General features: G+C 70.0%; 113 protein-coding genes and 1 pseudogene. 38 read left to right on the forward strand and 76 right to left on the reverse strand.

The features are described from left to right. Positions 1–83: 83 nt before the first annotated feature. Together AB0D14_RS28945 and AB0D14_RS28950 are read right to left on the reverse strand one after the other, a co-directional pair. Positions 84–461: a hypothetical protein gene (locus tag AB0D14_RS28945; protein WP_362784745.1), complete on the reverse strand. Its 378-nt coding sequence runs from the start codon at positions 459–461 to the stop codon at positions 84–86. Positions 462–510: 49 nt separating this feature from the next. Continuing rightward, a complete protein-coding gene (locus AB0D14_RS28950; protein ID WP_362784747.1) occupies positions 511–1,128 on the reverse strand; it encodes a transposase in 618 nt (205 codons plus the stop codon). Positions 1,129–1,256: 128 nt separating this feature from the next. Between AB0D14_RS28950 and AB0D14_RS28955 the strand changes: the two genes are divergently transcribed. Further along, entirely contained in the window at positions 1,257–1,535 is a 279-nt protein-coding gene (locus AB0D14_RS28955) for a CopG family transcriptional regulator (protein WP_362784750.1), read from the forward strand. Beyond that, a complete protein-coding gene (locus AB0D14_RS28960) occupies positions 1,532–1,957 on the forward strand; it encodes a PIN domain-containing protein (RefSeq protein WP_362784754.1) in 426 nt (141 codons plus the stop codon). The genes AB0D14_RS28955 and AB0D14_RS28960 overlap by 4 nt, the downstream gene beginning before the upstream one ends. 102 nt (positions 1,958–2,059) lie before the next feature. Here AB0D14_RS28960 and AB0D14_RS28965 read toward each other — a convergent pair whose 3' ends face one another. Further along, on the reverse strand, positions 2,060–2,980 hold the full coding sequence (locus AB0D14_RS28965; protein ID WP_362784757.1) for a LysR family transcriptional regulator: 921 nt from the start codon (positions 2,978–2,980) through the stop codon (positions 2,060–2,062). 125 nt (positions 2,981–3,105) lie between these two features. On the opposite strand from AB0D14_RS28965, the gene AB0D14_RS28970 reads away from it, so the two are divergent. Next, entirely contained in the window at positions 3,106–4,191 is a 1,086-nt protein-coding gene (locus AB0D14_RS28970; protein WP_362784759.1) for a DMT family transporter, read from the forward strand. 216 nt (positions 4,192–4,407) lie between these two features. On the opposite strand, the pseudogene AB0D14_RS28975 reads toward AB0D14_RS28970, so the two are convergent. The 4 genes and pseudogenes from AB0D14_RS28975 to AB0D14_RS28990 all read right to left on the reverse strand — a co-directional run bounded on the left by AB0D14_RS28975 (position 4,408) and on the right by AB0D14_RS28990 (position 9,697). Further along, a pseudogene (locus tag AB0D14_RS28975) lies at positions 4,408–4,781 on the reverse strand (6-carboxytetrahydropterin synthase). A 55-nt stretch (positions 4,782–4,836) separates the two neighbouring features. Beyond that, positions 4,837–7,596, reverse strand: a complete 2,760-nt coding sequence (locus tag AB0D14_RS28980) for an AAA family ATPase (RefSeq protein ID WP_362784762.1) — start codon at positions 7,594–7,596, stop codon at positions 4,837–4,839. Positions 7,597–7,865: 269 nt separating this feature from the next. After that, positions 7,866–8,774 (reverse strand): TIGR03943 family protein, encoded by a 909-nt coding sequence (locus AB0D14_RS28985; RefSeq protein ID WP_362784765.1) that lies wholly within the window; start codon positions 8,772–8,774, stop codon positions 7,866–7,868. Then, positions 8,771–9,697 (reverse strand): permease, encoded by a 927-nt coding sequence (locus AB0D14_RS28990; protein ID WP_362785042.1) that lies wholly within the window; start codon positions 9,695–9,697, stop codon positions 8,771–8,773. Before AB0D14_RS28990 ends, AB0D14_RS28985 begins: the two co-directional genes overlap by 4 nt. A 445-nt stretch (positions 9,698–10,142) precedes the next feature. Here AB0D14_RS28990 and AB0D14_RS28995 point away from each other — a divergent pair, with 445 nt between their 5' ends. After that, positions 10,143–12,275: an NAD-binding protein gene (locus AB0D14_RS28995; protein WP_362784768.1), complete on the forward strand. Its 2,133-nt coding sequence runs from the start codon at positions 10,143–10,145 to the stop codon at positions 12,273–12,275. Positions 12,276–12,372: 97 nt separating this feature from the next. Here AB0D14_RS28995 and AB0D14_RS29000 read toward each other — a convergent pair whose 3' ends face one another. Then, a complete protein-coding gene (locus AB0D14_RS29000; protein ID WP_362784771.1) occupies positions 12,373–12,771 on the reverse strand; it encodes a nuclear transport factor 2 family protein in 399 nt (132 codons plus the stop codon). A 150-nt stretch (positions 12,772–12,921) separates the two neighbouring features. Here AB0D14_RS29000 and AB0D14_RS29005 point away from each other — a divergent pair, with 150 nt between their 5' ends. Then, on the forward strand, positions 12,922–14,772 hold the full coding sequence (locus AB0D14_RS29005; protein ID WP_362784773.1) for a prolyl oligopeptidase family serine peptidase: 1,851 nt from the start codon (positions 12,922–12,924) through the stop codon (positions 14,770–14,772). 229 nt (positions 14,773–15,001) lie between these two features. Then, on the forward strand, positions 15,002–15,883 hold the full coding sequence (locus tag AB0D14_RS29010; protein WP_362784776.1) for an SURF1 family protein: 882 nt from the start codon (positions 15,002–15,004) through the stop codon (positions 15,881–15,883). A gap of 71 nt (positions 15,884–15,954) precedes the next feature. Here the strand turns inward: AB0D14_RS29010 and AB0D14_RS29015 are convergent, their stop codons facing one another. The 4 genes from AB0D14_RS29015 to AB0D14_RS29030 form a co-directional block, all read right to left on the reverse strand. Then, complete coding sequence (locus tag AB0D14_RS29015; RefSeq protein WP_362784779.1) at positions 15,955–17,409, reverse strand: hypothetical protein; 1,455 nt, start codon at positions 17,407–17,409, stop codon at positions 15,955–15,957. Then, positions 17,406–18,074, reverse strand: a complete 669-nt coding sequence (locus tag AB0D14_RS29020) for a SigE family RNA polymerase sigma factor (protein WP_362784782.1) — start codon at positions 18,072–18,074, stop codon at positions 17,406–17,408. Before AB0D14_RS29020 ends, AB0D14_RS29015 begins: the two co-directional genes overlap by 4 nt. Before the next feature lie 372 nt (positions 18,075–18,446). Next, the gene (locus AB0D14_RS29025; RefSeq protein ID WP_362784784.1) at positions 18,447–19,496 is read right to left on the reverse strand and encodes an aspartate-semialdehyde dehydrogenase; all 1,050 of its coding nucleotides are present in this window, start codon (positions 19,494–19,496) and stop codon (positions 18,447–18,449) included. Positions 19,497–19,524: 28 nt separating this feature from the next. Next, positions 19,525–20,799 (reverse strand): aspartate kinase, encoded by a 1,275-nt coding sequence (locus AB0D14_RS29030; protein ID WP_362784787.1) that lies wholly within the window; start codon positions 20,797–20,799, stop codon positions 19,525–19,527. A 367-nt stretch (positions 20,800–21,166) separates the two neighbouring features. Between AB0D14_RS29030 and AB0D14_RS29035 the strand changes: the two genes are divergently transcribed. Together AB0D14_RS29035 and AB0D14_RS29040 are read left to right on the forward strand one after the other, a co-directional pair. Then, complete coding sequence (locus AB0D14_RS29035; RefSeq protein WP_362784790.1) at positions 21,167–21,925, forward strand: response regulator transcription factor; 759 nt, start codon at positions 21,167–21,169, stop codon at positions 21,923–21,925. Next, on the forward strand, positions 21,922–23,322 hold the full coding sequence (locus AB0D14_RS29040; RefSeq protein ID WP_362784792.1) for a HAMP domain-containing sensor histidine kinase: 1,401 nt from the start codon (positions 21,922–21,924) through the stop codon (positions 23,320–23,322). Before AB0D14_RS29035 ends, AB0D14_RS29040 begins: the two co-directional genes overlap by 4 nt. Here the strand turns inward: AB0D14_RS29040 and AB0D14_RS29045 are convergent. Next, positions 23,285–23,791 (reverse strand): SgcJ/EcaC family oxidoreductase, encoded by a 507-nt coding sequence (locus AB0D14_RS29045; RefSeq protein ID WP_362784795.1) that lies wholly within the window; start codon positions 23,789–23,791, stop codon positions 23,285–23,287. The two genes, AB0D14_RS29040 and AB0D14_RS29045, sit on opposite strands and share 38 nt — an antisense overlap. Before the next feature lie 144 nt (positions 23,792–23,935). On the opposite strand from AB0D14_RS29045, the gene AB0D14_RS29050 reads away from it, so the two are divergent. Next, positions 23,936–24,667: a sulfite exporter TauE/SafE family protein gene (locus tag AB0D14_RS29050; protein WP_362784797.1), complete on the forward strand. Its 732-nt coding sequence runs from the start codon at positions 23,936–23,938 to the stop codon at positions 24,665–24,667. Positions 24,668–24,744: 77 nt separating this feature from the next. Here AB0D14_RS29050 and AB0D14_RS29055 read toward each other — a convergent pair whose 3' ends face one another. From AB0D14_RS29055 to AB0D14_RS29065, 3 genes are all read right to left on the reverse strand, one after another. Continuing rightward, positions 24,745–25,404, reverse strand: a complete 660-nt coding sequence (locus tag AB0D14_RS29055) for a DUF5063 domain-containing protein (RefSeq protein ID WP_362784800.1) — start codon at positions 25,402–25,404, stop codon at positions 24,745–24,747. Between the two features lie 116 nt (positions 25,405–25,520). Next, a complete protein-coding gene (recR, locus tag AB0D14_RS29060; RefSeq protein WP_189773119.1) occupies positions 25,521–26,120 on the reverse strand; it encodes a recombination mediator RecR in 600 nt (199 codons plus the stop codon). 184 nt (positions 26,121–26,304) lie between these two features. Further along, positions 26,305–26,649, reverse strand: a complete 345-nt coding sequence (locus tag AB0D14_RS29065; protein ID WP_362784803.1) for a YbaB/EbfC family nucleoid-associated protein — start codon at positions 26,647–26,649, stop codon at positions 26,305–26,307. 303 nt (positions 26,650–26,952) lie between these two features. Here AB0D14_RS29065 and AB0D14_RS29070 point away from each other — a divergent pair, with 303 nt between their 5' ends. Next, positions 26,953–27,771 carry an SLATT domain-containing protein gene (locus AB0D14_RS29070; RefSeq protein ID WP_362784805.1) on the forward strand — a complete coding sequence of 273 codons (819 nt, stop codon included), beginning with the start codon at positions 26,953–26,955 and terminating at the stop codon, positions 27,769–27,771. A gap of 71 nt (positions 27,772–27,842) precedes the next feature. Here the strand turns inward: AB0D14_RS29070 and AB0D14_RS29075 are convergent, their stop codons facing one another. The 3 genes from AB0D14_RS29075 to AB0D14_RS29085 form a co-directional block, all read right to left on the reverse strand. Continuing rightward, positions 27,843–30,011 carry a protein kinase gene (locus AB0D14_RS29075; RefSeq protein ID WP_362784808.1) on the reverse strand — a complete coding sequence of 723 codons (2,169 nt, stop codon included), beginning with the start codon at positions 30,009–30,011 and terminating at the stop codon, positions 27,843–27,845. A gap of 77 nt (positions 30,012–30,088) precedes the next feature. Beyond that, the gene (locus AB0D14_RS29080; RefSeq protein ID WP_362784811.1) at positions 30,089–30,631 is read right to left on the reverse strand and encodes a helix-turn-helix domain-containing protein; all 543 of its coding nucleotides are present in this window, start codon (positions 30,629–30,631) and stop codon (positions 30,089–30,091) included. Further along, positions 30,628–31,230, reverse strand: coding sequence for a DJ-1/PfpI family protein (locus AB0D14_RS29085; protein WP_362784814.1), 603 nt, complete (start codon positions 31,228–31,230; stop codon positions 30,628–30,630). The genes AB0D14_RS29080 and AB0D14_RS29085 overlap by 4 nt, the downstream gene beginning before the upstream one ends. 217 nt (positions 31,231–31,447) lie before the next feature. On the opposite strand from AB0D14_RS29085, the gene AB0D14_RS29090 reads away from it, so the two are divergent. The 3 genes from AB0D14_RS29090 to AB0D14_RS29100 all read left to right on the forward strand — a co-directional run bounded on the left by AB0D14_RS29090 (position 31,448) and on the right by AB0D14_RS29100 (position 34,493). Further along, positions 31,448–32,803, forward strand: coding sequence for an aspartate aminotransferase family protein (locus AB0D14_RS29090; RefSeq protein ID WP_362784816.1), 1,356 nt, complete (start codon positions 31,448–31,450; stop codon positions 32,801–32,803). A gap of 179 nt (positions 32,804–32,982) precedes the next feature. Beyond that, positions 32,983–33,714 (forward strand): GntR family transcriptional regulator, encoded by a 732-nt coding sequence (locus AB0D14_RS29095; RefSeq protein WP_362784818.1) that lies wholly within the window; start codon positions 32,983–32,985, stop codon positions 33,712–33,714. A 128-nt stretch (positions 33,715–33,842) separates the two neighbouring features. Continuing rightward, positions 33,843–34,493, forward strand: a complete 651-nt coding sequence (locus AB0D14_RS29100) for a hypothetical protein (RefSeq protein ID WP_362784821.1) — start codon at positions 33,843–33,845, stop codon at positions 34,491–34,493. A gap of 30 nt (positions 34,494–34,523) precedes the next feature. Here the strand turns inward: AB0D14_RS29100 and AB0D14_RS29105 are convergent, their stop codons facing one another. The 6 genes from AB0D14_RS29105 to AB0D14_RS29130 all read right to left on the reverse strand — a co-directional run bounded on the left by AB0D14_RS29105 (position 34,524) and on the right by AB0D14_RS29130 (position 38,687). Then, positions 34,524–34,814, reverse strand: coding sequence for a hypothetical protein (locus tag AB0D14_RS29105; protein WP_362784824.1), 291 nt, complete (start codon positions 34,812–34,814; stop codon positions 34,524–34,526). A gap of 432 nt (positions 34,815–35,246) precedes the next feature. Then, positions 35,247–35,528 (reverse strand): hypothetical protein, encoded by a 282-nt coding sequence (locus AB0D14_RS29110; protein WP_362784826.1) that lies wholly within the window; start codon positions 35,526–35,528, stop codon positions 35,247–35,249. After that, a complete protein-coding gene (locus tag AB0D14_RS29115) occupies positions 35,528–35,911 on the reverse strand; it encodes a hypothetical protein (protein WP_362784829.1) in 384 nt (127 codons plus the stop codon). The genes AB0D14_RS29110 and AB0D14_RS29115 overlap by 1 nt, the downstream gene beginning before the upstream one ends. Positions 35,912–36,091: 180 nt before the next feature. Next, positions 36,092–36,289 (reverse strand): DUF397 domain-containing protein, encoded by a 198-nt coding sequence (locus AB0D14_RS29120; protein WP_362784832.1) that lies wholly within the window; start codon positions 36,287–36,289, stop codon positions 36,092–36,094. A 20-nt stretch (positions 36,290–36,309) separates the two neighbouring features. Next, entirely contained in the window at positions 36,310–37,164 is an 855-nt protein-coding gene (locus AB0D14_RS29125; protein ID WP_362784835.1) for a helix-turn-helix transcriptional regulator, read from the reverse strand. Positions 37,165–37,403: 239 nt separating this feature from the next. Continuing rightward, entirely contained in the window at positions 37,404–38,687 is a 1,284-nt protein-coding gene (locus AB0D14_RS29130; RefSeq protein ID WP_362784838.1) for an adenylosuccinate synthase, read from the reverse strand. A 200-nt stretch (positions 38,688–38,887) separates the two neighbouring features. Between AB0D14_RS29130 and AB0D14_RS29135 the strand changes: the two genes are divergently transcribed. After that, complete coding sequence (locus tag AB0D14_RS29135; protein ID WP_362784840.1) at positions 38,888–39,865, forward strand: diacylglycerol kinase; 978 nt, start codon at positions 38,888–38,890, stop codon at positions 39,863–39,865. A gap of 57 nt (positions 39,866–39,922) precedes the next feature. Here AB0D14_RS29135 and eutC read toward each other — a convergent pair whose 3' ends face one another. Beyond that, the gene (gene eutC / locus AB0D14_RS29140) at positions 39,923–40,702 is read right to left on the reverse strand and encodes an ethanolamine ammonia-lyase subunit EutC (RefSeq protein WP_362785045.1); all 780 of its coding nucleotides are present in this window, start codon (positions 40,700–40,702) and stop codon (positions 39,923–39,925) included. A gap of 35 nt (positions 40,703–40,737) precedes the next feature. Next, complete coding sequence (locus tag AB0D14_RS29145; protein WP_362784843.1) at positions 40,738–42,132, reverse strand: ethanolamine ammonia-lyase subunit EutB; 1,395 nt, start codon at positions 42,130–42,132, stop codon at positions 40,738–40,740. A gap of 215 nt (positions 42,133–42,347) precedes the next feature. On the opposite strand from AB0D14_RS29145, the gene AB0D14_RS29150 reads away from it, so the two are divergent. Continuing rightward, positions 42,348–43,859 (forward strand): APC family permease, encoded by a 1,512-nt coding sequence (locus AB0D14_RS29150; RefSeq protein ID WP_362784845.1) that lies wholly within the window; start codon positions 42,348–42,350, stop codon positions 43,857–43,859. A gap of 74 nt (positions 43,860–43,933) precedes the next feature. Here the strand turns inward: AB0D14_RS29150 and AB0D14_RS29155 are convergent, their stop codons facing one another. Beyond that, positions 43,934–44,449, reverse strand: coding sequence for a MarR family transcriptional regulator (locus AB0D14_RS29155; RefSeq protein WP_362784848.1), 516 nt, complete (start codon positions 44,447–44,449; stop codon positions 43,934–43,936). A 73-nt stretch (positions 44,450–44,522) separates the two neighbouring features. On the opposite strand from AB0D14_RS29155, the gene AB0D14_RS29160 reads away from it, so the two are divergent. Beyond that, positions 44,523–45,467: an ABC transporter ATP-binding protein gene (locus AB0D14_RS29160; RefSeq protein ID WP_362784850.1), complete on the forward strand. Its 945-nt coding sequence runs from the start codon at positions 44,523–44,525 to the stop codon at positions 45,465–45,467. Then, positions 45,464–47,083 carry an ABC transporter permease gene (locus AB0D14_RS29165; protein WP_362784853.1) on the forward strand — a complete coding sequence of 540 codons (1,620 nt, stop codon included), beginning with the start codon at positions 45,464–45,466 and terminating at the stop codon, positions 47,081–47,083. The genes AB0D14_RS29160 and AB0D14_RS29165 overlap by 4 nt, the downstream gene beginning before the upstream one ends. Before the next feature lie 86 nt (positions 47,084–47,169). Here AB0D14_RS29165 and AB0D14_RS29170 read toward each other — a convergent pair whose 3' ends face one another. The 18 genes from AB0D14_RS29170 to AB0D14_RS29255 form a co-directional block, all read right to left on the reverse strand. Beyond that, complete coding sequence (locus AB0D14_RS29170; RefSeq protein WP_362784855.1) at positions 47,170–48,390, reverse strand: cytochrome P450; 1,221 nt, start codon at positions 48,388–48,390, stop codon at positions 47,170–47,172. A 321-nt stretch (positions 48,391–48,711) separates the two neighbouring features. Continuing rightward, positions 48,712–49,377 (reverse strand): response regulator transcription factor, encoded by a 666-nt coding sequence (locus tag AB0D14_RS29175; RefSeq protein WP_362784858.1) that lies wholly within the window; start codon positions 49,375–49,377, stop codon positions 48,712–48,714. After that, positions 49,374–50,753 (reverse strand): histidine kinase, encoded by a 1,380-nt coding sequence (locus tag AB0D14_RS29180; RefSeq protein WP_362784860.1) that lies wholly within the window; start codon positions 50,751–50,753, stop codon positions 49,374–49,376. The genes AB0D14_RS29175 and AB0D14_RS29180 overlap by 4 nt, the downstream gene beginning before the upstream one ends. Positions 50,754–50,945: 192 nt before the next feature. Further along, positions 50,946–51,620: a response regulator transcription factor gene (locus AB0D14_RS29185; RefSeq protein ID WP_362784863.1), complete on the reverse strand. Its 675-nt coding sequence runs from the start codon at positions 51,618–51,620 to the stop codon at positions 50,946–50,948. Then, positions 51,617–52,987: a sensor histidine kinase gene (locus AB0D14_RS29190; RefSeq protein WP_362784866.1), complete on the reverse strand. Its 1,371-nt coding sequence runs from the start codon at positions 52,985–52,987 to the stop codon at positions 51,617–51,619. The genes AB0D14_RS29185 and AB0D14_RS29190 overlap by 4 nt, the downstream gene beginning before the upstream one ends. Positions 52,988–52,997: 10 nt before the next feature. After that, positions 52,998–54,260 (reverse strand): acyltransferase, encoded by a 1,263-nt coding sequence (locus AB0D14_RS29195; protein WP_362785048.1) that lies wholly within the window; start codon positions 54,258–54,260, stop codon positions 52,998–53,000. 130 nt (positions 54,261–54,390) lie between these two features. Beyond that, positions 54,391–55,371: an alpha/beta hydrolase gene (locus AB0D14_RS29200; RefSeq protein WP_362784868.1), complete on the reverse strand. Its 981-nt coding sequence runs from the start codon at positions 55,369–55,371 to the stop codon at positions 54,391–54,393. Positions 55,372–55,689: 318 nt separating this feature from the next. Further along, positions 55,690–56,556: an alpha/beta hydrolase gene (locus tag AB0D14_RS29205; RefSeq protein ID WP_362784871.1), complete on the reverse strand. Its 867-nt coding sequence runs from the start codon at positions 56,554–56,556 to the stop codon at positions 55,690–55,692. A 233-nt stretch (positions 56,557–56,789) separates the two neighbouring features. Next, complete coding sequence (locus AB0D14_RS29210) at positions 56,790–58,139, reverse strand: aminotransferase class V-fold PLP-dependent enzyme (RefSeq protein WP_362784874.1); 1,350 nt, start codon at positions 58,137–58,139, stop codon at positions 56,790–56,792. After that, positions 58,132–59,007, reverse strand: coding sequence for a tryptophan 2,3-dioxygenase family protein (locus tag AB0D14_RS29215; protein WP_362784876.1), 876 nt, complete (start codon positions 59,005–59,007; stop codon positions 58,132–58,134). Before AB0D14_RS29215 ends, AB0D14_RS29210 begins: the two co-directional genes overlap by 8 nt. Before the next feature lie 164 nt (positions 59,008–59,171). Next, on the reverse strand, positions 59,172–59,585 hold the full coding sequence (locus AB0D14_RS29220) for a DUF3151 domain-containing protein (protein ID WP_362784879.1): 414 nt from the start codon (positions 59,583–59,585) through the stop codon (positions 59,172–59,174). A 163-nt stretch (positions 59,586–59,748) separates the two neighbouring features. Then, entirely contained in the window at positions 59,749–61,311 is a 1,563-nt protein-coding gene (locus AB0D14_RS29225; protein WP_362784881.1) for an MFS transporter, read from the reverse strand. 113 nt (positions 61,312–61,424) lie between these two features. Next, positions 61,425–62,447, reverse strand: a complete 1,023-nt coding sequence (fbaA, locus tag AB0D14_RS29230; RefSeq protein WP_362784884.1) for a class II fructose-bisphosphate aldolase — start codon at positions 62,445–62,447, stop codon at positions 61,425–61,427. A gap of 164 nt (positions 62,448–62,611) precedes the next feature. Next, positions 62,612–63,160 carry an orotate phosphoribosyltransferase gene (gene pyrE, locus AB0D14_RS29235; RefSeq protein ID WP_362784887.1) on the reverse strand — a complete coding sequence of 183 codons (549 nt, stop codon included), beginning with the start codon at positions 63,158–63,160 and terminating at the stop codon, positions 62,612–62,614. A 10-nt stretch (positions 63,161–63,170) separates the two neighbouring features. Further along, positions 63,171–64,022, reverse strand: a complete 852-nt coding sequence (locus tag AB0D14_RS29240) for an aldose 1-epimerase (protein WP_362784890.1) — start codon at positions 64,020–64,022, stop codon at positions 63,171–63,173. A gap of 112 nt (positions 64,023–64,134) precedes the next feature. Beyond that, positions 64,135–65,037, reverse strand: a complete 903-nt coding sequence (locus AB0D14_RS29245) for an SRPBCC domain-containing protein (protein WP_362784893.1) — start codon at positions 65,035–65,037, stop codon at positions 64,135–64,137. 147 nt (positions 65,038–65,184) lie between these two features. Continuing rightward, complete coding sequence (locus tag AB0D14_RS29250) at positions 65,185–66,798, reverse strand: polyamine aminopropyltransferase (RefSeq protein WP_362784896.1); 1,614 nt, start codon at positions 66,796–66,798, stop codon at positions 65,185–65,187. Positions 66,799–67,021: 223 nt separating this feature from the next. Then, positions 67,022–67,561 (reverse strand): DUF2617 family protein, encoded by a 540-nt coding sequence (locus AB0D14_RS29255; RefSeq protein ID WP_362784899.1) that lies wholly within the window; start codon positions 67,559–67,561, stop codon positions 67,022–67,024. A gap of 869 nt (positions 67,562–68,430) precedes the next feature. Here AB0D14_RS29255 and AB0D14_RS29260 point away from each other — a divergent pair. Then, on the forward strand, positions 68,431–69,648 hold the full coding sequence (locus AB0D14_RS29260; protein ID WP_362784902.1) for a pyridoxal phosphate-dependent aminotransferase: 1,218 nt from the start codon (positions 68,431–68,433) through the stop codon (positions 69,646–69,648). 123 nt (positions 69,649–69,771) lie between these two features. Here the strand turns inward: AB0D14_RS29260 and AB0D14_RS29265 are convergent, their stop codons facing one another. From AB0D14_RS29265 to AB0D14_RS29280, 4 genes are all read right to left on the reverse strand, one after another. Beyond that, complete coding sequence (locus AB0D14_RS29265) at positions 69,772–70,326, reverse strand: Uma2 family endonuclease (RefSeq protein ID WP_362784904.1); 555 nt, start codon at positions 70,324–70,326, stop codon at positions 69,772–69,774. Between the two features lie 73 nt (positions 70,327–70,399). Then, positions 70,400–71,218 carry an AroM family protein gene (locus AB0D14_RS29270; RefSeq protein ID WP_362784907.1) on the reverse strand — a complete coding sequence of 273 codons (819 nt, stop codon included), beginning with the start codon at positions 71,216–71,218 and terminating at the stop codon, positions 70,400–70,402. Between the two features lie 20 nt (positions 71,219–71,238). Further along, the gene (locus AB0D14_RS29275; protein ID WP_362784910.1) at positions 71,239–72,936 is read right to left on the reverse strand and encodes an OPT/YSL family transporter; all 1,698 of its coding nucleotides are present in this window, start codon (positions 72,934–72,936) and stop codon (positions 71,239–71,241) included. Positions 72,937–72,978: 42 nt separating this feature from the next. Continuing rightward, the gene (locus AB0D14_RS29280; protein WP_362784913.1) at positions 72,979–73,971 is read right to left on the reverse strand and encodes a DUF1177 domain-containing protein; all 993 of its coding nucleotides are present in this window, start codon (positions 73,969–73,971) and stop codon (positions 72,979–72,981) included. A gap of 144 nt (positions 73,972–74,115) precedes the next feature. Between AB0D14_RS29280 and AB0D14_RS29285 the strand changes: the two genes are divergently transcribed. The 3 genes from AB0D14_RS29285 to AB0D14_RS29295 all read left to right on the forward strand — a co-directional run bounded on the left by AB0D14_RS29285 (position 74,116) and on the right by AB0D14_RS29295 (position 77,061). Continuing rightward, complete coding sequence (locus tag AB0D14_RS29285) at positions 74,116–74,958, forward strand: IclR family transcriptional regulator (protein WP_362784915.1); 843 nt, start codon at positions 74,116–74,118, stop codon at positions 74,956–74,958. Positions 74,959–75,001: 43 nt separating this feature from the next. Further along, the gene (gene pepE / locus AB0D14_RS29290) at positions 75,002–75,733 is read left to right on the forward strand and encodes a dipeptidase PepE (protein ID WP_362785051.1); all 732 of its coding nucleotides are present in this window, start codon (positions 75,002–75,004) and stop codon (positions 75,731–75,733) included. 563 nt (positions 75,734–76,296) lie between these two features. Further along, positions 76,297–77,061 (forward strand): hypothetical protein, encoded by a 765-nt coding sequence (locus tag AB0D14_RS29295; protein WP_362784918.1) that lies wholly within the window; start codon positions 76,297–76,299, stop codon positions 77,059–77,061. A 268-nt stretch (positions 77,062–77,329) separates the two neighbouring features. Here AB0D14_RS29295 and AB0D14_RS29300 read toward each other — a convergent pair whose 3' ends face one another. The 5 genes from AB0D14_RS29300 to AB0D14_RS29320 all read right to left on the reverse strand — a co-directional run bounded on the left by AB0D14_RS29300 (position 77,330) and on the right by AB0D14_RS29320 (position 81,107). After that, positions 77,330–77,677: a MerR family transcriptional regulator gene (locus AB0D14_RS29300; RefSeq protein ID WP_362784920.1), complete on the reverse strand. Its 348-nt coding sequence runs from the start codon at positions 77,675–77,677 to the stop codon at positions 77,330–77,332. Between the two features lie 19 nt (positions 77,678–77,696). Then, positions 77,697–78,635, reverse strand: a complete 939-nt coding sequence (locus AB0D14_RS29305; RefSeq protein WP_362784922.1) for an aldo/keto reductase — start codon at positions 78,633–78,635, stop codon at positions 77,697–77,699. Positions 78,636–78,851: 216 nt separating this feature from the next. Beyond that, positions 78,852–79,814, reverse strand: a complete 963-nt coding sequence (locus AB0D14_RS29310; RefSeq protein WP_362784925.1) for a hypothetical protein — start codon at positions 79,812–79,814, stop codon at positions 78,852–78,854. A gap of 281 nt (positions 79,815–80,095) precedes the next feature. Then, positions 80,096–80,236, reverse strand: a complete 141-nt coding sequence (locus AB0D14_RS29315) for a DUF397 domain-containing protein (protein WP_362784928.1) — start codon at positions 80,234–80,236, stop codon at positions 80,096–80,098. Beyond that, positions 80,190–81,107 (reverse strand): helix-turn-helix transcriptional regulator, encoded by a 918-nt coding sequence (locus AB0D14_RS29320; RefSeq protein ID WP_362784931.1) that lies wholly within the window; start codon positions 81,105–81,107, stop codon positions 80,190–80,192. Before AB0D14_RS29320 ends, AB0D14_RS29315 begins: the two co-directional genes overlap by 47 nt. A gap of 178 nt (positions 81,108–81,285) precedes the next feature. Here AB0D14_RS29320 and AB0D14_RS29325 point away from each other — a divergent pair, with 178 nt between their 5' ends. Beyond that, on the forward strand, positions 81,286–81,777 hold the full coding sequence (locus AB0D14_RS29325) for an ATP-binding protein (protein ID WP_362784933.1): 492 nt from the start codon (positions 81,286–81,288) through the stop codon (positions 81,775–81,777). A gap of 223 nt (positions 81,778–82,000) precedes the next feature. Continuing rightward, the gene (locus tag AB0D14_RS29330; RefSeq protein WP_362785054.1) at positions 82,001–83,104 is read left to right on the forward strand and encodes a hypothetical protein; all 1,104 of its coding nucleotides are present in this window, start codon (positions 82,001–82,003) and stop codon (positions 83,102–83,104) included. 114 nt (positions 83,105–83,218) lie between these two features. Here AB0D14_RS29330 and AB0D14_RS29335 read toward each other — a convergent pair whose 3' ends face one another. Beyond that, the gene (locus AB0D14_RS29335; RefSeq protein WP_362784936.1) at positions 83,219–83,764 is read right to left on the reverse strand and encodes a YbjN domain-containing protein; all 546 of its coding nucleotides are present in this window, start codon (positions 83,762–83,764) and stop codon (positions 83,219–83,221) included. 90 nt (positions 83,765–83,854) lie between these two features. Then, the gene (clpB, locus tag AB0D14_RS29340) at positions 83,855–86,500 is read right to left on the reverse strand and encodes an ATP-dependent chaperone ClpB (RefSeq protein ID WP_362784939.1); all 2,646 of its coding nucleotides are present in this window, start codon (positions 86,498–86,500) and stop codon (positions 83,855–83,857) included. A 254-nt stretch (positions 86,501–86,754) separates the two neighbouring features. Between clpB and AB0D14_RS29345 the strand changes: the two genes are divergently transcribed. Further along, positions 86,755–87,168, forward strand: coding sequence for a TIGR03618 family F420-dependent PPOX class oxidoreductase (locus tag AB0D14_RS29345; RefSeq protein WP_362784941.1), 414 nt, complete (start codon positions 86,755–86,757; stop codon positions 87,166–87,168). A gap of 182 nt (positions 87,169–87,350) precedes the next feature. Here AB0D14_RS29345 and AB0D14_RS29350 read toward each other — a convergent pair whose 3' ends face one another. Next, a complete protein-coding gene (locus tag AB0D14_RS29350; protein ID WP_362784943.1) occupies positions 87,351–87,686 on the reverse strand; it encodes a hypothetical protein in 336 nt (111 codons plus the stop codon). A gap of 1 nt (position 87,687) precedes the next feature. After that, on the reverse strand, positions 87,688–87,879 hold the full coding sequence (locus AB0D14_RS29355; protein WP_362785057.1) for a hypothetical protein: 192 nt from the start codon (positions 87,877–87,879) through the stop codon (positions 87,688–87,690). A gap of 143 nt (positions 87,880–88,022) precedes the next feature. Between AB0D14_RS29355 and AB0D14_RS29360 the strand changes: the two genes are divergently transcribed. Continuing rightward, a complete protein-coding gene (locus AB0D14_RS29360) occupies positions 88,023–89,012 on the forward strand; it encodes a helix-turn-helix transcriptional regulator (RefSeq protein ID WP_362784946.1) in 990 nt (329 codons plus the stop codon). Between the two features lie 76 nt (positions 89,013–89,088). On the opposite strand, the gene AB0D14_RS29365 is transcribed toward AB0D14_RS29360, so the two are convergent. Both AB0D14_RS29365 and AB0D14_RS29370 read right to left on the reverse strand, forming a co-directional pair. Further along, positions 89,089–90,123 (reverse strand): LuxR C-terminal-related transcriptional regulator, encoded by a 1,035-nt coding sequence (locus tag AB0D14_RS29365; protein ID WP_362784949.1) that lies wholly within the window; start codon positions 90,121–90,123, stop codon positions 89,089–89,091. A gap of 503 nt (positions 90,124–90,626) precedes the next feature. Beyond that, the gene (locus tag AB0D14_RS29370) at positions 90,627–91,730 is read right to left on the reverse strand and encodes a substrate-binding domain-containing protein (RefSeq protein ID WP_362784951.1); all 1,104 of its coding nucleotides are present in this window, start codon (positions 91,728–91,730) and stop codon (positions 90,627–90,629) included. Between the two features lie 795 nt (positions 91,731–92,525). Between AB0D14_RS29370 and AB0D14_RS29375 the strand changes: the two genes are divergently transcribed. After that, positions 92,526–93,107, forward strand: coding sequence for a dihydrofolate reductase family protein (locus tag AB0D14_RS29375; RefSeq protein WP_362784954.1), 582 nt, complete (start codon positions 92,526–92,528; stop codon positions 93,105–93,107). Between the two features lie 23 nt (positions 93,108–93,130). On the opposite strand, the gene AB0D14_RS29380 is transcribed toward AB0D14_RS29375, so the two are convergent. Beyond that, on the reverse strand, positions 93,131–93,466 hold the full coding sequence (locus AB0D14_RS29380; RefSeq protein WP_362784956.1) for a hypothetical protein: 336 nt from the start codon (positions 93,464–93,466) through the stop codon (positions 93,131–93,133). Between the two features lie 23 nt (positions 93,467–93,489). Next, positions 93,490–93,936 (reverse strand): helix-turn-helix transcriptional regulator, encoded by a 447-nt coding sequence (locus tag AB0D14_RS29385; RefSeq protein ID WP_362784960.1) that lies wholly within the window; start codon positions 93,934–93,936, stop codon positions 93,490–93,492. A gap of 280 nt (positions 93,937–94,216) precedes the next feature. Between AB0D14_RS29385 and AB0D14_RS29390 the strand changes: the two genes are divergently transcribed. From AB0D14_RS29390 to AB0D14_RS29400, 3 genes are read left to right on the forward strand one after another with little or no spacing between them, the layout of a single operon-like run. Further along, the gene (locus AB0D14_RS29390; RefSeq protein ID WP_362784964.1) at positions 94,217–94,531 is read left to right on the forward strand and encodes a WhiB family transcriptional regulator; all 315 of its coding nucleotides are present in this window, start codon (positions 94,217–94,219) and stop codon (positions 94,529–94,531) included. Next, a complete protein-coding gene (locus AB0D14_RS29395) occupies positions 94,528–95,043 on the forward strand; it encodes a hypothetical protein (protein ID WP_362784967.1) in 516 nt (171 codons plus the stop codon). Before AB0D14_RS29390 ends, AB0D14_RS29395 begins: the two co-directional genes overlap by 4 nt. Then, positions 95,040–95,258, forward strand: coding sequence for a MerR family DNA-binding transcriptional regulator (locus AB0D14_RS29400; RefSeq protein WP_362784969.1), 219 nt, complete (start codon positions 95,040–95,042; stop codon positions 95,256–95,258). Before AB0D14_RS29395 ends, AB0D14_RS29400 begins: the two co-directional genes overlap by 4 nt. A gap of 43 nt (positions 95,259–95,301) precedes the next feature. On the opposite strand, the gene AB0D14_RS29405 is transcribed toward AB0D14_RS29400, so the two are convergent. Beyond that, the gene (locus AB0D14_RS29405) at positions 95,302–96,279 is read right to left on the reverse strand and encodes a zinc-binding dehydrogenase (protein ID WP_362784972.1); all 978 of its coding nucleotides are present in this window, start codon (positions 96,277–96,279) and stop codon (positions 95,302–95,304) included. A gap of 137 nt (positions 96,280–96,416) precedes the next feature. On the opposite strand from AB0D14_RS29405, the gene AB0D14_RS29410 reads away from it, so the two are divergent. After that, the gene (locus AB0D14_RS29410; protein WP_362784974.1) at positions 96,417–96,761 is read left to right on the forward strand and encodes a helix-turn-helix transcriptional regulator; all 345 of its coding nucleotides are present in this window, start codon (positions 96,417–96,419) and stop codon (positions 96,759–96,761) included. A 294-nt stretch (positions 96,762–97,055) separates the two neighbouring features. Beyond that, the gene (locus tag AB0D14_RS29415; protein WP_362784977.1) at positions 97,056–97,343 is read left to right on the forward strand and encodes a hypothetical protein; all 288 of its coding nucleotides are present in this window, start codon (positions 97,056–97,058) and stop codon (positions 97,341–97,343) included. Here AB0D14_RS29415 and AB0D14_RS29420 read toward each other — a convergent pair. Further along, the gene (locus AB0D14_RS29420) at positions 97,328–98,068 is read right to left on the reverse strand and encodes a VWA domain-containing protein (protein ID WP_362784979.1); all 741 of its coding nucleotides are present in this window, start codon (positions 98,066–98,068) and stop codon (positions 97,328–97,330) included. The two genes, AB0D14_RS29415 and AB0D14_RS29420, sit on opposite strands and share 16 nt — an antisense overlap. Here AB0D14_RS29420 and AB0D14_RS29425 point away from each other — a divergent pair. From AB0D14_RS29425 to AB0D14_RS29435, 3 genes are all read left to right on the forward strand, one after another. Beyond that, complete coding sequence (locus AB0D14_RS29425; RefSeq protein WP_362784982.1) at positions 98,067–98,240, forward strand: hypothetical protein; 174 nt, start codon at positions 98,067–98,069, stop codon at positions 98,238–98,240. The two genes, AB0D14_RS29420 and AB0D14_RS29425, sit on opposite strands and share 2 nt — an antisense overlap. A gap of 80 nt (positions 98,241–98,320) precedes the next feature. Beyond that, entirely contained in the window at positions 98,321–98,614 is a 294-nt protein-coding gene (locus tag AB0D14_RS29430) for a hypothetical protein (RefSeq protein WP_362784985.1), read from the forward strand. Between the two features lie 129 nt (positions 98,615–98,743). Continuing rightward, positions 98,744–98,998, forward strand: a complete 255-nt coding sequence (locus AB0D14_RS29435; protein ID WP_362784987.1) for a hypothetical protein — start codon at positions 98,744–98,746, stop codon at positions 98,996–98,998. Between the two features lie 96 nt (positions 98,999–99,094). Here the strand turns inward: AB0D14_RS29435 and AB0D14_RS29440 are convergent, their stop codons facing one another. Both AB0D14_RS29440 and AB0D14_RS29445 read right to left on the reverse strand, forming a co-directional pair. After that, positions 99,095–99,481, reverse strand: coding sequence for a hypothetical protein (locus AB0D14_RS29440; RefSeq protein ID WP_362784990.1), 387 nt, complete (start codon positions 99,479–99,481; stop codon positions 99,095–99,097). A 129-nt stretch (positions 99,482–99,610) separates the two neighbouring features. After that, positions 99,611–100,042: an ATP-binding protein gene (locus tag AB0D14_RS29445; protein ID WP_362784993.1), complete on the reverse strand. Its 432-nt coding sequence runs from the start codon at positions 100,040–100,042 to the stop codon at positions 99,611–99,613. A 235-nt stretch (positions 100,043–100,277) separates the two neighbouring features. Here AB0D14_RS29445 and AB0D14_RS29450 point away from each other — a divergent pair, with 235 nt between their 5' ends. Then, complete coding sequence (locus AB0D14_RS29450) at positions 100,278–101,165, forward strand: helix-turn-helix transcriptional regulator (protein ID WP_362784995.1); 888 nt, start codon at positions 100,278–100,280, stop codon at positions 101,163–101,165. Between the two features lie 10 nt (positions 101,166–101,175). After that, positions 101,176–101,376, forward strand: a complete 201-nt coding sequence (locus AB0D14_RS29455) for a DUF397 domain-containing protein (RefSeq protein WP_362784997.1) — start codon at positions 101,176–101,178, stop codon at positions 101,374–101,376. Between the two features lie 167 nt (positions 101,377–101,543). Here the strand turns inward: AB0D14_RS29455 and AB0D14_RS29460 are convergent, their stop codons facing one another. Further along, positions 101,544–102,398 carry an alpha/beta hydrolase-fold protein gene (locus AB0D14_RS29460; protein WP_362785000.1) on the reverse strand — a complete coding sequence of 285 codons (855 nt, stop codon included), beginning with the start codon at positions 102,396–102,398 and terminating at the stop codon, positions 101,544–101,546. Then, positions 102,395–102,721: an amidohydrolase family protein gene (locus tag AB0D14_RS29465; protein ID WP_362785002.1), complete on the reverse strand. Its 327-nt coding sequence runs from the start codon at positions 102,719–102,721 to the stop codon at positions 102,395–102,397. Before AB0D14_RS29465 ends, AB0D14_RS29460 begins: the two co-directional genes overlap by 4 nt. A 248-nt stretch (positions 102,722–102,969) precedes the next feature. Here AB0D14_RS29465 and AB0D14_RS29470 point away from each other — a divergent pair, with 248 nt between their 5' ends. Next, on the forward strand, positions 102,970–103,572 hold the full coding sequence (locus AB0D14_RS29470) for a TetR/AcrR family transcriptional regulator (protein ID WP_362785005.1): 603 nt from the start codon (positions 102,970–102,972) through the stop codon (positions 103,570–103,572). 188 nt (positions 103,573–103,760) lie between these two features. On the opposite strand, the gene AB0D14_RS29475 is transcribed toward AB0D14_RS29470, so the two are convergent. Further along, entirely contained in the window at positions 103,761–104,039 is a 279-nt protein-coding gene (locus tag AB0D14_RS29475; RefSeq protein ID WP_362785007.1) for a hypothetical protein, read from the reverse strand. A gap of 72 nt (positions 104,040–104,111) precedes the next feature. Beyond that, the gene (locus AB0D14_RS29480; RefSeq protein ID WP_362785010.1) at positions 104,112–105,047 is read right to left on the reverse strand and encodes an NAD(P)/FAD-dependent oxidoreductase; all 936 of its coding nucleotides are present in this window, start codon (positions 105,045–105,047) and stop codon (positions 104,112–104,114) included. Between the two features lie 69 nt (positions 105,048–105,116). Here AB0D14_RS29480 and AB0D14_RS29485 point away from each other — a divergent pair, with 69 nt between their 5' ends. Continuing rightward, a complete protein-coding gene (locus AB0D14_RS29485) occupies positions 105,117–105,713 on the forward strand; it encodes an XRE family transcriptional regulator (protein WP_362785012.1) in 597 nt (198 codons plus the stop codon). Positions 105,714–106,055: 342 nt separating this feature from the next. Here the strand turns inward: AB0D14_RS29485 and AB0D14_RS29490 are convergent, their stop codons facing one another. The 5 genes from AB0D14_RS29490 to dnaK form a co-directional block, all read right to left on the reverse strand. After that, a complete protein-coding gene (locus AB0D14_RS29490) occupies positions 106,056–107,105 on the reverse strand; it encodes a GNAT family N-acetyltransferase (protein ID WP_362785060.1) in 1,050 nt (349 codons plus the stop codon). Between the two features lie 260 nt (positions 107,106–107,365). After that, positions 107,366–107,839, reverse strand: a complete 474-nt coding sequence (locus tag AB0D14_RS29495; protein WP_362785015.1) for a helix-turn-helix domain-containing protein — start codon at positions 107,837–107,839, stop codon at positions 107,366–107,368. A 7-nt stretch (positions 107,840–107,846) separates the two neighbouring features. Next, entirely contained in the window at positions 107,847–109,061 is a 1,215-nt protein-coding gene (gene dnaJ, locus AB0D14_RS29500; protein WP_362785018.1) for a molecular chaperone DnaJ, read from the reverse strand. Positions 109,062–109,148: 87 nt separating this feature from the next. Then, positions 109,149–109,832 (reverse strand): nucleotide exchange factor GrpE, encoded by a 684-nt coding sequence (gene grpE, locus AB0D14_RS29505; protein ID WP_362785020.1) that lies wholly within the window; start codon positions 109,830–109,832, stop codon positions 109,149–109,151. Further along, entirely contained in the window at positions 109,829–111,715 is a 1,887-nt protein-coding gene (dnaK, locus tag AB0D14_RS29510; protein WP_362785023.1) for a molecular chaperone DnaK, read from the reverse strand. The genes grpE and dnaK overlap by 4 nt, the downstream gene beginning before the upstream one ends. Positions 111,716–112,061: the final 346 nt, after the last annotated feature.

Genomic DNA, 112,061 nt, shown 5'->3' on the forward strand with positions numbered 1-112,061 from the left:
ATACCCGAAAACGGGTCCGTCCGGTTCGGGAAGGGGCCGTCGAAAAAGGACCCCAACCAGGGGCACCTCGTCGGCGGCCTACTTCACTCGATCCACGGTCGCAGGCCGTAGAGGCGGACGATCTCGGCGAGGTCGGCCGGCAGGTGCGGGCTGGTGGCAGTGCAGGCTGCGTTGGGGTGGGGCAGGTTGGTGGCCAGGTGCCAGGTGGCCTTCTCCGGCAGGGTGGCTGGATCGGTGGTGGCCACGACCAGCCGGCAGGGTGAGTCAGGGCCGTAGCCGCCCAGTCGGGCGTCGGCGGCCCACCAGGTTTCGGTGTGCCCGTCGCGGAAGTGACGCTCCACGGGTGTCCAGTCACCGGGGTGGTCTGCGTTCTTCCAGGTCAGGGCGTGTGCGGCGTCGATGGGGGTGTGCGGCTGGCCGACCGGGACCCAGGTGCCGCAGTGAGGCTTGAGCGCGACCACGTAGGCCAGGCCGGCCTCGCGCAGCGCGAGATACCAGTCGTCGCTGACTTCAGTAGGCGCAGTCGGCGACCACCGCCCGGCAGCCGAAGTCCGCCTCCTTGCCCCGGGCCGCGAGGGCAGCGGACAGTTGAGGTTTCGTACGGAAGGCCGGGTCGGCCCGGCCGCGGGCGAAGTGGTGGGCGGGGGTGTAGGGAGTCGCGTGCAACGGGTAGTACACGCGGCCGTCGATCCACACCGTGGTCACCGTGACGATGCCGTTGTCCGTCTTGCCCAGCCGGCCCAGCCACTGCCTGCCCACGTTGGCGGTGGCCGTGCCGTCCTTGCGGTCCCCGGAATCGTCGATCACGATCACCCCGCCGTCGTGCGGAGCCGTCACCGACTGCCCGCGCAGCAGTTCAAGCTGCCGGTCGTTGACCAGATCGGCCTCCCAGGGAGACTCGGACAGGAAGAACTGCAGCCGCTGCACTTCCGGCGTGCCCGCACCCGCCACCGGCCCCGCCCCTGCCAGGCAGGTGATCGCCTTGTTCCGCTCCCTCGGCGTCAGCAGCCCGGTCAGGCACTCGCGAAAACCTCGCCGCTGGGCCAGGCTGAAGAAGATGTCGTCGAACCGGGCCGCGTAGTCCTCCAACGGACCCGGCGCAGGCGGACACGGACGGCGAGCAGTCATCTTCAGCCCCCAGCAAGGCAGTTGACTTCTGCCACCGGCCTACGACCAACCCGGCCTGTCGTCAACCCGCGCCGCCGCCGGATTTAACGAACTACCGGTAGCGAGATACCAAGAGCATGGTCTCTTGTATGGCGACGAAGAAGGTAACCGTGACGATCCCCGAGGATCTCCTGGACGAGATCCGCGCGGACGCGGCAGAGCGGGGCTTGTCGGCGTACGTCGCCGAGGCGCTGCGCTTCAAGCGCGACCGGGACCGGCTCCTGGAACTGGTCGACTGGCTGCAGGAAGAACACGGCCCCGTGACTGAGGACGAGCGTGTGGCGGCCCTGGACGAGCTGGAGGATCTCGACGCCGAACACGAGCGGCGCCGCGCCACCGGAAAGCACGACGCCGGAGAGGCTGCGTGAAGAAGCGAACCGGTGAGCACCGGCAGCGGCCGCTCCGTGTCTTCGTCTTGGACCGTGAAGCCCTGTCCCTGGCTGTACGCGGTGACCGGAAGATGGTGGCCTGGCTCGACCTCTCGGCACGAGGGGAGGCCGAGGTGGTGACGTCGCCGATGACACTGGTGGAGGCGTACGACGGCAGAACGACCGAACAGCGCTGGGACTGGGTCCTGTCCCGGCTCCAGGTCGTCGACATCGGAAAGGACGAGGCCCGCCAAGCACGCCGGCTGCTGGCCGACGCCAAGTTGCACGGCCACAAGTACGCGATCGACGCGGTGCTCGCCGTCATCGCGCGACAGCAGAAGGGACAGGTCACCGTCTTCACCTCGGACGTCGACGACCTGGAGAGGCTGGCCCCGGACACGATCGTCGTCAAGAAGGTGTGACCCGACCCGCCCCTGCTCAGCGCGACCGTGCGCCAGACGCTGCCGCCGCCGCTGCTGGCCGGCATGGGCCCCTGCCGCCGGACCGAACCCCCCGGACCGCGGTCAGTCCGCCGAGGGGCCGTCGAGCGGGTCGGTGGCGGCCGCGTCCTGCAGCGCCGTCAGCAGGCCGCGCAGGGCGGGCTGGTCGAGGGCGGTCTCCCGGGCGACCGCCGAGATCACCCGGACCGGTTCGGGGTTGCGGACCGGACGTATGACGACGCCCGGATGCCGGCCGCGCAGTCCCAGCCTCGGCATCAGGCCGACACCGAGGCCGGCCGCGACGAAGCCCTGCGCGGTGGCGTAGTCCTCGCTTTGGATGACGAAGTCGGGGCTGAAGCCGGCCGCCGCACAGGAGTCGATCACCGGTTCCAGGCAGGGCCCGGGCGGCTCGCTGCCGACCCACTGCTCGCCGGACAGCTCGTTCAGGTCGATGACCTCCTTGTCAGCGAGGGGATGTCCGAGGGGCAGTACGGCGGCGTACGGGTCGTCGAGCAGGTGGACGAGCCGGAAACCGTCACCGACGCGGTCCCGCGCCCGGAGGACGACCACGGCCAGGTCGGCCCGGCCCCGTACCACCTCCTGGAACGGGTCCTCCGGGTCGGCGAGTTCGAGGTCGACGCGTACGCCGGGATGCTCCGCGCGGAGCCGGGCCAGGGCGGGAGCCACCAGCGTGGAGCCCGCCGTGGCGAAGTAACGGACCGACAGGCTGCCGATGCGTCCGGCTCGGAGGTCGGCGAGGGCGGTCTCCGCCTGGGCGACCGCCGAGCTGATCAGGGCCGCGTGCTCGGTGAGCAGCAGACCGGCGGCGGTGGGCCGGACCCCGCGGCCGACCCGTTCGAGCAGCGCGGTACCGGCCTGTTTCTCCAGCGCCGCCATCTGCTGGCTGACAGCGGACGGCGTGTAGCCGAGGTGGGCCGCGGCAGCGGTGACCGTGCCGCTGGTGACCACCGCGCGCAGGACTTGCAGCCGCCTCACATCAAGCATGTAGCGCAGCTTAACAGAACATGCAGAACCGTTCGCTTGTCCTCAAAGCTTGTCTGAGGCATCTTCGAAGCGCCGGGAGCGGGCCGCACACCGAGGCGCATGTCGGCCGAATGGAGGAAAGCATCGTGAAGAGCAGTACACAGCGTTTGCAGGGCGGAGTACGGGTGGCCGTTCTCGCCCTGCTGTGGGGCTCGACCTTCCTCTGGACCGAACTGGCGCTGCGCGGACTCTCCCCGCTCCAGGTGACGTTCGTCCGCTGCGCCCTCGGGGCGCTCGTGCTCACCGTCGCCTGCTACGCGACGGGCCGACGCATGCCTCGGGGCAGCACCGTCTGGCGTCACATCGTCGTCGCGGCCTTCTTCTGCAACGCGCTTCCCTTCGCGCTGTTCAGCCTGGGCCAGCAGACCGTCGACTCCGGCCTCGCGGGAGTCCTGAACGCCACGACCCCGCTCTGGTCGATCGCCCTCGGTCTCGGCCTCGGCTCGGAACGCGGACTGCGCCCGGCTCGCCTGGCGGGCCTCCTGCTCGGCTTCGCCGGCACGATCGTCATCCTCGCGCCCTGGCAGTCGGCCGGGGCCGACGGCTGGGGGGCTCTCGCCATCCTGGGCGCGGCCGCCAGCTACGCCGTCGCGTTCACCTACATGGGTCGCACTCTGGTACGCAAGGGCACCCCCACCATCTCGCTCTCCGCCGCCCAGCTCGTCGCCGCGAGCGGGCTGACCACCGTCGCGATGCCGATCGGCGGCCTGGAGTCGATCGATCCCGGCCCGACGGTCCTGATCGCGGCCGTCGTCCTCAGTGTCTTCTGCACCGCGATCACCTTCCACCTCACCTACCGGATCATCAACGACGAGGGAGCGACCAATGCTGCGGTGGTCGGCTATCTGCTGCCCGTGGTCTCCGTTCTCCTCGGTGCGGCCGTCCTGGGCGAGGACCTGAGCGTCCGGGTGGTGCTGGGCATGGCCGTGGTCCTCGTGGGGGTCGGGATGACGCGGCGGAACGGAGCGACGGCCGCAGTTCCGGGCCCGGCTCCGGCTCCGGCTCCGGCTCCGGCTCCGGCTCCGGCTCCGACTCCGACTCCGACTCCGACTCCGACTCCGACCGAGGATTCGGCCGAGGGTACGTCCGGGGCCGCCGAGGACATGGCCGCCGGAAACGTGACCGTCGACGTCCCGGCCACCCGCCGCGCGGCTCTGGAGAACGCGGATTGACCTCCGGCGAGCCCCGGCTGTGGGCGGCGTACCGAGAGCCGTCCCGGAGCTGCCCGCCTACGTCGTCAGCCGTCTGCTCGGCTTCCACCAGTGCACCGCAGACCAACGGCTCCTCGTAAGAGGCGAGGTGACTGGTGACACGGGCGGGCCTTGTAGGCGAATTCAGCAGACCGTTCGTCCGAGATACCGGGCGCCGCTGTTCAACGCTTCATCGCTTCATCGCTCTGGTCGGTACTCGGCCCATGTCTTGGGCGTCTCGGAGACTCTGACCGCCTTCAACTCCGGAAATCGCTCGGTCCAGAGATCGAAGATCCAGATGGCCAGATTCTCGGCCGACGGGGAGATACCCCCCCCCCCATCGCCTCATTCAGGTGACGGTGGTCGAGGGTGTCGTCCATCCACTTCTTGAACGCGTCGAGCTCTCGGTAGTCGCGGACGAAGCCCGTCTCGGTGAGGTTCTCGCGACGGGCGGACAGTTCCAGTACGACGATGTAGTTGTGGCCGTGCATACGGGCACAGGGGTGCCAGCTCGGCAGCCGGTCGAGGACATGGCTGGCCGAGAAGTGGAACTCCTTGGTGATCGTCAGCATGGCGGCTCCAGTCTGCCACCTGCTGCCAGAACCCCTCCCTGGCCGTCCGAGCCGGTCACTGGTCGACCCCGTCGCCCTGGAGGACGGCGCGGTTGAGGGGGACCTGCCTGCGGAAACGGTCGCGCAGGGAGTCGTCGGTGACCAGCTCCGCCTTGCGGGCGACCTCGTGCCGGGCCCGTTCCAGGAGTGCGCGCGCCTCCTCCCGTAGGTCCGCGACAGCCAGTACGACGGCGGAGTGGTACAGGACCTCCTCCGTACGGAGAGCGGGCATGTCCCCGACCTCGTCCAGGATGCGAACGGCCTGGCGGGCCTGCTCCATGGCGCCTGCTGTGTCGCCTTGCCTGCGCAGGATGCGGCTGCGCAGGGAATGCGCGGCGATCTCGCTGCGGATCATGCCACTGCGCTGGGTCTCGACGCAGGTGGCCACGGCCAGGCGGTCGGCCTGATCCAGGATCTCCACGGATTCGCCGGCGGCGAGCAGCAGGATCTCGGCGTACAGGTTGCGGACGATGGGGACGAGGTTGGCCAGCCAGGTCCGCTCTGTCTCCGCCCATGCGTCGGCGATCAGTTCCAGGGCCCGGTCACGTTTCCTCGGCTGTTGGACGAGGAGATGGGCGAGCAGTGCCTTGTTGTACGCGTGCCAGCCGCTGTCGCCTCCGCGGTCGGCCTCGAAGGCGAGAGCTTCGGCCAGGATCTCTTCGGCCTCGTCGTAGGCGCCCAGACCTGTGTGCACCTGCGCCAGGTAGTTGAGCGCTATCGGCAGCTCGGCCTTCAGCGGTTCGTCTCGCAGCCGCTGGACACAGCGGCTCAGCCGGGTCACCGCCTCGCTGAGGTGCCCGCTGTCGAAGAGGGTGATGCCCAACTGCATCTCTCCCAGATTGCGGGCGTGCTGGAGCACCGGATCGCCGGTGCCGCCGAGGCGCGGGTCGGAGGCGTACATGCGCTCCGCCTCCCGCAGTTGGGCCAGACCGTCGGCCAGCCGCCGCTTCGACACCTGCCGCCCGTATTCGACCCGGGCCACGAAGAGGGGCACCGGATCCCCGTACTGCTCAGCCAGTTCCACGGCCGCGCGCAGTTTGTCCAGGGACGGCACCAGGCCCTGGGTCGCGAGGAGTGTCTTGCCGCGCAGGAGCGTCGTACGGATCGCCGGCCCAGGTGTTCCGCAGCGCCTCGCCGCGGCTTCGGCCTCGGCGGCCAGGGCGTCGATGTCGAGGCCGCCGGCCGGCCGGTGCCGGCCCCGCCAGCGCACCTCTGTCAGCGACAACAGCAGCTCCACGGCCTGGATCAGCCACCGGTCGCGGCTCTCCTCGTGCTCCGGGAGGTCCCGGACCGCCTTGATCACTTCTTCGCAGTGCCGCTCCGCCTCAGCGAAGGACAACCCTTCCATCGCGGCGTCCCGAGCCAGCCCGTAGTGCACCTCGGCCGACGTGAGCAGGCACTCGGTTCCGCCGCTCCGCAGATGCCGGGCGATCTCCAGCCGACGTTCCAGCGGCATACCGTCCAGTGGTTCGGACAGCACACCGTCCAGTGGTTCGGACGGCACACCGTCCAGTGGTTCAGAGGTGAGCGCCGCCGCGATACGGGCGTGCCGGGATCGGATCTGCTGAGGGGTCTGCTGGTCGTACACCACACCCCACAAGGCGCTGTGCTCGAACCGATAGCAGTCGGAGGCGTCCAAGCGCGCCCAGTCGGGAGGCTGCGCCGGCTGGATCAGCCGATGCTGGGCCGCCACGAGCCGCAGCCGCTCCATCACCTCGTCGTGCGGTGCTCCCTTGACCGCGGCAACCGTACGCGAGAGGAACATCTCGCCCTGGGTCGCTCCGATCATGAGCAGTTCGCGATCCGACTCGGTGAGCAGCCGCAGCCGGTCCTCGACCACGCGCGACAGACTGCGGGGGAGTTCGACGGTGGGCCCCGCGTCCGGGCGCCACTCCTCCAGGCAGAGGGTGACGAAGACGGCGTGGCCGGCGGTCAGCCGGCTCAGCTGTTCCGACAGGGCCGACGGGGCGTCCGGGTGCCGGGAACGCACCAACTCGGCGACCGCGTCCCGCGGCAGACCGGCCAGCACCCGGCGTCGTACGAGGCCGTGCTTCGCCCAGTCGTGCAGGAGTTCCTCGACCATGGATCCGGGGCCATCGGCGTATGCCCCGTCCGTGGCGTGGCTGAGCACCAGGCCGAGCTGCTCACCGGGCAGCCGTCGCAGCAGCCGGTCGAGGACCAGCAGGCTGCTGGGATCGCCGTGTTGGATGTCGTCGACGAGCACGACCGTGGGCGGGCCCTGCCGGACGAGGTCCAGCAGGGCGTCGACGATCTGTGTGGCCGCTCCCTGCTGGAACGGCAGCAGGCTGTCGAACGGCATCGATCCCGAAGCGAGGGATGCTTCCGCGACTTCCTTGCCCAGAGTGAACAGCGCTCCCAGCCCGGGCACCATCGCGGACAGCACCTCGGGCGCCGAGCGGACGACGCCCTGACCGGTGAAGTTCAGTAGCCGACGGAAGAGACCAGGCTGCTTGACCTCCTGGTCCCGGGCCAGTTGCAGGAGCAGGTCGACGATCACTCCGTAGTGCAGCCCTGACCCGATCGACGGCCGGCACCGCACGGATACGACTCGACGGGCCGCCGGCCCCCGAGAGGCGGCAACCTCCGCCTCGAACGCCCGCAGCAGTGCCGACTTACCCATGCCCGAGACGCTGTCGACCACGATCGCCCGGCCACCGCGCCCTGCGGCCACGTCCGCCATCAGCGAGCGCAGTTCGTCCATGTGCTCCACGCGGTCGACAAACCCGGTCCGCACCACAGCCCCCGCCTCAGTCATCCGGCCACCCGACACAGAACTTCCGTAACCACAGCGTCACTTGTCGCCCACGGTAGATCATGTGGAACACGTCTCCCACTCGAGCCAATCATGTTGGCTCAAGAAGGTGTGCCCCCCTGACACCAAATCAGATCGGCACCGATACTCCCGTGAACGTCGTCTCCGGGGTTTGAGGGCGGAGGGTCGACGGCTTTGCCCGTGCGGGGCCCGTTCCGAGCCCGTGCGGGGCCTCGTGCGCGGAACCGCCGCGGCCCCCGCCTCAGCCCGGCTCAGCCGTTCCAGCTCTCGTCGTACGGGTCCCGGGGCGCCGCGACCGGCTTCGCCTCGGTGATGTCCAGGAACGGGATGATGCCGTCGTTCACCGGGTCCTTGGTCTGTTTCGTGGTGTACGTGCCCGTGACCTCCAGCCAGGTGTCCGGTCGCAGGACGGGTGGCGTGCGGCCGGTCAGGCCGATCTTGACGGGCTGGGCGTCAGCCGCACAGCAACTGAGCGCCATACGGACCAGGTACGGCGTGCCGTCGCGGCCCACGGCCAGGAAGCCCGCGGTCTTTATACGGCGGTTGTCGAGCGAACGGCCCTTGTCGTAGGCGGCGCGGCCCGCGTAGTCGACGAGGCTCAGACGGACCGTGTCCCCCGCGGGCAGGTCGGCGAAGCCCCACGGCTGTTTCTGCAGGGCCGTGCCGGTGCGCATGGCGCTGTAGGAGCCGAGGGCCGGCGGCGCGACGAGGATGAGGGCGAGAAGGGGGAGGACCAGGAGCCAGGCGATACGGGGTTCCCGATGGGCATGAGCCTCAGCCTCCGTGGCCTCCGTGGCCTCCGTGGCCTCCGTGGAGGCAGGACCGGGAGTGAGAGCGTCTGCAGGCGGGGAGTTGGAGGCGGCAGTGTCCGCCCGCGGAGGGCTGGAGGTGGGAGTGTCCGCCTGCGGGGAGCCGGAGGCGGGAATGTTCGCCTGCGGGGAGCTGGATCCGGATGCGGGAGTGTTGGGGGGCTGGGGGCGTGGTCCTTGGCGCTCGTACCAGACCGTTGCGACCGCCGTTGCGATCAGGATGACCCCCGCCGCCAGCAGCAGCGGCCTCAACCCCGCCTTGACGTACCGCAGATAGAGGTCGGTGAGGCCCGCGTGCAGGATCGCCCCGCCGGTGAGGAAAAGGACGGCTGCCTGCGCCTGGCGGTTCACAGCAGCACCGCCCCGACCAGGGACGACACCAGGACGGCCAGGGTGAAGGTGGCGGGCGCGAAGCGCAGGGCGAAGCCGCGGCCGAACGTGGCGGTCTGCATGGCGAAGAGCTTCAGGTCGATCATCGGGCCGACGACAAGGAAGGTCAGCCGGGCTGTGAGCGAGAACTGGGTGAGGGACGCGGCTACGAAGGCGTCCGCCTCGGAGCAGATGGAGAGGAGTACGGCCAGCACCGCCAGGGCGAGAACCGACACCACCATGTTGTCGGCGGCGAGGCCGAGCCACTCCGGCGGGACCACCGCCTTGAGCGTGGCCGCCGCCATCGCCCCGACGACCAGGAACCCTCCCGCGTGCATCACATCGTGCCGTACGGATCCCCAGAACGCCGCCCCCTTGCCGAGGCCCTCGGAGGAGGGCCGGGCCGGTGGGCGCAACCAGTCGGCGCGGCCCAGCCGTTGCCAGAGCCAGCCCATCGCGCAGGCCACCAGCAGGCTTGCCACGAAACGGGCCAGGACCATCTGCGGCCTGCCCGGGAACGCGACGGCGGTCGCCATCAGCACGATCGGGTTGATCGCCGGCGCCGACAACAGGAACGCCAGCGCCGCCGCGGGCGTGACACCCCGGCGCACCAGCGCCCCGGCCACCGGCACGGACGCGCACTCGCACCCCGGCAGCACCGCCCCGGCCATACCGGCGACCGGTACCGCGAGGGTGGGCCGCTTCGGCAGCGCGCGGGCGAAGAACGACGGCGGGACGAACACCGCGATGACCGCTGACAGCAGTACACCGAGCACGAGGAAGGGCAGCGCCTGCACGATCACCGCGACGAACACGGTCATCCAGCTCTGCATCACGGGCGCGGCCAACGCCCCGCGGATGGGTCCCTGGAGCACCACCCCCGCGAGCAGCAACATGGTCAGCACGAGGGGTGAGTTGAACTGCCAGCCCCTCGGCTCGGCCGTGTCTGCCGAGTCGGCCGGGTTCTCCGTGTCTGCCGAGTCGGCCGGGTTCTCCGTGTCTGCCGTCCCCCGGTCCTCAACCGTGGGCTGAGCTGCATTGGTTGTGGTCACGGGAGAGGTACCTCCGGTAGGGAGGGGCTTCGTCGGTGGATTGCCCTCCACCTTCAGTACGCCCGTACCGGCACAGCTTCTCATCCGGTTCTCAGCGGGGGCCCCAGCCGGGTTCTCAGCCAGGTTCTCGCCAACGTAGTCGTTCCGGCCTGCCTCCCGACTTACGTTCCGGCCGGCGTCCGGATCGGCCCTCTCCCTTACGGCAAGCCACTGTGCAACCGCCCGTACCGGTGAGGCAGTCTGTGCTGTTGTGGGGAGTCTTCCGAATCAGAGCGGACCGGACGATCGTGCCGCGCACATGGTGGTGTGCGGGGACGACGCCCTGGCGCACCGGCTGGCGGCCGAGTTGCGCGGAGTCTATGGGGAGCGGGTGACACTGGTCGTGCCGTCCGCCGAGCGGACCGTGCGGCCGCCGGTTGTCGGACGGGCGCGCGCCTCGACACTGCTCGACCGCGTGTCGGCCGCCATGACCTGGGCCGCGGGCACGGGCAACGGCGTCACCGGCGGGAACGGCAGTGTCGGTGGCAGTGGCATCGGTGGCGGGGGCGACGGTGGGGACGGAGGCAGCGGCAGTGGTGGGGGTGACGGCACGTCCGGTCGTGGTGTCGGCTCCTCCGAGGCGCCGCGCCCGGCCCGGGTGTTGGAAGCCGCGGTACTGACCGAGGCCGTACTCGCCGATGCCGGGGTCGAGCACGCCGCCGCGCTGGCGCTCGTCCATGACGACGACGAGACGAACATCCGCGCCGCCCTCATGGCGCGCAGGCTCAACCCGCGCCTGCGCCTGGTCGTACGCCTCTACAACCGCCGTCTCGGCCAGCACATCGAGGCACTTCTCGACCAGGCGTCCGCCCTGGCCATGGCAGGAGCCGGGGAGTCCACGGGAGTCGGTGAGTCTGCGGGAGTCGGTGAGTCCGCGGGCTCGCCCGTGTCCGGTCTCCTCGACGCCTCCACGACCGTACTCTCCGACGCGGACACCGCCGCGCCCGCGCTGGCGGCCACCGCGGTGGCCGGGACCAGCAAGGTCGTGCAGACCGACGGGCTGATGCTGCGGGCCGTGGAGCGGCAGCCGCCGGGGCCCGGAGAGGTCGCCGACCCCGGTCTGTGCACGCTGGCCCTGCTGTCGGCCACGACCAACGACCCGGCCGGGGCGGACGGTTCGGAGAGCAGCGGTGAGCACGGGCCGCGGCTGCTGCCCGACGAAGCGTCCGTGGCCGCCGCGACCGGCCGCGGCACCATCGTCCTGGAGGCCGTGTCGTACTCCGGTCCTCCCCTCCCCGCGGGGCGCGGTGTCCTGCCCATCGGACTGCCCATAGGAAGACTGTTCTCCCGGCGGCTGCGCTGGTCCTTCGCCGGTCTGGTGGCCTGTGTCGTCGCGCTCGCGGTCGCGTCCATGCTGATCACGGGCGACCCTCCGCTGCATGCCACTTATCTGACCCTCCTCGATCTCTTCGCGATCAACGACCCTGCGCTCGACGACCGGCTCGGCCGCCAGATCCTCCAACTCCTCTCCGGTCTCGTCGGCTTGCTGCTGCTTCCCGTCCTGGTCGCCGCCGTCCTGGAAGGCCTCGGTACGTTCCGCAGCGGGTCGGCGCTGCGGAAGCCGCCCCGGGGGCTCTCCGGTCACGTCGTCCTCCTCGGAGTCGGCAAGATCGGCACGCGGGTCCTCGCCCGCCTTCGCGAACTCCACATCCCGGTGGTGTGCGTGGAGGCCGACCCCGACGCGCGCGGGCTCGCGCTGGCCCGCCGGCTGCGCGTGCCGGTCATCCTCGGCGATGTCACCCAGGAAGGCGTCCTGGAGGCTGCCAAGATCCACCGGGCCCACGCCCTGCTCGCCCTGACCAGCGCCGACACCACCAACCTCGAAGCCGCCCTGTACGCGCGGTCGGTGCGCCCCGATCTGCGCGTCGTCCTGCGTCTGTACGACGACGACTTCGCCACGGCCGTCTACCGCACCCTGCGTGCCACCCATCCGTACGCGCTCACCCGCAGCCGCAGCGTCTCCCACCTGGCCGCGCCCGCCTTCGCCGGAGCGATGATGGGCCGCCAGATCCTGGGGGCGATCCCCGTGGAACGCCGGGTGCTGCTCTTCGCGGCCCTGGATGTCGCCGGGCATCCGCGGCTGGAGGGGCGCACCGTCGCCGAGGCGTTCCGCGCGGGGGCGTGGCGCGTCCTGGCCCTGGACACGGCAGCTCCGGCCGGCCACCGTCGCCGCTCGCCTTCCGACCCGGTCCCCCCGTCGCCGAACCGCGCCGCCCCTGCGACCCCCTCTGTTCCGGACCGCGGCGCTTCGGCCCCGGACCGTCCGTCGGGCCTGGTCTGGGACCTGCCGCCCACCTACGTGCTCGGACCCGGGGACCGCGTCGTCATCGCCGCCACCCGACGAGGCCTCGCCGAGCTGCTGGGCCGGGGACCCCAGCAGGCAGGACGCTGACGCCAGGAAGCGGCAGGAAGCGACAGGAAGCGACAGCCGGACGGCAGCGAGCAGCAGAGCAGCAGCCAGACAGCGGGAGAGGAGAAGCGACAGGGGGCTAGTAGCGCTCCACCAGGTGCTCTCGGCCCGCCGGGGGTTCGTACGGCTCGGGCCAGAAGTCCGTGACCGACGTGACCCGGCCCTCGGTGTCACCGGTGAAGAACGAGATGGCGTACATCTCCTCCAGGCCGACCGTGAAATGGGTCCAGGTGACGACCTGGCCGGGCTCGGCGACTATCCGCTCGATCCGCACGTGCCAGTCGCCCGGATACTCCTGGTTGAACCGCACGTACGTCTCCCGCCCGCGGACGCGCTCACGCGTCTGGGGCAGGGTGTAGACGACGCCGTCCGCGAGGGTCTCCGCGAAGGCCGTCCAGTCCCTGGCCTCGGCCGAGGCCCAGTAACTCTCCACTGTCTCGCGCAGATCGGTCTTGCGCAGATCGGTCGATGAGGTCATGTCGAAATAGTGCACCCGACCACTGACAATCGGATCTGACCTGCGGCGATTCGGATTTCAGCCCTGCCGTGGCCGACTCCGACAGGAGAGTTTTCCACAGGCTGAGGACCCCGTCGGCACAATGTCTTCCGGTGCGTGCACTATGGGGCCATGACTGAGAGCAACGGGGCCGTCCCGCCCGAGGAGACCATGCCCGACTGGGAGAAGCGCTTCCGCGCCCCGCGAGTGTCCTTGCCCGACTGGGCGGAGGACGCCCCGCACCGGTCCCTGTTCGTGTCGAACGCGACAGGGACATACGAGTTGTACGCCTGGGACCGTGGGACGGGCGCCCAGCGCCAGGTCACGGACCGGCCCAACGGGACGACGGACGGCGTGCTGTCACCCGACGGCGAATGGATCTGGTGGTTCGACGACAAGGACGGCGACGAGTTCGGGATCTGGCGACGACAGCCGTTCGCCGGGTCCGGCACCGACGGCGCCAACGGCGGCGCGGCCGTTGCCGACGTACCTGCGGCCCCTGGGCTCGCCCCCTCCTACCCCGCCGGACTCGCACTCGGCCGGGACGGGCGGACCGCGATCGTCGGCAGGTCGACCGACGAGGACGGTTCGACGATCTACGTCAGCCGGACCGGTGAGGACCCCGTCGAGGTCTACCGGCACCGGGAGTCGGCCGGTGTCGGCGACCTCTCGCACGACGGTTCGCTGATCGCGATCGAGCACACCGAGCACGGCGACGCGATGCACTCCGCGCTGCGGGTGCTGCGGATGGACGGTTCGGCGGTGGCCGAGCTGGACGACACCAAGGGCGGCACGGCCGAACTGGGCCTGGAGGTGCTGGGCTTCGCCCCGGTCGGCGGGGACACGCGGCTGCTCGTCGGGCACCAGCGGCGCGGGCGCTGGGAGCCGATGGTGTGGGACGTGGCGTCCGGCGAGGAGACGGACCTGGCGCTGACCGCGCAGCTGGACGGCGACCTGAGCGCCGAGTGGTATCCGGACGGCTCCGCCCTGCTCGTCGTCAACAGCTTCGAGGCGCGCAGCGAGCTGTGGCGGTTCGACCTGGCCACCCGTGAACTGGAGCGGGTGCGGACGCCGAAAGGCACGGTGTCGGGAGCGACCGCCCGCCCGGACGGCAGCGTGGAGTACCTGTGGTCGTCGTCCGCCGAGGCGCCGGTGGTCCGCTCGACGTCCGGTGAGGTCGTCCTGGACCCGCCCGGCATGAAGGCACCGGAGTCGGTGCCTGTCGAGGACGTGTGGGTGACGGGTCCCGGCGGCCGCATCCACGCCCTGGTGCAGCGGCCGGCCGGAGTGACGGGGCCTCTCCCGACCGTCTTCGACATCCACGGCGGCCCGACCTGGCACGACAGCGACTCGTTCGCGGCGAGCCCGGCGGCCTGGGTGGACCACGGGTACATGGTGGTCCGGGTCAACTACCGGGGGTCCACGGGGTACGGGCGGGAGTGGACGGACGCCCTCAAGCACCGGGTCGGCCTGATCGAGCTGGAGGACATCGCGGCCGTACGGGAGTGGGCGGTCTCGTCCGGGTCCGCCGACCCGGACCGGCTGATCCTCACCGGCGGCTCGTGGGGCGGCTACCTCACCCTGCTCGGACTGGGTGCGCAGCCCGAGGCGTGGGCGCTCGGCATCGCGGCGGTGCCGGTCGCGGACTACGTGACGGCCTACCACGACGAGATGGAGGCCCTGAAGGCGATGGACCGCACGCTGCTCGGCGGCACTCCCGAGGAGGTTCCGGAGCGCTTCGAGGCATCGTCCCCGCTGACGTACGTCGACGCGGTGAAGGCGCCGGTCTACATCTCGGCCGGGGTCAACGACCCGCGCTGTCCGATCCGCCAGGTCGAGAACTACGTGGCCCGGCTCGCCGCGCGTGACGCCGACCACGAGGTGTACCGCTATGACGCGGGGCACGGTTCGCTGGTCGTGGACGAGCGGATCAAGCAGGTCCGGCTGGAGCTGGACTTCGCGGAGCGACACCTGGGCAGGTGACCACGGCGGCGGCCCTGCCCGCGCACCCGGCCGTCATGTGCCCGGGCACTCGGCCGCCGTCCATGCCCGCGCATTCGGCCTCCGTCCATGCCCACGCGCTCGGCCGCCGTTGCTGCCCGCGCACTCGGTCGTCCCTGACCGCCCCTTGGCATCGTGGCCCTTGCGGGTAGGGGCGGCTGGGGCACCCCCTCGGCCGTGCTCCCCGCGAGGGCCCCGTACCTTTGAGCTTGTGTACCGGTTCCTGCTGACGCCCCGCTGGTGGGGGATCAACGTCTTCGTGCTGTTGGCCATCCCCTTCTGTGTGTTCATGGGGTCATGGCAGTTGGGACGGTTCGAGGACCGGGTCCAGGACCACCGCGACGCCGGTGAGCAGGCCACGGCGGCCAAGACGCAGGCGGCCCGGCCGCTCGCCAAGCTGTTGCCGGTGGACAAGGAGACGTCGGGCAAGCAGGCCACGGCGACGGGCCGGTACGGGAAGCAGTTGCTCGTGCCGGGCCGGGAACTGGACGACAAGCGCGGCTTCTACGTACTGACGATGCTGCGCACCGACGACGGCAAGGCCCTGCCGGTGGTCAGGGGCTGGCTCCCCGGCGCCGCCGACACCGCGAAGTCCCCGGCGGCACCGGTCGGCGAGGTCAGCGTGACCGGCGCGCTCCAGGCGTCGGAGACACCCGGGTCGAACGGGGTTCCCGCGGCCGGGGGGCTCCCCGCAGGACAGACCGGTGCGATCAGCTCGGCGTCACTGGTCAACCTCGTGCCGTACGAGATGTACGACGCGTGGATCACGCTCGCCAAGGCCGATTCGGGGATGAAGGCCGTGCCCGCCACGGCTCCTTCGGACACCGGCCTGGATCTCAAAGCCTTCCAGAACCTGGGCTACACCGGTGAGTGGTTCGTCTTCGCGGGCTTCGTGGTCTTCATGTGGTTCCGGCTGATGCGGCGTGAGGTGGAGTTCGCGCAGGACGCGGAGCTGGGTCTCACGGAGGAGACTCCCGGGGACGGCGAGGGCCCTGCGGACGTGGCCCCTCCGGACGGCGAAGCCTCCAAGGACGACTCAGGCACCGCGAAGGTGTCGTCCCCTTCTGTCTCTTCCGCCTCTTCCGCAACCTGATACAGCTGTCTCAGGTACAGCTGTCTCAGGCCCTACGGCCTGACCTCTTCCCGCTGCCTGACACTCTGCCGTCAGGGGCCGGCCAGTGCTCCGGTCCGGTAGACCGTTCCGGAACACGCGTTGGACACGGTCGTCGAAGCCGTCGGTGCGCCGCCCTCTGCCGCGTAGGACACGCTGACGCTTCCGTCGACGGTCCCGTCGGCCTTCATGAGCTGCGAGCCCATGCCACTGGAGCCCTCCGAGGACGTACCCTCGTTGTCCCCGCTGGGGTTCTCCGTGGGGGACGGATCGGGTGAGGGTTCCCCACCCCCGGGGCCGCCTCCGTTGCCACCGTCGGTCGGGCAGGTCGCCGACGGCACCCAGGCGAACTTCACTTCGTACGTCCCGCCCGGCCGCAGCACCAGGGAAGAAGCGTAGGTGGACGGGTCGGGCAGCCCGGTGGCCGCGTCACCCGCCATGTGGAGAGCCGCAGTTAGCTTGGCCGGGTCCGCGGCGCCCAGCGCGGCCGGGGACACAGAGCCGCCTCCGACGACCGTACAGCTGGCGGCCGAGACGTTGGTGATCGTGAAGGTGCCGTAGACCGCGCCGACGGCATCGGGTGCTCCGGCGCCCCCGCTGGCGGCGACGAGCTGCGCCGGTCCGCAGGTGGGCGCGCCCGCGGCGGAGACGGACGGCTCGACGCCGGCGGTACCGCCGGTGCCTCCCTTGCCCTTGCCTGCCTCGTCCTTCTTGCCGTCCTTGCCGGAGCCCTTGGACGAGCCCGAGGAACCGCCCGAGCCGCCCCCCGCGGAGGCCTCCTTGCCCTCGTTCGCGCCGCCCTGGGTCGCCGAGGTGTCGCCCACCATGGAGGGGTCCGCGTCGGAGCCCGCGGAGTTCGAGACGTGCACGAGGGCCGGGACCGCCGTGCCGATGAAGAGCGCGGCGGCCGCCACGCCGACGACGGCCTGGCGCTTGCGCGCCCGCCTGGCCGGTACCGCGCGCCGCAGGTGGTCCAGCGTGCCGTCGGTCGGCTCGATCTCCTCCACGGCCTGGTGCAGCAGCCGCCGCAGAGCCAGCTCGTCGGAGCCGAACATATCCGCTCCGGGCCCGCCGGTTCCGGGCTCACCGTTGCCTTCCGGCTTCTGGTCCGCAGACTTCGTATCCGAGTCGCCCGGCGTGCTGCCCGAGGCGTGGTCCGACGTGTTGCCGGAGGCCAGGGGGGGCGTGTCGCCCATGGATTCGGTCGGCGTGTCGTCCTTGGACCTGGTCGGCGTCTCGGCGTCCCGCGCAGTGGCCGGCGAGTCAGCCGAGGGGCCGTCCGTCGCGGAAGCGGAATCCGACAGGCGGCCTTCCACGTCCGCTCCCGTGTCCGCTTGCGCGTCCGCTTGTTGCGTGTCCGCTTGCGTGTCCGACTGACCCGACTCTTCCGAGCCCGGGTTCTCCGAGGGGCCGTGTTTCACAGTTCCGTTCCCAGCGCGCTGCTCGTACTCGTCGTCGCCGTGGCGACCGTGCTCGTCGTGGCGTGCTCGCTCGTCGCTGCCGCTCATGCCGGCGCCTCCATGGCGACGCGCAGCGCCGCGATACCCCGCGAGCCGTAGGCCTTCACCGAGCCCAGCGAGATGCTGAGGGTCGCGGCGACCTGCGCCTCGGTCATGTCCGCGAAATACCGCAGGACCAGGACCTCGCGCTGGCGTCTCTGGAGCCCCTTCATCGCCTGGATCAGGGCGTCACGTTCCAGCAGGTCGTACGCGCCCTCCTCCGCGCTCGCCATGTCGGGCATCGGCTTGGAGAGGAGCTTCAGGCCGAGGATGCGCCGACGCAGCGCGGAGCGCGAGAGGTTGACGACGGTCTGGCGCAGATAGGCGAGCGTCTTCTCCGGGTCACGCACCCGCTTTCGCGCCGAGTGCACCCGGATGAAGGCTTCCTGGACGACGTCCTCGCAGGACGCGGTGTCATCGAGGAGAAGCGCCGCGAGGCCGAGAAGAGACCTGTAGTGGGCGCGGTAGGTCTCGGTGAGATGGTCGACGGTGGTGCCGGCCGCCAGGGCGTCGTCAGAGCCCTCGCGCTGATTCGGTATGCGGGTCGACCGCGCTGCGGGCATGGGGGCGATCACCGGCATGCCGCCGCCGGACGCGCCGGACGTGCGGGGTCGGCGGGGCGGACGCAGGGTCGTGCCGCGCGCCGCAAGGGTGAATTCGAGTACCTCAGCCACGCCAGTTGGACACGCGTCCCCCCTCCGGGGTTGTACGCGGCAGGCATCACTTTTACGTCGGACTGCATGCCAGACAGTGCGCTAAGTGCCCTCATACGTAAAAGCCCATCCCCTATGCCCCATAACGTGGCGTCCGGTCACCCACTGAAGGGCGACCGCAAAGACGCTCCCCGCCCTCCGCATGGTTGCGGGGAACGGGGAGAGAAATCTTCGAGCGCCAGAGGTTTGGCTTCAAGTGGTCCGGACCACAGCTTCGACCACGATCGAACCACAGAAATCACACAGATCCTACAAATGATTCAACTTACGGGCAGAGGATTTCCCGCTCAGACCTGCCGGAACGCGACGATGTACCGCAAATCGCCGTGCAGGTCACAGCTCCGCCGCCACCAGTTCCGCGATCTGAGCCGTGTTCAGTGCGGCACCCTTGCGCAGGTTGTCCCCGCAGACGAAAAGCTCCAGCGCCGTCGGGTCGTCGAGCGCCCGCCGCACCCGTCCCACCCAGGTGGGGTCCGTACCAACCACGTCGGCCGGCGTCGGGAACTCCCCCGCCGCCGGGTTGTCGAAGAGCACGACCCCGGGCGCCGTGGCGAGGATCTCCCGCGCCTTGTCCACCGTCACCTCGCCCTGGAAACGGGCGTGCACGGTCAGCGAGTGGGTGGTGACGACCGGCACACGGACGCAGGTCACGGCGACCGGCAGTTTCGGGAGGCCGAGGATCTTGCGGGACTCGTCCCGCACCTTCATCTCCTCCGAGGACCAGCCGTCCTCGCGCACGGTCCCGGCCCACGGCACCACGTTCAGCGCCACCGGCTCCGGGAACGGCCCGGTGTTGTCCCCCACGGCCCGCCGTACGTCACCGGGGGTCGTCCCCAGTTCCGTACCGGCGACCAGCTTCAGCTGCTGCCGCAACGTGTCGACGCCACGCTGCCCCGCCCCACTCACCGCCTGGTACGAGGACACCACCAGCTCGCGCAGACCGAACTCGGCATGCAGCGCGCCCAAAGCCACGATCATGGACAGCGTCGTGCAGTTGGGGTTGGCGATGATGCCGCGTGGCCGGACGCGGGCGGCATGCGGATTGACCTCCGGCACAACGAGCGGCACCTCGGGATCCATCCGGAACGCGCCCGAGTTGTCGACCACGACGGCACCCTTGGCGGCCGCCACCGGCGCCCAGCGTTCGGCCACCTCGTCCGGTACGTCGAACATGGCGACGTCGACCCCGTCGAAGGCCTCCTCCGTCAGGGCCACCACCTCGACCTGCTCGCCGCGCACGGCCAGCTTGCGGCCGGCCGAGCGCGGCGAGGCGATGAGGCGGATCTCGCCCCAGATGTCCGCGTGCTGGGACAGGATCTGGAGCATCACCGTGCCGACGGCTCCGGTCGCGCCCACGACCGCGAGCGTCGGCCGCCCGGTCATCGTCGTACGCCTCCGTACGAGAGGAGGGTCATCGTCCGGTGCCTCCGTAGACGACGGCCTCGTCGCTGTCGGAGTCGAGCCCGAAGGCGCTGTGCACGGCGCGCACGGCTTCGTTGACGTCGTCCTGGCGGGTCACCACCGAGATGCGGATCTCGGATGTCGAGATCAGCTCGATGTTGACGCCCGCGTCGGACAGCGCCTGGAAGAACGAGGCGGTGACGCCCGGGTTGGTCTTCATACCCGCGCCGACCAGGGAGATCTTGCCGATCTGGTCGTCGTAGCGCAGCGAGTCGAAGCCGATCGCGTCCTTCGACTTCTCCAGGGCCTCGATGGCCTTGCGGCCCTCGGTCTTGGGGAGCGTGAAGGAGATGTCCGTGAGGCCCGTGGAGGCCGCGGACACGTTCTGCACGATCATGTCGAGGTTGATCTGGGCGTCCGCGATGACGCGGAAGATGACCGCGGCCTCGCCCGGCTTGTCCGGGACGCCGACGACCGTGATCTTGGCTTCGGAGATGTCGTGCGCGACTCCGGAGATGATGGCGTGCTCCACCTGAGCGTCCCCTTGCGGATTCTCGTTGCTGACCCAGGTGCCCCGCAGTCCCGAGAAGGACGAGCGGACGTGGATCGGGATGTTGTAGCGGCGTGCGTACTCGACGCAGCGGTGCAGCAGCACCTTGGAGCCCGACGCGGCGAGCTCCAGCATGTCCTCGGAGGAGATCCAGTCGATCTTCCGGGCCTTCTTCACCACCCGCGGGTCGGCGGTGAACACACCGTCGACGTCCGTGTAGATCTCGCAGACCTCGGCGTCGAGGGCGGCGGCGAGGGCGACGGCCGTGGTGTCGGACCCGCCGCGCCCCAGCGTGGTGATGTCCTTCTTGTCCTGGCTGACACCCTGGAACCCGGCGACGATCGCGATGTTGCCCTCGTCGAGCGCCGTCCTGATGCGGCCCGGCGTGACATCGATGATGCGCGCCTTGTTGTGGACGGAGTCGGTGATCACACCTGCCTGGCTGCCGGTGAAGCTCTGGGCCTCGTGGCCCAGGTTTTTGATCGCCATCGCCAGCAGAGCCATGGCGATCCGCTCTCCTGCGGTCAGCAGCATGTCGAACTCACGCCCGGCAGGGATCGGGGATACCTGCTCGGCGAGATCGATCAGCTCGTCCGTCGTGTCACCCATCGCCGACACCACGACAACGACCTGATGGCCGTTCTTCTTGGCATCGACGATTCGCTTGGCGACACGCTTGATGCCCTCGGCATCGGCTACGGAGGAACCTCCGTACTTCTGCACGACAAGGCCCACGTGCGCTCCTCGCTCAGTCCGTCTCGTACCGCACGACTGCGGTCGACTCAGTCTAACGAGCGGCCGAATCCCGCCCGGGTGATATCGCATCGTGAGACGTCCCGCTCACTGGCTGATCATCCGGGCTGGTCTGTCTGGATTTCCGTCCGGGTTCCCGTCGAGGTTCCCGTCGGGGTCCCTGTCTGGGTTCCTGTCTGAAATCCCGGTGGTCCGGTCGTACGGTCGTCCGATCGGTCGGCTTCCGTCGTCCGGCCCTTCGGCCGCTCCAGGACCGCACCTGCCCCTCCCGGACTCACCTCACTCGCAAAGTGCGCCTCGTCACACCCACAGCCCAACACCTTAAATTTCAAGCACTAAGGTTCCGCTTGTGCGCGTACTCCTGGTGGAAGACGACGAGCCGGTAGCCCAGTCGCTCCGGCGCGGGCTGGTGCGATACGGCTTCGAGGTGGCGTGGGTCGGCACGGGCGCCAGCGCCCTGGCCCACGCCGAGCCGTACGACGTCGTGCTGCTCGATCTGGGCCTGCCCGACACGGACGGGCTCGACGTGTGCAAGGCGCTGCGCGAGCGCGGTGACGTACCGATCATCGTGATCAGCGCGCGCAGCGACGAGACGGACCGGGTGGTCGGCCTGGAACTCGGCGCCGACGACTATGTCTCCAAGCCGTTCGGCGTGCGCGAGGTCATCGCGCGGATAAGGGCGGTGATGCGGCGCGCCCAGCCGCGCACGTCCCCGGGCGCCACGCCGAGCGGCCCCGACCGGTACGGGTCCATGCTGACCATCGACCGCAAGGCGGCCCGCGTACGGCTCGGCGGGGAGGAGGTCGCCCTCGCGCCCAAGGAGTACGACCTGCTGGCCTTCCTCACCGAGGAACCGGGTGCGCTGATGTCGCGCGAGCAGATCATGGAAGCGGTCTGGGACGCGAACTGGTTCGGGCCGACGAAGACACTGGACGTCCATGTGGCGGCGCTGCGGCGGAAGCTGGCGGGCGCGATCACGATCGAGGCGGTCCGCGGGGTCGGCTTCCGCCTGGAGATCGACAAGCCGCAGACCGCCGAGCCGGAGACCGACAAGGATGACGGCGGCGAGGGCGACGGAGACGGCGGCGAGGGCAGCGGCGCCTCATGAACCGCCAGCTCATCCGCAGCTACATCCTGCTCGTCGCGATCGCCATCGCCCTGTTCACCGTCCCGGTGGCCTTCACCCTCACCGACCAGTTGCGCGACGACACCCGCGAGTCCGTCCTCCGCGAGGCCAAGACCATGGCCCTGCTGCTGGGCAACGGAGACCCCGCCTCCTGCCAGGCTCTGGACGAGATGGCCCTGGCGTACGGCGAGGAGACGCCCGGCGAGGTCCAGGTGACCGTCACGGACGCCTCCTGGGACTGCGTTCCGAAGCGGCCCGCGCCCGACCGGGACCCGGCCCTGACCGACGTCCTGGAGAAGCGGAAGCCCGAGGCGGTCGACTGGGGCTCCGACCTCATCTGGGGCCGGAACCTGGTGATCACGGTTCCCGCCCGCCAGACGACGGCGGAGGGGGCGGGCAAGGGGCCGGTCGTCGGCGCCGTACGGATCAACTACTCGACCCAGGACCTCACCTACCGGCTGTGGACCATCTGGGGCTTCCGGGCCGGGCTGGCCGTCGCCGTCCTGGCGGCCGCGGCCGCGATCGGCTCGTTCGCCGCCCGCCGGATCACCGCCCCCCTGCGCCAGCTCAACGACATGGCGAGCAAGTTCAGCGACGGTGATCTGACCGCACGGTCCGAGGTGACGGGTCCGACCGAGACCCAGACGCTGGCCCGCACCCTCAACCAGGCGGGCGAACGCCTGGACACCCTGGTCGCCTCGCAGCGCATCTTCGTGGCGGACGCCTCGCACCAACTCCGCACCCCCCTCACCGCGCTCCGCCTCTCCCTGGACAACATCGCCGACGGGGTCGACGACGAGTTCGTACAGGAGGACGTGGAGCAGGCCACCTCGGAGGTGGTCCGTATGAGCCGGCTGGTGAACGGGCTGCTGGTGCTCGCACGCGCGGAGGCGAAGGTGTCCGCGGCCGAACCGCTGCCGCTGGTCGACGTGATCGAGGAACGCTTCTCGGTGTGGAGACCGGCCGCCGACGAACGTGGAGTCACCATCGCTCTGGAGGGAGTTGCCGGCGGCCGGCCGCTGGTGCTGGCCAGCCCGGGCCATCTCGACCAGGTGCTGGACAACGTCTTGTCGAACGCCCTGGAGGTCTCGCCGGACGGCGGGACGATCACCGTGGAGGTGTCGGCCCACCCCGACGAGGTCGTGCTGTCGGTGCTGGACCAGGGGCCCGGCATGTCCGACGCGGAGAAGTCCCGTGCCTTCGACCGCTTCTGGCGCGGCCAGGGCCTGACGGGCCGGTCCGGCTCGGGGCTCGGCCTGGCCATCGTCAAGCAACTGGTCACGGACGACGGCGGTACGGCAGCGCTGCGGGACGCCCCTGGTGGGGGACTGTGCGTCCGGTTCAGCTTGCGGCGGGCAGCACCGAGGAGTGGTGGTTGACGATCAGCCACTTGCCGCCGCGCTTCTCGTACTCGTACGTGTAGCGGGCCTCGACGTCCTTCTTCTCACCGGTCTTCGGGTCGGTGAGGTGGAACACGTACAGCCCCGCGTCGATGGCCGAGTCGCTGTCCAGGACGTTGATCACGGACTTGATCTTCTCGCCCTCGGGCTTGTTCAGCAGGAAGTGGTCGAAGTAGTCGACGATCCCGGCGCGGTCCGTGCGGATGACCGGGGAGGCGGTGGGGAGCAGGACGGCGTCCTTGGCGTATCTGTCGGCGACCTTGTCCGAGTCCCCGGTCTGCAGGGCGGCGTTCCAGCCGTCGAACAGCGCGGCGATCTCGGTCTTCGAGGCCTTCGGGGCCTTCGACCTGTGCTCCGGCGCGGCCTGGCTGACACCGGCCGTGACGGCTCCGGCGGCCACAAGGGCGGCGGTGACGATCGCTGCGCGGGTACGTATGTGACGCTTCATCACAACTCCTGTGCGGTGGGGTTGACTTGCTCCCCTGGGGGAGTGATCCAACCCTCTCGTCACACGGGTAAAGCTCCGGCCAGCGCATGTCCAGCACACGGCCAAGGCTCATCCAATTCGGGAGAGCGGGAGAGGAGGGTTGTCGTGACAGGTGGATGGGAAGCCGGCTTGTCGCTGTGCGGGATCGTGCTGCTCGGCGCCTCGGTGCAGTGGCTCACGGGGATGGGCTTCGCCCTCGTCGCCGTACCCGCGCTGGTGCTGCTGCTCGGCCCGGCGCAGGGCGTCGTCCTCGCCAACTGCGCGGCGGGCGCCATCTGTGCGGTCGGCCTCGTGGGCGGCCGGCGTCAGGTGCGGCTGCGCGCGATGGTACCGCTGTGCGCGGCGGGGGCGTGCACGGTTCCGCTGGGCACCTGGGTGGCCCGCCGCCTCCCCGAGCCCCTGCTGCTCGCCTTCATGGGAGCGCTGGTGACGGTCGCCGTCCTGCTGGTGATGCGGGGCGCCCGGGTGCCCGCCCTGCGCGGGCGCGGCGGTGCGGTGGCCGCGGGCGCGGTGGGCGGCTTCATGAACTCGGCGGCGGGGGTCGGCGGCCCGCCGATATCCCTGTACGCCGTCAACGCGGGCTGGACAGTACGGGAGTTCGTGCCGAACGCACTGTTCTACGGGGTGGTGGTGAACGCCTTCTCAGTGGCCTCGAACGGGGTGCCCCACCTCAGCGCGCCGGCATGGGGCTCGGTGGTGACGGGGATGGTGGCCGGCGGCCTGATCGGCAGATGGCTCGCGGGACGGGTACCGGAGAAGCAAGCCCGCCTGCTGGTTCTGTCACTGGCGTTGGTGGGCGGGCTCACGACTCTGGGGAAGGGGTTGTGGGGGCTATAGGTGCTGCAGGGGGTGCAGAGAACCGGGCAGGGGACTGCCGGAATCCTCGGGCTGAAGGGTGGAGCCCGAGGAGCCTGTCACTTGACCTCTCGAAGCCCCAGCGGAGCCGCGATCTCCTCCACCATGACGCGGCCCGCCACCTCCGCGAGGGCGTCCTCGCTGAGGTCCTGGTCGGTGTCCAGGCCGTCCAGCTCCTCAAGGGGCTGGTTCAGGCGGACATGGGCCACCAGAGACTGGAGGGCGCGAAGGGTGGCCGAGGCCGTGGAGCCCCAGTTGGAGAAGTACGAGAACTGCCACCACCACATGGCCTCCGTGGTGCGGCCCGCGCGGTAGTGGGCCATGCCGTGGCGCAGATCCGCGATGACATCGGCCAGGTCGTCCGAGATACGGGCCGGGACCGGGGGCTTGCGGGGCTCGTACGGGTCGAAGACCTCGGAGTAGACGTCGACCGGGTCGAGCATCTCGGCGAACCGTTCGCGCAGTTCGTCGACGTCCGGCTCGGGGCCCAGGTCCGGCTCGTAGCGCTCATCGGGGAGGATGTCCTCGTGCGCGCCCAGACGGCCGCCGGCCAGCAGGAGTTGGGAGACCTCCAGGAGAAGGAAAGGGACGGCCGAATCCGGCTCGTCGCCTCTCGCGACCTCTGTCACGGCGACGAGGAAGCTCTCGATCTGATCCGCGATCTGGACCGCGAAGTCGTCAGGGTCCGGAGCGGTCGCGTGCAGCGTGGCGTCAGACATCTAGAAGCCGGCCTTCCTCAAGAACTCCGTCGGACAAATCGTCGAGAAGTTCGCCAAGAACTTCGTTCCGTACATCAACCGGTCGCTCAGAAACCAGTCGCTCAGAAACCGGTCGCTCAGACATCCAGCAGCCGCCTTCCCTCGAAGGCACGTCCCAGGGTGACCTCGTCGGCGTACTCCAGGTCGCCGCCCACCGGCAGTCCGCTGGCGAGACGGGTGACCCTGAGGCCCATGGGCTTGATCATGCGGGCGAGGTAGGTGGCCGTGGCCTCGCCCTCCAGGTTCGGGTCCGTGGCCAGGATCAGCTCCGTGACCGCGCCGTCGGCGAGCCGCGCCAGCAGCTCCCTTATCCGCAGGTCGTCCGGGCCCACGCCCTCGATCGGGCTGATCGCGCCGCCGAGCACGTGGTACTTGCCCCGGAACTCGCGGGTCCGCTCGACCGCGACCACGTCCTTCGGCTCCTCGACCACGCAGATGACCGAGAGATCACGGCGCGGGTCGCGGCAGATGTTGCACAGCTCCTCCTGCGCCACGTTTCCGCAGGTGGCGCAGAAACGGACCTTCGCCTTGACCTCCATGAGGCACTGCGCGAGACGGCGTACGTCCGTCGGCTCCGCCTGGAGGATGTGGAAGGCGATCCGCTGCGCGCTCTTGGGACCGACGCCGGGCAGCCGCCCCAGCTCATCGATGAGGTCCTGGACCACGCCTTCGTACACGGATTGCCTTTCTGTTCCTGCTCGTCCCGCGACTCGTTCTTCAGCTCGTTCGTCTTGCTCGGTCGGCTGCTCGTTCGTCTTGCCCGGTCGGCTGCTCGTTCGGTACGTACCGTAGTCGCGCTTGCTCTCTTCGTACGTACGGTAGTTGGCGGTCGGCCTTCTTAGAAGGGACCACCCGGTTGACTTAGAACGGCAGGCCGGGGATGCCGCTGCCGCCGCCCAGCCCCTGGGCCAGCGGGCCGAGCTTCTGCTGCTGGAGCGCCTGGGCGTTCTCGTTGGCCGCCTGGACCGCTGCGACGATCAGGTCGGCGAGGGTCTCGGTGTCCTCCGGGTCGACGGCCTTCGGGTCGATGACCAGGCCGCGCAGTTCGCCGGAGCCCGTCACCGTCGCCTTCACCAGGCCACCGCCCGCCTGACCGTCGACCTCCGTCCGCGCCAGCTCCTCCTGGGCGCTCGCGAGGTCCTGCTGCATCTTCTGGGCCTGCTGGAGCAACTGCTGCATGTCGGGCTGGCCACCACCGGGAATCACGATCAGCTCCTGGTTTCGTACGGCTGCGAGGACTGCCGTACGCGGTGCGCGGAGGCACGGATGTGTACGGCTGTCCGGCGGGTTTTCCGCCTTGGGACGAGCCTACGTTGTCTACCGGCCCGTCGCTTCAGCACTCTTTCGAGTGAGAGCACAGCGTGGCCTGTAACTGATCGCGTCCCACGTCCGAGCGGAAGTCCCCAGAAACCAGGGCCATCGCCACCCAATGGAAGGTAGTAAGGGTGCGGCGCAGCAGCACCTCGCGCCGCGCTATGGTCACGCAACGTCACAATTTAGGAGCGGTGGGTGAGCCAGCCGGACATGCAGCCCGAGGGGTCGGCCCAGGACGGTCGGGGCGACGGCTCGGGGCCCGGCGGACAAGGGCTTGGCGGACAGGCGTCGGGCGGGCAGGCGCCGGGTGCCCGGCCCACGGGCCCCTCGTCCCGGAGGCCGGAGCCCGGCGATCTGATGGGGCGGGCCTTTCCGCTCGGCGACTGGGGAGAGCCGGCCGACCGGCTTCACGAGCTGTACCGGTGGGTGGAGGCGGGGGCGCTGACCACGGCGTCCTGGTACCTCACCGACCGGATGTGGAAGCGGCGGGGGGCGCGGGCGCTGCGGGCGGGGGCGGCCGTCGGGGGCCTTGCCGGGGCCGCGCTGCCTCTGCTGGATCTCGTCGGGGTGCTGGGCGGGGGCGCCGCCTGGGGGTATCTGGCGTTGCTGGTGGCGGTCGCCTGCTTGGCGGGGGACCGCTTTTTCGGGGTGACCTCCGGATGGATGAGAGACGTGGCGACGGCGCAGGCAGTGCAACGGCGGCTGCAGGTACTGCAGTTCGACTGGGCGTCCGAGTGTGTGCGGGAGGTTCTCGGCCCGACCGAGGGAACGGCAGGGGAGGCCGCCGAGCGGTGCCTTGGGGTGCTGCGGCGGTTCTCCGAGGACGTGACGGAGCTGGTGCGGGTGGAGACCGCGGACTGGATGGTGGAGTTCCGGACGGGAGTGGCACCGTTCGCCATCCAGGCGGGGGTAGGTGGGGGTGCGCGTGCCGACACCGCTCCGGCGGGGCGACCGCCACTCCCTCCGGGGACTCGGCCGAACATGCCGCGGCAGCGGCCGCCGGAGCCCCGGTAGGGCTTTGAGCCCCGGCAGGGCTTTCCCCGCCTCCGCCGCCCGCCCGTTATTGCTTGGTGTACGTCAACTCGTCATTGCTTGGTGTACGTCAGCTCGTCGCCGTTGCCCGCGTTCACACGGCGCAGACTGCCGTCCGGAAGGACGCTCAACTCCGTTGCCTCGCCCGGCGAACAGGAAGTGGCCGGTTCGCCGACGGTGACCTCGGACGGGCCGATCCGGAGGGAACCCCCGGCGCTCGGGGCCTCGGCCAGCTCCGCCCGGAACACACAGTGATAGGTGCCGCCGCCCGCGGGCCCGTCCGCCGTGAGCGTGAGCACGGTGTCACCCACCTCGCCCTGCTCGATGGTGAGTTGGCGGGTGTTGTGGCCCGTGTCGTTGTCGATGGACGCACTCCAGGTGCCGAGGTACTCGGTGGGGATCGCGCCGCCCGCCGGCGTCTCCTCCGCCGTGGTGGGCGGCTGCGTCGAGGGGTCCTGGGCGGACGGGCCGGGAGTGCTGGGCGCACCCGTCGTCGGGTTCTTGGTGGGGTCGCCGTCGGCCCTGTCGTCCCCCTCGCCCTTCATGAGCGCGTACACGGACGCGCCCGCGCCGAGCGCGACGACCAGCGCCACGACGATCAGCACGGCCGTGGACCGGCCGCCCCGGTGCGGCGGCCCCGGCTGCGGCGTGATTCCCGGGCCGTACGGGGGTGCCGGACCGTACGGAGGGGTCGAACCCGGAGGAGGCGCGTACCCGTTGGGGGTCGCGTACCCGCCGTCCGGGGTCGCCGCCCAGGCCCCGGGCTGTTGCTGGTGCGGGTAGCCGTAACCGACGGGCTGGGGGTGCTGCTGGGGGTAGCCGTAGGCCGGGTGAACGGGGCCGGCGCCGGGGCTGGAAGCGGGGGTGTGTCCGGGTGCCGAGCCTGCGGGCGGGGAGGTCGGAGGTGGTACCGGGGGCAGGCCCGCGACCATGGTGGGCAGGTGATCGACAGAAGAACTGCCCGGGGTGCCCGGCGGGGGCGGGGACGGGACGGAGGCGTCCGGGGCGGAAGCGTGCTCCGGGGAGGCCTCGGGGCCAGGACCGGGACCAGAACCAGGGCCGGGACCGGGAGCCGGAACTGGGGCGCGGCCGGAAGCCGGAGTGGGGGCGGGGCCGGGGCCGGGGGCGTGATCGGGGGCAGGGGTGGGAGTCGGTGCGGCGGCCGGGGGGTCCGGAGCTTTCTTGCCCCCGCCGCCCCTCCCCGTCCCGTCCCTGGGGGCTGCCGCGCCCTGTCCCGCGCTGTCGGCCTGAAAGGCCTCGTCCTCGAACGCCGGACCGGCTGGAGGACTCAGCCCCTCCTCCTCCGGGTCCTCCGCGTCCAGCAGCTGCACCGCGTGGCGCCCCAGCTGGGCGACCAGCGTCCCCGGCAGCCAGGGGTCACGGCTGCGTCCGTCCGAGACGGTGTCATCCGCTCCCGTGCGCTGCAGGATGTCGTCGAGGGTCGGCCGGGAGGCGGGATCCTTGCGCAGGCACTGCCGGACGAGGTCGGCGATGCCCTCCGGAACGCCTGACAGGTCAGGTTCCTCCTGGGCGATACGGAACATCAGGGCGTGCACCCCGCTGTTGGCCGTGCCGAACGGGAGGTCTCCCGTGGCCGCGTACGACAGGATCGAGCCCAGGCAGAAGACGTCGCACGCGGGCGTGATCCGGTCGCCGCGGACCTGCTCGGGTGCCATGAACCCAGGGGAGCCGACGAGCGCGCCGGTGCGGGTGAGGCCGCCGTCGGTGACCGTCTCCAGGGCGCGGGCGATGCCGAAGTCGATGACGCGCGGGCCGTCGATCGTGACGAGGACGTTAGACGGCTTGAGGTCACGGTGGATCAGTCCGGCCGCGTGGATGTCCTTCAGCGCGTGTGTGAGGCCGGCCGCGAGGACCCGTACGGAACGCTCGGGGAGCGCGCCGTGGTCGTGGCCGACGACCTCCTGGAGCGAGGGTCCCGCCACATAGCCGGTGGCGACCCACGGGACCGGCGCCTCCGTGTCCGCGTCGAGCACCGGCGCCGTCCAGTACCCGCCCACGCGCCGGGCCGCCAGCACCTCCTGGCGGAAGCGTGCGCGGAACTCCTCCTGTTCGGCGAGTTCCCGGCGGACCAGCTTGACCGCGACCGTCCGCCCGCGGTCGGAACGCGCCAGATACACCCGGCCCATCCCGCCCGCACCCAGCCTCGCCAGCAACCGATACGCGCCGATCCGGTGCGGATCGGCAGGTCCGAGCTTCTCCATCGAAACGCCGCCCTCCCCCGTACATGTGCGACAGCCCGAGGATAGTGGGCGGAACGGGGCGGTGGCAGAAGTGGTGTCTACGGTTCCGTAACGGCGGATGCCGTTTCCCTGGCTGATTCCCTGGCTGTTTCCGCGGCCGCCGCCGTGGCCGTCTCCATCGCTCCGATCAGCCGTTCCAGCACCCGTACGGTCTCGGCCAGTCCCTCCTCCCCGAGGACCTCTGCGAGTTGGTCCGCGAAGGCCGCGTGTCCGGGGCCGATCTTCCGGACGGCCTCGAAGCCCTCCCCGGTCGGCCGGAGCAGTTTGGCGCGGCGGTGGGCGGGATTGGGTACGTACTCGGCGAGCCCGCGCTCCACCAGCAGGTCGGCGATCCGCTGCACGCTCTGCCGTGTGATGCCCATGGCCCGGGCGATCCCGGAGACGGGCAGGGGTCCCCTCAGCACGGCACCGAGTACCTGCCACCAGGCGGCGGTGAGCCCGGCGGGCGTGGCCAACTCCTCGGCCACGCCCAGGAACTGGCCGTTCAGCCGGAAGACCGCGAGCGCGCTCCGGCTGAACAGGTCCTGGCGTTCCCTGCCCTCGTCACCTTTCTCGCCCTTCTCACCGCCCGTTCCGCTCACTGCCCGGCCGCCTCAAGGACCGCGTACGCCTGCGCGTCCGAGTCGTGGAACAGCCGGTACCAGGCGTCGAGCACCTCTCCCTCGTACACCCCGAGCAGCCCGAACACCTCCCGCGCGAACGCGACGGGCTCGGTGGGCCCGGCGGTGATGAGCTTCCCGTCCGTCACGGCGTCGGTGTCCACGTACCGGTCGCCGCCCTTGTAGCCGGTGGCGGCCAGGTAGAAGGACACGGCGCTGGTGTGGGCCCGGTCGTCCAGCAGTCCCTCGCGGGCGAGCCCCGCGGTGGCCCCGCAGATCGCGGCGACAGGCACGTCGGCCGCCAGGAACTCCCGCGCCTTGCGCGCGAAGGGGGCCAGCTCGTCGCTCGTGTCCCACAGGTCGGCTCCCGGCAGGATCAGCAGCGCGCCGTCCTCGGGGCGTACGTCGTCGAGCGTCGCGTCGGGCTGGATCCGCAGCCCGCCGACGGACGTCACCGGGGCGCCGGACGCGCCGACCGTCCGGATCTCGTAGCCGGCGCGGGCGAGGTACGCGGTCGTGTGGCCGGTCTCCCAGTCGGCGAGCGTGTCGTAGACGGCGAGGTACACGGGCTTGCGGGTCATGGCTTCTCCTCAGTCACTCGGTAGTCACTCGGTCCCTCGGTCACGGGGGTCACGCTTCCGCGGCTGCTTTCGTCGCGCTCATGTAAACATGCTGTCAATTCGACAGGATACTGTCAATGGACTGCGGTGGACACACGACAACCTGTCGCTTTCGTGGCCGCACCGCAGACAGGACGCCGATGTCGCGCCCGCACCCCGGACGCCTACGCTCGATCGCATGACCCCTCAGCCCAATCCCCAGGCCGGCGCCGCCGTGAAGGCCGCGGACCGTGCGCACGTGTTCCACTCCTGGTCGGCCCAGGAGCTCATCGACCCGCTCGCCGTCGCCGGTGCGGAGGGGGCCTATTTCTGGGACTACGACGGCAAGCGGTATCTGGACTTCACCAGCGGGCTCGTCTTCACGAACATCGGCTACCAGCACCCGAAGGTCGTCGCCGCGATCCAGGAGCAGGCCGGGAAGCTGACCACCTTCGCGCCCGCGTTCGCCGTCGAGGCACGGTCGGAGGCGGCACGGCTGATCGCGGAGCGGACGCCGGGCGACCTGGACAAGATCTTCTTCACCAACGGCGGGGCCGAGGCCGTCGAGAACGCCACCCGGATGGCCAAGCTGCACACCGGCCGCCCGAAGGTGCTGAGCGCGTACCGCTCGTACCACGGAGGCACCGCCGCCGCGATCAACCTCACCGGGGATCCGCGCCGCTGGGCCAACGACAGCGGGGCGGCCGGGGTCGTGCGCTTCTGGGCGCCCTTCCTCTACCGCTCCCCCTTCCACGCCGAGACCGAGCAGCAGGAGTGCGAGCGAGCGCTCCAGCACCTGGCCGACACCATCGCGTTCGAGGGCCCGGCCACCATCGCCGCGATCATCCTGGAGACGATTCCGGGCACCGCGGGGATCATGATTCCGCCGCCGGGCTACCTGGAGGGCGTCCGCGCGCTCTGCGACGAGTACGGCATCGTCTTCATCCTGGACGAGGTCATGGCGGGCTTCGGGCGGACGGGCCGGTGGTTCGCCGCCGACCACTCCGGCGTCGTGCCGGACCTGCTGACCTTCGCGAAGGGCGTGAACTCGGGATACGTGCCACTCGGCGGTGTCGCCATCTCCGGGGCGATCGCGGACACGTTCGCCCGGCGCCCGTACCCCGGCGGGCTCACCTACTCCGGGCACCCGCTCGCCTGCGGCGCCGCCGTCGCGACCCTGAACGTGATGGAGGAGGAGGGTGTCGTCGAGCAGGCCGCCCGGATCGGCGAGACGGTCCTCGGCCCCGGGCTGCGCGAGCTGGCCGAGCGCCACCCGAGCGTCGGCGAGGTGCGGGGCACCGGAGTGTTCTGGGCCCTGGAACTCGTACGGGACAAGGAGACCCGCGAGCCCCTCGTCCCCTACAACCCGACGGGCGAGGCGAACGCCCCCATGGCGGCCTTCGGTGCCGCGGCGAAGGCGCACGGTCTGTGGCCCTTCATCAACATGAACCGCACCCACGTCGTGCCGCCGTGCAACATCACGGAGGCGGAGGCCAAGGAGGGCCTGGCAGCACTCGACGAAGCCCTCTCCGTGGCCGACGAGCACACGGCGTAGCGCAGGAGCCACGCAATCCGGTTGGCCCCGCATCGAACGCGTAAGGTGACTGGCTCGTAGACATGAGCGAGCACTTACGAATACTTACGAGTACTCAAGCGCGTACGGAAGCACGTATGGAAGCGCATACGGAGCACGTAGTTGACGAGTACTTGTTCGATGGGGGAAGGACCCGGACGATGCCCGGCACCGGCAGCGGCAATGGCGCCGTGACCCGCAGCACCCTGCGGCAGCAGATCGCGGACGCGCTCCGCGACGAGGTGCTGGCCGGGCGCCTGCAGCCGGGCAAGGAGTTCACGGTCAAGGAGATCGCCGAACAGTACGGCGTCTCCGCGACCCCCGTTCGCGAGGCCCTGGTCGATCTGTCGGCCCAGGGCCTCCTGGACGCGGACCAGCATCGCGGGTTCCGCGTCCACGAGTACTCGCTGGACGACTACCGGGGCATGATCGAGGCCCGCAGCCTGGTCACGGAGAGCATCTTCCACGGGCTGCTGGACTCGACGGCCGCCACCACCCGGGGCGCCCGCGCCACGCTCGCCACCCGCACCGACGACCCGCGCACCACCGGCGCGCTCGCCGGGGTGCGCCGCCGCGGCGAGGAGGCCCAGCGGGCCGCCGCCGCGGGTGACCTGAACATTCTCATCGGCTACGACCTGCGCTTCTGGCGTGAGCTCAGCAGCCTGTTCGGCAACCCCTACCTCGCCGACTTCCTGCACCGGCTGCGCGTCCAGTCCTGGGTGTGCGCGGTCCAGCACCTGCGCCGGATCGAGGATCTGCGGGGCCGCCTGTGGGCCGAGCACATGGACCTCGTGGACGCCCTCGCCCACCGGGACGCCACGGCCGCGCACGAGATCGTCGCGGCGTACAACGCCCACTCGCTGGCACTGATCGAGCTGCTGGCGCAGGAGTGAGAACGATGGCGGTCGGGGCATGCCCTGAGGGGCGACAAGTGTGGGGCATCCAACCCGCACAGGGGGGACCGACCGCGCTTTCACCCATTACGCTGCCTTGACCACCGTGCTGAACGAGGAGCTCTCAGTTGGCCTGTGACCTGTGGCTGGTCCCGCTCGTCGACGTGTTGTGCCACACCCCCGACAACCCCTTCGCCGAGGAACTCGCGCTCTACGACAAGGTACTGGGCGAGGCAGGACTTCCGCCGGTACCGGTGTACGCGTACATGCCGGGTATCTCCGGCGATGTGGCGCCGGTCGCGGGGTTCGACTACGACGCGCTGCACTTCCTGCGCCGCGCTTACCTCCTGCAGGTGTGCCAGCTGCCGGTGACGCCGGTCGGCGAGCTGGGCGGCGACTACGAGCAGTTGCTGGAGATGTTCGAGACGACGGCCCAGCAGTCCCACCTGGTCTGGCACTACGACCACGCGGGCGCGTACGTCCCGGTGGACTTCCCGCATCCGCTGTCGAGCGACGAACTCCTCGCGGGGGGTGGCCCGTTGGGCTCCTCCCAGGTCCTACTGCGCGAGCTGGAACTCGTCGCGCCGTCGCTCGGCATCGACCCCGCCAACCCGCCGGTCCCGCCCCAGCCGCCCATGGCGCCGACGGAGTTGGAGGAACCGGCCGCCCCCGCCCCCTTCGACGCTAGTCCGTTCGCCCGGGAACGACATGTCTGGCTGGGCCTGCATGCGGCGGCTACCCGGAGCCTGGCACAGGGCTCGATGATCATCTTCAGCTAGGGCGGCCCTGCCAGTCACCTGTCAGCTCTGTCAGCGAAGCTGTGACAGCCCCTTCTGGAGATCCTCGCCGTTCATGACCGGGGTGATCTCGACCTCGGCGTTGAACTGGGTGAAGAACGGCTCACCGGCGGGAGGCAGCTCCGAGCTGTCCTTCATGTCGATAACCAGAAGGGCGGTACGCCGGCCACCCATGGGGCCGAAGTACGCCGCCTCGGGCTTCAAGTGATCCAGGGTCTCCTTCATCAGCTCGGGCATCTTGCCGCTGCGGATCGCCTCGTTCGCCTTGTCCGTGTCCAGGGTGGCTTTCAACAAGACACGCATCGCACTCACCTTCTCTGATTTCGGGAATCCACGCGTACGCGCGCACCTTCACCATATGCCCGTTATGTCGGAGTTGACAGGTCTGGTGCCGACCCCTGCGCCGGGCCACCTGAAGATCACCGCTCCGGCACGGTGGGACGGTGGGGCGGTGGCACAACAACAGCAGCGCGCGGTCTGGTCGCGGGTGCGGGCCGTGGTGTGGTTCCAGGCGCCCGAGGCATGCGCCCTGGTGCGCTGGGGATCAGAACTCAAGATGCGTGAGCTGGACGACATACACACGCTCGTGGCGGACCACGATCTGATACTCGAAGAATCCGCTGCCACCGCTCAGGGAACCGCCCTGCGGGTCCTCTCCTTGATACGTCCTGCCGGTACGAGCCGATCGCAGCTCGTGTGGGCGACACGTTCACGATCGCGCCGCCCACACGTGGCCTACCGGGGCCTACCGCCAGTAAATTCCTGGTTACCCTCAGCCGGATTCCGGCAGTCGGGCAGCTTCGACGTGGGTGTGATCACGTAGGCCGTCTCGTCGTCAAGCGCGTAACAGAGTTGAGCGTGCAGGACCTCCGCCTCGGCGGGGGTGAGGTGCAGCGCAAGGTCCGACTCGAACCCGCCGTCCCTGCGCAACCAGAGATCGATGCTGAACGTGCCGTCCTCGTCCCGCCGTACGGGCTTGCTGGGTACGCGGCTGACCTGCATCCGGGGCGTACTCATCAGACCGCCACCCCCATCGGGGTCGCCATGACCGGCTGGCCGATCCGGTGCCCGTGGATCACCCGGGGCCCGACGTCGACCCCGTCGAGCGCGAGAACCAGCGCCTCACGGCGGGAACGCTGCTCGTGCGCGACGAGGTAGGGGCGGACGCGGGGAGCCGGCCGCCGGAATGCGGGCCCCGTTCTGCTGGGCCGCCGCAGGAAGTACGGCGGCAGTACGGGGATCTCGGCATCCGCGACGATGTCCCGGTAACCGGAGGGGCGCCGGACCGCGTCCGACACCGGCGCCGGTACGGGGAGGAGTGCACGTACGAGGCACACGAGGACGAGAATGGCGAGGTGCACGAGTGTTCGTGCGAGGCCTGGCCGGATACGGTTGGACACGCTGACGCTCCTACAGGGCGTTGGCCATGCCCCGGGGTGCCGTTAACACCGCCGGGGCGCTTGACGTTCGGACAGTGACCAAACGGCTACCGTCCGGCATCAAGGTAGCGGCAACTCTGCTGGCGCATCAACGTTGATGCCAAAGCTGGGCGGATTGGCATATGCCAACGGCAGCGGACCTCACACGAGTTCGTCGAACTCCCCGGCCCTGGCTCCGGCCAGGAACGCCGCAAGCTTGGCGGGTGTCGTACTGACGACCACGCCGGGGTCGTCGCTCTCCCTGAGCAACACCTGGCCATCGACCACCGCCAGTTCGAGACAGTTGCCCGACTGCTCGGAGTACGACGACTTATGCCACTGAATCTCCAACGTCCTCACGTCCTCACGCCCTCACGCCCTCATAGCTCGTGCAGCACCTTGCGAATGAAGTCACGCGAGTGCCCCGGGTCCAGGGACCGCTGCTCCATGCGGTCAAGTACAGCGCGGTAGTTGGTGAGGTGGGTCTCGGAGTCCAGGAATGTGACCCCGTTCGGGACATCGACCTGCACGGTGTCGAGCTGACGGACGGCGCCGCTCGCGTACATCGTGGAACTGCCCGCGCTCGGAAACCCTCCCGAGGAGAAGGGCACCACCCGCAGGGTCACCGACTCCCGCTCGGACTGCTTCAGCAATTCTTCCAACTGCCGCCGCACGACAACACGGTCACCGAACAGCATCCGCAGTGCCGCTTCATGGAGAAGGAACGAGCAGTCCGGCGGCTCTGGTCGGTCGAGCAACGCCCGGCGCCGCAAACGGAACTCGACCTGAAGGTCGAGCACCTGCGATGCCAGCGGCGGGACAGCCTCACCGAAGACGGCTCTTGCGTAGTCCTCGTACTGCAACAGCCCGGGAAGATGCGTGATCTGCACATGCCGCAGGCTGACAGCGTGATGCTCCAGCTCGACCAGGTCCAGCATGAACGAGGCCATGGAGTCCCGATACTCGTGCCACCAGTTGGAACCAGCCCGCTCCTTGGCCATGTTCGCGAGCGCATCCACGTAGGCCTGGTCCGGGCACGAGTAGTTGGTCGCCCACACCCGTATCCGGTCGACACTCACCCCGAACCGGGCAGACTCGGTGTTACTGATCGCGGTCTTGTCCACCCGATGCAGCGCGGCAGCCTCTGTGAGGGAGAGCCCGACCTGCTCGCGCATCCGCCGAAGCTCAGCTCCAAGCCGCCGCTGGCGAGCGGTGGGTGGCTTACGGATGGGCATGGACTACCCCCTCGGCGCGACGAACGACAGTTCCTGCTCGTCTCGCAGCGACCGGACGTTCGCCACCCGGAATCTCAGCAGCATCCTGGCTCCTTCATGGCGGACACACTAGTCACACGGCCTGGTCCGCGGGTCGGATGTGCGGCCCGGTACGCATCCGGCGGCCGGCTCTGGAGCGAGTCGGCCGCCGGAGTGCGTGCGGAGCGGTCGGAGGAACGGGCGAGCGGTCAGAGGGACGGTCAGATGAACGAGTTGATCTCGATCGTCTCGTTGCGGCCCGGGCCCACGCCGATGGCGGAGATCGGAGCGCCGGACATGTCCTCCAGCGCCTTCACGTACGCCTGCGCGTTCTTGGGGAGGTCCTCGAAGGTCTTGGCCTTCGTGATGTCCTCCGACCAGCCGGGCAGGGTCTCGTAGATCGGCTTCGCGTGGTGGAAGTCGGTCTGCGAGTACGGCAGTTCCTCGACGCGCTTGCCGTCGATCTCGTACGCCACGCAGACCGGGATCTCGTCCCAGCCGGTGAGGACGTCGAGCTTGGTGAGGAAGAAGTCGGTCAGGCCGTTGACGCGCGTCGCGTAGCGGGCGATGACCGCGTCGAACCATCCGCAGCGGCGGTCACGGCCGGTGGTGACACCGCGCTCGTGGCCGATCCGGCGCAGCGCCTCGCCGTCCTCGTCGAACAGCTCCGTGGGGAACGGACCCGCGCCGACCCGCGTCGTGTACGCCTTCAGGATGCCGATGACCCTGCTGATCTTCGTCGGGCCGACGCCCGAGCCCGTGCAGGCGCCGCCCGCGGTGGGGTTCGACGACGTCACGAAGGGGTAGGTGCCGTGATCGATGTCAAGCAGCGTGCCCTGACCCCCCTCGAAGAGGACCACCTTGTCGTCGTCGAGCGCCTTGTTGAGCAACAGGACGGTGTCGGCGACGTACGGGCGCAGCTTCTCCGCGTAGGTCAGCAGCTCCTCGACGACCTGGTCGGTCTCGATGGCGCGGCGGTTGAAGACCTTGGTGAGGAGCTGGTTCTTGCCGTCGAGGGCCGCCTCGACCTTCTGCGTCAGGATCGACTCGTCGTAGAGGTCCTGGACGCGGATACCGACACGGTTGATCTTGTCGGCGTAGGTGGGGCCGATGCCCCGCCCGGTCGTGCCGATCTTCCGCTTGCCGAGGAAGCGTTCCGTCACCTTGTCCACCGTCACGTTGTACGGCGTGATGATGTGCGCGTTTCCGCTGATGAGGAGCTTGGAGGTGTCGATGCCTCGCTCGTTCAGTCCGTTCAGCTCGGAGAACAGGACCGACGGGTCGACCACGACCCCGTTACCGATGACCGGGGTGCACCCCGGCGAGAGGATTCCGGAAGGGAGGAGGTGGAGGGCGTACTTCTGATCGCCCACGACTACCGTATGGCCGGCGTTGTTGCCGCCCTGGTAGCGCACCACATAGTCCACGGATCCACCGAGCAGGTCGGTGGCCTTTCCCTTGCCTTCGTCACCCCACTGAGCACCGAGCAGCACAAGTGCGGGCACGCGCGTACACCCCTTCCGGGCGGGGCATGTCCAAGGTCGGGGACGTACACGGCTGTTTCTGGTAACGGCTGCGTACGCCGGCGACCACCTTTGGCCGCGACCGTCGGACCGGATGCCCCGGAATAGACGAAGCCCCTGGCGCAATAGCGCAAGGGGCTCTTGCACAAAGATGCTACCCGAGGAAGCGAGGCAAGACCGAGGTGGCGACTTCCGACCAGCTCCTGGTGGTCATCGACCCGGTCGCCCGTCACGGTGACGGTGAGGCGGTACGGATCGCAAAAGACGTGCTCAGCGCGGGTGCGACGACAAAAGTATGCCTCCCGGACGGGCCCGAGGAATTCGATCGGGCACTGGCTCGGAGAGGCTCGCGGAGACCCGTCGTGATCGGGGACGACCGGGCGCTACTGCGCGCTGTGTCCCTTTTGCACCGGCGGCGCGAGTTGGCCGGATGTGCGGTGTCCATGGTGCCGGTGGGAGTGGGCGGCGAGTCTCTGTCGCTCTCGCGAGCCCTCGGGGTGCCCATGGGGGCCGTCGCGGCGGCACGGGCCGTGCTCGACGGGTCCGAGCGGCGGCTCGATCTGCTGGTGGACGACAGTGACGGGGTGGTGCTGGGGTCGCTGCGGATTCCGCCGTTGGGCGGGGGTGCCGGTGGTTCTGGTAAGTTCGACGGTTCTGGTGCGCTCGATGGTTCCGGTGGTTCCGGTGGTTCCGGTGCGGGTGGCGGGTCCAGACGGAGTGGCGGGGCTGGACGGAGTGGCCGGGCCGGAGGGGCCGGTTTCTCGGAGGAGGGCGGCTCGCCTCACCACCATCACTGGCTGCGCACCTGCCAGTCCCTCGTCCGTACGCTCGCGGCGCGGCCCGGCGGCCGGGCCACGGCGTCTCCTTCACCCGGGCCCACCCGGCTGCGGATCGAGGTCGACGGCAGGACCCTCGTCGATCTGGACCAGCCCCTGACTGCCGTGTCGATCACTCCTGCAGGCGCCGGGGGCGGTGCGCGGGTCAGGGTCCGGCCCGTTTCCGTCGGTGCGGAGGCCGCTCCGCTGGAGGCTGTGGCCCGGACGATCACCGTGTCCGGAGCGGACTTCCGGTATCGCGCGGACGCGGTGGTCGGGGGCCCCGTGCGGACTCGGACGTGGGTGGTGCGGGAGGGGGCCTGGGGGCTGACGCTGCCGGGATGACGGGGGGGTGCCAGGATGACGGGGGCCGGGAGGTGTTTTCCGCCCGAAGAGAACCCGTTATCCCGCCGCCGGCAACCGCACTGCCCCGGCGTCCGAGTCGTCCTTCAAGGACACCCCTGTGCGGCCCAGCTCCCGCGCTCGGGTCATCAGGGATGTCAGTTTTCCGGCGGCCGTCTCGTAGGACAGGCCCAGCGGAGGCCGGATGTTGGAGAGGCAGTTGCGGTCGGCGTCCGTCGTCGTGCCGGGCTTCGGGGCGTACGTGAGGTACGCGCCCAGGGAGTCGGCCGCCGACATACCGGGCCGTTCGCCGACGAGGACGACGGCCATGGCGGCACCCAGCGCATGGGCGACGTCGTCACCGAGCGCCACCCGGGCCTGCTCGGCGAGGACGACCGGCGCGACCCGCCACCCGGCAGAAAGCCGTGCCGTCGTCGCGCGGATCAGCGGCGCCGCGTGATCGTGGACGGCCCGGCTCGACAGCCCGTCCGCGACCACGAAGACGACATCCCAGGTGTCGCAGGCATCACGCGGCAAGTGCGCCCGGTCGATGTCGTCGAGCCTGCGGCCCAGGTCGGGTCGCTGGAGGTACGTCAGCCGGTCGGGAGCCGCACTCCGGACCCGTACCGTCGGCACACCCGGCAGCGCGGACGCCACCACGTCCGGGTCGAACGGCGAGTGCACCGCGTCCCGTGCCGCGGCGTGCGCGGCCTGGAGTTCGAGGCGGTGGCGCGTAGGCAGGGCGGACCCGGCCCGGCCCAGCCCGATCCGCGCCTGTGTGTGCCGCCGCAACCCCGCCCACAGCGCGGCATCCGACGGTTCGGGGGCCGTCGATGCCATCAATGTCCGTACCAGTGTCGCCAGTTGACGGTTCGTCATGCTGTCAGCTCCTTGCCGATGGCCATCAGGGGGTGGGCGGTGCCGGCGACGGACCGTATTCCGCCGCGTTCGTCCAGCAGGCCGATCCCGTCGAGCCAGGCCTCGAACTCCGGTGCCGGGCGCAGCCCCAGCACCTCACGCAGGTACAACACGTCGTGGAAGGAGGCGGATTGGTAGTTGAGCATGATGTCGTCGCCGCCGGGCGTGCAGATGACGAAGGACGCCCCAGCCACGCCCAGCATGGTCAGCATGGTGGCGATGTCGTCGTCGTCCGCGTCGGCGTGGTTCGTGTAGCAGATGTCCAGGCCCATGGGCAGGCCGAGCAGTTTGCCGCAGAAGTGGTCCTCGAGGGCGGCGCGGAGGATCTGGCGGCCGTCGTACAGGTACTCCGGGCCGATGAAGCCCACCACCGTGTTGACCAGCAGCGGCTCGTAGCGGCGGGCCACCGCGTACGCGCGCGCCTCGACCGTCTGCTGGTCCACCCCGTGGTGCGCGTCGGCGGAGAGCGCGCTGCCCTGGCCGGTCTCGAAGTACAGGGCGTTGGACCCGACCGTGCCCCGGCCCAGGGCGCGCGCCGCCTCGTACGCCTCGTCGAGGAGGCCGAGGGTGACGCCGAAGGAGGCGTTCGCGGCCTGCGTACCGGCGATGGACTGGAAGACGAGGTCGACCGGCGCCCCGGCGGCCATCAGGTCGATGCTCGTCGTGACGTGGCTGAGCACACAGGACTGGGTGGGGATCGCGTACCGCTGGATCACGCCGTCAAGGAGTTCCAGCAGGTCCCGTACGGCCCTGGGGCTGTCCGTCGCCGGGTTGATGCCGATGACCGCGTCGCCGGAGCCGAGGAGGAGTCCGTCGAGCAGTGCCGCGGCGACGCCCGCCGGGTCGTCGGTGGGGTGGTTGGGCTGGAGGCGGGTCGCGAGCCGGCCGGGCAGGCCGATCGTGGAGCGGAAGGCCGTGACGACACGGACCTTGCGGGCGACGGCGACCAGGTCGGCGTTGCCCATGAGCTTGGAGACGGCCGCCGTCATCTCGGGGGTCAGCCCGGGAGCCAGCGCGGCCAGGGCCGTCGCGTCCGCCGCGTCCGAGAGCAGCCACTCCCGGAACTCGCCGACCGTGAGACCGGCGACCGGTGCGAAGGCCACCGCGTCATGGGTGTCCACGATGAGCCGGGTGACGTCGTCGTCCTCGTACGGGACCACCGGCTCGGCGAGGAACCTCGCGAGCGGCACGTCCGCCAGCGCCCAGCGTGCCGCGACCCGCGCCTGCGCCGACTCGGCGGCGAGCCCGGCGAGGCGGTCGCCGGAGCGTTCGGGGCTCGCGGCGGCGAGCAGCCGGGCGAGGCCGTCGAATCGGTGGGTGCGGCCGCCGAGGGTGGAGGTGTACGTGCTCATACCGGGGACGGTACGAAGCGCGGGCGTACGGGGTCCATGGCCGGGCGGAGAGTTAACGCAGACGTTCGCTGCCGGGGCGATCCACAGGCGTTCTAAAGGTCTGGTTGACAAACATTTAACGCCCGGACCGGCGACATGACGCATTTTCCGTGCAGCATTCCGGTCGACCGGAGACAAGCGGGCGACCGCGGACGACCATGGAGAGGGGCCACCCGATGGCAGTACAGGAGGGCGCAGCCCCCGAGGCGGCGACCGGCGAGGACACCACCGTCCACCGGCTCAAGCCGAACGCGATCGGTCTGCTGGGCGTGGTCTTCATGGCCGTCGCCACAGCCGCGCCGATCACCGCGATGACGGGCAACGTGCCCTTCATGGTCTCCTCCGGAAACGGCATCGGAGCCCCCGCGAGCTATCTCGTCGCAATGGTCGTCCTGGCGATCTTTGCGGTCGGCTTCACCTCGATGGCGAAGCACATCACGTCCACGGGCGCCTTCTACGGCTTCATCTCGTTCGGCCTCGGCCGGACCGTCGGTCTGGCCTCCGGGCTCCTCGCGACCTTCGCGTACGTGGTCTTCGAGCCGGCCCTGATCGGCATCTTCTCGACCTTCGCCACGACGACCCTCCACGACCAGACGGGGGTGGACGTCCCATGGTGGGCGTTCGCGATCCTGATGCTCGCGATCAACGCCATGGGCACGTGGTTCGGGGTGTCGGTCGCCGAGAAGCTCCTCGTGGTGCTGCTGGCCACCGAGGTCACGATCCTCGCGGCGATGGCGATCTCCGTCGCCCTGCACGGCGGCGGCCCGAACGGCTTCACGTTCGGCCCGGTCAACCCGGTCAACGCCTTCCAGGGGACCTCGGCCGGCCTCGGGCTCTTCTTCGCCTTCTGGTCGTGGGTCGGCTTCGAGTCGACGGCCATGTACGGCGAGGAGTCCCGCGACCCGAAGAAGATCATCCCCAAGGCCACGATGATCTCGGTGCTCGGCGTCGGCGTCTTCTACGTCTTCGTGTCCTGGATGGCCATCACGGGCAACGGCGAGACGGCGGCCGTCGAGGCGGCATCGTCCTCGAACCCGCTCGCCCTGTTCTTCAACCCCACCGAGCAGTACGTCGGCCACTGGGCCGTCCTCGTCATGCAGTGGCTGATGATCACCGGCTCGCTGGCCTGCGGCATGGCCTTCCACAACTGCGCCGCCCGCTACCTCTACGCCCTCGGCCGCGAGGGGGTGGTGCCGTCACTGCGGCGCACCATCGGGCGCACCCACCCCGAGCACGGCTCCCCGCACGTCGCGGGCCTCGTCCAGACGGTCGTCAGCGCGGTGCTGCTCGGCGCGTTCTGGGCGGCCGGCAAGGACCCGTACACCGGTACGTACGTCCTGCTCGCCATCCTCGGCACGATGGCCATCCTGGTGGTGCAGGCGGTGTGCTCCTTCACGGTGCTGGCCTATTTCCGCAAGAACCACCCCGAGTCCCGCCACTGGTTCAGGACCTTCACCGCCCCGCTCGTCGGCGGCCTCGCGATGCTCGCGGTGGTGGTCCTGCTGGTGTCCAACATGGGCGTCGCGGCCGGCCCCGAGTCCGGCTCGATCGTCCTGAAGGCCACACCGTGGATCGTCGTGCTGATCGGGGTCGGCGGGGTGGCCTATGCCCAGTACCTGAAGAGGCGGCGGCCCGAGGGGTACGCGCTGCTGGGCAGGACGGTTCTGGAGGAGACGAAGGAGAGGTAGCCGCAAGAGAGTTCGCGGTGGACCTCCGGCCGGGTGCTGCACGTCAGCCCCGGCCGGGAATATGACACAGGCTCTCAGCCCTGGCCGAACGTCTTGTCCCGGTGGACGCGCCAGCGATCCATCATCGCGGCGATCTCGCCGTCGATGAACTCGAAGAACGCGAGGGTTTCGGCGAGGCGCCGTCCCGCCGGGGTGTCGCCGCCGAGGCTGTCGACACCCTCGCGCAGGGCGTGCTCCCAGCGCTTGAGCACCGCCTCGCGGCTGGTCAGCGCCTCGTACCACTGGTTGCTGTGCACGCGGTAACGCTCGCGCCGGGAGCCGGGTTCGCGCTCGCGGGAGACCATGTGCTGCTGCGCGAGATAGCGCACCGCTCCGGAGACGGCGGCCGGACTGATCCGCAGCTGTTCGCCGAGTTCGACCGAGGTCATCGTGCCGGAGTCGGAGGAGAGCAGTGCCCCGAACACCCGGGCCGGCATCCGCTGCATCCCGGCCTCGACCAGCTGCGCGGCGAAGCTCTCGACGAACTTCGAGACCGCCTCGGTGTCGCGCGCCGCCCTCGTGCCCCGTTCCGCCTCAGTCGGTTCCGTCATTCCTGGATCCTACTCGTTATTCATACGCTTCCTTAACTTCACAACTTTGTGAAAGCAGCGTACGTTCTGAATCATGACGCAGGCAATCACCGTGTCCGGACTGCACAAGTCGTTCGGCAGCACGCACGCTCTCGCCGGTCTCGGCCTCGACGTCGAGGCCGGCGAGGTCCACGGCTTCCTCGGCCCGAACGGCGCGGGGAAGTCCACCACCATCCGAGTGCTGCTGGGTCTGCTGCGCGCCGACTCGGGCACCGTGCAGCTACTGGGCCGGGACCCCTGGGCCGACGCGGTGGAACTCCACCGCCGGGTCGCGTACGTCCCCGGTGACGTGACGCTGTGGCGGAACCTGTCGGGCGGCGAGGTCATCGACCTGTACGGACGCCTGCGCGGGGGCGGGCGGGAGGGCCTGGACAAGAAGCGCCGGGCCGACCTGATCGAACGGTTCGAGCTGGACCCGACGAAGAAGGGGCGGACGTACTCCAAGGGCAACCGGCAGAAGGTCGCCCTCGTCGCCGCCTTCGCCTCGGACGTGGACCTGCTGATCCTGGACGAACCCACGTCGGGCCTGGATCCCCTGATGGAGGAGGTCTTCCAGCGATGCGTCGAGGAGGAACGCGACCGGGGCCGCACGATCCTGCTGTCCTCCCACATCCTCAGCGAGGTCGAGGAGCTGTGCGACCGCGTCAGCATCATCCGCAAGGGCGTCACGGTCGAGACCGGCTCGCTCTCCGACCTGCGCCACCTCACGCGCACCAGCGTCACCGCCGAACTCGTCAACACGCCCGACGGGCTGGCGGCGCTGCCCGGTGTCCACAGCCTGGACGTCCAGGGCGTCCGGGTGAAACTGCAGGTGGAGAGCGACCAGTTGAACGCCGTGCTGCGGTCGCTGACCGAATCGGGCGTACGGTCCCTGACCTCGACGCCGCCGACCCTGGAAGAACTGTTCCTGCGGCACTATCAGGAGGACGGGCGGGCGGGCCCGCGGACGGACGGGCGGACGGAGGCGGTGTCGCGATGACCGCCGTGACTCCGGTCGCCCGGCCCGCCGTAGGGCGCCGGGGTTCGCGTCAGCTGGCGGGCACCTGGGCTCTGTTGCGGCTCGCGCTGCGCCGCGACCGGGTGGTGATCCCGCTCTGGGTCGGCGTCGTCGCCCTGATGGTCGTCTCCATGCCGGGCTCGCTGGAGAGCGTGTACTCCACCGCCTCCGAACGCGCCGACGTCGCCCGGCAGATGCTGACCAACAGCTCTCTGCGCGCCATGTACGGGCCGGTGTTCGGCGACTCGCTCGGCGGTCTCGTGGCATGGCGCATCGGTGCGTACGCGGGGGTGTTCGCCGGGATCATGAGCCTGGTCGTCGTCGTACGGCACACCCGGGACGAGGAGGAGAGCGGCCGTCAGGAGATGCTCTCGGCGGGCATGGTGGGCCGCCGGGCCCCGCTGACCGCGGCGCTTCTCGCCGCCCTCGTCGCGAACGGGGCGCTCGCGCTGCTCATCACCGTCGGTCTCGCCGGGCAGGGTCCGTCGGGCGCTCTGGCGCTGGGGCTCGGCACGGCCGGGGTCGGCATGGTCTTCGCGACGACGGCTGCGATCGTCGCCCAGCTCACGGAGAGCGCGCGGCTCGCGAAGGGGCTGACGGGGGGCCTGCTGGGCGCGGCCTTCGCGCTGCGGGCCGCCGGCGACTCCTCGGTGAGCGACGGCTCGGCCGTGCTGACGTGGCTGTCGCCCGTCGGCTGGCTGGAGAACCTGCGGGCGTTCGCGGACGAACGGTGGTGGGTCCTGGCGCTGTTCGCCGCCGCCGTCGCCCTCCAGGGCGCGGCCGCGTACGAACTGGCCGGGCGCCGCGATGTCGGGATGAGTTTCCTGCCGAGCCGGCCCGGACCCGCTGCCGGCCGCCTCGGGACGGCAGGCGCGCTTGCCTGGCGGCTGCAACGTGGCAGTGTACTCGGCTGGAGTCTCGGCTTCTTCGCCGCCGGGGCAGCCTTCGGCGGGGTGACGAAGGGCGCGACGGATCTGGTCGGCGACAACGAACGGACCCGCGAGATCATCGAGCGCATGGGCGGCCAGTCCGGCATCACCGACGCGTTCCTCGCCACGATGGTCGGCATGCTCGGGATGGTCGCCGCGCTGTACGTCGTGCAGTCCGTGCTGCGACTGCACGGTGAGGAGACCTCCCAGCGCGCGGAACCGGTCCTCGCGGGCGCGGTGGGGCGCCTGCGCTGGGCCTGCGGCCATCTGCTGATCGCCTTCGGCGGGGCGGTACTGATCATGCTCCTCGGCGGCCTCGGCCTGGCGGCCGGCTACGGCCAGTCCTTCGGCCCCGTCCTGGGCGCCTGCCTGGTGCAACTCCCCGCGATCTGGACCATCGGCGCCCTGGCCGTCCTCCTGTACGGGGTGTCTCCGCAGGCGGCTCCGGCCGCGTGGGCGGTGGCCGGCACCGCGCTGCTCCTCGGCTGGATCGGCCCGGCTCTGAAACTCCCCGACTCGGTGCTGGACCTCTCGCCCTTCGGCCACCTGCCGAAACTCCCGGGCGGCGAGATGACGTGGACACCGGTACTGGCGCTCACAGCGATCGCGACGGCTCTGGTCGCTACGGGCCTGGCTGCCTTCCGGCGCCGGGATCTCACGACAGGGTGAGGACGGTGGGGGTTAGGGACGACGGGGTGAGGGCGGCCTTCCGGGGGCAGGGACGCGTCACAGCCCCCGGGCCGGCCGTCGCACCGTCACATCTCGACCAGCAGGCCCTCCAACCCCCGGATCACGAAGTTCGGCTTCCGCCGGGGCTCGGCCAGGAGCCGGAGCGAAGGAGCCTGTTCCAACAACGCCCCCATGGACGCCGCGAGTTCGATACGGGCAAGCGGCGCCCCGATGCAGTAGTGGATACCCGCGCTGAAGGAGATGTGCGGATTCTCGGCCCGGGAGAGGTCCAGCTCTCCCGGCCGGTCGAAAACCGCCGGATCATGGTTGGCGGACCCGAAGAGCAACGCCACCTCGCTCCCCCGCGGAATCACCGTCCCGTCGATCTCGATCTCGTCCAGCACCCACCGCTCGAACAGTTGCAGCGGGGTGTCGTACCGCATCAGCTCCTCCACCGCCGTCCCCACGAGACCCCGGTCCGCTCGCAGCGCCGCCAGCTGGCCGGGGTTACGGAACAACGCCCACCACCCGTTCACCGTGGCGTTCACCGTCGCCTCGTGGCCCGCGTTCAGCAGCAGGACACACGTCGAGATCATCTCCTGCTCACTGAGCCGGTCCCCCTCGTCGTGCGCCGCGATCAGCCCCGAGATCAGGTCGTCCGCGGGCTCCTTGCGCCGTACGGCGATCAACTCCCGCAGGAACTCGGTGAACTCGACCGACGCCCGTACCGCCTTCGCCGCCGTCTCCTGAGACGGACTCAGCTCGTACATCCCGCAGATGTCCGCCGACCAGGGCCGCAACTGCGCCCGCTCGGACTCCGGGATCCCCAGCATCTCCGCGATGACCGCCACCGGGAGGGGCTCGGCGACGACCGTCAGCAGGTCGCCGCCGCCTTCCGCGACCAGTTCGCCGACCAGCTCGGACGCCAGCCGGTCCACGTACGGCCGCAGCCGCTCAACCGTCCTCGGTGTGAACGCCTTCGACACCAGTCGCCTGATCCGTGTGTGGTCCGGCGGTTCCAGGTCGAGCATGCCGTGGTCGTTCAGCACGTGGAACGGCTCGTGCTCGGCCGGGGGTGCGGTGCGGCCGAAGTCCTCGTGCGTGAAGCGGTGCTGGTACGTCCGGCCCAGGCGTCGGTCCCTCAGCAGGGCCGACACGTCCGCGTGGTGCGGGACCAGCCACTGGCTGGTGGGTTCGTAGTGGTGCACCCGGCCCCGGGCACGCAGCTCGGTGTACGCGGGGTAGGGGTCGGCCACGAAGGCCTGGTCCCAGGGGTCGAAGGCCTGCGGGGGCTTGATGGCTGCCATGGCCGGACGCTAGCCGGTGGTGTCCCTGTCTGAACAGGGCCGTTCCTCTTTGGCCAGGGCTCCTCCTGGGGGGGCGGGGCCCTGGGGAGGGGCGGGGGCGCCGTTTTCGTCTGCGGGTGCGCTGGGGCTGGTCGCGCAGTTCCCCGCGCCCCTAGGAGAACCGAGGGTGCCCCAGGACTCCAAGGGGGGCGGGGCCCGAGGGAAGGTCGGGGAGCGCCGCTTTCGTCTGCGGGGCCGTTGGGCTGGTCGCGCAGTTCCCCGCGCCCCTGGAAGAACCGGGGGTGCCCCTGGACTTAAGGGGGGCGGGTCTCGGCTGGGGGGTCAGCCTGGGATTACCAGGCGGGCCTCGTAGGCGAAGACTGCGGCTTGGGTGCGGTCTCGGAGGCCCAGTTTCACCAGGGTGCGGCTTACGTGGGTCTTGATGGTGGACTCGGCCACGACCAGGCGGGCTGCTATCTCGGCGTTGGACAAACCCTGGGCGATGAGGACCAGCACCTCGGTCTCCCGCTCGGTCAGTTCTCCGTACGCCGCTTGTGCGGTGGGCGACAGGCTCGGCTCCTGGGACAGCCTCGAGAACTCCGTGATCAGCCGTCTCGTCACCGAAGGGGCCAGCAGGGCCTCGCCGTCCGCCACCACCCGCACTCCGTCCGCGAGCTGCCGGGCCGAGGCGTCTTTGAGGAGGAAGCCCGACGCTCCGGCGCGCAACGCCTGGTAGACGTACTCGTCGAGGTCGAACGTCGTCAGCACGAGCACCTTCGCCGCGCCGCCCGACGCCACGATCTCACGGGTCGCCTCGATGCCGTTCATCTCGGGCATCCGGATGTCCATCAGGACGACGTCCGGACCGAGCTCCCGGACCCGGTCGACGGCCTCGCGGCCGTTGACCGCCTCGCCGACGACCTCGATGTCCGGCATCGCGCCGAGCAGCACCGAGAATCCCTCGCGGATCATCATCTGGTCGTCGGCGATCAGTACCCGAATGGTCATGTCGGGTCCTTTGTCGACGCGGCCGCCGTGACCGGCAGGAAGACCTCGACCTCATAGCCCCCGTCGTCCGTCGCCTCCGCCGTCATCGCCCCGTCCAGCATCGACACCCTCTCCCGCATACCCGTGATGCCGTGCCCGGCACCCGGTGACGGTTTGACCAGTCCGGTCGCCGGGCCGTTCACGATCCGCAGCCCGAGCCCGCCCAGCACATAGCCGACCTCCACCTTGGCCGCGGCGCCCGGCGCGTGGCGCAGGCTGTTGCTCAGCGCCTCCTGGACTATTCGGTAGGCGGACAGCTCGACGCCCTGCGGAAGCTCCCGCACAGCGCCCGTGACCGTCCTGTCCACCTGGAGGCCCGCGTCGCGCACGTTCTCCAAAAGGCGGTCCAGGTCCGCGAGCTTGGGCTGCGGGGCGTCCGGGGCCTCGTAGTCCTCGGCCCATACGACACCGAGGACCCGGCGCAGCTCGGAGAGCGCGATGACCGCGTTCTCCCTGATCACCTTGAACGCGTACGCCAGCTCCGGCGGTGGGTTCTCCACGCGGTAGGGGGCGGCCTCCGCCTGGATGGCGACCACCGACATGTGGTGGGCGACCACGTCGTGCAGCTCTCGGGCGATCGTCGTGCGCTCTTCGAGCAGGGTGCGCTTGGAACGCTCGTGCGCCGTCACCGTCTGCTGGGCGGTCACCTCCTGCTTGGCCGTGCTGCGCACCTGGAACACGGTGACGGCCAGCAGCGCCAGCGCGGAGACGACCAGGAACAGTCCGGTGTTCGACACGTAGTGCCGCTCGCCCAGGATGCCCTCGATGACTATCCCGTACGCCGCGGTCAGCGCCCACATCCACGCGGCCACGCGCGGCCTCGTCCGCAGTGCCACGATCGTGAGCACCACCAGATGGCAGGCGAAGTTCCCGGTGGGCCACGGCCAGTCGCTCCAGTAGCCGGTGAACCACGGCCAGTCGCTCCAGTAGGAGGAGAGCACCGCCGCGAACGGGGTCGCCGCGAGAGACAGCCAGAAGGCGCCGACGGGCCGAACCAGCGTCAGCAGGATCGGGCAGAGCACGAGGGCCGCGCTCACCAGTGCGCCGAAACCGCCATTGTCGTCGTTCGCGTCGGCGGTGATGGCCATCGCCAGTAGTCCGGCCGCCGCCACCAGGGCATGCGGCGTCCAACCCGCGTGCTCCCGCAGGCGCGGGGGCAGCAGCCGTGTCAGAGGGCCGTCCACGCGTATACGGGGCAGCGGGCGGTAGGCGAAGGCGTCGTGGATCAGGTCCTGCCGCAAGCCGCGCAGGGCGTCCAGGGCCAGCCGGAATTCCGGGCTGCGCGGCTGGACCCCGCCCCTCGGTGGCATCGTCTGTGTCTGGGTCGTCTCGGTCACATACGGAACGGTAGGCGGAGGCCGGGGTAGCAGTCGTCACCAGTGAGAAGGGTCGTTCGGCCTCCCTCTCAGGTACTTCGGCCTCCCTCTCAGGTACTACGGGTATGCCCGGCGGCCACACCGCGAGTGACCGCTGGGCGCGAAGCAGGCGAAGCAGGCGAAGCAGGCGAAGCAGGCGATGAAGGAGTCGCGTCAGTAGCCACTGGGACGCACCAACCCGCATTCGTACGCGAACACCGCCGCCTGGGTGCGGTCCCGCAGACCCAACTTCACGAGGATGCGGCCCACATGGGTCTTCACGGTCTGCTCGGCGACGAACAGCCGCTCGGCGATCTCCGCGTTCGACAGGCCCTGCGCGATCAGAGCGAGGACCTCCGTCTCGCGCTCGGTCAGCTCGCCGACGCGCTGCTTGAGCGGGGCACGGCGTGCGGAGCCCAGCCGGGAGAACTCGGCGATGAGACGACGGGTGATCCCCGGCGCGAGCAGCGCGTCCCCCGCGGCCACGATCCTGACCGCCTCCGCCAGCTGGTCGGCCGACGCGTCCTTGAGCAGGAACCCGGAGGCACCCGCGCGCAGCGCGTCGTACACGTACTCGTCGAGGTCGAAGGTGGTCAGCACCAGGACTCTGATCTGCGGGGTCTCCGCGGTGATGCGGCCGGTGGCCTCGATGCCGCCCAGCTCGGGCATGCGGATGTCCATCAGGACGACGTCCGGGGCGAGTTCGGCAACCTTCGCGATCGCGTCCAGGCCGTCGACCGCCTGGCCGACCACCTCGATGTCGGGCTGGGTGTTGAGCAGCACCGTGAAGCCCTGCCGGACCATCTGCTGGTCGTCGGCGATGAGTACGCGGATGCTGCCAGCCGTCATGAGGTGTCTCCGGTGGGGTTCGTGGGACCTGGGGAGTCGTCGGGAGGGAGGCCGTCGGCAGCGGCGGTGCCGGCGCGAGGGAGGAACGCCGCCACCGTGAAGCCGCCGCAGGAGGTCTCCGTGGCCATGAGCGTGCCACCGAGCATCATCGCCCGTTCCCGCATCCCGAGCAGACCGTGGCCCGCGCCCGGAGTGGGCGGGGCGGGGCCTGTCGGCGCGGAGTTGATGACCCGGATCTGCAGGCCGCGCGGGAAGTGCGTGAGCTCCACCCGCACCACGGAACCGGGCGCGTGCCGCAACGCGTTGCTCAGCGCCTCCTGGACGATCCGGTACGCGGACAGCTCCACGCCGGGAGGCAGCGGAAGCCGTTCGCCGCTGATCTCCGTGGTCACCGTCAGCCCGGCGGCACGGGTGTTCTCGACCAGGACGCCGAGGCGGTCGAGGGTGGGCTGTGGGGCGTGGGGGGCCGCGCCGGTGCCGGGGGCGCCGAGCCCGTACGGCCCGTACGGGTCCTCGGGGTTCTCCGAACGCAGCACTCCGAGGACTCTGCGCAGTTCGGTGAGTGCCTCCAGGGCGTTCTGCCGGATGCCGTCGAGGTTCTCCTTCAGCTCGTCGGAGGGGTTCTCCACCAGGTGCGGGGCGACCTGAGCCTGGATGGAGATGACCGACATGTGGTGGGCGACCACGTCATGCAGCTCGCGCGCGATGCGATTGCGCTCCTCCAGGAGGGTGCGACGGGAGCGCTCCTCGGCCGTCAGGGACTCCTGCTCGACGAGTTGGGTGCGCGCCTCCCTGCGGCCGCGCACGGCGATACCGAGGAGGACGGCACCGGCGAAGAGCGCCACCGCGAAGACACCGGTCGACGAGTAGTCCGAAGCGCCTATGAGCCCCTGCATGATGTACGTGGCCAGCGCTGTCAGGGCCAGAGCCTGGGCGGCGACGCTCGTGGGAACCCGCAGGGCCAGCAGGAACAGCACCAGCGCGTGCGCGACGATCGCGGCCGGCCCCCACGGCCAGGGGACGTTCGGATCGGCTTGTTCGGCGATCAGTTGGGACCGTGCTCCCATGGCGACCACAACGGTGGCCGTCAGCGAGAGCCACAGCGCCGGAACCGGCCGCCACACCGCCACCGCCAGCGCCGCGCCCTGTGCCAACGAGCACAGCAGGCTGTAGCCCACGCCTTGGCGGTAACTGTCGGTCATCAGGTCGGCGTTGACGGGCGTGATGACGATCGCGACCAGGACCACCAGCCCGTGCGGCAGCCAGCGCAGCCACACCGAGGGCGGAAGCGGGTCCGCCCTGCCGGTCCACAGGCCGTCGCGCAGCACCCTCAGTCCACGAGTCAGCCTCTTCTCGACCGCGCTCATCCGCACCACCCTAGACATGGCGCACCATCTCGTCCCTCTCCCTTTCCGGTCGTCCCCGCCCGGCCCGCACCACCCGGGAGATCTCCTCGGCGCGCGGGCGACCGGCCCTGTGATGACCGGCCCTGTGATGACCGCCGCTGTGGTGACTGCCCGTCTCGCGAGCGTCCCTCTCGCGAGCGCCCTTCTTGCGACCGTATTTCTTGCGACCGTCTTTCTCGTAGCGGTGGAACGCAGCCCAGCAGACCATGAGCGCCACGGCGAGGACCGGTAGCCAGGCCACTCGGCAGGCCACCCACGTGAGGCCGTCGGGGGCCGTGTGCAGGCCGGGGAGCCTGCCCGCGAGGCGGGTCGTCGCGGTGACCGCCATCAGCGCCGTCTGGTGCCACAGGAAGATCGTCATCGCGGAGAGGTTGACGAGCGCCACGCCCGCCCAGAGCACCGGCCGTCGCATCGCCCGCCGCAGCGGCCCCCGCAGGAGCAGGGCGAGACCGCACTGGGCCGTGCCGAAGACCACGGCGGCCAGGGTCGGCGGGTTGAGGTTGGAGACGCCGGCGCCCGGGACCCCCACCATCGACGCCGGATAGCCGCCCCACGCGACCAGCGCCGCCGTCACCACCGCACCTACCGTCAGGAGCACCCAGCCGGAACGCCGGGTCAGCTCGCCCCGGGTCCAGGCCGCGCCCAGGGTGAACGGCACCAGCCAGCCCGCCGCCACGTTCACCCAGCCCAGCCAGGACGGGCCGCCGAGTCCGAACCGGATCAGATCCACATGGAGGACGACGGCCAGCGGCCACAGCGGATTGACCCGGGTCACCAGCGGGGTCAGCACCGTCAGCCCGGCGAAGACCAGCAGGAACCACAGCGGTGACATGACCAGCTTCAGCAGGGCATGAACGGTGCCCATGTCCGCGCCCGTCACGAGCAGTCCGGCCGTGGCCACGGTCCACAGTCCGAGCACGGCGGCCACCGGCTTGAAGAGGCGGGAGAGCCGCGTACCCAGCCACCGTCCGTACGTCGTGCCGCGCGCCCGCGCCGATGCGTAGCTCTTGGTCGCCACGTGCCCGCCCACCAGGAAGAACACGGCCAGCGTCTGGAAGACCCACGAGATGGGCGCCAGCCACGGCATGTGCGCCAGCGGGCTCGACGTGTGCAGGGTGCCGCCGTCGGCGACCAGGGCGGTGACGAGCCAGTGGCCCAGCACGACGCCGAGTATGGCGAAGGCGCGCAGGGCGTCGACGCTGCGGTCCCGGTCGGCGGGCGTCGCCGCGTCGATCCGCTCGGCGCCGGCGAAGGCACCGGCACCGGCGCCGGCAGCAGCCCTGGCGACAGCACCGGCGAGAGCAGCAGGGACAGTAGTAGTGACAGCAGCAGTGACAGCGCCTGCGCCGAGACGGCGTATGACCTCACGCACGGGTCACCTCCGACGTCCGGCCGAGCACGATTCGGGCGAGGTTGTCCAAGGACTCCGAGCCCGGGCTGAAGTAGTCGCTGTGGCCGCCGTCGCCCGCCGCGAACACCTGGGCGCCGAAGGCCGGGGACACCGGATCGGTGCCGAAACCGACCGACGTGCCGAAGAGGCCGAAGAGGTCGGTCTCGGCGTGCGGGACGTTCGCGATCCAGTCGTCCGCACCGCGGCCGGCCCAGACGCGGGCCTTCGTACGAAGGTCGGCGGCGGACTCCACGCCGGTGCCAGGGCTGCCGAAGAACACGAGGTCGGCGATGTCGAGGCCGTTGGCCGCGCGGGCGCCCACGGCCGTCCCGTACGAGTGGCAGAGCAGGGAGATCCGGGCGTGGGCGTTCAGCGCTCTCAACTCGGCTATGAACGAGCGCAGTTCGGGAGCAGCCTCCTCGGCCCGGCCCATGGTGAGAACCTCGGGGCTGATCGTCCCGGGCGTCTCGTAGCCGAGCCAGGCGACCACCGCGGCCCGCGTCCCGAGCCGTTGGTGCAGGGCGAGGGCGCCCTCGCGGAAGCGCTCGTAGGTGTCCAGGCTCGTGTCGGAGCCCGGCACCAGGACCGCGACCCGGTCGGCCTCCGCCAGGTCGCCGAGGATCTCGACGGCACGGCCGGAACCGCGGGCGTCGAAGGAGAGGTAGTGACGGGACGGGTCCGCCATGGCGCGGACGGCGGACGCACGGTCGTGGTCGCCGTGGTCCGCGGCCATGAGGGAGGCCTCGGCGGCGTTCGCCCGGTTCGCCGCGTACGCCCTGTCCAGGGTGGTCGCGGTGACCGTGCCGACGCGGGCCGGGGCGGGAGCCGGTATCTCCGGGTGCGCTGCCGCGGCGGAGACCGGAACGACCACGGCGCCCGCGACCAGCGCGGCGAGCAGTCCGCGCCGCAGCCTGCCCCACCCGGCCGACCGCCGCGCCCGACTCGGCATCGGCATCGGTGGCGGTGTTGGTGGCGGCCCCGCCGCCTGCTCTGGTGCCTGCCCTGGTGCCTGTCCTGACGCGTGTCCTGGTACCCAGGCCGACGCGGTCGCCCTCGCCGGAGGCTGCTCCGCCCTCCCCCACATCCCCATGACTCGTCCCCGCCCCCGTCCAGGGCGCCCGACCACCGGGCGTCTCTGGAAAGGAAGTTACGAATCCGGGCTCGTGGTCGGCGTCCCCCCAGGGAACTCACCTGCGAAGTGGCTCTCAGGTATTACGGGTATCACCGGGAGGGGTCAGCGGCGGCCCGCCCCTCGGCGGGCTCCGCCTCCGCCCTACCAGGCCAGTTGTGCGATCTCCTCCGCCACCACCGCGCACGCGTCCGCCGCCGGGTCGATCAGCGGGAAGTGCCCCACGCCCTCCAGGAGCGTCAGCCCCACCACCTCGCCGGCCTTCGCCGCCGCGTCCGCGTACGCCTCGGCGACCTCCTGCGGCACGACGACGTCGGTCCTGCCCTGCACCAGCGTCGTGGCGATCCCCGTCGGGAGGAGCAGGGCCGGGTCGGCGTACGGCAGCCGTTCCTTGAACTTCGCCTCGCCTCCCAGGAGTTGGAGTGCGGCTCCGGAGCAGACGTCCAGCTTCTCCGCGACTGTGAAGTCGGCGATCGGGGCGAGCGCCACGACACCGCGCAGCGGGACGGGCCGGTTCAGGTGCCAGGGCGCGTCGGCCGGCAGCAGATGACGGGCGGCGGCCCAGAGGGCGAGCTGGCCGCCCGCCGAGTGGCCGGTGACCACAGTGCGGCGCGCGTCCGCCCCCGGCAACGCCTCCCGCACGAGCCCGGGCATCGCGTCGAGCGCGGCCGCGACATCGTCGAAGGTGTCGGGCCAGCGCCCCGCGACGGGACCCGTTCCGCCCTGCGCCGGGATCGTGCCGCCGCGCCGGTACTCGACGTTGGCCACGGCGAAGCCCCGCCGGGCGAGGAAGTCAGCGAACGGGGTGATGTGCCGTCGGTCGTACAGGGCCCGCCAGGCACCGCCGTGCAGGACGACGACGAGCGGGGCCGACTCCTCGCCGCCGCGCGGCGCGTAGAAGTCGACGACCTGGTCGGGGTGGTCGCCGTACGCGGCGGTGGCGTCGGGGTCGACGGGCGGATGTGAGAAGGCCGACTCCTCCTCCGCGGCGTCGCGGGCGTCGTCCGGCATGCTCCAACCTCTCAGCGGTGCGGTTTTGGTGCGTTCTCCGGGCCCGTGAGCTACCGGGTCCGTGAGTTGTGCCCATGAGCCTTGCCCGTGAGCCTTGCCCATGAGCTATGGGAGCTCCCGGCCAACGTGCTGCGGGGCGCGGGTCGTTGGCGGGACGCTATCAGGCCGATGACGTGCGCCTACACAGCGCCGTAACGCTCGGTGAAGGCCGAACGGGCCGAACGGGCTCGTCCTCAAACGCCGGGCGGGCTGTGAGGCACCATCTCTCCCAGTGCCCTCGCCGCCCTCTCCACGTCCGCGAAACCCACGTACAGCGGGGCGAAGCCGAAGCGCAGGATGTCCGGTTCCCGGAAGTCGCCGATCACGCCTCGTTCGATCAAGCGGCCCATCACCTCGCCCGCTTCGTCACATCGCAGCGCGACCTGGCTGCCCCGTTCCGCGTGGGCCGACGGGGTCACCGACTCCACGGCGCCCCCGGGCACGTAGGTCTCGACGCACTGCAGGAAGAAGTCCGTCAGGGCGAGGGACTTGGCGCGGACCGCCTCGATCGAGACGCCCTCCCAGACCTCCAGGGCCGCCTCCAGAGCGAGCATGGAGAGGATGTCGGGGGTGCCGACCCGGCCGCGGAGGGCGCCGGGGGCCGGGGTGTAGTCCGGGGCCATGCCGAAGGGGTCGGCGTGGGAGTTCCAGCCCGGCAGCGGTGAGTCGAAGCGGGGCTGGTGGTCCCGGCGGACGTAGAGGTACGCCGGTGAACCAGGGCCGCCGTTCAGGTACTTGTAGGTGCAGCCGACCGCCAGGTCCACGCCGTGTTCGTCGAGGCCCACCGGCAGGGCGCCCGCGCTGTGGCAGAGGTCCCAGACCGACACGGCACCCGCCGCGTGGATCGCCGCCGTGAGGGACGGCAGGTCGTACAGGCGGCCCGTGCGGTAGTCGACGTGGTTCAGCAGGACCGCCGCCGTACGCTCACTCAGCGCGTCCGGCACCTCGTCGGGCGCCACCGGGCGCAGCGTGCAGCCCGTGAGCCGGGCCGCCGACGCGGCGATGTAGCCGTCCGTGGGGAACGTCGTCGCGTCGACCAGGACCTCGTCCCGGACGCCCGGACCCCCGCCGCCGTCTCGCCGCTCACCCGAGCCGCTCCCCTCGCCCGGGCCACGCGAGCCGTTCGGGTCGCCCGGGCCGCCCGAACCGCCCGGACCGTTCGGACCGCCCGGGCCGTTCGCGAGTCGTACCGCGCCCACGACCGCCTTGAACACGTTCACACTGGTCGAGTCGCCGACGACGATCTGTCCCGCCGCCGCGCCCACCAGCGGCGCGATCCGGTCGCCGATCCGCTCCGGCGCCGTCCACCAGCCGCTCTCTTCCCAGGACCGGATCCGCAGCGAACCCCACTGCCGGCGCACGACGTCCTCGACCCGGCCGGGCACCGAGTGCGGCAGCGCGCCGAGCGAGTTCCCGTCCAGGTACACCGTGTCGTCCAGGACGAACCGCAGACGCAGCTTGCCCAGTTCGTCCACGGCGTCCAGCGCCGCCGCCCTGCCCTCAAGTGATTCGTTCTCAAGTGATTCGTTGAACGGCTCAGACATGGGACCTTGCCGTCCACAGCTCGGGGAACACGTTCTTCTGGGCCCGCTTCTCCAGCCAGGCCACTCCGGCCGAGCCGCCGGTGCCCGTCTTGGAGCCCATCGCGCGCCGGGTGGCGACGAGGTGGTCGTTGCGCCAGCGCCACACGAGTTCGGCGACATCGGTCAACGCCTCGCCGAGCCGGGCGAGTTCGGAGCTCTCGTCGCCGGCGTACAGGTCCGTCCACACGGCCTCGACCGCGGGCGACGGCTCGTAGCGCCCGGACACGTCCCGCTGGACGACCGACGACGGAACGGCGTACCCGCGCCGCGCGAGCAGCCGCAGCACCTCGTCGTACAGGCTCGGTTCGTGCAGGGCCTTCTCCAGCTCGGCGTGGACCCGGGGCGCGCCCCGGTGCGGCACGAGCATGGACGCGGACTTGTCGCCGAGCAGGAACTCCATCCGCCGGTACATGGCCGACTGGAAACCGGAGCCCTCACCGAGAGCGCTGCGGTACGAGTTGAACTGGGCCGGAGTGAGCTGGCCGAGGGGCTTCCAGGAGGCGTTCAGCGCCTCCAGCTCCCGTACCGACCGCTTCAGGGCCGCCACCGCGACCGGCACCCGCTCCTCGCGCAGCGCCTTCGCCGCGGTCTCCCACTCGTGCACTATGACGGTGAACCACAGCTCCATGACCTGGGTGGTCACCAGGAAGACCATCTCTCCGGGGTCGTCGGAGAGGGTGTGCTGGAGGTGGGTCAGGACGTCCGCCTGGACATAGTCCTCGTACGGAGTCGTCCCTTGGAAGTCGAGATGCGGGGTCTCGGGCTCCGAAGCCGTCTCGTGCGCCTTGTGCGCATCTTGCGCCTCGTGGGACTGAGCCTGTTGGGACATCGCTGTCTCCTGCTGTACTCCAGGTAGCGGTCCGCCCCTGCCGAATTCCGACACGGGGGCCCCGGTCCCCAACCGGCATCCTCCACAATCGTGCCCCAGAACCGCAAGGTCCGCCTGGTCACACCAGGCGGACCTGCGCATACGCCCCCTCGGGGCCGGCTGGGCTAGCCCAGGGTCTGGGCCGCAGCCGGGGAGGAGTCCTTCAGGAACTGCGCGCAGCGCTCGTACTCCGCCTGCTCGCCGATCGCCTGCGCGGCACGGGCGAGTCCGTGCAGGGCGCGCAGGAAGCCGCGGTTCGGCTCGTGGTCCCACGGCACCGGGCCGTGTCCCTTCCAGCCGCCCCGCCGCAGGGAGTCGAGGCCCCGGTGGTAGCCGGTACGGGCGTACGCGTACGACTCGACGACGCTGCCGCGCTCGTACGCCTCGTCGGCCAGTTGCGCCCACGCGAGCGAGGAAGTCGGGTACTTCGCGGCGACATCGGCGGGCGCCGTGCCGTTCGCGAGGAGCTCGCGCGGCTCCGGGTCGTCGGGCAGGTGGGTCGGGGGCGGTCCCCCGAGGAGGTTCTCGTGAATGGCCATGGGTTCCAGTTTGCGCTATCCACCGACGCGGGCGCTCCGGGATCCGCGGGCGGGACTCCCTTTCTCCGACTTTCTCCGAAAAGGTCCCCGCAACCGCTGCCGGAAAGTGCCCCGAACCGGCTCCGACCACTCCCTCTGCTCCCTCCGCCCCCGGCCGCCCCGCCTACTCCCCCTGCCCTGCCTGCCCCGGCTGCCCCGGCTGCCCCGGCTGCCCCGGCTGCTCAAGCCGCCCGCGTGAGCGGTTCGGTTCCAGCGGTGGGGTCGTCACACTGCCGTGTGTGAGGCATTCCGGGCGCAGACAGCCCGGCGGCGGCTTGCGTACGGTCACGAAGGCGATCACCGCGCCCACGGCCAGGATGCCCGCACACAGCGGCATGGCCCGCCGGAACGCGTCGTCGAAGGCGTCCGCCGACCGGTACGCCCCCTCGCCCATCCCGGCCAGCAGCGGCAGCGCGGCCACCGCGACGAGACCGGCGGCGCGGGCCGCCGCGTTGTTGATGCCGCTGGCGAGCCCCGCCCGGCCGGTGTCCACAGAGGCCAGCACGGTCGCGGTGAGGGGCGCGACGAGCGTCACCATGCCGGCGCCCAGCACCAGGACGGCGGGCAACACGTCGGCCACGTACGAGGCGTCCTCGCCCACTCTCAGCATCAGCAGCATCCCGGTCGCGCACAGCAGCGGGCCCACGGTGAGCGGGATGCGCGGGCCGATGCGCTGGGCCAGTTCGCCCGAGCGGGCCGACAGCAGCAGCATCAGGGCGGTCGTCGGCAGCAGGGCCGTACCGGCGCGGAGGGCCGAGTACCCGGCCACGACCTGGAGCTGGACCGCGGAGAGGAAGAAGAACCCGCCGAAGGCCGCGTACACGCACACGGTGACGAGGTTGACCGCCGTGAACTGGCGCGAGGCGAAGATGTCGAGCGGCATCATCGGGTCGGCCCGCCGTCGTTCCACGGCCACGAAGGCGACGCCCGCCGCGACACCGGCCGCCGCCGTCACCGCCACGACGGGCATCGAGCCGCCGGACGCCTCGATGAGGGCGTACGTCACCAGGGCCAGGGCGAGCGCGCCGAGGGCGGCGCCGAGCACGTCGAAGCCCCGTCCGTGGACCCGGTCGTCCTTCGACTCCGGTACGTGACGCAGGGCGATCGGGGCGCACAGCAGCGCGAGCGGGACGTTCAGGAGGAACACCCAGCGCCAGCCTGGGCCGTCCACCAGCCAGCCGCCCAGGAAGGGGCCGACCGCCGCGCCGATGCCGCCGAAGCCCGACCACAGTCCGACGGCTCTCGCCCGGTCGTCCGGGTGGAACGACGCCTGGATCAGCGCGAGCGAGCCGGGTGTGAGCAGCGCGCCGCCGACCCCCTGCAGAGCGCGGGCCGCGACGAGCACGCCCGCGTCGGGCGCGAGCCCGCACAGCAGGGAGGCCGCCGCGAACCAGACCACGCCGACGACGAACACCTTGCGGCGCCCGAAGCGGTCGCCGAGGGCGCCGCCCAGCAGGATGAGGCCCGCGAGGGTCAGCATGTAGGCGTTGACGGTCCACTGGAGACCTGCCAGGTCCGCGTCGAGGTCACGCCCGATCGTCGGCAGCGCGACGTTCACCACGGTCGAGTCCAGCATCGCCATGCTCGACCCGAGCACCGTGGTCAGCAGGATCCACTTCCCCGAGGGGGACGACATCCTGACGGCCGGTGCCGGAGACTCCTGCGGCGGGGGCGTTGGGGCAGCCATGCCCGGGATCATACGGACATACGGCGGGGCCCGGTCTCCCTGTGGATAACCGGGCCCCGCCGTTGAAATTACTGGCTTGTGGCGCTACTGGCTTGTGGCGCTCGCTGGATCTTCTACTTGATCTTCGTGCCCGTGGAACGCAGGTTGCCGCAGGCCTCGGTGACGCGCGCGGCCATCGAGCCCTCGGCGAGCTTGCCCCAGGTACGGGGGTCGTACGTCTTCTTGTTGCCGACCTCGCCGTCGACCTTCAGGACGCCGTCGTAGTTGCGGAACATGTGGTCCGCGATCGGGCGCGTGAACGCGTACTGGGTGTCCGTGTCGATGTTCATCTTCACGACACCGTTCTCCAGGGCCGTGCGGATCTCGGCCTCCGAGGAGCCGGAGCCGCCGTGGAAGACGAAGTCGAACGGGGACGGCTTGCTGTACTTCGCCGCCACACCCTCGTTCAGCTCCTTCAGGAGCTCGGGGCGCAGGACGACGTTGCCCGGCTTGTAGACGCCGTGCACGTTGCCGAAGGACGCGGCCAGCAGGTAGCGGCCCTTCTCGCCCAGGCCCAGGGCCTCGGCCGTACGGATCGCGTCGTCGACCGTGGTGTAGAGGTTGTCGTTGATCTCGTGCGAGACACCGTCCTCCTCGCCACCGGTCGGGGTGATCTCGACCTCAAGAATGATCTTCGCGGCGGCGGCGCGGCCCAGCAGCTCCTGGGCGATGGCCAGGTTGTCGGCGAGGGTCTCCGCGGAGCCGTCCCACATGTGGGACTGGAAGAGGGGGTTCTGACCGGCCTTGACGCGCTCCTCGGAGACCGCGATCAGCGGACGTACGTACCCGTCGAGCTTGTCCTTCGGGCAGTGGTCCGTGTGCAGGGCGACGGTGATGTCGTACTTCGTGGCGACGATGTGCGCGAACTCCGCCAGGGCGACGGCACCGGTGACCATGTCCTTGTTGTGCTGGCCGCCCAGGAACTCCGCACCACCGGTGGAGATCTGGATGATGCCGTCGCTCTCGGCCTCCGCGAAGCCGCGGAGCGCAGCGTGCAGGGTCTGCGTCGAGGTCACATTGATGGCCGGGTAGGCGAACTTGCCTGCCTTCGCCCGGTCGAGCATCTCGTTGTAGATCTCGGGGGTTGCGATGGGCATGGTCCGCTCCTTGTATGTGCGGGTGGCGTTCTGCTTACGGCCCTGACCTGGCCCTGACCTAGGGGGCGACGTCGTCGTCGGCCCCATCTTTCCAGACTTGGCCGGATGCTCCGGCCTCGGACCGTGACCGATCTCGGGGGCCGGGACCGATCTCGGGGACCGGGTCAGGCGAGGCCCAGTTCGTCCTTGGAGTACGCGAAGAGATACGGGACGCCGGCGTCCGCCTGGATCTTCTCGGCGGCGCCGGTGGCGCGGTCGACGATGGTCGCCACGCCGACCACCTCCGCGCCGGCCTCACGCACGGCCTCGACGGCGGTGAGCGGGGAACCGCCGGTGGTCGAGGTGTCCTCGACGACCAGGACGCGGCGGCCCCGGATCTCCGGGCCCTCCACGCGGCGCTGCAGGCCGTGCGCCTTCGCCTCCTTGCGGACGACGAAGGCGTCGAGGCGCCGGCCGCGCGCGGCGGAGGCGTGCAGCATGGCCGCGGCGACCGGGTCGGCGCCCATGGTGAGGCCGCCGACCGCGTCGAAGTCCAGGTCCGCCGTCAGGTCGAGGAGCACCTGGCCGACCAGCGGCGCGGCCTCCCCGTCCAGCGTGATCCGTCGCAGGTCGACGTAGTAGTCGGCCTCAAGACCGGAGGAGAGGGTCACCTTGCCGTGCACCACGGCCTTGTCCTTGATCTGCTGCAGCAGCTCGCCGCGTACATCACTCATGCGGGTCAGCTTAGAGGCGGCGCCAGGTCCAGGTGGTCGCGGCTTCGAGGGGTTCGATGGGGGTGACCAGGCGGGGCAGGGTGTTGAGCCCGTTCGGAGGGCCGGTCTGCGGTTCGACGCACACCGCGGCCTCCTGCTCGTCGTACACGACGACCCACTTCTCGCGGCTGGCCACGTTCAGCTCCAGTTGTCCGGGCCAGGTGAGGGTGACGTCGACGCCGTCGGGCATTCCGAAGCAGTCGTCCCAGGGGCTCGGCAGCGGGTCGATACGGCGGCCGGTCGGCAGGTGGTCGTCGCCGCGCTCCTCCTGCCAGGCGGCGGTGAAGTCGACACGCACGTCCTGCGCGCCCTCGCCGCCGAGGTTGCGGTTGAACCAGGGGTGCCAGCCGATCTGCGCCGGGAAGGAGTCGCCGTACGTCTCCACCGACATGGCCAGCGTCAGGGAGTTCTCGGTCAGCGTGACGACCTGGGTGACGCGGCCGGTGTACGGCCAGGGGTCGACGAGGTCGTACGTGATGACGGCCTCGCTGCCACTGCCGTTGCCGTTGCTGCTGCCGCCGCTGCCGCTCTTACGGGCCGTGCGCCAGGCGGCGTCGCGGGCGGTGCCGTGGATGGCGTGCGGTGGGGAGTTGAGGGGCAGCTGGTGGGGGGTGGCGCCGTTCAGGAAATGGCCGTTCCTGGTACGGCCGCACCACGGGACCATGGGGAAGCAGCCGAACTTGTCGCCCTGGCGCAGCAGTTCGACGCCGGCGACCCTCAGTCCGCCGATCCGTCCACCGTTGCCCGGCTGTACGGTCACTTCCACGTCGCCGTCGCCCACGGTGCCGCCGCCGGTGGTCAGCGTGATGTCTTCGTTACTCACGCGGTCGACCCTACGGGGTGCGGCATGAAGTGGGGGCCGTCGGGGGCGTTTCCGCCCCCCTCCGGTCGCGGTCCGGGCGCGGCGCGGAGGACGCCGACGCCGACTGCGGGAATCAGCGGCGTTTGCGGAGGGCTCTGCCCACGACGATGGCCGAGGCCAGGGCCAAGGCCGCCACGGGCGCAGCCCAGCGAAGGGCCGCACTGGTACCCGCGGAGTCGGGCGCCGGCACGGGGGCGTAGCGACCACGCGGGGGCGCGTGGTCGACCTCCTCCGCGCTGCGGCCGATCATCGTGCGCCGCGCGTGCGCCGCTTCGGCCGGTGCCCCGGGCGGCAGAGTGCCGTCGTCCTCGAAGCCACCCGCGAAGTCGCCCTCGGCGAACGGCACGGGCGAGGAGGGCGAAACCTCGGTCTCCTCGGCGGAAGGCGACTCCTCCCCGGAGGCCTCCGGCGGGGCCGTCGGCTCCGGCAGCTCCGGTTCAGGAGATGCCTCTTCCTCCGTCAGGGACTCCTCCGACGGGGACGGAGACGGGGACGGCGTCTTCGAAGACGGGGCCCCCTCGGTCGGTCGCGCCACGGAATCCGCGTTTCCCGGTGCCGGCCCTGTCGCCAGGTGTTCCGCGAAGCGGTTCAGCAGGCGGGTCGTGGCCGTCGTCACCTCGGCCGGCGGAAGGTCGGCGATGCGGCCGTCCGCCGAGGCCGTACCCGTGAAGGTGAGGGCCGAGCCGCCCTCCGCCGGGCTGAGTACCAGCGTGAGGGCGAGCTTCACCGAGCCGGTGCCCCGGGCCTCCGTAGCCTCGGCCTCGACGGAGTACGAACCGTCGTCCCGCGCGGAGACACCGAGCGTGCCGCGGTAGGTGATGGAGTGCCCGCCGACGCGTACCTTCAGGCGGCCCGAGACGGGCGGCGTCCCCGCGTCCTGCTGGAAGCCGGGCAGCGCCCGAGCCACCCGCGCGGGATCGGCGAGAGCCTCGCGCAGACGCTCGACGGGAACCGGAACGAACACCTCATGCTCCATGTCGGCCGAGCCTACCCAGCACCACCGGTACCGCACCCCTACATGCGGGGATTCCCCCCGGATCCACCCGCAGACGGACCCTGACGGACTCGGACGGCGCTCAGGCTGGACTCAACCCTGGACCCAGGCCGGAACTCGGGCCGGAACTCAGTCGGCGTACCGCGGGTGCACGAGCGTGGAGGGCGGCAGGCCGCCCAGTCGGGTGCGCTCCGCGGCCCGGACGCCCGCCTGGAGGGACGGGACACCGGGCGCACCCGCCGCCGTCCCCAGGTGCGGCCGTGTGCGCGAGGCGAGCACGTACCCCCAGTCGTGCGGAATCCGCGATCCGCCCGCCGCTTCGGGATCACGGCCGCCGACGGAGTACGGCACGGTCCGCAGTCCGGCCGCCCGTACCGTCGCGTCGACGGTCCAGAAGGCCCGCGGCCGTGACGCCACGGGCCCGGCGTGCACGACGAGCCGCCCGCCGTCGGCGAGGATCCCGCGGGCGAGCCCGTAGAACTCCTGCGAGTACAGCTTCGTGCTGGAGGTGTTCGCCGGGTCCGGCAGATCGGAGACCACGACGTCGTACGCGGCCAGCGGTGCCTCTCGCAGCCAGCCGAACGCGTCCGCGGCGACGACACGCACCCGCGGATCCCGGTACGCGTGGCCGTTCAGCGCGGACAGTGCCGGATCGGTGCGCGCCAACTCCACGAACTCCGTGTCGAGTTCGACGACGTCGACGTGCCGTACGCCCGGGTGGCGCAGTACCTCGCGCACGGCGAGCCCGTCGCCGCCGCCGAGAACGAGCACGCGCGCGTGCGGGCCGTTCATCGCGGGGTGGACGAGGGCTTCGTGGTAGCGGCGCTCGTCACTGCCGCTGACCCTCAGTCGTCCGTCGAGGTAGAGGTCGAGGCGACGGCCGTCGGTGCCGCCGGTGAGGACGATGTCCTGGACCTCGGTGTGTATCGCCACCCGTACGTCCCTGCCGTACATCGCGTGCCGCGCGAACCGTTCGAAGTCGTCGACGAGGACGGCGGCCGAGGCGAGCAGCGCGAGCACGAGGAGGTTGACGACGACCAGCAGCCAGCGGCCGCGCCGGGTCAGGTCCTGCCGGAACAGGCCGAGGACGAGGGCGCTGCCCGCGAGCGCGTTGACCGTCCCGGTGATCAGCGTCGCGGTCAACTGGCCCAGCAGGGGCAGGAGAAGGAACGGGAACGCGAGGCCGCCGGCCAGGGCGCCCACATAGTCCGCGGCGAACAGGTCGGCGACCGCGCCGCCCGCGTCCTGTCTGCGGACACGTTGGATCAGCTCCATCAGCAGGGGGACCTCGGCACCGATGAGCAGGCCGATGGCGAGGGAGAAGGCCACGAGGACGTAACTGGAACCGCCGGCCCAGGCGCCGCCCCAGTCACCGGTCCAGGCGAAGACGGCGTACAGGGACATCGCGCTGCAGCCGCCGACCAGGGCGAGCAGGGCCTCGACGGCGCCGAAGCCGGCCGCGGCGCGACAGCGCAGCCGTTTGGCGAGGAGCGAGCCGATGCCCATCGCGAAGACCATCACGGACAGCACGACGGAGGCCTGGGTTATGGAGTCGCCGATCAAGTACGAGGCGAGGGCGACCAGTTCGAGTTCGTACACGAGTCCGCAGGCCGCGCAGACGAACACGCCGGCGAGGACGAGAAACCGCCCGGTGGCCGGCCTGACCGGCAGACGCGCCGGGCCCGGACCGCTGCGGGGCGACGGGACCGTACCGGGCGGGGCGGGGGCGTGCGGCTCGATCACCCAGGGAACGCTACGTCACCGTTCCACTGCGTCACGTCACCCACACGTGTGTAAATCCTGCCTCCTGCGCATACTTTCGCCGAAAAGGGGAGGCCCCCTCTTTCCCGGCGGAATTCGCGACGAACTTCTTGACGGACTTCTTGACGGACTTACGGACTTCGCGACGGACCTCCCGACAGCCAAACGGACCTCCCGACGGCCAACAGGAATATGCGACGGGCACTCAGGAATGTGACGGCAGGCACTGGAGAGGCGCGGACACCCGCACCCCGACCCTGGTGCGAGTGGCGACCAGTTGGCCTTCCTGGGGGTAGGCGTGCCAGGTGCGCCAGTGCACTTGGCCCTCGTGCCGCTGCGCGAGCATCGCGGTGAAAGCGTGGGGGCTGCCGGGAAAAACCCCCGCCAGTCCGTTCGGATGGTCGGCGACGAGGGCGAGCAACTCCTGGGCCCGGCCCGCGAAGGACCCGTGCGACAGTGTCTCCACGCGCGCGGCGAACTCGTAGTCCCAGTCGCCCATTCGCTTGGCGACACCGAGCGGCAGCGGTGTGCTGCTGCCTGCGATACAGGCGACGGTCTCCGAACAGCCGCCCCGCTCCTCCTCCAGGAGCACTTGATGGGACGCCCCGAGCAGTCTCAACTGCAGTTTCGCGTCGGAGAATTCTATGTCGAGTGTGGCGAGCGCGGGCAGCGGTTCGAGCCCGAGTGCCCAGGCCAGGTCGGCCGCACGCGTGTCGGTGTAGGCGGTGTTGAGGGTCGTGAGCATGGGTCGGCTCCCGCGGCACGCAAGGGTGGGGGTCGGTCCGTCGCACCCCGGTCGACGCCGGGCGGTGATCGGGCCCGGTCGGCCGGGTCAGAAGGATGTTCCGGGGGCTGCGTCGGCGATACGAGGGAATCATGAACGGCGCGTCCGCCACAGCGCTTTTACCCAGCTTCGTGTGCTTTACATCCCCGCGAGGGCTCCACAGCTCAACTGTTCAATCAAAAAGTGCGCCCTTAGGTCACACGTGCGCCTTCACGCCCCCCGCCAGCCCTGATCACCCCAGGTCACCCCCGCAACAACGAAGGCCGCACACGCCCCTCGGCACCATGAGCGCCCGCCGGAAAACGGCCCCGGCGGGCGCTCATGGTGCCGGACAGTCCGAACGGCCCGGACGCGGTTCCCCCGCCCGGAGCTCAGCTGCCCCGTGTCAACTGCTCCGTGTCAACTGCTCCGTGTCAGCTGCCTCCGCCGCATCCGCCCCCGCCGCCGCCTCCGCCTCCGCAGGACGAACCGCTGCTGCAGGACGAACCGCTGCCGCACGAAGAGCCCCCCGACGAGCAGGAGTAGTTGCTGCCGGCCCCGCCCGCGCCGGTCCCGGCCCACCAGCTGCCCCGGGACCGGCGCGAACGCCCCCTGCCGGGGCCGCGCCCCCGGGCGGCGGACCCGGAACGCGCCACGACCACCACTACGAACACGACAACGAACAATGCCAGGATGATGCCGATGATCATGGCGTCACCCTCCTTTCGTTCCCCCGAAGCGGCCCCCCGTGGGCTCTGCTTCTCCCCTGTGTACTTCTTGCGTGGAAGGGGGATGCCCTCACAGCTCAGGGACCAAAGCTGAGTTGAGCAAGTCCAGAGGTTGAGCGCAGGATGGCCGCTATGAACTCCAGCGCACGCCGTCCTCTCCTCAACCGCCGTCTCGCCGAGTTCGGCACGACGATCTTCGCCGAGATGTCGGCCCTCGCCCTGACCACCGGCTCGATCAATCTCGGCCAGGGCTTCCCCGACACCGACGGTCCCGAGGAGATCCGGGAGGCGGCCGTGCGGGCGCTGCGCGACGGCCGCGGCAACCAGTACCCGCCTGGCCCGGGCGTGCCCGAGCTGCGTACGGCGATCGCCGCGCACCAGGAGCGCCGGTACGGCCTGGCGTACACCCCCGACACCGAGGTCCTGGTCACTGCGGGCGCGACGGAGGCCATCGCGGCCACCCTGCTCGCCCTGCTGGAGCCCGGCGACGAGGTGATCGCCCTGGAGCCGTACTACGACTCGTACGCGGCCTGCATCGCGATGGCGGGAGGTACGCGCGTGCCGGTCACCCTGCGCCCGCACGAGGAGACCCGCGACGGGGTCGTGCACCGGCGCTTCCGGCTGGACCTGGACGAGCTGCGCGACGCGGTCACGGACAACACCCGGCTGCTGCTGATCAACACCCCGCACAACCCGACCGGCACGGTCCTCACCCGCGCGGAGCTGGCCGCGATCGCCGAGCTGGCCGTCGAACGGGACCTGCTGGTGGTCACCGACGAGGTGTACGAGCACCTGGTGTTCGACGAGTCCGAGCACATCCCGCTCGCGACCCTGCCCGGCATGCGCGAGCGTACGATCACCATCGGCTCGGCCGGCAAGACCTTCTCCTTCACCGGCTGGAAGGTCGGCTGGGTTACGGCGTCCCGGGAACTCGTCTCGGCCGTCCGTTCAGCCAAGCAGTTCCTGACGTACGTCGCCTCCGGGCCCTTCCAGTACGCCGTGGCCGAGGCCCTGCACCTGCCCGACTCGTACTTCGCCGACTTCCGCGCGGACATGCTGGCCAAACGGGACCTGCTCGCGGGCGGCCTGGAGCGGGCGGGCTTCAAGGTCTTCCGTCCGGCCGGCACGTACTTCATCACCACCGACATCCGGCCCCTCGGTGAGAGCGACGGTTTCGCCTTCTGCCGTGCGCTGCCGGAGCGCTGCGGGGTGGTCGCGATCCCCAACGCGGTCTTCTACGACCACCGTGAGCAGGGCGCACCCTTTGTCCGCTTCGCGTTCTGCAAGCGGACAGGCGTGCTGGAGGAGGCGGCCTCCCGGCTCAAGACGCTGGCCGCCTAATGGGAGCTACGGAGTCGGGGAATGCCCGATTCCGGAGCCGCCAGCAGGTGAGCGCTGGATCCATCAGGCCGCGTGCCGCGCCTTCCGCAGGCGGCACGGGCCTGGCCAGTGGGGAGTCCCTCGTCAGCGGGCGTCCGCCTCGGGATCCGGGCGCGGGAGTTCGTCGAGGTCGAGGGTGAAGGTGCGGCCATCGGCCAGGAGGATGGGGAGCTTGCCCGTGCCGTACTTGTGGGTGTGTGCGGCGATGTAACCGGTGGCGGTCGGCTGGGTGTGAAGGACGACTTCCTGGGCGTAGGGGTCCACGACCAGGTAGATCGGGATTCCGTAGCGGCCGTACTTCGTGGTGCAGTCGTCGTAGTCCTTGCGTGCGGAAGAGGTCGAGACGACCTCGGAGATCAGCAGGACGTCCTCGAAGCTGTAGCGCTTGCCTTCCTTGCGTGCGTCCTCGCGCAGGATCGCAAGGTCGGGGGCGGAGTTCTCGTCCGCGGGGAAGTCGATGTAGACGTCGGAGGTGACCTTCGCGTGACGGCCGAGGGCAAGAGCGGAGTCGATCTGCATCGACCTGATGGTGCTGGAGTGCTCTTCGCTCTGCGGGGTCATGATCACCTTTCCGGCGGCCCCGAACAGGACCGTGTACCCCTTGGGGAACTCGGTGTGCACGATCGCGTCGACGCTCATGGACGGCTCCTTCCCGTGTGTGGTCAGAATACGACGGACAGTGCCGCGTCACCGAGCCCGCCCTGGTGCGACGTCAGTCCCGCGGGGCTGCTCCTGCGGACGCCGCCGCGCGGGCGGCCTCGGCCGCCAACCGGATCGCGAGGGCGCGGGCCAGCAGGACGGGACGGCCCGCCGCCTCGGCCGCCGCGCGGCGCATCGACTCCGTGTAGCCGACGCAGTCCAGGACGATCCAGCGGCTGCCGGCCTCGGCGAGGCGGCGGGCCGCCGCCGCTGCCTGTGTGTGCGCGTCCGGTGCGTACGGGTCGCCCGGCTCCGCGCGCACGCGGCCCGGCAGCAGTGCCGACCAGCGTCGCTCCACGTCCTCCCGCTGGGCGGCCAGCGGGCATACGATCCCGACGGGATCCTCACCGGTGAGGGCACGCACTCCCTGCTGGACGAGGGGTTCGGCGTACAGGAGGGGGCGGTGCGCGGGTACGGGCGGGAAACTGCCCGTACACAGCAGCAGCGTCACCGCCGCGCCGTCCGCCTCGCACCGTGCGACGGCGTCCCGCATGCGTGGGGCGAGCGCGCGGTGGCCCAGCAGGACGGAGGTACCGTCGCGCAGTCGCGAGATGAGCGGTGGTTCACCCGGTTCGGGGGCCAGCGCGGCGCGCGTCGCCTCCCCTGCCCCGCCCTCGAAGACGTCATCAATCACGTCATCGAACACGTCATCGTCGAGAGCCCCGTGCTCGTACCGTTCCAGGCCGCCCAGCCACGGCTCGACGTCCCGGGCCAGGTCGGTCCTGGGGGCCTGCCCGATAGTCACCAATCCGAGCCCCGTCGTCCCCATCGTCCCCATCGTCCCCGTCGTCCCCGTCATCCCTATCGCCCCCACGGTCCCCACCGTCCCCATACCTTCACCGTCTCCTTGTCTCACAGGGCCTTGTAGATCTGGCTCACGTCGTTCAGGGAGCTGCCCGCCACCAGGCCGGCGCCGACCAGGGCAAGGTCGTTGTCCGCTTCGGGCTGCGCGCTCGCCTCCGCCGACGGGCCCTCGCTGCCGCGCGCCTTCCAGGACTTCCAGGACTTCCAGCGGGAGTACGCGACCCGGACGGCGAGAGCCGCCAGCACCAGCCACCCCGCCTGCGGGGTGGCGACGAGGAGGCCGGTCGCCAGGAGCACGCCCATCTGGCGGGAGGAGCCGCCGAAGAACTGGATCAGCGCGCCGGGAACCGCCCACAGCGCCATCATCGTCAGCGCGTGCGTGTCGGTCAGGCCCGCCTTGATCGTGTCGACGTACACCTGGGCGACGGGCGGCACCCGGCCGTCCGAGAAGAACGGCTTCCAGGCGATCACGACGACCACGATGGCGACGGCGAACCCGACGAGCTGCGCGATGTACTGCTGGCGCCGTCCCGCCATTTCGTACGGGTGCCACGGCAGGGCACCCTTCCGCAGCAGCCACCCTGCCTTGAAGTCGAAGCCGACGTCCGCGAAAGCCGGTCCCGTGGAGGCGGCGTACCCCACCAGCAGGGCGAGCGGCACCATCGGGATGCCGAGGACGAGACCCAGGATCAGGAAGATCAGCGTGACCGCGAAGGCGGGGAACCAGCCCGAGTGCATCGCGGCCAGCCCCACGATGAGCTGGTGGACGAGTGCGGCGGCGCCGGCCAGCAGCACCCATCCCACGAGGCCCCACCCGCCCATGTCGGAGGCGACACCACCCATCAGGGCGATGAGCACGGCGCCCACCAGGAACAGGACGAGGCCCTCCAGCAGTCCGCGCCGCAGGCGGCCCCTGTCGACCGTACGGGTCTCCTCGTCGAAGACGTCCGTCTCCGCCGAAAGGCGCTGCGGTGCTGCGTCCCGGGAGCCCGCCTTGCGGTCCCGCATCATCAGCACCGCCTGCACCAGCGCGACGAGACCGGCTCCGATCATGACGCCGTGCGGCACGTAGTTCGCACCCAGATCGACGTGGAAGCTCGGCGCGTACTGCGCGACCAGCAGACCGACGCCGAACATCAGCAGCGCCCAGATGTTGCCGAGGAAGGCGACGCCCGCCGCGCTCATCGGCAGCTTGAAGAGGGAGCCGACGACGCCGACGACCGCGCTGATCCCCAGCAGCCGGGCCTTGCGTCCACCCTCGTCGCCCGCTTTGATCGTCTCGGCCGCCGCGATGCCGGCGGGCCAGGCCGCCGAGGCGGGGAGCAGCTTCGAGTCGAAGACGCGGTAGAGAACCCAGCTGTCGACGGCCAGACCCACGACCGCGCCGCCGAGCATCGGCCACACGAGGCCGGGCTCGCCGAGAAGGAACGGGACGGCGATCGGGGTGACCAGGGAGTTCGCGGCGGCGAACGTGGAGCCGGAGATCGCGGACTGGACGAGGTTCTGCCGGTGCGGATCGCGCATTCTCGCCATCGCGGCGAAGGGGATGCGCCCGATCAGCATGGCGATCAGCGCGCCGATCACCGAGGTGTTGGGCGCGATGCCCAGAGTGGTGATCAGCACCAGGCCGATGACCGCGCCGAGCACGCTGAGGAGCACCGTCACGATCAGCGTGACGGGCTCCAGGGCTCTGGGATGCGACCGGGCCTGGGCGGCTTCCGCCGCCGGAAGTGATGGGTTGCTCATGGGGGCTCCGTGCTCAGGTGGGGACCTTCCGGCTGGGACGCCTCAGTCCTCGGTGATTCCGGCGGTCGACTGAAGGCACGTCATCGGGCCGTAGAGGGCTATGAGGCGCTCGTACTCGTCCGGGTCGTGGAACCGGACGACTCCCCGCCCGTACTCCTTGGCGGCCTCGACGGCGAAGCGGCCTGCCGCAGCGATGTCGGTCTCGTGGCTGGCGCCCGTGGCGCAGCCCGCGACGGCGGACTGGGTCGTCAGCGCGAGGCCCACGACGGGTGCGGAGGTGGCCACGCAGGGCTGCATGATCGAGTTGATGTGGTGCACGCCGTTGCCGTAGGGCGTGATGTCCTGCGTGGTGATGGGAAGCACGTGTGCGGCCTCGCCCGTGACGGTCTCCAGGACGCCGAGCAGGTCGTCGCTGACCCGCAGGATCCATCCCTCCTTGACCGTCGGCGACAGGGCGACGCCCCGGTGGTTGAGCAGCCGGTTGCCCTTGGTGGTGTCGATGGAGACGACGGCGTCCATGGCCTCGTCGATCTCCTGGCGGTTGCAGTCCAGGGTCGAGACCGGCGAGTCCATGAACGGTACCGGGTCGTGCGGCCGGGTCGGCGCGTCGGGACAGACGTGGGTACTGAGGATCACGTCCCCCTGGAGCACGTCGCCGCGCCCGTACATGTCGAGCAGCTTGGCAGCGGCCGAGAGGGCTGCGACGGCGCCGTCCGCGTCGGAGACGATGCCGGTGCGCTCGGGGCGGGCACCGACGCCGCCGAGGCGGCCGAGGATGCCGAGGGTGGGGGCGCCGCCACCGGAGCGGGCCCCGTCGCTGCCGGGAACGACGACCTTGACGAAGTCGGTGCCGCCCTTGGGCCCCTCCACGCGGGTCACCGACACCTCGACCTGTTCGAGCACGGTTGCGGACGCGGGGTGGCCCGCCTCCTTCGCCGCACGGTCGAGCACGCCCCGTAGATGGGCGGCGAGCGTGTGTCCGTCGGCCTGGGGGCGGTCGAGGAGTTCGATGACGTCGAGTACGTGCTTGAGCACGGGGGCTCCTTGGTGCGGGGTCTCTCGATGCGGATGCGGTGCGGATCCGGACACGCTCTCTCCGGGGCCCTTCAGAGCGCAACTGTTTCCCTATATGAGAGAAGCCGAATCCAATATAGGAATCGGCATAGGTAGGGTGCGGTGGTGACAACCGATCGAGGAGCACCACTTCAGACCGCGGACCGGGCGCTGCTGGTCCTGCTCGCCTTCTCCCACGACAGAGAGGAGTGGGGCGTGACCGACCTGGCGGCGGAGTTCGGCTGGGACAAGTCGGTGGCCCAGCGGCTGCTGGCCTCCCTCGCGCACCGCGACTTCCTGGTGTCCGACGCCGTGACCCGCCGCTACCGGCTGGGCCCCGCCGTCTGGCACATGGCCACCGCCTGGGAGCGGCACAGCGGGATGGCCGGCCTCGTCCGGCCCGCTCTGCGCCAGCTGGCGGCGGCAAGTGGGGTGACCGCGCTGTTCGCCGTACCGGACGGGACGCATCTGCGCTGCGTCGAATCGGCCGACGGCACCTCCGGGCCGCTGCGCGCCTACCGGCTGGCGGGCGAGCTGTATCCGGGGCACGCGGGCGCCACCTCGCGCGCGTACTTCGGGATGCTCGCGCCCGGGACGCGCGCCGCGCTGCTCTACGGGCGGCCCATGGCCAGCTTCAGCGAGCTGACCGTGACGGACTCGGCGGAACTGGAGGTACTGATGTGCCGGGTGCCCTCGGACGGCTTCGCCTACTCACAGGGTGAGTACGACCCGGCGACGGCCGGGCTTGCGGTGCCGGTGATGGTGCGCTCGCAACCGGTCGGTTCGCTCACGCTCGTCGGGCCGCACGAGCAACTCGACGACAGGAGGAACGAGTTGCTCGTGCCTCTGCGCTCCGTCGGGGAGTCCCTCGGTGAGTTGCTCACGCCGCGCCAGATGCGGGGCCGGCGCCCCGGCACCACCCCGCCGGCCTCCCACTCGTCCCCCCGCACATCCCCCCAGAAAGGCTGAACCGCCCATGAACCCGCCCGTGGAACCGCTCATGAACCCGCCCATGAAGCTGCTTCTGCTGTCCAACTCCGCCGCGCCAGAGCACACATACCTCGAACACGCTCGCGAGGTCATCGCGGATCATCTGGCCGGCGTCCAGGAACTGTTGTTCGTTCCGTACGCTCTGGCCGACCACGACGGCTACACCGCGAAGGTCGCCGCCTTCATGGCGGAGCTCGGCCTGCGGGTGCGCGGTATACACACGGCGGACAACCCGTGCACGGCGGCTGCGGAGGCCCAGGCGATCTTCATCGGCGGGGGCAACAGCTTCCGGCTGCTCTCCGCACTCCAACGCGGCGGACTGGTGGACGCGATCGCGCGGCGAGTGCGCGCGGGCGCGCCCTACATGGGATCGAGCGCGGGCACCAACATGGCCTGCCCGACCCTGCGTACGACCAACGACATGCCGATCGTCGAGCCCGCGTCCTTCACCTCGCTCGGCCTGGTCCCCTTCCAGATCAACCCGCACTACCTCGACCCCGACCCCGCCGGGACACACATGGGCGAGACCCGCGAGGAGCGGCTGACACAGTTCCTGGAGGAGAACGACGTGCCCGTCCTCGGACTGCGCGAGGGCACCTGGCTCCGTCGGGACGGTGACGCGCTGACGCTCGGCGGAATCGCGGCGGGGGCACGGCTGTTCACCGCCGGCGCCGAGCCCGTCGAGTACGCGCCGGGCGCCGATCTCGGTGCACTGCTGACCACCGGGGCACGGTTCGACACCCGCAAGGACTGACGCCCAACCGCGCTCGGTGAATCTACGCCGCCCAGCCCGGCCCCGACCGGCCGGATGGTGCGGTGATCGCGACCATCAGGCCGCACGCATGGAAGGAGCAACCGGTGCGCACCCTGGACCTCATCCCCTGAACTCAGCGGGGTTCCCTGGGGCGGGCGGCGACTACGCCAGCCCCAGGATCACGCGAACGACCGTGGTAGATGAGTCAGGTCGGAGTGACGGCCAGGTGCCCGGCAGCCGGCCGGGCCGGGCCGTGGTCAGGTGCGGACCCAGAGGCAGAACGGGTGCCCGGCCGGGTCGAGGTGGACCCGATGGACTTTGCCCTGGGTCGAGGAGTCGTGCTTCGAGCAGGGAGATGCGCCGGTCTTGGAAGCGGCTGTTGGAGCGGTCCACTTTCACTCGATCGCCCCCTGCGATGCCCGGTGCATCGCCTCGTGCGAGGCGAAGATCGTCTGATGCCCGATCGTGATCCACGGGTGTGCAACTCCGTGTGGATCCCGGCTGTCTGAAAGGCGCCGGAGAATGCGTCTCCGGCGCCTTTCGGTACAGAGATCGGGGATCAAGTGGGGAAGAAGCTCTGGAGAGCTGTCGTGGCCGGTGGCGCGGCCGCGGTGTTCACCGGCGTGGCCGCAGTGCCGGCCGGCGCGGCCGAAGGCGGGGCCTCGTTCACCCGCGTCCAGGTGAACGGCGGCAAGCCGATCGTGATCGGCGTGTCGAACGAGGTCGCGGTGCCCACCTCCTTCCGGATGGCGACCACCCACAATTGGAAGTGGCCGGCGGTATTCCTGTATCGCGGCAGTGCGGGTGATCGACTGTGGCACGCCGTCGAGACGAGCGACTGCATCGAGGTGAGCTCGGGCGTCTGCGACTTCAACGAGACGATGTACTTCGACCCGAGCGAGTGGGAGATGCACAACAGCGAGGCCGGAGCCTGGAAGGTCGCGGCCGAGGTGTACTTCCGGGACGGCGGCGGTGACACTGATGACGAGGGCCTCACGGCCTACGTCAAGCGCAACTCCCGCCTGAGCGTGAACGCCTCACCCGAGCCGGTAACCGAGGGCAGGACCATCACCGTGACCGGAAAGGTCACGCGAGCCAACTGGGAGACCAAGAAGTACGTCTCCTACGAAGGCCGCCTGGTGAGCCTGCAGTTCAAGCCCACCGGAGCCACCTCCTACACCACGGTGAAAAAGGTGTACGCGAACGGCTCGGGTGGTCTCAAGACCACCGTGGAGGCGTCCAAGACCGGCACGTGGCGCTGGGCGTACAACGGCAACACCACCACCGGGCCGTCGACTTCGGCCGGGGACAACGTCGTAGTGGAGTGAATTCCCTGGGCTGCCTCAGATGGTCCGCTTGAGACACCGTTGTGCGTCTCGGGAGGTCTTGCCCTCGGTAGATAGGTTCGGGGAGGGGTCCGTGCCGCAGTGTCGGAGTCGGCACGAACCCCTCCCCTTCTTCCGGGTACCCCGTGCCGGATGGGGTCGTTGATGAGCCGAAGCACGTTAGCGGTTGTCGGTTCCCGACGGCGAAGAGTTCGGGATGGTGGGCAATGTGGGGTGGACAGGGCGCGAGCCGAGTGCGGGCTGTCTGCGCTCAGCTGTAGTAGGCGATCTTCTCGTCGAGAATTCCCATTGCCTTGCGCAGAGCCGTCACTCGCTGTTCCAGGGCGGCACGGCGCTCGTGAAGGAAGGCGACCCGGTTATGCGGAGGGTGCTCGGCGCGCAGAATGGCGACGAACTCCCGCAGGTCCGCGATGCCGAGGCCGGCCTCGCGGAAGCACGTGACCAGGCCGATCCAGAAAAGGTCGTCCTCGGTGTACTCCCTGCGTCCGCCGGCGGAGCGTCGGATCGGGCCGATGAGCCCTTCGCGTTCGTAGTAGCGCAGCGTGTCGATGGAGACACCGGTGCGGTCGGCGGCTGTTGCCGGGGTGACGGTGGCCATGGGGCTCCTTCGGCAGCTGCTATCGCGCTTCGGCGAAGCGCGCCAGGTGCTCGTCACCGAGCCGCACACGGCATGCGGCGAGTGCCTCCTCGATCTGCTCCACCCGGCTCGCGCCGACGATGGGATCGATTCCCTGCCGCATCAGCCATGCCAGGACGACCTGGTTCCTCGTCGCCGCAAGCTCGTCGGCGACGTCGTCCAGGACCGCGAGCACCCGGATGGTCCCGGGGTGATCATATGTTTGCGGAAGCGGCTTGTCCGCGCGCACGTAGGAGCCCCACATCAACGCGCTGTACGACCATACGGCGAGCCCTTCCGACCGCGCGAGGTCCAGGTCCTCGGCGCCGAGCATGCGGTGGCCGGCCTCCGCGACGGGCGTGAGCGGGCGAGGCTGGACGAGTGAGTGGCGCAGTTGCAGGGCCGTCCACGGTTCCACGCGCTGCTCCCGTGCGAGTGACCGGGCGCGCTCGACGCGCCAGGCGGCGTGGTTCGCCGCCCCGACCCGCAGAGCCAGCCCCTTCGCGACCAGCTCGCCGAAGGCGTCCACCGTCTCCTCCAGTGGCACGGTGCGGTCCTCGGCGTGAGCCCACAGCAGATCGATGTGATCGACTCCCAGACGTCCCAGGCTCTCGTCCACACCGGCGTGGACGGCGTGGGCGGAAAGTCCTTCGGCGCTCTGCGGCCAGGAGTGCGGGACGAGCGGGTTCTGCCGGACCTTCGTGGCGATCCGCACCGTGTCGCGCGCGCCTGGGCGGGCCCGGAGCCACGCGCCGATCAGGCGTTCGCTGGCGCCGCCGACGCCACTGGGGTCGGTCCAGAAGGAGTAGCAGTTCGCGGTGTCGAGCCAGACACCGCCGCCGGCGACGAAGGAGTCGAGGATCGCGAAGGCCCGGTCGGGATCGACGCGGGTGCCGAAGTCCATTGTCCCAAGGACGATCTGGGGGTTGGTGGTGTTCATGCCGGCCATGCTCGTATCTGGAGCGCGCTCCAGGTCAAGAGAGTTGTGACGGACGGTCCAGGGCCCGATCTCCAGGAGTCCGGCGCCTCGTGCGACGGACGCGCGTGACGATGCCCCCGTCGGCGGCGATCCTGCCGGACAGTGACGCCACCGGGTTTCGCATCGTGCCACATCAGGCTTCCCACCTGCGGGTGGACCGCGCACACGGCCACCGGCTCAACCGGCCGCACGGAGCCGGTCCCCGGACCGGCAGTCCCGGCAGCGGCCGGGTTCCGCCGCGCGGAACCCCCGGTCGCAACCGTCGCAGTTCCGCATGGGCACGACCGTCGGACGTACCGGGGCTGGGGCTTCTGCTCTTGTGGCCGGCGCGGGCAGAGCAAGCGGAGTCTCCTTGAGCCGGTAGGCGAGGATGCCGACCGGGCGGGTACTGAAGGGATCCGGGAGCCTTGCGGTGAGGTGGTCCGTGATGTGTGTGGGCAGGATGCCTGCCGCGAGCCACCGGGTGACGGCCGGGGCAAGGCGGGCGGCTTCCTCCGCTGACAGGACAAGGCGGGGGTCGACCCGGCGCAGAGCGGCGAGGATGGCGATGGCCTGCGGGTCGGCGTCGGCGAGCGGGTCTGCGGCGGTGTCGGCGGGCGGGGTCGGTGGCTCCGCCTCGGCCTGTACGGGCGGCTGCGCCGTTTCCGTTTCCTGTACAGGTTCCGTTTCCTGTACAGGCGCCGACGATGGCGCGACCGCCACAACGGCGGGCTGCTTCCGGGGCCGCCGCGGCTTGGGCGGTGCGGGCGGATCGGGAGGCCCGCCCGGGCCTGGGGGCGGGCTGTGCGGGCCGCCGGGTACGTCGTAGAAGTACGTACGCGTACGGATCTGCCCGGTGGACAGCCGCTCGCGGCGGCGTTCCAGGTACCCGGCGTCTTCGAGTTCCCTGAGCGCCCGAGAGATCAGGGTCTCGCCCTCGGTGAAGTGCTCGCACAGGGCGGCGATGGTCACGGGAGTGCCGGTGGGCTTGGAGAGGATGTAGAGGGCCACGCCGCCCGTGACCGCGCTGCCGCGTCGCTGGGCGAGGGCGTTGGAGATCACCGTGAAGTCGGCAGTGAGGCGGGTGCGGACGTGGATCACGCCGGAGGTCGGTGCTCCGGCGTCGGCGCGCAGGCGCGCGTTAGACTTCGGGTCAGCCATCGGGAAGTTGGTCTTCCTTGTTGGTCAGGCCCTCGATCGGGACTCCTACACCCCGGCCGGGGGCCGTATCTGTTTTCGGTTGTCGCGGCGAACGTAACCGCCGAAATCCCGCCCTCGCAAGCCAGTCACTCGGACGGGTGACGCAGGCTGCGCGACCGGGAGGGTGGGTGGGCGGGTAGTTCTTTCCCCCGGTTCTTTGGGGAAGTCAGCGGCCCGCCGGGCCCTCGCGGACAAGGACCCGGTGAGTCCGGAACGCGGGCGGCGGCCGGGGCCCGGCCGCCTCAGGGACGGTGGTGACCGACCTTCAACTCGCCTATGAAGGCGGCCCAGGCGGCGGTTTCGAAGTACAGCGCCGGTCCGTGCGGGACCTTGCTGTCACGGACGGGGACGACGGCCTTTCGGAACCGGTCGGCCACCTCCACGCAGTCGCCCCCCGCCTGATTGCTGTAGCTGCTCTTGCGCCAGGCGACGTCGTTCAGATCGGGACGGGAGATTCGAGCCACGGTAGTTACCCTCCATCGTGGACCGGATCATGTCGAGTGACATGAGCGGGGGCAGGGCTGCCGCCCGCAGCCGATCGTAAATCACCTTGTAGCGACTGACGTTGGCTGGTTCCTCGATGAGTTGGCCGTAGTCCGAGCCCTCTGTGTAGGCCACTTCTGAGCCGTCCGGCAGGGTCAGGGTCGTCAGCGAGCCGCCCATCGCCTCGTGCCCGCCTTGGTCGAACGGCAGTACCTGCACGGTGGTGTGCCGCTCCGCTGCAGCGTCAAGTAGTCGCGCCAACTGCTTCCGCATCACGGCATGGCCGCCGATCGGCCGCCTCAGTACCGCCTCGTCGAGGATCACCCACAGCTCCGGTCGATCGGACGAACTCAGCCGTTCCTGCCGTCCTATACGGGCTGTGATGCGCTCCTCCAACTGCTCTTCGCCGTGCAACAGAGCGTCCAGGCTGAGAACAGCACGCGCGTAATCCTCCGTCTGCAACAGACCCGGCACCACATGAGCTGCGTACTGCCTGATGACCACCGCCCGCGCCGAGTACTCCATGAACTTCCGCGACCAGTCCGGAAACGCCTCCCGGTACACGTACGGCCACAAGTCGACCAGCAGGTCGTCCGCGCCGAGGGCCGCATCCAGCGCACGCGCCAGTTCAAGCGTCGGCTTCGCCCCGGACACCCGCTCGATCTGCGTGATCCGCGTGCTCACCACGTGCGTCCGGTTGCCGAGTTCGGCCTGGGTCAGTCCGGCCGCCGTACGGAGCCTGCGCACCCGCGCGCCGAACAGCGCCGCCATCGACGTACTGGGGTCAATTCCGTTGGCCAAAGCGTCACTTCCGTTCCTTACAGGCTGAAAAGTAAGGCTGTGTCACCTGTCGAGCGTAGGACGACCGGGCGACTCTTGAGTACGGAACGTGACGACTCATGTACGTCGCGGTATGGCTTCGGCCTCGACAGACAAGGACGGACAAGCCGTGCTGACAGGAACGACCACCTCGGGAGACGCGGCGCGCGAACTTCCCTCGCTCGCCGCGCGGTTCGCCGCCTCACCGCGAGGCGCTCGGCTCGCCCGACGTCTCGCCGTCCGGCACATGGAGGAGTGGGGCCACCCGCCCGCGTCGGACGCGTCGTGCACGGTCGCCCTCGTCGTCGGCGAACTCGCGGCGAACGCCGTGCAACACGGCCGGGGACCCGGACCCGGACCCGGACGCGGCTTCGGCCTCCGGCTCGTCCTCGACACGACCGCAAGCCTGGTGCGTGTCGAGGTCGCGGACGCCGCGTCCGCGAAGCAGCTGCCCACGGTCCCGCCACCCTCGTCGCCCTCGTCGCCCTCGTCGCCCTCGTCGCCCGAGGACGAGTCCGGTCGAGGGCTGTTCCTGGTGGAGGTCCTGGCCCTGCGCTGGGGGGCCGAGCCGCGGCACCCCGCGGGCAAGACGGTATGGGCGGAAGTGGCCATTGAGGGCTAATTGAGGGCCAAGCGTGGGACGCCCCCTGTCATGGTGGCGCGCCGCCACGGTGGGAAACCGGTGGATTCCGGGCCAACCCGGCCGCGCGTTGCTCGCAAATCGTAGTAATTGCACGCAATCTTTGGATGTGACCCTCGCACGTACCCTCGCGCAGCCCGCCGTCACGCCACCCTCCGGCGAGGGCAGTCCCCGTTCCCGCCCGGTTCCGGTTCCGGGCGCGACGATGGGCACGGCCCTCGGACTGTTCCTGGCCGCCCGGCTGCTGGGCGTCACGGTCGTGGCCATGACCGCCTGGGCGACCGGTGGGCATCCCGTCCTCCTGCTCGGGCGGTCCTGGGACTCCCTCTGGTATTCCGGGATCGCCGAGGACGGCTACGGGCGCAGCCTGCACCTCCACTCCGCCGTCGTCCACAGTGACCTGGCGTTCTTCCCGCTCTATCCGGGGCTGCTGCGGGCCGTCACCCAGCTCACCCCGCTCAGCGGCCCCGGCGCGGGCCTGCTGATCGCGTGGACGGCCGCCGGGGTCGCCGCCTGCGGGATCTACGCGATCGGGGCCCGGCTGCACGACCGGGCCGTCGCCACCGCCCTCGTCCTCCTCTGGGGCCTGCTGCCGCACTCCGTCGTGCTGTCGATGGCGTACACGGAGCCGGTGCTGACCGCCTTCGCGGCCTGGTCGCTGTACGCCGTCCTCACCGGTCGCTGGGTGTGGGCGGGCACCCTCGCGGTGTGCGCGGGCCTGGCCCGGCCGAACGGGTTCGCGGTGGCGGCGGCGGTCCTCGCGGCAGCGGCGTACGAGGTCTGCGGGCGTCGCGGGAAAGTTACCCACAGGCTGTGGACGGGCGCGGCGCTCGCACCCCTCGGCTGGGTCGCGTACGTGCTGTGGGTGGGGCGGCGGCAGGGCGATCTGCTCGGCGGATACCTCGAAGTGCAGCGGCGGTGGGGCTCGCGCTTCGACTTCGGTCTCGGCGCGCTGCGCTTCGTACGGCATCTGCTGCTGGAGGGTGACCTGCTCATCTTCCCGATGTCGATGGTGCTCGTGGCGGCGGCCCTGCTGCTGTACGGGCTGCTGGTCGCCGATCGCGCTCCCCTGCCGCTGCTCGTCTACGCGGGCGTGCTGCTGGTCGTCGCGGCCGGTGGCGACGGCTTCTTCGAGTGCAAGCCGCGGTTCCTGCTGCCGGCGTTCCCGCTGCTGCTGCCGCTGGCGTGCGCGCTGGCGCGAACGGCAAGAGCCCGGCCGTGGCACGCGACCCTGGTGGTCGGCGCCCTGACCGGGCTCTCGTTCGCGTACGGGGCATATCTGGTCGTACTCGCCCACAAGCCGCTGTGAACCGCGACGCGAACCCGCACAAGCCGCTGCGGGCCGACGCGGACCGACGCGAGGCTGTGCTCCCGAGGCCGTGCTCCCGGGGCTATGCACCCAGGGTCGTGCTCCGGGTGAGGACTACTCGCCCTCTTCGGGCTTCTCGGTCTCGTCGGGCTTCTCGGCCCCGTCGATCTCCTGCTCCAGGCCGAGCTGCTCGACGAGCCACTTGTCGAACTCGATGGCAGCCCGCACCCAGCTGACCGTCGACGAGACGAAGTGCTCCAGGCTGACGCCCGTGCCGATCAGCATCTGCGCCTCGCCGATCAGGCGGACGGTGCCGTCGTCGTGCGTGTGGCTGTAGACCTTGGGCCACAGCGTGCGCCGGTTCCAGTCGTCGATCGACTCAAGGAGGTGGGGCTTCTCCTCGATCTGGTGCGGCCGGTCGTAGAACGTCCGCACCGAGAAGACCTGCTGGTCGTCCTCGCCACGGAACATGAAATACGTACGGAACTGCTCCCACGGCGCCGCGAGGTCACCCTCGTCGTCGACGACATACTTCAGCTCCATCTGGTCCAGGAGCTGCTTCACAAGGTCCTGATCCGGGACGACGGGGCCCGCCGGTCCGCCGGGGTTCGGCTCTGGCTGGCCCCCGAAGCTAGGAATCGAGGACGGGTCGATACTCACCGTGATTTTCCCTTCGTACGGATCCCGCCATCCTCTCCCATCCGGGGCGGGGGCCCGCAACCCCCGCCCCCGCTGGTGACGGAATTCCGCTCAGAGCGTTTTGCCCGACGCCGGGCCCTGTGCCGGGCCCTGTGCCGGGTCCTGTGCGGGAGCCGTCGCCGGCCCCACGATCAGCCCGTCGCCGAAGGCGTCCACGCGGACCGTGTCGCCGTCGTTCACCTCGCCGGAGAGGATCTCCTTGGCGAGCCGGTCGCCGATGGCGGTCTGGACGAGACGCCGCAGGGGCCGGGCCCCGTACGCCGGGTCGTTGCCCTCGTCCGCGAGCCAGGCCAGCGCCGCGTCCGTCACCTCCAGGGTGAGCCGGCGCTCGGCGAGCCGCTTCGCGAGGCGGCCGACCTGGAGCCTGGCGATGCGCTCCAGCTCCGTCTTGTTGAGGGCCGAGAAGACCACCAGGTCGTCGAGCCGGTTGAGGAACTCCGGCTTGAATGAAGCCCTCACCACCTCCAGGACCTGTTCCTTCTTCACTTCCGCGCTCGTCAGCGGTTCGACCAGGAACTGGCTGCCCAGGTTCGAGGTGAGGACCAGGATGGTGTTGCGGAAGTCGACCGTCCGGCCCTGACCGTCCGTCAGGCGCCCGTCGTCCAGGACCTGGAGCAGGACGTCGAAGACCTCCGGGTGCGCCTTCTCCACCTCGTCCAGGAGCACGACGCTGTACGGGCGGCGGCGGACCGCCTCGGTGAGCTGGCCGCCCTCCTCGTAACCGATGTAGCCGGGAGGCGCGCCCACCAGTCGGGCCACGCTGTGCTTCTCGCCGTACTCCGACATGTCGATGCGGATCATGGCCCGCTCGTCGTCGAAGAGGAAGTCCGCGAGGGCCTTGGCCAGCTCGGTCTTGCCGACACCGGTGGGGCCGAGGAAGAGGAACGAGCCGGTCGGGCGGTCCGGGTCGGCGATGCCCGCACGCGTACGGCGCACGGCGTCCGACACGGCCTGCACGGCCTCGCTCTGGCCGATCAGTCGGCGGCCCAGCTCCTCCTCCATGCGCAGGAGCTTCTGCGTCTCGCCCTCCAGGAGGCGGCCGGCGGGGATGCCGGTCCAGGCGCCGACCACGTCCGCGATGTCGTCCGGGCCGACCTCCTCCTTCACCATCGTGTCCTTGGCGACCGCCTCCTCGGCCTCGGAGGCTTCCTCCAGGTCCCTCTCCAGGGTGGGGATCTCGCCGTAGAGGAGCTTGGAGGCGGTGTCGAAGTCGCCGTCGCGCTGGGCCCGCTCGGCCTGGCCGCGCAGTTCGTCGAGCCTCTCCTTCAGCTCACCGACCCGGTTGAGGGACTTCTTCTCCTTCTCCCAGCGGGCGGTGAGACCGCGCAGTTCCTCGTCCTTGTCGGCGAGGTCGCGGCGCAGCTTCTCCAGGCGCTGCTTGGAGGCCGGGTCGGTCTCCTTGTCGAGTGCCAGCTCCTCCATGCGCAGCCGGTCCACGACCCGCTGGAGCTCGTCGATCTCGACGGGCGACGAGTCGATCTCCATGCGCAGCCGGGACGCGGCCTCGTCGACGAGGTCGATGGCCTTGTCGGGCAGGAAGCGGGAGGTGATGTACCGGTCGGAGAGGGTCGCGGCGGCGACGAGCGCGCTGTCCGCGATGACCACCTTGTGGTGGGCCTCGTACCGTCCCTTGAGTCCGCGCAGGATGGCGATGGTGTCCTCGACGCTCGGCTCGGCGACCAGCACCTGCTGGAAGCGCCGCTCCAGTGCCGCGTCCTTCTCGATCCGCTCGCGGTACTCGTCCAGGGTGGTGGCACCGACCATGCGCAGCTCGCCGCGGGCCAGCATGGGCTTCAGCATGTTTCCGGCGTCCATGGCCGAATCCCCGCCGGCGCCGGCGCCCACGACGGTGTGCAGCTCGTCGATGAAGGTGACGATCTGCCCGTCGGAGTCCTTGATCTCCGCGAGCACGGTCTTGAGCCGCTCCTCGAACTCACCGCGGTACTTCGCGCCCGCGACCATCGCGCCCAGGTCGAGGGAGACCAGCCGCTTGTTCTTGAGGGACTCGGGCACGTCGCCCTTGACGATCCGCTGGGCGAGCCCTTCCACCACGGCGGTCTTGCCGACGCCCGGCTCCCCGATGAGGACGGGGTTGTTCTTGGTGCGCCGGGACAGCACCTGGACGACGCGGCGAATCTCCTGGTCACGGCCGATGACAGGGTCGAGCTTGCCTTCCCGTGCCGCGGCGGTGAAGTCGGTACCGAACTTTTCGAGTGCCTTGTACTGGCCCTCGGGATCCGGGGTGGTCACCCGGCGCCCTCCCCTGCTCTTCTCGAACGCTTCCAGCAGCTTCTTGGCGCTGGCCCCTTGCTGGGAGAGTACGTCGCCGGCCGCGCCGCCCTTGGCGGCGAGCGCGATGAGCATGTGCTCGGTGGAGAGGTACTCGTCCCCGAGTTCCTTGGCCCGCTCGGACGCGTCGGCGATGACCGCGAGCAGCTCACGGTTGGGCTGCGGCGGGGCGACGGTGGAGCCGGTCACGCTGGGCAGCGCGCTCAGGAGGCGCTCGGTGCCGGTCCGTACGGCCGCCTGGTCGGCCTCGACCGCGGCCAGCAGATCGGTGATGTTCTCGTTCTCCTGCCCGGCCAGCAGCGCGAGCAGCAGGTGCGCGGGAGTCAGGTCCGGGTGGCCCTCGGACACGGCCCTGCTGCTGGCCGCGTTGATCGCGTCCCGGCTCCTGTTCGTCAGCTCGGCATCCACTTTCGCGTTCTCCTCCTCGTGCTCACACTCACACTCGTCCGGTGTTGGCTGACCCAACCAACGTACACAAAGTTGAGTCTATTCCACTCAAGGGGGCTGCGGGGCGTCGCACGGCCAAGTACCGGTGACCGAGTACCGGTGACCGAGTATCGGTGGTCAGGTACCGGCGGTCAGGTACCGGCGGTCAGGTATCGACGGGGGCACGGGGAGGGGCAGGCGCGTCCCGTACCGGTACGGGGGCTAGGTTCCGCTCCATGGCCTCGTACCCCGTAAACCCGCGCGATCCCGGCGACTCGTATCTCGGCTTCTGGCGGGAGCGTCACGTGTGCACCCTGACCACCCTCCGTCCCGACGGCACCCCTCATGTGGTGCCGGTCGGAGTTACATACGATCCGCAGGCCGGTCTGGCTCGGGTCATCGCCAACAAGTCCAGCAGGAAGGTACGGAACGTGCTGACCGCCGGGGACGACGGGATGACGGCCGCCGTCTGCCAGCTGGAGGGGCGGCGGTGGGCGACGCTGGAGGGGCGCGCGACGGTGTCCGGGGACCCCGAGCGGGTCGCGGAGGCGGTACGCCGCTACGCCGAGCGCTACCGCAGGACGCCGGCGCCCAATCCGTCCCGGGTGGTCATCGAGATCGCGCTGACCTCGGCGATGGGGAACTGCTGACGCCGGCGGGGCCGACGGGACCCACGGGGTCTGCGGGCACGAGGCCGGTTTCCCCCCTTGTGGAGACCGGGAACAGCATGAAACATGCCTGGAAACTGCAGCGGCGTCACCGTGTTCAGGTCACGGTGACGCCGCTGCGGGGGGGAAGCGCCTGAGCGATTTGAAACGACGGGGGAATCGCGTCAGGCACTGCGGGGGGTGGCTGAGATGGTTCGTACGTCCGGGGCTGCCGGCTCGATCAGGCGATGGTCGCGCTGATCGAGGTTCACAAAGACCATTCCGTACCGAATGGCGCACCGTACCGGCTGCGGCGCCCCCCGGGGCCGTCGCAGACAGCGGTACGCCCGTACGTCGTCCTCGTCGTCCCGCGTCACCACGACCGGTTCTCCGAAGACGGTCACCATCAACGAGTCACCGCCGTGGGGGATGGCGGTGGCCAGGTCGATGAAGTGCCAGCCCGAGCGATAGGCCGTGGCCATCTCTCGGCGGAAGGAACGGTCGTCGGGAGGAGTCGTCATGTCAGCCCCCGGAACCCTCATCCACCGGTGGAGCGGGCCAGTGGGAGTCCGGGACATCGGTTGCCTGAAAGTCCACGGCCGCTGTCGGCCAGTGACTGTCGGCGCGATCATCGCTCTTCGCGGCGGAGACGTCGCTCAAAGCTCCGAACGCCACGACGGCGGAGAAGGCGGCGACAAGCACCGAGCGAAGCATTTTCTTACGCATAGTCGGCTTCGTCCTCACTTGAAAGTTCCGTCTTCCCCCGTCGAGTACGACGATGGCTCATTCGGGCACGTCATGACCACATAATCGATGCATCATGTTCCTGCACGTTCAGGACCCTGGGGGGTGGAGATTTGGCAATAAACGGTTCAAAGGCGACACATCCCCATTCGGTGGCCGAACTGTGTAAGGAAGGTGGCCGTCTTTACGCGACCGCTCTGCGCGCAGGACGCATCGCCCGCGAGGACGTGGAACCCGCCCCCTGTTTGATGGAGTTCGCGCTCCTTCACCCCGATCCCGACGACGCGGACTGGCTGCGCCCTGTACCCCCGTCGGTCGCTCTGGCGCAACGGCTCAATCCCATAGAGCGCGAGATCACCGCCCGCAGACGCCTCTCGCTGGAGCTGGCCGACGCTTTTGAGCCATTCATGGCTCTCCGCGTGCAGGAAGCGACGCCCACCCACTCGATCACCGTGCTGGAGGGCGGCGACCGTATCAACGCGGCGCTCGACCAGGCCACGGCCCAGTGTCAGACCGAGATGCTCACGATCCAGCCGAGCGACCGCGGTTCCGAGCGCAGCCTGCTCCAAGGGCTGGAGCGCGACAAGCCGTTGATCGAACGCGGTGTACGAATACGGACCCTCTACCAGCACACGGCCCGCTACAACCCCGAGCGGCTGGCCTACGTGGCCCAGCTCGCGGAGGGCAAGGTCGAGTACCGCACCATCGACGAGCTGGTCGAACGCCTCATCGTCTGCGACGAGACCGTCGCCTTCATCCCCACGCGCGACGACCAGCAGGTCGCCCTGGAGCTGCGGCACCCGGGCCTCGTCCGCTACCTGATCAAGGTCTTCGAGTTCGTCTGGGGCCGGGCGGTCCCGCTGACCGCCGGCGCCCCCTACGAAACCGCCCCCGACGGCATCACGAACATCCAGCACTCCATCGCCAAGCTCCTGGTGGAGGGCTATGTCGACGAGGCCATAGCCCGCCGCCTCGGCATGAACGTACGAACCTGCCGTGCCCACATAGCGAAACTGGCCACCGCCCTGGGCAGCGGCAGCCGGGCCCAGCTCGGCTATCTGATCGCCATGTCGGGAATCCTGAAACAGGACGCCACGGAGTGAGCGCCCGTCCCGCCCGGGTCACCGGTCGGGTCACCGGTCGGGTCAGGTCCAGGTCACCTGTCGGGTCCGGTCCGGGTCACCGGTCGGTCGGGGACTCCTGGCCGGGGACGGTGAGGGGCTGGAGTTCTGGGGAGCGCGGCGGCCCGTCGAGGCCGGCCTGGGCGATCCGCACCCCCAGCTGCGTACGACTGGCGGCACCCAGCGTCTCCGAGAGCCGGGCGATGTGGGCCCGGCACGTACGGACGCTGATGCCCAGACGCTCCGCGACGACCGCGTCCTGGTGCCCTTCCGCGAGCAGCGCCGCGATGGAGCGTTCGCGGTGGGTGATGCCCTCGATGCCTGTGTCCGGGAGGGGCGCGGCGAGGGGGACCGCCAGGCGCCAGAGCCGTTCGAAGACGGTGACCAGGTAGTCCACCAGCGCCGGGTGCCTCAGCTCCAGCGCGATCGTGCGGTCCGGGCTGGCGGGTATGAACGCGACCGTACGGTCGAAGACGATGAGCCGCTCGGTGACCTCGTCGAGGGTGCGGGCCTCCGCCGCGTCCTCCAGCAACTCCATGTAGTTCCGCAGGCCCTGACCGTGCCGGGCCACGTGCGTGTACAGGTCACGCATGCGCACGCCGCGACGGCACAGCGCGAGCGCCCGGTGCAGGCCCTCGGAGAGTTCGTCCTCGCGGCGGATGCCGCCCGGCTGGACGGCCAGCACCTCGGACGTGCAGGCCTCGGTCGCCGCGTCCATGGCGGCCCGGATGCGGGGCAGTCCGTCGAGCACCCGGATCGCCACGCCCTCGGAGGGTGAGCGCGCGTCGCCGCCGAGGGTCGCGTACCACTCGAAGGCGGACACCGCCTCGCCCATGCGCGACTGTGTCGCGGCGACGTGCTCGTGCATCTCCCGCAGCAGGCGTGTCATGACTTCCTGCGGCGAGGTCGGCACCAGCCAGCCCATGTCGTCGGGGTCGGGGTGCAGCAGCGCCAGGTCGACCAGGCAGGGCACCGACTCGGCGTCCTGGCGGGACACCCGGCCGCGTCGCACCGCCCGTGAGTAGACCCGGTCTCCGGCATCGCACAGGCGGTCAGCACCGTGTGTATGCGCTTCCGTCCTGTGCCCGGCCATCTCCTCAACCCCCGGTTCCAGCCTCTTCCGCAGCGCAACTATGCGCGGCGTCCCCTGGCTCCGCAACACGGCTCCCCCGCCTCCATGACCCTTATCGCACCACTTGATCCGCCTTTGAGTACACCTCCGTATGACTCGTTGCAGCAAGGTGTGAGCGGCGGCGGCGCGCACCCGCGCCGACGGGCGCGTAGCCCGTATGAGCTGCCGGAAACCATCGGACGGCCGTCGCGTCGCGGGCCGCGTCCGACGCCAGGACGACGTCAGGACGACGTCAGGGCGATGTCAGGCCGACGTCGGGTCATGGAGGATCTGCGTGACGCGTACACGTTGTCCGACGCGCGGGACGAGATGCCCGGGCGGCCCGGCGGGGCCGGAACCGCCCGCGGACCCGCTCCGAGAGCGCCCCAACCGATGGAACCGGCCGAACTTCGGTTTGTGCGAGGCGCGCGGGGTGCAGGGGGTGCGGGGCGCGGGGTGCAGGGGGTGCGGGCTGTGGGTACCGCCTACTTGATGCCGAGCGAGTCGCACTCCGCCTGGTACTTGGCGGTGCAGATCTCGTCGGCCGTGTAGATGCCGTCCTGGATGACCGTCGACTCGATGGTCTTCCGGGTCAGGGCGGAGACCTGGACGAGGCTGGCCGGGATGCTCTTGTCGGTGGGGCTGGAGACCCTGTCGGGGGTGAGCGAGTCGAACTCGATGCCGTAGCCGCGGACGCGGGCCACGGCCACCTCGGCGGCGGTCTCGGCCTCCTCGGGGTACGGCTTGTAGACGCTCATGAACTGGTCGCCGAGGAGGATGCGCCGCACGGCGTCCAGCTCCGCGTCCTGGCCGGTGACCGGCGGCAGCTTGGTGACACCCGCGGCCTTGAGCGCGGAGATGACGCCGCCGGCCATGCCGTCGTTGGCGGAGTACACCCCGGCGATGTTGTCGACTCCGATGGACGAGATGGCCTCCACCATGTTGGCCCGGGCGTTCGCCGGCTTCCAGTCCGCGGTGTCGTACGTCTTGGCGATAGTCACCTTGCCCTTCAGTTCCCCGAGGGCGGCCGCCTTGAACTGGGCAGCGTTCGGGTCCGTCACCGCACCGTTCATCATGACGATCTTCTGGGACCTGCCGCCGTCCAGCCGGTCGGCGAGGGCCCGGCCCTGCATCTGCCCGACCTCCTCGTTGTCGAACGAGATGTACGCGTCGATCGGCCCCTCGGCCAGCCGGTCGTACGCGATGACGGGAACCCCCGCGGCCTTGGCCTTCTTCACTCCGGCTGCGATGGCATGGGAGTCCACGGCGTCCACCAGCAGCACGTCGACCTTGTCGTCCACCATCTGATCGAGCTGCCGGTTCTGCACGGCGGCGTTCTGCCCGGCGTTGGCGTAGACGACCTTTCCCTTGCCGTCCGTGAGTGTGCCGACCTTCTTCTTGATGATGGGGTAGTCGAACTTCTCGTAGCGGGAGTTCGCCTTCTCCGGCAGCAGCAGGCCCACCGTGATGTCGTCACCCTTGGTGGGACTCGCTTCGGCGCCGCCGTCACCGCTGCCGCACGCGGCAAGGGTCAGGGCCAAGGAGGCGGCGGTGGCGGCCAGGGCGGTACGACGTGTGGCGCGGTTCACTTCGGGTGCCTTCCGTACAAGGGCGACAGTGCGGGCCCAGGTGACAAAAAGACAACGCGGGGGTTCCCCGGGGCGTCAAGGAGTAACTGCTAACGAGATCGCAACAGAAACCTGTGGAGAGACAGGGGTGAAGTCGGGCGAATCCACAGAGTGAGGGTCCACAACGCCCCCGCACGCCGCACCTCGCGCACACCTTGCCCCATAGAGGCGTGAAAGGTGACAGAACGCCACATTCGGGGCAGTGTGAGCACCTGATCGGCGGCGCATGGATTGCGGCGGAGCCGCACCCGGAAGTTCCTGGGATCAGACAACTTGTCCCTACCACTCCATCACTCCATCAGTCACCAGTCACCAGTCACACGGAGTTTGCATGCGCACCATGCCCCGATGCCTCATAACTGCACTGGCCGCGGGCTGCCCGGCCGTGACGGTCGGCCCGTCCGCCACGGCCGCCGGCAGACCCGCGGCGCCCGCACCTCCGACTCCCTGAACTTTTCTCGACTTTTCCCGACTTTTCCCGGGAAATCTTTCGCGTTTGACCACGATCGACAGAACGGCCCGGAGTACGGGCACTCGCGACTGACCGGAAATCCGCGAGTGCCCACGCTCCGGGCCGTTCGTCGCGCGACCGCGGCCCACCTGGACCGACCCCCGCCGAGCCGGGGCTGGACTACCGTCTCTGTCAGCCCAACGCAGCCCAGACGTAACCCGACGCAGTCCAACGCAGCCCACGAACCGGTCCGTTCCACACACTCCACGGTTCACTCCACGGCTCACTCCACAGCGAGGTCCGCGATGCGAAAGATCGTCCTGAGCATGTCCGTCTCCCTCGACGGTTTCTTCGAGGGTCCGAACCGAGAGATCGACTGGCACCTGGTCGACGACGAACTGCACCGGCACTTCAACGAACGCATCAGCGCGCTGGGCGGCTTCCTGACCGGCCGCGTCTCCCACGAACTGATGGCGGAGTACTGGCCGACCGCCGACGAGGACCCCGAGAACCCCGAGGTCGTCCGCGAGTTCGCCGCCATCTGGCGGGACATGCCGAAGGTCGTCTACTCGCGGACGCTGGACAAGGCCGACTGGAACGCGACCGTCGTACGGGAGGTCGCTCCCGATGTCATCAGGGCGCTCAAGGAACAGCCCGGCGGGGACCTCGCGGTCGGCGGGGCGGAGCTGGCGGCGGAGTTCCGGCGCCATGACCTGATCGACGAGTACCTGATCTACGTACACCCGGTGCTCCTCGGGCACGGCCGCCCCCTCTTCCGCGACACCGACGCGCTCGCCCGCCTGCACCTCGTCGAGTCCCGCGTCTTCGGCAACGGGGTGGTCCTGCTGCACTACACGCGCGCCGAGGCCGGGGCCGGGGCAGCTTGAGCCCACCCCACCCCACCCCACGCTCAGTCCGCGTCGCTCGGCGGACGTTCAGGGAAGGGGAGGAGGCGGGCCGGCGGGTGGTCCAACGGGCGGTCCGGCCCCACCAGGTGCTCCTGGCCGGACGCGCGGGCGTGTTCCTCCCAGCCCGCACGGAACCAGCTCAGTTGATGCCGCTGGAGCTCTTCCTCGGTGAGCACGCGGACGGCGTCCGGACCTTCCGAGCGGACCTTCTCGGCCAGTACGTCGAGGAGTTCGCCCACGAGTCCGGCGACGCGCTGAGCCTCGCCGCCACCACCACTGGCGTCGCCCCTGCCCGTACCGCCGCCTGCGCCTGTACCGCCGCCTGCTGAGTCACCCATGCCGTGCTCCGGTCCCTCCTCCGTCAACCGCCCTCCGGCAGGAACTGCCGTGCCACCTTGGCGAACAGATCCCGCAGCTCGGGCGGGACACCCATCCGGCAGGCGGCCTCCTCGGGGCTGAGCCGCAGGTGCTCCTCGCCGTCGGCGGGGTGGCCACCGGTGAGCGGCAGGTCGTCCTCGGTCAGCCGGCCCGAGCGGATGAGCATCTCCCGCAGGGGCACGCCGAGTACGGCCGCGATGCGCCGCATCGTCTCCAGGTCGGGCATGGACTGCCGCTGGAGCAGCCGGCTCACGGCGGCCCGGTGCACGCCCGCGTCGTCGGCGAGCTTCGACCGTCCGCCACCGCGCGGGCTGTCGATGTCGTAGCCCCGGGCGCGCAGCAGGTCCTCGATCCAGCCGGCGAACTCCTGGAGCCCCGCGGCCCGGTACGTCTGATCCGTACGGGCCCCGGCCCGTGCGCTCGAAGCCATGTGTCGGCTCTCCCCTCGTCGCCGGGGCAGCGTACCGATCGCACCCGCACCAAGGTGTGTGCGCGCTCGCGCGTAACTGTGGAGATTCGGCGGATTCACTAACTCTGCGCAGCTCAGGCGGGATTGACAAGCCGTCACCACACCACACCCTTCACGGAACGTAATCACTTGCGTACGCGCTCGCAACATGCGACTCTAACCGCTCGCCCGCAACTATCGAACACATGTTCCCATACATGGGGAGGGGTTGCACGTGCCCAACCAGCCGCCCGTAGCCGCCATGACATCCACCACCGCCACCCACGCCGCCCGCCGTTCTCCCGCGTTTTCCGTCGCGCCGAACGCACTGAGCACACCGAGCTCACCCAGCGCACCGAGCAAGGAACTGGACTGGCGCAGAGAAGCCGCCTGCGCCCACCTGTCCGGGAGTTCGGTGTTCACACGGGTCCCCGCCGAGGCCGAGGCCGTGTTACGCGCCTGCGATCGGTGCCCGATCCGCAAGCAGTGCGAGGCTGTCGTCGACCCCTCGCACACCTGGTTCGACGGGGTCAGCGGTGGCCGCCTGTGGCGCAACGGACGCGAGGTCAGCCGATGAGCGAGCACCAGAGTGGAGCAGCCGTGTGGATCGCCTCGCTCGTCCGCCGGTGGCCGGACCTCGTCGACGAGTTGTCTCCCGCGGGCCGCGGGGGACTGCGGGAGCGGCGTGGTGGCGGACCCGTCGGCGGTACGACCGCTCCGGTCCGGCTCTACGTCTCCGACGCCGTACGGGACATCACCGACGGAGTCGTCGAGCTGGAGGAGGCCGTACGTGAACGGTTCGGTCTGCGGCCGGTGCCTCCGGCCTCCGTACCGGTACGGCTGCGCCGTGTCGCCGGACTGCTGGACCGCATCGCCGCCGACCCGCTGCTCGCTCCGCACGTCGAGGACGAGACCCGGCGGATGGCCGCACGCTGCGCCCGCGCGCTCGGCGACCCGGAGCAGCTCGTACGGCTGCCCGGCCGCTGCCCCGCATGCGACTGCGTCTCCCTGCGGGCGCTCCCGGAACGGGCCGAGATCAGGTGCGTCAATCCCGCGTGCCGACGGGTGCTGGAGGCCGAGCACTCGTGAACGGAGCCCTGAACACCCCCTTGATCACCACCCCTTTGATCACCACTGAGCTGGCCGCCGACGAGGCGGGCGTCACGACCGCGACCATCCGCAAGTGGGTGCAGCGCGGCCATCTGCGGTCCGCCGACACACAGGGCCGACGACGCCTGTTCCGCCTGGAGGACGTCTTCGCCGCCGAACGAACGACGTACCAGGCCCGGCGCCACGACCACTGATCCGCAATACGAACGCCCGCTGGCCCGTGGTGGGGTGCCGTGTTCAGCCGGCCATCCGCAGCAGCAGCTTGCCCACCGAGGTGCGCCCGCCCATCAAGGTGTGGGCCGCGGCCGCCTCCGAGAGGGGGAACTCCGCGGTGATCGGAAGCTCCACGGTGCCGTCGGTGACCGTGCGGAAGGCACTCTCGGTGAGCGACCGCAGTACCTCGGGCGCCGACCGCGCAAGAGTCAGGATGGAGAAGCCCGCGACCGAACGGCCCTCCACATAGAGTTCGGACTGCCCGACCCGCCACGGCTCGGCTCCACTCGCATTACCGAAGGACACCAGGCGCCCGAAGACGGCCAGCGTGTCGAGGCCTCGGCGAAGGGTGTCGCCACCTACCGGGTCGAGCACCAGATCGACCCCCCTGCCGCCGGTGGCCAGGCGGACCTCGCCGGGGAAGGAGTCCGTGGTGAACACCTCGTCGTAGCCGTACTTGAGGGCGTGCGCGGCCTTGGCCCCGGAGGAGACCACTCCGTACACCGCGCTCGCGCCCGCCGCCTTGGCCAACTGCCCGGCCACCGTGCCGATACCGCCCGCAGCTCCGTGCACCAGCACACTCTCTCCGGCGCGCAGCCGCCCCACCTCGTGGAGCAGGGCATGCGCGGTCGGCAGCACGGTGGGGAGCGCGGCCGCGGTCCGCAGGTCCATGCCCTCCGGGAGCGGGAAGACGGTGGCGGCCTCGGCGACCACTACCTCCGCGTAGGCGCCGCCCTCGGTGAGCGCAGCGACTTCCTGCCCCGGGCGCAGCCCCTCGACGCCGTGGCCGACGGCCCGGATCCGTCCGGAGACTTCCAGGCCGGGGACGAAGGGCAGCGATTCCACCCGGTATCCCTCGGCCCGCGCCTTGAGGTCCGCGAAGTTCACGCCCGCATAGGTGGCGTCGATGGTGACCTGGCCGGGACCCGGCTCGGGGGTGTCGGCCCGTACGACCTTCAGTACTTCGGGGCCGCCGTACTCCTGGAACTCGACCACACGCATGACAGCACGTTCCTTCCGACAAGGTGTTCAACAAGAATCGAACACTCGGAGTGTAAGATATCCATCGAACACTCAGCAAGGGGCTGGGACACTCCGCGGGGTGCCCCAGCGCGGCTACGCATGGCGAGGAGAGCGGCATGCCGAACCAGGCTGCGGGCGGCGGACACCGCGCCGCACCGGTGCACACGGACCCCGACAGAGTTTCCGTCCTGACCGCGCTGTCCGCGCTCGCCGATCCTGTACGCATCCAGTTGATCCGGGAGTTGGCGGGCTCCACCGACTGGACGCGCAGCTGTGGCAGCTTCGACGTACCCGTCGGCAAAGCCGCACTCAGCCACCACTTCTCGGTCTTGCGCGGCGCCGGCCTGGTCGAACAGCGCGACCAGGGGCCCAAGCGGGTCAACCGACTGCGCCGCGGGGAGTTCGAGGCGCGCTTCCCCGGGCTGCTCGACCTGCTCCTGCGCGCCGACAATGCCGATTGAACAGTCGGCCCGTACACCCCGGCCACGGCCGGGGTTCTCTTCTGCGTACGCCCGAATAGCCCTCCGGCACAAGCCGGTTGCACGTTTGCCCGACCGGTGTCACATTGGATGCAGCGGCAGAGCTGCGCCCGGCGGACGGGCGGCGGACCTGCCGCTTTGTGTTGCCCTGAAACTCCGGGGATCCCCGGGCGCGACGCCCCGGATCTCCGGAAAGTCCCGGAAAGCCCCGAAGACCCCCTCCCCCGAAGGGAGCGTCCATGTGGCCGGGGGCAGCTGTCGTCGCGGCGGCTCTCGGTGCTGGTCCAGCACCTTCCCCGGGACAGCGCGACAGCCCGCGATCTGCACGGCGAGGCGGCGGACTGGTCGGTCACCGACTACCTGCTCGCCTCCGTCGTGGACCAGCTCGCGGAGGCGAACTGGATGTTCGCGACGGTCAACCGGGACGAGGACAGCGAGCCGATCGACTTCCCCGAGCCCCTTCCGCGTCCCGGCGCGGAGGAGAAGGAGCCGGTGACGGACACGGCACCGCCGCTTCGGCGACAGCAGCCCAGCGCTCTGGAGCTCGCTCAGTTCTTCGGCTGACGGCACCATCGCACGAACGGCTTCAGGGCGCCCCGGAAGAGAAAGTACTCGGGAATGCCCTCGGGAATGTTCCACCCCCGGAAGAGGCTCACGTTCGTGATGTGTGGGGCCTGGGCCCGAAGTGCGTCGAGCTTCCTGAGCACATGCGTCAGGTCCGGGTCACCGAGGAACTGCCAGAAGACGTTCGCACCGGACGCCGCCTCCAACTGGTCGGCGAGGGAGGTGTCGTCAGAGCTCGGCGCCCAGACGTGGAACAGCACCAATGTCGGAACCCCGCCCTTGGGGAGACCTGCCGTGATCGCCTTGACCGCTTCGGCCGTGCCGCGTGAGTCGAACAGTCCGTACCTCTTCGCGTTCGCGAGGAGCTGGTTGTCCGGCGGCGCGTCCCTGGTGAGGAGGGACGTGGGCGGTACGACGGCCCAGTCCTCGATCCACTCCGCGGCATTCGCGAGCCGGAGTTCCGGCAACCGGTGTATCCGCGCGGTGTAGATCCAGGGCTCCACGCCCGCCCCGGGAGCCAGGAACTCACCGAGCGTGGCAGCCCGGCGCGCCATGCCGGCGATTTCCCCGCTCTCGAACGGCCAGCGGTCGCCTCCAGGAAGAGCCAGCACTACACGCGGCGCATGCCGTTTGGCTCCGCTCATCCGCACGGCCAGGGATGCGGCGAAACGGCCCTTTCCCGGCTTTCCGGCCCTTTTCGGCACAAGCGCTTCTTCGGCAGCCATGGCCAAAGGCTACTGCGGCGCCGGCACCACCTGCGCGTCCGGCGCGGCCCCGCAGCAGACCCTGACCCTGCGCGGCACCTCCTACAACGGTGTGCCGTCCGACACCGGCCTCACCCCGGACCTGCCGGTCGATCCGGAGTACGGCGCCACGCGTACGTACGCCCTGATCTAGGCGCAGAACGCGTCGCTCGACGCCCTGACCAGCAGCAGAATCTCCTACGGAGAGCTGCTCAAGGCACCGGGGAGCGCGGTGTGAGTGAACCGTCCGCGCAGGAACAGCCGTTGGAGCCGGACGCGTTCGCCGAGGCCGTGGACGGCCGGACCGTGCTGCGGTTCGCCGACAGCGCCGCCCGGGACACCAAGGTGACCGCCCCGGTGGCGGGCATGCTCTGCCGGCTCAGCACGCCGAAGCAGTACTGGTACTACACCGGCACCGTCTGGGCCCAACTCGCCCCCGCCCCAGTCCACAAGGCGAACGCAACGGGCGGTACGACCGCCTCGACCGCGTTCATGTACCGCTTCATCACCGTCACCCCCGTCAACTGAGGAAACCCCATGGCCACACCCCTCACCGCCGAGAAGGAGAGGCAAGGGGGAAACCCCGAAAACCACGAAACGTATAAGGAGCGTCACGATGACCGATGCCATGCGGACGACGAGCGCGGGAGGTACCCGATGACAGCGACCGAGACCGAGGAGGTCGTCCTGGAACTGGAACGCCTGCGTCGTTCGGTCGACGTCGGCTTCGCCACCACGCGAGGCGACCTCGCGCTCCTGCTCCAGCGCGCCGACCAGACCGACAAGACCCTTGACGAACACGAGACCCGTATCGAGGCGCTTGAGCGCACCCGCTGGCCCCTGCCCTCACTCGCGGCAGCCACGTCGTTCCTGGCTCTGGCGCTCACGGTCTGGCAGAGCCTGGGCCGGTAGTCCGGGCGGGCACGGCAACCGGCAGCGCCGCCGGCCCGGCGCGCCTCAGTCCGTCCCGCTCCCCGTCCCCGCCCCTGTCCCCGCCCCTGTCCCCGTTTACGGACAGCGGCTGCGGTGATCCCCACCCCGTCGGCGGTGACGTACCGCTCCGTGTCTCTGGGGGCGATGAAGAGATCGGGAATCAAGACGCTCCCCCTTGTGGATGACGTTGAAGTCACTCCACGCGGCGAAGTCACCGTCCTTCAGAAAGAGCACCAGGTCATCCCGGAGCAGGTTGATGATCTGGCCGTGCGAAAACCGACCGGTGGGCGACACCTCGATGGCTCCCTCGATGATCTCAGCGCGGTAGCCCTCGGGGAGTTCCATGGCCTTCCACGCCTGCCACAGAACCTCGTCGAGGCCGGGCCCGTTCTCGGACAGGCACGGAGGCTCGGCCCTGGACTCGGTCATGGTCTCGGGCCCCTCGTGTGCCGGAGCGGCCATAGCGATGTCGCCTCCTGAGGTGTGGACTGGGCATGCTCGTGGCACAACAACGCCATCACGGTAGGGAGCCACAGGGACTCACCTGCGGAAACATCCTCGGTTCACTCGAACCGACGAAGCAGAGACGACTCACCCCGCCGACCGCAGCTCGAACCACACCTCCTTCGCGTATCGCCCCGCTCTCCCGTCGGCGACGCCCCACCTGTCCGCCACCTCTTCGACGAGGGCGAGCCCTCGCCCCCAGCAGGCGACGGCCCCTGCGGCGGGGCGTGCGACGACCGGTGGATCAGGACTCTCGTCGAGGACGCTCACGTGGAGGCGCGCCGAGTTGAGTCGGACTCGGAGTATGGCGGTGCCCTTCGTGTGCAGATGGACGTTCGTGACGAGCTCCGAGATGCAGAGCGCGGCGGGCATGACGAGGGGTTCCCGGTCGTGCGTGAACAGGACCGCCCGCACGAAGTCCCGGCAGACGCGGGGCGCGGTGGCGTCAGCCGGCGCGAACAGGCTGTATTCGTGGCTCGGTTGCAGCGACCGGTGGGTGGCACTGCGGGCGGGATTCATGGACGTGGGCTCCAGTCGTGGGTCGGGCCCGGCGATGGCGATGTCCGCGCGCTCCCGGATGGAGGGGCGGGTGCTCTGTCGGCTTGTGGGCAGGGGAGGATGGGCGACTCCTTTGGGTAACTGGAGCCGAACCTAAAGTAGCTACATGGGTTTACATTGTTCAAGCCGCTCACTCGATCGGTGGACGAACTCCCGTGATCTGGAGAGACTTTGGGCGACCGACTAGGAGTGAACCGTGGGACTGCGCACCACCATCAGCGAACGCCAGCGCCGACTCGGCTACGAGCTCAAACACCTGCGCGAACAAGCGGGTTTCAGTGCGGGCGAGGCTGCCGAGCGGATCGGTATGGGCAGGGCCCAGCTGAGCCAGATCGAGACAGCGAAGACGACCATCCTGATGGAACGACTCCGTGAGCTGTGTCGCCTCTATGGGTGCACGGATAAGACCTACGTCGAGGCTCTGGTCGCCATGTCTGAGGCAACAGGCAAGGGGTGGTGGACGGCCTACAAGAGGCCCATGGAACAAGGGCCCTTGAACATGGCGGAGCTGGAAAGTGACGCGGTCGAAGTGCGGTTGCACCAGTCACTGTTCATCCCGGGACTCTTCCAGACGGCCGACTACGCACAGGCCGTCTTCGCCACCCCGCAACTGGGTTTCGAGAACGAGGACATCGGGGACGCCTTGAAGTTCCGCATGGAACGGCAGAGGATCCTCACCCGCGAGAACCCTCCGTCCGTACACGCCGTCATCCACGAGTCCGCCCTGCACATGAAGTTCGGTGGCACAGAGGTGGTACGCGAACAGCTGCTCCATCTCATCGAGCTGGCCCGGCTCCCCCACCTGACCATCCGGATCTATCCGTTCAGCTCCCAGGCGCATGCCGCCGTCAGCGGGAACTTCGTCCATCTGATCCCTTCCGTGCCACGACTGGGCACGGTGGTCCTCGAACAGCCGACCGGGATCCGGTACTTGGGCGGCCAGGAAACCCTGCTCCAATACGAGAGGCTGTTCGCGCGACTCGCCGATTACGCGTTGCCCCCGATCGACGTATCGTTGGCCCCAGAAGCACACTCCGTGAAGGACTCTCTGGCTCTCATCCAGCACGTCCTCTACACCCTCTAGGGAGACACGGATGCCTGAACTCACCTGGCAGAAGTCGACGTTCAGCGGCGGTCCACAGGGCGAATGCCTCTACCTGGCCACCGCCCCCGACGGAACCATCCGCCTCCGCGAGAGCGACACCCCCGACATCATCCTCGCCACCGCCCCGCAGGGCCTCGCGGGGCTCCTCCACCACGCCCGCACCACCGCGACGAAGCGCGCTCACCGCTAGGGCGCGTTATGGATCTCCGCGGCGTCGCGACGCCCGGCGCGACCGGCTCGGGCTCGAAACGCGTACCGGTCGGGTGCGGCGAGTGGTGCCAGGCGCTCGGGGCGGCGGCACTGGCCAGGAGCGCCGCCGCCCAGCGCGGCGGTCAGGCAGAGCCGCGGCGTCCAGGCCTACTGGGCACGGCAGGTCCTGAGGTAGCTGAGGAAGGATGCCTGCAGCCCGGTCACGTGGGTTTCGTGCATGAGTGCGCTGGTGACGGAGCCGTTGCGCGAGGTGAGTTGGTGGAGGAACGTGGCCGTGTACTTCGCGAGGTTCTGGTAGACCGCGATGTCTCCGAGGATTTCTCGGTCGTTGAAGGTCACGTGGAGCTTGGTGGCAGGCAGGGTGTCACCCATGGCTTGAAGAAGGGCGAAGACCTGGCTGTCTGCATTGACGATGCCGGGGCTGCCTGCGCCGATGCTCTCGAAGAAGGTGCTTTTGGTGAGCCAGGCGTAGAGGCTGAAGAGTCCGCCGTAGGAGTAGCCGAAGAGGCCGTGACCGCTCGGGGCTGTGCCGTAGTCGCGTTCGATCCGCGGGTGCAGGTCGTCGGTGAGGAAGTCCAGGAACATGTCCCCGCGGCTGTCGCTCAGTTCAGCGAGGTAGGCGTCGGCTTGCTCGCGAGTCGTCGTGCCTGTTTCGACCCCCATCTCCACCGCGTCGATGTACTCCTTCGCGATGGGTTCGCCGGGGGGCACGAGGTCGCGGTTGCGCAGCCGCTCCCAGTGCTCTGCTTCCTCGCCCGCGTAGCCCACGCTGACTTGGACGTAGGGCTGGATCGACTGCATGGGGTCCAGTTGCGTGACGATGAGTGGGGCGGTCATGCCCACGGCCCAGTTGCCGTCGAGGACGTACACGACAGGCGCTGGCGCCGCGGCAGGGTCGTAGCGCGGTGGTGTGGTGACCCAGATGCCGTAGTCGTGCCCACCGCTGGAGCGCATCTCGAAGTAGTCGGTGTGGGCGAGGCATCCCTGCCACATGGTGCTCATCTGAGGTCCTTCACGATTTGGCCGGCCTGCATGACGAGGACGGCGTTGGTGGGGTCGGAGAACAGTTCTGGGTCTTCGAGCGGGTTGCCGTTCCAAGGAACGAGGTCTGCCTGCGCGCCGGGAGCGATGACACCCACCTGGCCGGACAGGCCGAGGATCTCGGCGTTGGTCCGGGTCGCCGCCACGAGCGCTTCCACCGGCGTCTCGAGAGCTGCGCGCAGGCTGAGTTCTTTGCCGCGACGGTCCTGGGCCGGACCGATGAGGTCGGAACCCGGCCCGATCCGTACTCCTGCGTGCTTGGCGACAGTGAGCGCCTTCGTCATCTGCTCGCCGTGCGCACTGGAGGCACCGAGTCGGGTGATGCGGCCGTTCTCGATAGTGCGGCCGTACTCGTGCGGCCGTACTCGATAGTGATGTCGAGGTTGCTGGGATCGCGCCCCGATCCGTCGATGACCGCCGCGCCGACCACATGAGCAGGTCCCATGGCCGATCCTCCACTGTTGCGAGCTGACTGCGACCATGTGCGAAGCAACACGGAACCGCCCAAACTTTCTTTTCCAATGGATAAACCGTGGGAGTGATCCTGTCAACCTCGGAACGCAAGGGCAGCGCGCACGAGCGACTCCTGGAACGGCTTCTCGACGCCTTCGGCGAGGCCCTTCCCTCACCGGAGATGTCACTCCGTGAGATCGCCGCCCGGATCGAGACCAGCCACGCCCTGTTGCGCTACCACTTCGGGTCACTCCCGGGCGTCTTGGCCGCCATGCTCACGGCGCAGCGATCCCGTGACAACGAGGCACTTCTGGAGGCCGCCCAGCAGGGCACCTTCGACGATTTCGTTGTGGCGATCTGGCGTACTTACACCCGGCCGGAGCAGCTGTCGCGTGCCCGCGGCTTCTTCTACGTCGTCGGACTGGCCGCGTACGGCCCCGAGGACTTCCGTGAGTTCGTGGAGTCGATCGGCGACCTGACCGTGATGCTGTCCTCACTCGCGGAACGCGAAGGGCTCGACACGAAGGAAGCGCGGGATATGGCCACCGTCACCATTGCCGCGATTCGCGGCCTCCTCTTGCAGGAACTCCTGACTCCCGGAACCCGCTCGGAGGACGCGGTCACCTTGATCCTGCGCATGAGAGAGGGCCGATCCGTTCCACGCTCACGTCCGGAGCGTTAACGGTGACCTCCCAGCGGCGCAACGGCTGCTCCAGTCCGCCGACGGCCTGAGCTCGGGGATCCCGCATGTTCTCGACGACCTTGGCCGAATCGACGCCCGGCTCGCTCGGTTGCGCGTCTCTGACGCCTTCGGTCTGCCGGGCGGCTGCCGATCCTCGAACCCCTGGTTCGGCTGGTTCAGCGGCCTGCCTACCGGGTCAGGATGCGCACCCGGAGTCGGTGCAACTGCGGCATCAGCCCGTAGATCACGATCGGCACCGCGATGGTGGCGAGCACGAAGGTGCGCAGGACCGGGGCGAGCGTGCTCAGCCGCTCGCCGAGGGCAAGATTGAGGACGGTGAGGGTCGGGAAGACGGCCAGCCATATCATGAGCGCCAGCTGGTGCTTTGTCGGCGGGCCGGCCACGCCGGGACCGGGAGTGGGGTTCGGCCCTGGGATGGCGCTGGGGCTGTGGTTCGGATTGGTCATGTCGCTCCTTGGCTCGTGCTGAAGGGTGCGGCGGGGTGGAGTTGTTCTGTTCCCGGGCTGTTTGCCTGGAGGTCAGGACACGAGGCCCTGGTTGAGGTCGCGGACGGCATTGCGCACGTCGTCGGCGACCAGCTCGGTGTTGAGCGCGATGGCGGCCGCGGAGCCGGCACCGGCGGCGGTGATCACCTGGGCGCGCGGATCCACCACATTGCCGGCGGCCCAGACGCCGGGGACGCTGCTACGACCGGTCCCGTCGACTACGACCCAGCCGTCGTCGTCGACCGCTGGTCCGAGGCCGCGGAGGAGACGGCTGTTCGGCACGAACCGGGGCGGCACGAACAGCGCATCGCGAAGAACCGCACGGCCGTCGTCCATCCGTACGCCGCGCAGTTGGTCGTCCTCTATGACCAGCTGCGCGATGGTGCCCTCGACCACGTCGATGGTGCGGGCGGCCAACTCGGATCGCTCTGTTGCGGTGAGCATGTCGGGCGGGGTGAAGTAGACGAGGTCGTGGGTCCACTGGCGCACGATCTGTGCGTACCGGACCGCGCCGGGGCTGCCGCCGATGACGCCGAGCCGGCGGTCGCGGACCTCGTGGCCGTGGCAGTAGGGGCAGTGCAGGACATCGCGAGCCCAACGGTCGCGCAATCCCGGCACGTCGGGTAGCTCGTCACGTAGGCCGGTTGTCACCAGAAGCCGCCGTGCCGGGATGCGCTGCCCGTCGGCGAGCAGGACCCAGAACCCGCTTCGGCCGTCGGGCACCAGCTCGGTTGCGGCGCCCTCGAGGATGTCGCCACCGTAGCTGTTCACTTCGGCCCGGCCGAGCGCCAGGAGCTCACCGGGTGGGAGGCCGTCCCGCGACAGGTAGCCGTGCATGTGGGCGGCCGGGGCGTTGCGCGGCTTACCGGCGTCGACCACGAGAATCTTGCGGCGGGCCCGCGAAAGGACAACGGCTGCGGACAGTCCGGCAGCACCCCCGCCGATGATCACTACGTCGTACTGACTCATGTCCACAAGGCTGAAGCCGCGCGGGTCCTTCGCCAACAGACGTTGCTGTTTCCGGGAATCCGCAGTGGGATGAGGCTCGTGGACGAATCCCAAGAAGCTATCGCCGCCGTGCTTGAGCAGGCGGGGCCGCGGCTGAAGCAGCTCCGCACCCGGCGTCACATCACCCTGACCAGTCTGGCGACCGCCACCGGCATCTCGAAGAGCACGCTCTCGCGACTCGAGACCGGACAGCGCCGACCAACCCTGGAACTTCTCCTCGCCCTCTCGCAGGCCTACCGGGTGCCACTGGACGACCTTGTCGGCGCGCCCGAAGTGGGCGACCCACGCATCCGCCTCAAGCCTGGCCACGTCAAGGGCAGGACGGTCATCCCGCTCACCCGGCAGCCCGACGGCATGCAGGTATGGAAGATCGTCATCCCGACCAGCAAGGTCAGCCCAGAGCCTCGGGCACACGACGGTCACGAATGGATTTACGTCCTGTCCGGACACATGCGATGTGTCCTCGGCGAGCGGGACTGGGTCCTCGGGCCTGGCGAGGTGGCCGAGTTCGACACCCACGTGCCGCACTGGTTCGGCAGCACGGGACAGGAGCCGTCAGAGATCCTCAGCATCTTTGCAAGACCCGGCGAACGAATGAACGTCCGAACGCCCACCCCGCAGACGTAGACGTAGACGTAGACCACGGTGCACGTCCGTACTCGGCAAGGCCCAAGGCCGGGTTGTTGGCGTTTTCGCCGGTCACGCAAGGGAGTTGAAGGATTCTCGACGTAGAGCGACGGAGCTCGAACGCCTATGGAACACCCTCGTGCGGCTGCATTTCGGTCGTCATCTGAGCTGGGAGTTCTGGGCCTACGCAGATTGCGGCCGGTGGCCGTCGAGCAGCTTGGCGAGCAGTTCGCAGAGCTGTCGTTGTTCGGCGGCCCCGTGCCGCGTACGGACCTCCTTGCCCGGTGGCACTCGCGGAGTCGAGGATCTCCGGCGCCCCGCGTCCGAGTTCTGCCCATCACATCAAAAGGGCAGGCCCCGCAGGTCCACGCTGATGGTTGGATCAGGCAGGCCGGCCAGGTCGTAGATCATGCTGGTCAGTGGCGAGGTCCGCGCGCCGTCGGGCTGCCGGAAGGTTATGGGAACCGAGAGCCGGCTCCATCCCAGCTGCGTGTAGAACGGGACCAGGTCCGGGCGGCAGAGCAGAATCATCGTCTCGGCGCCGGCCGCTCGTGCGTGTTCGACCGCCACGCTGATCACCGTCCGGCCGATGCCCCGGCCTCGATGAGCGGGGTGCACCAGCACACCACCCAGCCCCGCGGCGCGGCGCGGCAAACCGTCGAAGGCCATGTCCCGCAGCAGCCATCCCGCGGAAGCCACCGGCCGGCCTTCGGAAACAGCGGTGAGAGTGTGCTGCTTGTCGGCCCACACCAGACCGAGCCCGTTCACCCCGAAGGGGTCGGGGCGGCCGTGGCGGAGTGCGGCCCCGTCCTCCGCAGAACCGGGGCCCGTCGCGTGGACCAGCTGGAGGCCCGCGCAACCGTCGTCCACCACATGCTCCGCAGTGACCATCGCGGCCGTGTCGGCCGTGTCGGCCGTCGCGGCGGGGTCGAACCGGTAGCGCAGACAATGCAGGCCGCTGGACTGGACAGTCCCGTCCGCCTTGGCTCCCAGGCGGCGCAGTACCGCGATCGAGGCCGCGTTGTCAGGCAGGACGAACGCGAAAACAGCAGGGAGCGAGAGGTGGCGAAACGCCAGGTCCAGGCACGCGCGGCCCGCCTCGCCTGCGACCCCGCGGCCCTGTGCCCGTGGGTGCAGGGCGAAACCGAGGTCAACTCCGTGCTGGGCCCGATTGCGCAGTCCCACCCGGCCGAGAAACCCGTGCGTTGCGGCATCCCTGACCGCGAAGTCGCCATAGCCGTGTCTGGTCCAGTGGGCGACGTGGCCCTCGCACATGACCTCGGCCGCGGATCGGCTGTCCGCCCGGCCGGTCGCCAGCCATCGCATGACGCCGTCCTGACTGACCACAGCCTCAAAGAGATCGTCGCTGTCCCCACGGCGGATCGGCTCCATCACAAGCCTCTGGGTACGCAGAACGGGTCCACCTGACCGGGCCACTCAGCAACTCCTCTCGACCAAGGACCGAAGGAGCGTACCCGGCGACTCTTGGGAACGAACCGCATGCCGCACCATGGCTATATAGCCCTCGCCACAGGCGGACGATGACAGGTTTCCTTACGAGTTGACGTTGAAGGGGCCCGGAGGTTCGAGTTGAATCTCCGGGCCCCTTCAGCATGCCGAGGTGCCGAGGTACCTACGTGCCTGCGTGTGCGTCAGTCCGTCGGTGGGCGCTTCGGGCGCCAGACGACCAGCGCGCTCGTGTGCTGGACCTCCTGGTACGGGACCAGGTCTCGGCGGTACGAGGCGTGGACCGCGGCCTCGCGTTGCTGCATGGTTGATGCCGCGCCGTCGAGGGCCGCCTGCAGGTCCGCCACGCGGGACTGGAGCGCGGCGACCTGGTTCTCCAGCTCGATGATGCGCTTGATGCCGGCGAGGTTGATGCCCTCGTCCTGCGACAACTGCTGGACCGTGCGCAGCAGTTCGATGTCGCGGGCCGAGTAGCGGCGGCCGCGCCCGGCCGTGCGGTCCGGGGACACCAGGCCGAGGCGGTCGTACTGACGCAGCGTCTGCGGGTGCAGACCGGAGAGCTGGGCGGCCACCGAGATGACGTACACCGGTGTTTCCTCGGTCAGCTCATAGGCCCTGCCGGTGAATGAGTTCTGCCGACGGCGTCCCGGTGCGTCCATGGTGTCCTCATGCTCCCTTCGCGGCCTGGAACAGCTCCGCCCGCGGATCCTCCTCCGCGGTCGCCTCGCGATACGCCTCCAGCGCGTCGCGAGCCTTCCCCGTCAGGTCCGCCGGGACACTCACCTCGACTGTGACCAGCAGATCCCCGCGGGTGCCGTCCTTGCGGACCGCGCCTTTGCCGCGGGCGCGCATCGTACGGCCGTTGGGCGTGCCCGGCGGCAGCTTCAGGGTGACCGGAGGCCCCCCGAGCGTGGGCACGCGGACCTCGCCGCCGAGTGCCGCCTCCACGAAGGTGACGGGCACGGTGACGGTGAGGTTGTCGCCCCTGCGGCCGAAGACCGGGTGCGCGTCCACGTGCACGGTGACGTACAGGTCGCCCGAGGGCCCGCCCCGTTCGCCCGGTGCGCCCTTGCCGCGCAGCCGGATGCGCTGTCCGTCCGACACTCCGGCCGGGATACGGACCTGCATGGTCCGGGACGACTTCGCGCGCCCCGAGCCCTTGCAGACCGCGCAGGCGTGCTCCGCGATCAGGCCGCGGCCCTTGCAGTCCGGGCACGGGTCGGTCAGCGAGAAGCCGCCGCCCGAACCGCGCGCCACCTGGCCGGTGCCGACACAGGTCGGGCACACACGCGGTGTGCCGTTCTTGTCGCCGGTGCCCGAACAGGCCTTGCAGGGCGACTGCGAGGTCATGCGGAGCGGAACGGTCGCGCCGTCCACCGCCTCCGTGAAGCTGAGCGTGACCTCGGTGTCGATGTCCTGGCCGCGCCGCGGCTGCGTACGGGTGCCGGGGCCGCCCGTACCGCCGCGGTTGAACAGGCCTCCGAAGACGTCACCTATGCCGCCGCCGAAGCCGCCGGCACCACCGGCGCCCCCGGCCCCGCCGGCTCCACCCGCTCCGCCCTGGGGGCCGCCTCCGAAGAGGTCGCCCAGGTCGAAGTTGAAGGAGCCGCCCGAGGCGCCGGGGCCGGGCCGGTAGCCGCCGTTGCCGAAGAGGGCGCGGGCCTCGTCGTACTCCTTGCGCTTCTTGGGGTCCCCGAGGATGTCGTTCGCCTCGGAGATCTCCTTGAAGCGCTCCTCGGCCTTCGCGTTCCCCTTGTTGGCGTCCGGGTGGAACTCGCGGGCGAGCTTCCGGTACGCCTTCTTGATCTCTGCCTCGGTGGCGTCCTTGGGAATGCCGAGGACCTTGTAGTAGTCCTTCTCGATGAAGTCCTTGGTGCTCATCCTCGACGCCCCTCCTTCCGTACGCCACTCTCACGTACGCGCTCGACGTGCTCGGTGCAAAGGGGCGCGCGTACGCCCTGTTTCACGTCAGCCCTCGTCCGGGCCACCGCTCTCCTTGTCGTCGGCCGCCTGGTTCGCCGCGTCCGTCTCATCGCCCTTGACCGGCTGAGCGCCCGGCTGCGGCTCGGCCACCGCCACCCGCGCGGGGCGGATGGTGCGCTCGCCGAACCGATACCCCGGCTGCAGAATCGCCACGCACGTCGTCTCCGTGACGTCCGGCGCGTACGAGTGCATCAGGGCCTCGTGGATCATCGGATCGAAGGGCTCGCCCTCCTTGCCGAACTGCTGCAGGCCCATCTTCGACGCGATGGCCTCCAGCGACTCGGCCACCGACTTGAAGCCGCCGACCAGTTCGCCGTGTTCCCGTGCGCGGCCGATGTCGTCGAGTACGGGCAGGAGCTCGGTCAGGAGGTTCGCCACGGCGAGCTCCTTGACCGCGATCCGGTCGCGCTCGACCCTGCGGCGGTAGTTCTGGTACTCGGCCTGGATCCGCTGGACGTCCGCCGTACGCTCGTTGAGCGCCGTACGGACCTGGTCCAGCTGGGCCGTCAGGCCTGCGATCTGGGCTGCTGACTGAGCTGCTGCCGTGTCCCCTGCCGGGGCCGCCCCGTCCTCCGCGGAGGAGGGGGCGGCCTTCGGCTCGGCGTCTTCAGGGGTGGCGCCGGAGGGGACGTCGGGCTGCTCGTCGAAGCCCGGGGTCTCCTCCGTCACGCGGCACCGTCCTTGCGGTCACGGTCCTCGTCGACGATCTCGGCGTCGACGACGTCGTCGTCGGCTGCCTTGGCGCCCTCGTCGGGACCCGCGCCGTCACCGGGCGCCTCGGCGCCCGCAGCACCCTGCGAGGCCTGGGCGTCGGCGTACATCGCCTGGCCCAGCTTCTGGGAGACGGCGGCGACCTTTTCGGTGGCCGTACGGATCTCGGCGGTGTTGTCGCCTTCGGCGGACTCGCCCTTGAGCGCGGCCTTCAGCTCCTCGACACTCGCCTCGACCTCGGTCTTGACGTCGCCGGGGACCTTCTCCTCGTTGTCCTTGAGGAACTTCTCCGTCTGGTAGACGAGCTGCTCGCCCTGGTTACGGGCTTCGGCGGCCTCGCGGCGGCGGTGGTCCTCGTCCGCGTACTGCTCGGCCTCCTGGCGCATCCGGTCGACCTCGTCCTTCGGCAGCGAGGAGCCGCCGGTGACGGTCATCTTCTGCTCCTTGCCCGTGCCCAGGTCCTTCGCGGTCACGTGCATGATGCCGTTGGCGTCGATGTCGAAGGCGACCTCGATCTGCGGGACCCCGCGCGGGGCCGGCGGCAGACCGGTCAGCTCGAACATGCCGAGCTTCTTGTTGTACGCCGCGATCTCGCGCTCGCCCTGGTAGACCTGGATCTGCACCGACGGCTGGTTGTCCTCGGCCGTCGTGAAGATCTCGGACCGCTTGGTCGGGATCGTGGTGTTGCGCTCGATGAGCTTGGTCATGATCCCTCCCTTGGTCTCGATACCGAGGGACAGCGGGGTCACGTCGAGGAGCAGGACGTCCTTGACCTCGCCCTTGAGGACACCGGCCTGGAGGGCGGCGCCGATGGCGACGACCTCGTCCGGGTTGACGCCCTTGTTGGCGTCCTGGCCGCCGGTCAGCTCCTTGACGAGCTCCGCGACGGCGGGCATCCGGGTGGAGCCACCGACGAGAACGACGTGGTCGATCTCGCTCAGCTGGATGCCGGCGTCCTTGATGACGTTGTGGAACGGCGTCTTGCAGCGCTCCAGAAGGTCAGCGGTGAGCTGCTGGAACTGGGCGCGCGTGAGCTTCTCGTCCAGGTGCAGCGGGCCCTCGGCGGACGCCGTGATGTAGGGCAGGTTGATCGAGGTCTCGGTGGACGAGGACAGCTCGATCTTGGCCTTCTCCGCGGCCTCGCGCAGGCGCTGGAGCGCCATCTTGTCCTTGCCGAGGTCCACGCCGTGGCCGCTGTTGAACTGCTTGACCAGGTAGTCGACGACACGCTGGTCCCAGTCGTCACCACCGAGGTGGTTGTCACCGTTGGTGGCCTTCACCTCGACAACGCCGTCGCCGATCTCCAGGAGGGACACGTCGAACGTGCCGCCACCGAGGTCGAAGACGAGGATCGTCTGGTCGTCCTTGTCGAGACCGTAGGCCAGGGCGGCGGCCGTCGGCTCGTTGACGATACGCAGGACGTTCAGGCCCGCGATCTCGCCGGCCTCCTTCGTCGCCTGGCGCTCGGAGTCGTTGAAGTACGCCGGGACGGTGATGACCGCGTCGGCCACCTTCTCGCCCAGGTACGCCTCGGCGTCGCGCTTCAGCTTCTGCAGGATGAACGCGCTCATCTGCTGCGGGTTGAAGTGCTTCCCGTCGAGCTCGATCTTCCAGTCCGTGCCCATGTGACGCTTCACGGACCTGATGGTCCGGTCCACGTTCGTGACCGCCTGGCGCTTCGCGACCTCTCCGACGAGCACCTCACCGTTCTTGGCGAAGGCGACGACGGACGGCGTGGTCCTGGCGCCCTCGGCGTTGGTGATGACGGTGGGCTCACCGCCCTCCAGAACGCTGACGACGGAGTTAGTCGTGCCCAGGTCGATGCCGACCGCACGTGCCATTTCAATTCCTCCAGCAATGACTTGAGTGGAACAGGCTCAAGTGTGCACGACGCTCGCCGCGTGGTCAACAGAGGTGAGTCGTGCAGGCTCAACTCTTATCTCTTGCTTACGCGCACTTTGGGTTCTGACCTGCGCTTGCGCCTGCGGGTGCGCCTGCGGCTGACTGCGGCTGATTACCGCCTGCGGGCCGGTGGGGGCTGGTCGCGCAGTTCCCCGCGCCCCTGAAAAGCCGCCCCGCCGCTGTCGGCTGCGGGCCCTTGGCGGCTGAGCGCGCCCACGCGGCGGAGCCGCACATCGATGCAGTCCCGCGGGGCACCCGGCCCGCCACGCGTACCCAGGTAAGCCT

Source organism: Streptomyces sp. NPDC048484, from assembly GCF_040651415.1.
Taxonomy (GTDB): Bacteria; Actinomycetota; Actinomycetes; order Streptomycetales; family Streptomycetaceae; genus Streptomyces.

Coding starts and splice junctions, on each gene's coding strand:
- AB0D14_RS29305 (WP_362784922.1), bottom strand. CDS start 78,635: ATGAACACCACCAACCCCCAGATCGTCCTTGGGACAATGGACTTCGGC.
- AB0D14_RS29040 (WP_362784792.1), top strand. CDS start 21,922: ATGAACCGCCAGCTCATCCGCAGCTACATCCTGCTCGTCGCGATCGCC.
- AB0D14_RS29225 (WP_362784881.1), bottom strand. CDS start 61,311: ATGGCTGCCCCAACGCCCCCGCCGCAGGAGTCTCCGGCACCGGCCGTC.
- AB0D14_RS29175 (WP_362784858.1), bottom strand. CDS start 49,377: ATGACCATTCGGGTACTGATCGCCGACGACCAGATGATGATCCGCGAG.
- AB0D14_RS29245 (WP_362784893.1), bottom strand. CDS start 65,037: ATGGAGCATGAGGTGTTCGTTCCGGTTCCCGTCGAGCGTCTGCGCGAG.
- AB0D14_RS29275 (WP_362784910.1), bottom strand. CDS start 72,936: ATGAGCAACCCATCACTTCCGGCGGCGGAAGCCGCCCAGGCCCGGTCG.
- AB0D14_RS29185 (WP_362784863.1), bottom strand. CDS start 51,620: ATGACGGCTGGCAGCATCCGCGTACTCATCGCCGACGACCAGCAGATG.
- AB0D14_RS29445 (WP_362784993.1), bottom strand. CDS start 100,042: ATGAATCCCGCCCGCAGTGCCACCCACCGGTCGCTGCAACCGAGCCAC.
- fbaA (WP_362784884.1), bottom strand. CDS start 62,447: ATGCCCATCGCAACCCCCGAGATCTACAACGAGATGCTCGACCGGGCG.
- AB0D14_RS29355 (WP_362785057.1), bottom strand. CDS start 87,879: ATGCTTCGCTCGGTGCTTGTCGCCGCCTTCTCCGCCGTCGTGGCGTTC.
- AB0D14_RS29015 (WP_362784779.1), bottom strand. CDS start 17,409: ATGAGCGGCAGCGACGAGCGAGCACGCCACGACGAGCACGGTCGCCAC.
- AB0D14_RS29465 (WP_362785002.1), bottom strand. CDS start 102,721: ATGACGAAGGCGCTCACTGTCGCCAAGCACGCAGGAGTACGGATCGGG.
- AB0D14_RS29215 (WP_362784876.1), bottom strand. CDS start 59,007: ATGTCCCAACAGGCTCAGTCCCACGAGGCGCAAGATGCGCACAAGGCG.
- AB0D14_RS29045 (WP_362784795.1), bottom strand. CDS start 23,791: ATGAAGCGTCACATACGTACCCGCGCAGCGATCGTCACCGCCGCCCTT.
- AB0D14_RS29485 (WP_362785012.1), top strand. CDS start 105,117: ATGAGGCTCGTGGACGAATCCCAAGAAGCTATCGCCGCCGTGCTTGAG.
- AB0D14_RS29460 (WP_362785000.1), bottom strand. CDS start 102,398: ATGAGCACCATGTGGCAGGGATGCCTCGCCCACACCGACTACTTCGAG.
- AB0D14_RS29260 (WP_362784902.1), top strand. CDS start 68,431: ATGGCCGCTATGAACTCCAGCGCACGCCGTCCTCTCCTCAACCGCCGT.
- AB0D14_RS29090 (WP_362784816.1), top strand. CDS start 31,448: ATGACCCCTCAGCCCAATCCCCAGGCCGGCGCCGCCGTGAAGGCCGCG.
- AB0D14_RS29385 (WP_362784960.1), bottom strand. CDS start 93,936: ATGGCTTCGAGCGCACGGGCCGGGGCCCGTACGGATCAGACGTACCGG.
- AB0D14_RS29095 (WP_362784818.1), top strand. CDS start 32,983: ATGCCCGGCACCGGCAGCGGCAATGGCGCCGTGACCCGCAGCACCCTG.
- AB0D14_RS29375 (WP_362784954.1), top strand. CDS start 92,526: ATGCGAAAGATCGTCCTGAGCATGTCCGTCTCCCTCGACGGTTTCTTC.
- AB0D14_RS29350 (WP_362784943.1), bottom strand. CDS start 87,686: ATGACGACTCCTCCCGACGACCGTTCCTTCCGCCGAGAGATGGCCACG.
- AB0D14_RS28980 (WP_362784762.1), bottom strand. CDS start 7,596: ATGACTGAGGCGGGGGCTGTGGTGCGGACCGGGTTTGTCGACCGCGTG.
- dnaJ (WP_362785018.1), bottom strand. CDS start 109,061: ATGAGCACCAAGGACTTCATCGAGAAGGACTACTACAAGGTCCTCGGC.
- AB0D14_RS29220 (WP_362784879.1), bottom strand. CDS start 59,585: ATGGCCATTCACGAGAACCTCCTCGGGGGACCGCCCCCGACCCACCTG.
- AB0D14_RS29025 (WP_362784784.1), bottom strand. CDS start 19,496: ATGACCGGGCGGCCGACGCTCGCGGTCGTGGGCGCGACCGGAGCCGTC.
- AB0D14_RS29105 (WP_362784824.1), bottom strand. CDS start 34,814: ATGCGTGTCTTGTTGAAAGCCACCCTGGACACGGACAAGGCGAACGAG.
- AB0D14_RS29380 (WP_362784956.1), bottom strand. CDS start 93,466: ATGGGTGACTCAGCAGGCGGCGGTACAGGCGCAGGCGGCGGTACGGGC.
- pyrE (WP_362784887.1), bottom strand. CDS start 63,160: ATGAGTGATGTACGCGGCGAGCTGCTGCAGCAGATCAAGGACAAGGCC.
- AB0D14_RS29480 (WP_362785010.1), bottom strand. CDS start 105,047: ATGAGTCAGTACGACGTAGTGATCATCGGCGGGGGTGCTGCCGGACTG.
- eutC (WP_362785045.1), bottom strand. CDS start 40,702: ATGGCATCGACGGCCCCCGAACCGTCGGATGCCGCGCTGTGGGCGGGG.
- AB0D14_RS29255 (WP_362784899.1), bottom strand. CDS start 67,561: ATGCTCACGACCCTCAACACCGCCTACACCGACACGCGTGCGGCCGAC.
- AB0D14_RS29005 (WP_362784773.1), top strand. CDS start 12,922: ATGACTGAGAGCAACGGGGCCGTCCCGCCCGAGGAGACCATGCCCGAC.
- AB0D14_RS29495 (WP_362785015.1), bottom strand. CDS start 107,839: ATGGACGCACCGGGACGCCGTCGGCAGAACTCATTCACCGGCAGGGCC.
- dnaK (WP_362785023.1), bottom strand. CDS start 111,715: ATGGCACGTGCGGTCGGCATCGACCTGGGCACGACTAACTCCGTCGTC.
- AB0D14_RS28955 (WP_362784750.1), top strand. CDS start 1,257: ATGGCGACGAAGAAGGTAACCGTGACGATCCCCGAGGATCTCCTGGAC.
- AB0D14_RS29110 (WP_362784826.1), bottom strand. CDS start 35,528: ATGAGTACGCCCCGGATGCAGGTCAGCCGCGTACCCAGCAAGCCCGTA.
- AB0D14_RS29435 (WP_362784987.1), top strand. CDS start 98,744: ATGACAGCGACCGAGACCGAGGAGGTCGTCCTGGAACTGGAACGCCTG.
- AB0D14_RS28965 (WP_362784757.1), bottom strand. CDS start 2,980: ATGCTTGATGTGAGGCGGCTGCAAGTCCTGCGCGCGGTGGTCACCAGC.
- AB0D14_RS28995 (WP_362784768.1), top strand. CDS start 10,143: ATGGTGGTGTGCGGGGACGACGCCCTGGCGCACCGGCTGGCGGCCGAG.
- AB0D14_RS29170 (WP_362784855.1), bottom strand. CDS start 48,390: ATGGCAGCCATCAAGCCCCCGCAGGCCTTCGACCCCTGGGACCAGGCC.
- AB0D14_RS29395 (WP_362784967.1), top strand. CDS start 94,528: ATGAGCGAGCACCAGAGTGGAGCAGCCGTGTGGATCGCCTCGCTCGTC.
- AB0D14_RS29390 (WP_362784964.1), top strand. CDS start 94,217: ATGACATCCACCACCGCCACCCACGCCGCCCGCCGTTCTCCCGCGTTT.
- AB0D14_RS29270 (WP_362784907.1), bottom strand. CDS start 71,218: ATGGGGACGGTGGGGACCGTGGGGGCGATAGGGATGACGGGGACGACG.
- AB0D14_RS29165 (WP_362784853.1), top strand. CDS start 45,464: ATGACCGCCGTGACTCCGGTCGCCCGGCCCGCCGTAGGGCGCCGGGGT.
- AB0D14_RS29150 (WP_362784845.1), top strand. CDS start 42,348: ATGGCAGTACAGGAGGGCGCAGCCCCCGAGGCGGCGACCGGCGAGGAC.
- AB0D14_RS29145 (WP_362784843.1), bottom strand. CDS start 42,132: ATGAGCACGTACACCTCCACCCTCGGCGGCCGCACCCACCGATTCGAC.
- AB0D14_RS29265 (WP_362784904.1), bottom strand. CDS start 70,326: ATGAGCGTCGACGCGATCGTGCACACCGAGTTCCCCAAGGGGTACACG.
- pepE (WP_362785051.1), top strand. CDS start 75,002: ATGAAGCTGCTTCTGCTGTCCAACTCCGCCGCGCCAGAGCACACATAC.
- AB0D14_RS29490 (WP_362785060.1), bottom strand. CDS start 107,105: ATGGAGCCGATCCGCCGTGGGGACAGCGACGATCTCTTTGAGGCTGTG.
- AB0D14_RS29440 (WP_362784990.1), bottom strand. CDS start 99,481: ATGGCCGCTCCGGCACACGAGGGGCCCGAGACCATGACCGAGTCCAGG.
- AB0D14_RS29205 (WP_362784871.1), bottom strand. CDS start 56,556: ATGCCGGACGACGCCCGCGACGCCGCGGAGGAGGAGTCGGCCTTCTCA.
- AB0D14_RS29365 (WP_362784949.1), bottom strand. CDS start 90,123: ATGGCCGGGCACAGGACGGAAGCGCATACACACGGTGCTGACCGCCTG.
- AB0D14_RS29475 (WP_362785007.1), bottom strand. CDS start 104,039: ATGACCAATCCGAACCACAGCCCCAGCGCCATCCCAGGGCCGAACCCC.
- AB0D14_RS29000 (WP_362784771.1), bottom strand. CDS start 12,771: ATGACCTCATCGACCGATCTGCGCAAGACCGATCTGCGCGAGACAGTG.
- AB0D14_RS29210 (WP_362784874.1), bottom strand. CDS start 58,139: ATGTCTGAGCCGTTCAACGAATCACTTGAGAACGAATCACTTGAGGGC.
- AB0D14_RS29200 (WP_362784868.1), bottom strand. CDS start 55,371: ATGCCGATGCCGAGTCGGGCGCGGCGGTCGGCCGGGTGGGGCAGGCTG.
- AB0D14_RS29330 (WP_362785054.1), top strand. CDS start 82,001: ATGGGCACGGCCCTCGGACTGTTCCTGGCCGCCCGGCTGCTGGGCGTC.
- AB0D14_RS29420 (WP_362784979.1), bottom strand. CDS start 98,068: ATGGCTGCCGAAGAAGCGCTTGTGCCGAAAAGGGCCGGAAAGCCGGGA.
- AB0D14_RS28950 (WP_362784747.1), bottom strand. CDS start 1,128: ATGACTGCTCGCCGTCCGTGTCCGCCTGCGCCGGGTCCGTTGGAGGAC.
- AB0D14_RS29125 (WP_362784835.1), bottom strand. CDS start 37,164: ATGCCCATCCGTAAGCCACCCACCGCTCGCCAGCGGCGGCTTGGAGCT.
- AB0D14_RS29190 (WP_362784866.1), bottom strand. CDS start 52,987: ATGAGCGCGGTCGAGAAGAGGCTGACTCGTGGACTGAGGGTGCTGCGC.
- AB0D14_RS29310 (WP_362784925.1), bottom strand. CDS start 79,814: ATGGCTGACCCGAAGTCTAACGCGCGCCTGCGCGCCGACGCCGGAGCA.
- AB0D14_RS29405 (WP_362784972.1), bottom strand. CDS start 96,279: ATGCGTGTGGTCGAGTTCCAGGAGTACGGCGGCCCCGAAGTACTGAAG.
- AB0D14_RS29345 (WP_362784941.1), top strand. CDS start 86,755: ATGGCCTCGTACCCCGTAAACCCGCGCGATCCCGGCGACTCGTATCTC.
- AB0D14_RS29425 (WP_362784982.1), top strand. CDS start 98,067: ATGGCCAAAGGCTACTGCGGCGCCGGCACCACCTGCGCGTCCGGCGCG.
- AB0D14_RS29055 (WP_362784800.1), bottom strand. CDS start 25,404: ATGTCTGACGCCACGCTGCACGCGACCGCTCCGGACCCTGACGACTTC.
- AB0D14_RS29410 (WP_362784974.1), top strand. CDS start 96,417: ATGCCGAACCAGGCTGCGGGCGGCGGACACCGCGCCGCACCGGTGCAC.
- AB0D14_RS29075 (WP_362784808.1), bottom strand. CDS start 30,011: ATGGAGAAGCTCGGACCTGCCGATCCGCACCGGATCGGCGCGTATCGG.
- AB0D14_RS29455 (WP_362784997.1), top strand. CDS start 101,176: ATGCCTGAACTCACCTGGCAGAAGTCGACGTTCAGCGGCGGTCCACAG.
- AB0D14_RS29155 (WP_362784848.1), bottom strand. CDS start 44,449: ATGACGGAACCGACTGAGGCGGAACGGGGCACGAGGGCGGCGCGCGAC.
- AB0D14_RS29300 (WP_362784920.1), bottom strand. CDS start 77,677: ATGGCCACCGTCACCCCGGCAACAGCCGCCGACCGCACCGGTGTCTCC.
- AB0D14_RS29085 (WP_362784814.1), bottom strand. CDS start 31,230: ATGACCCGCAAGCCCGTGTACCTCGCCGTCTACGACACGCTCGCCGAC.
- AB0D14_RS29320 (WP_362784931.1), bottom strand. CDS start 81,107: ATGGCGGCGCTGTTCGGCGCGCGGGTGCGCAGGCTCCGTACGGCGGCC.
- AB0D14_RS29160 (WP_362784850.1), top strand. CDS start 44,523: ATGACGCAGGCAATCACCGTGTCCGGACTGCACAAGTCGTTCGGCAGC.